Annotated in this window: 117 protein-coding genes, 7 tRNA genes and 2 pseudogenes (2 of these 126 cut by a window edge); 29 read left to right on the plus strand and 97 right to left on the minus strand. The window is 61.6% G+C overall.

Annotation, left to right across the window (positions count from 1 at the left end; genetic code table 11):
• From thrA to ABB26_RS09745, 4 genes are all read right to left on the minus strand, one after another.
• On the minus strand, positions 1–201 hold the 5' portion of the coding sequence (thrA, locus tag ABB26_RS09730; protein WP_057633582.1) for a bifunctional aspartate kinase/homoserine dehydrogenase I. It extends 2,295 nt beyond the left edge of the window; only the first 201 of its 2,496 coding nucleotides appear in the window; the start codon lies at positions 199–201; its stop codon lies beyond the left edge, outside the window.
• 488 nt (positions 202–689) lie between these two features.
• Positions 690–1,634, minus strand: coding sequence for a DMT family transporter (locus ABB26_RS09735; protein WP_057633584.1), 945 nt, complete (start codon positions 1,632–1,634; stop codon positions 690–692).
• A 32-nt stretch (positions 1,635–1,666) separates the two neighbouring features.
• Positions 1,667–2,398, minus strand: coding sequence for a helix-turn-helix domain-containing protein (locus ABB26_RS09740; RefSeq protein ID WP_057633844.1), 732 nt, complete (start codon positions 2,396–2,398; stop codon positions 1,667–1,669).
• Between the two features lie 143 nt (positions 2,399–2,541).
• Positions 2,542–2,618: transfer RNA gene (locus tag ABB26_RS09745), tRNA-Arg, on the minus strand.
• Between the two features lie 358 nt (positions 2,619–2,976).
• Between ABB26_RS09745 and ABB26_RS09750 the strand changes: the two genes are divergently transcribed.
• From ABB26_RS09750 to ABB26_RS19695, 4 genes and pseudogenes are all read left to right on the plus strand, one after another.
• The gene (locus ABB26_RS09750; protein ID WP_152982620.1) at positions 2,977–3,417 is read left to right on the plus strand and encodes a hypothetical protein; all 441 of its coding nucleotides are present in this window, start codon (positions 2,977–2,979) and stop codon (positions 3,415–3,417) included.
• A 165-nt stretch (positions 3,418–3,582) separates the two neighbouring features.
• Positions 3,583–4,614 carry a polysaccharide biosynthesis/export family protein gene (locus ABB26_RS09755; protein WP_245626183.1) on the plus strand — a complete coding sequence of 344 codons (1,032 nt, stop codon included), beginning with the start codon at positions 3,583–3,585 and terminating at the stop codon, positions 4,612–4,614.
• Positions 4,615–4,706: 92 nt separating this feature from the next.
• Positions 4,707–5,302 (plus strand): annotated as a pseudogene (locus ABB26_RS09760) (YjbF family lipoprotein).
• Entirely contained in the window at positions 5,299–5,736 is a 438-nt protein-coding gene (locus ABB26_RS19695) for a hypothetical protein (RefSeq protein ID WP_425477255.1), read from the plus strand. The pseudogene ABB26_RS09760 and the gene ABB26_RS19695 overlap by 4 nt, the downstream one beginning before the upstream one ends.
• A gap of 80 nt (positions 5,737–5,816) precedes the next feature.
• On the opposite strand, the gene ABB26_RS09770 is transcribed toward ABB26_RS19695, so the two are convergent.
• The 8 genes from ABB26_RS09770 to ABB26_RS09805 form a co-directional block, all read right to left on the minus strand.
• Complete coding sequence (locus tag ABB26_RS09770) at positions 5,817–6,776, minus strand: hypothetical protein (protein WP_152982622.1); 960 nt, start codon at positions 6,774–6,776, stop codon at positions 5,817–5,819.
• 74 nt (positions 6,777–6,850) lie between these two features.
• The gene (locus ABB26_RS09775; RefSeq protein ID WP_152982623.1) at positions 6,851–7,972 is read right to left on the minus strand and encodes a glycosyltransferase; all 1,122 of its coding nucleotides are present in this window, start codon (positions 7,970–7,972) and stop codon (positions 6,851–6,853) included.
• Positions 7,969–9,192: a CDP-glycerol glycerophosphotransferase family protein gene (locus ABB26_RS09780; protein WP_057633593.1), complete on the minus strand. Its 1,224-nt coding sequence runs from the start codon at positions 9,190–9,192 to the stop codon at positions 7,969–7,971. The genes ABB26_RS09775 and ABB26_RS09780 overlap by 4 nt, the downstream gene beginning before the upstream one ends.
• Before the next feature lies 1 nt (position 9,193).
• Positions 9,194–10,324 (minus strand): lipopolysaccharide biosynthesis protein, encoded by a 1,131-nt coding sequence (locus tag ABB26_RS09785; protein ID WP_152982624.1) that lies wholly within the window; start codon positions 10,322–10,324, stop codon positions 9,194–9,196.
• Between the two features lie 89 nt (positions 10,325–10,413).
• Positions 10,414–10,959, minus strand: coding sequence for an adenylyltransferase/cytidyltransferase family protein (locus tag ABB26_RS09790; RefSeq protein WP_245626185.1), 546 nt, complete (start codon positions 10,957–10,959; stop codon positions 10,414–10,416).
• A 20-nt stretch (positions 10,960–10,979) separates the two neighbouring features.
• Complete coding sequence (locus ABB26_RS09795; protein WP_057633597.1) at positions 10,980–13,178, minus strand: polysaccharide biosynthesis tyrosine autokinase; 2,199 nt, start codon at positions 13,176–13,178, stop codon at positions 10,980–10,982.
• Between the two features lie 94 nt (positions 13,179–13,272).
• Positions 13,273–13,713, minus strand: coding sequence for a low molecular weight protein-tyrosine-phosphatase (locus ABB26_RS09800; protein WP_211261952.1), 441 nt, complete (start codon positions 13,711–13,713; stop codon positions 13,273–13,275).
• A 128-nt stretch (positions 13,714–13,841) separates the two neighbouring features.
• Positions 13,842–15,296: an undecaprenyl-phosphate glucose phosphotransferase gene (locus ABB26_RS09805; protein ID WP_245626186.1), complete on the minus strand. Its 1,455-nt coding sequence runs from the start codon at positions 15,294–15,296 to the stop codon at positions 13,842–13,844.
• A 573-nt stretch (positions 15,297–15,869) separates the two neighbouring features.
• Between ABB26_RS09805 and ABB26_RS19595 the strand changes: the two genes are divergently transcribed.
• Positions 15,870–16,337, plus strand: a complete 468-nt coding sequence (locus tag ABB26_RS19595) for an NAD-dependent epimerase/dehydratase family protein (RefSeq protein WP_338062618.1) — start codon at positions 15,870–15,872, stop codon at positions 16,335–16,337.
• A gap of 639 nt (positions 16,338–16,976) precedes the next feature.
• On the opposite strand, the gene kdsA is transcribed toward ABB26_RS19595, so the two are convergent.
• Positions 16,977–17,822, minus strand: coding sequence for a 3-deoxy-8-phosphooctulonate synthase (kdsA, locus tag ABB26_RS09815; RefSeq protein ID WP_057633599.1), 846 nt, complete (start codon positions 17,820–17,822; stop codon positions 16,977–16,979).
• A 259-nt stretch (positions 17,823–18,081) separates the two neighbouring features.
• Here kdsA and amaB point away from each other — a divergent pair, with 259 nt between their 5' ends.
• The 6 genes from amaB (at position 18,082) to ABB26_RS09845 (ending at position 23,793) form a co-directional block, all read left to right on the plus strand.
• Positions 18,082–19,614, plus strand: coding sequence for an L-piperidine-6-carboxylate dehydrogenase (gene amaB, locus ABB26_RS09820; RefSeq protein WP_057633600.1), 1,533 nt, complete (start codon positions 18,082–18,084; stop codon positions 19,612–19,614).
• An 87-nt stretch (positions 19,615–19,701) separates the two neighbouring features.
• Positions 19,702–19,989: a DUF4190 domain-containing protein gene (locus tag ABB26_RS09825; protein WP_057633602.1), complete on the plus strand. Its 288-nt coding sequence runs from the start codon at positions 19,702–19,704 to the stop codon at positions 19,987–19,989.
• Between the two features lie 7 nt (positions 19,990–19,996).
• Positions 19,997–20,767 carry a class I SAM-dependent methyltransferase gene (locus ABB26_RS09830; RefSeq protein WP_057633603.1) on the plus strand — a complete coding sequence of 257 codons (771 nt, stop codon included), beginning with the start codon at positions 19,997–19,999 and terminating at the stop codon, positions 20,765–20,767.
• 4 nt (positions 20,768–20,771) lie between these two features.
• Complete coding sequence (locus ABB26_RS09835) at positions 20,772–21,827, plus strand: quinone-dependent dihydroorotate dehydrogenase (protein WP_057633605.1); 1,056 nt, start codon at positions 20,772–20,774, stop codon at positions 21,825–21,827.
• On the plus strand, positions 21,824–22,870 hold the full coding sequence (gene murB / locus ABB26_RS09840; RefSeq protein WP_057633608.1) for a UDP-N-acetylmuramate dehydrogenase: 1,047 nt from the start codon (positions 21,824–21,826) through the stop codon (positions 22,868–22,870). The genes ABB26_RS09835 and murB overlap by 4 nt, the downstream gene beginning before the upstream one ends.
• A 23-nt stretch (positions 22,871–22,893) precedes the next feature.
• Positions 22,894–23,793, plus strand: coding sequence for a DMT family transporter (locus tag ABB26_RS09845; protein ID WP_057633610.1), 900 nt, complete (start codon positions 22,894–22,896; stop codon positions 23,791–23,793).
• 205 nt (positions 23,794–23,998) lie between these two features.
• Here ABB26_RS09845 and ABB26_RS09850 read toward each other — a convergent pair whose 3' ends face one another.
• Positions 23,999–24,265 carry a putative hemolysin gene (locus tag ABB26_RS09850; RefSeq protein WP_057633613.1) on the minus strand — a complete coding sequence of 89 codons (267 nt, stop codon included), beginning with the start codon at positions 24,263–24,265 and terminating at the stop codon, positions 23,999–24,001.
• Positions 24,266–25,103: 838 nt separating this feature from the next.
• Here ABB26_RS09850 and ABB26_RS19700 point away from each other — a divergent pair.
• Positions 25,104–25,211: pseudogene (locus ABB26_RS19700) on the plus strand (transposase); the annotation flags it as partial.
• Between the two features lie 285 nt (positions 25,212–25,496).
• Here ABB26_RS19700 and ABB26_RS09855 read toward each other — a convergent pair.
• On the minus strand, positions 25,497–26,660 hold the full coding sequence (locus ABB26_RS09855; protein WP_057633615.1) for a class I SAM-dependent methyltransferase: 1,164 nt from the start codon (positions 26,658–26,660) through the stop codon (positions 25,497–25,499).
• 885 nt (positions 26,661–27,545) lie between these two features.
• Between ABB26_RS09855 and ABB26_RS09860 the strand changes: the two genes are divergently transcribed.
• The 3 genes from ABB26_RS09860 (at position 27,546) to ABB26_RS09870 (ending at position 29,676) form a co-directional block, all read left to right on the plus strand.
• On the plus strand, positions 27,546–27,917 hold the full coding sequence (locus ABB26_RS09860; RefSeq protein WP_057633617.1) for a hypothetical protein: 372 nt from the start codon (positions 27,546–27,548) through the stop codon (positions 27,915–27,917).
• Between the two features lie 590 nt (positions 27,918–28,507).
• Entirely contained in the window at positions 28,508–28,768 is a 261-nt protein-coding gene (locus tag ABB26_RS09865) for a hypothetical protein (RefSeq protein WP_152982626.1), read from the plus strand.
• 161 nt (positions 28,769–28,929) lie between these two features.
• Positions 28,930–29,676 (plus strand): endonuclease, encoded by a 747-nt coding sequence (locus ABB26_RS09870; RefSeq protein ID WP_161809034.1) that lies wholly within the window; start codon positions 28,930–28,932, stop codon positions 29,674–29,676.
• A 318-nt stretch (positions 29,677–29,994) separates the two neighbouring features.
• On the opposite strand, the gene ABB26_RS18980 is transcribed toward ABB26_RS09870, so the two are convergent.
• Positions 29,995–30,201 carry a hypothetical protein gene (locus ABB26_RS18980; protein ID WP_152982627.1) on the minus strand — a complete coding sequence of 69 codons (207 nt, stop codon included), beginning with the start codon at positions 30,199–30,201 and terminating at the stop codon, positions 29,995–29,997.
• An 823-nt stretch (positions 30,202–31,024) separates the two neighbouring features.
• On the opposite strand from ABB26_RS18980, the gene ABB26_RS09880 reads away from it, so the two are divergent.
• On the plus strand, positions 31,025–31,621 hold the full coding sequence (locus tag ABB26_RS09880; RefSeq protein WP_245626190.1) for a Crp/Fnr family transcriptional regulator: 597 nt from the start codon (positions 31,025–31,027) through the stop codon (positions 31,619–31,621).
• 565 nt (positions 31,622–32,186) lie between these two features.
• Here the strand turns inward: ABB26_RS09880 and ABB26_RS09885 are convergent.
• From ABB26_RS09885 to ABB26_RS09920, 8 genes are all read right to left on the minus strand, one after another.
• Positions 32,187–33,650, minus strand: coding sequence for a tail fiber domain-containing protein (locus ABB26_RS09885; protein WP_057633629.1), 1,464 nt, complete (start codon positions 33,648–33,650; stop codon positions 32,187–32,189).
• Positions 33,650–34,216, minus strand: coding sequence for a hypothetical protein (locus tag ABB26_RS18985; protein WP_057633631.1), 567 nt, complete (start codon positions 34,214–34,216; stop codon positions 33,650–33,652). Before ABB26_RS18985 ends, ABB26_RS09885 begins: the two co-directional genes overlap by 1 nt.
• Positions 34,213–34,506, minus strand: coding sequence for a hypothetical protein (locus tag ABB26_RS09895; RefSeq protein WP_057633633.1), 294 nt, complete (start codon positions 34,504–34,506; stop codon positions 34,213–34,215). The genes ABB26_RS18985 and ABB26_RS09895 overlap by 4 nt, the downstream gene beginning before the upstream one ends.
• A complete protein-coding gene (locus ABB26_RS09900; protein WP_057633634.1) occupies positions 34,506–34,994 on the minus strand; it encodes a glycoside hydrolase family 24 protein in 489 nt (162 codons plus the stop codon). The genes ABB26_RS09895 and ABB26_RS09900 overlap by 1 nt, the downstream gene beginning before the upstream one ends.
• A gap of 71 nt (positions 34,995–35,065) precedes the next feature.
• Positions 35,066–35,887, minus strand: a complete 822-nt coding sequence (locus ABB26_RS09905) for a hypothetical protein (protein WP_057633637.1) — start codon at positions 35,885–35,887, stop codon at positions 35,066–35,068.
• Between the two features lie 300 nt (positions 35,888–36,187).
• Positions 36,188–36,760 (minus strand): hypothetical protein, encoded by a 573-nt coding sequence (locus ABB26_RS09910; RefSeq protein ID WP_057633639.1) that lies wholly within the window; start codon positions 36,758–36,760, stop codon positions 36,188–36,190.
• A complete protein-coding gene (locus ABB26_RS09915) occupies positions 36,757–37,299 on the minus strand; it encodes a helix-turn-helix domain-containing protein (RefSeq protein ID WP_211261953.1) in 543 nt (180 codons plus the stop codon). Before ABB26_RS09915 ends, ABB26_RS09910 begins: the two co-directional genes overlap by 4 nt.
• A gap of 2 nt (positions 37,300–37,301) precedes the next feature.
• Positions 37,302–37,733 (minus strand): type II toxin-antitoxin system RelE/ParE family toxin, encoded by a 432-nt coding sequence (locus ABB26_RS09920; RefSeq protein ID WP_161809035.1) that lies wholly within the window; start codon positions 37,731–37,733, stop codon positions 37,302–37,304.
• Between the two features lie 265 nt (positions 37,734–37,998).
• Here ABB26_RS09920 and ABB26_RS09925 point away from each other — a divergent pair, with 265 nt between their 5' ends.
• Positions 37,999–38,196, plus strand: coding sequence for a hypothetical protein (locus ABB26_RS09925; protein ID WP_057633644.1), 198 nt, complete (start codon positions 37,999–38,001; stop codon positions 38,194–38,196).
• On the opposite strand, the gene ABB26_RS09930 is transcribed toward ABB26_RS09925, so the two are convergent.
• The 24 genes from ABB26_RS09930 to ABB26_RS10045 all read right to left on the minus strand — a co-directional run bounded on the left by ABB26_RS09930 (position 38,165) and on the right by ABB26_RS10045 (position 59,995).
• The gene (locus ABB26_RS09930; protein WP_057633647.1) at positions 38,165–40,969 is read right to left on the minus strand and encodes a hypothetical protein; all 2,805 of its coding nucleotides are present in this window, start codon (positions 40,967–40,969) and stop codon (positions 38,165–38,167) included. The two genes, ABB26_RS09925 and ABB26_RS09930, sit on opposite strands and share 32 nt — an antisense overlap.
• Positions 40,969–42,126: a hypothetical protein gene (locus ABB26_RS09935; protein WP_057633648.1), complete on the minus strand. Its 1,158-nt coding sequence runs from the start codon at positions 42,124–42,126 to the stop codon at positions 40,969–40,971. The genes ABB26_RS09930 and ABB26_RS09935 overlap by 1 nt, the downstream gene beginning before the upstream one ends.
• Positions 42,126–42,791 carry a hypothetical protein gene (locus ABB26_RS09940; RefSeq protein ID WP_057633650.1) on the minus strand — a complete coding sequence of 222 codons (666 nt, stop codon included), beginning with the start codon at positions 42,789–42,791 and terminating at the stop codon, positions 42,126–42,128. Before ABB26_RS09940 ends, ABB26_RS09935 begins: the two co-directional genes overlap by 1 nt.
• On the minus strand, positions 42,791–43,399 hold the full coding sequence (locus ABB26_RS09945) for a hypothetical protein (RefSeq protein ID WP_057633651.1): 609 nt from the start codon (positions 43,397–43,399) through the stop codon (positions 42,791–42,793). Before ABB26_RS09945 ends, ABB26_RS09940 begins: the two co-directional genes overlap by 1 nt.
• Positions 43,399–43,908, minus strand: coding sequence for a hypothetical protein (locus ABB26_RS09950; RefSeq protein ID WP_152982628.1), 510 nt, complete (start codon positions 43,906–43,908; stop codon positions 43,399–43,401). Before ABB26_RS09950 ends, ABB26_RS09945 begins: the two co-directional genes overlap by 1 nt.
• A gap of 41 nt (positions 43,909–43,949) precedes the next feature.
• Positions 43,950–45,782: a hypothetical protein gene (locus ABB26_RS09955; protein WP_152982629.1), complete on the minus strand. Its 1,833-nt coding sequence runs from the start codon at positions 45,780–45,782 to the stop codon at positions 43,950–43,952.
• Positions 45,783–46,556 carry a hypothetical protein gene (locus ABB26_RS09960; RefSeq protein ID WP_057633657.1) on the minus strand — a complete coding sequence of 258 codons (774 nt, stop codon included), beginning with the start codon at positions 46,554–46,556 and terminating at the stop codon, positions 45,783–45,785.
• Between the two features lie 2 nt (positions 46,557–46,558).
• A complete protein-coding gene (locus tag ABB26_RS09965) occupies positions 46,559–47,794 on the minus strand; it encodes a phage adaptor protein (protein ID WP_057633659.1) in 1,236 nt (411 codons plus the stop codon).
• Positions 47,795–47,866: 72 nt separating this feature from the next.
• Positions 47,867–48,421 carry a hypothetical protein gene (locus tag ABB26_RS09970; protein ID WP_057633660.1) on the minus strand — a complete coding sequence of 185 codons (555 nt, stop codon included), beginning with the start codon at positions 48,419–48,421 and terminating at the stop codon, positions 47,867–47,869.
• Positions 48,421–48,729: a hypothetical protein gene (locus ABB26_RS09975; RefSeq protein ID WP_057633661.1), complete on the minus strand. Its 309-nt coding sequence runs from the start codon at positions 48,727–48,729 to the stop codon at positions 48,421–48,423. The genes ABB26_RS09970 and ABB26_RS09975 overlap by 1 nt, the downstream gene beginning before the upstream one ends.
• A 49-nt stretch (positions 48,730–48,778) precedes the next feature.
• Positions 48,779–49,840, minus strand: a complete 1,062-nt coding sequence (locus ABB26_RS09980) for a phage major capsid protein (protein WP_057633663.1) — start codon at positions 49,838–49,840, stop codon at positions 48,779–48,781.
• 312 nt (positions 49,841–50,152) lie between these two features.
• A complete protein-coding gene (locus ABB26_RS09985) occupies positions 50,153–51,298 on the minus strand; it encodes a hypothetical protein (protein WP_057633665.1) in 1,146 nt (381 codons plus the stop codon).
• 29 nt (positions 51,299–51,327) lie between these two features.
• Positions 51,328–53,370, minus strand: coding sequence for a hypothetical protein (locus tag ABB26_RS09990; RefSeq protein WP_057633668.1), 2,043 nt, complete (start codon positions 53,368–53,370; stop codon positions 51,328–51,330).
• Positions 53,367–54,722: a phage terminase large subunit gene (locus ABB26_RS09995; protein WP_083490769.1), complete on the minus strand. Its 1,356-nt coding sequence runs from the start codon at positions 54,720–54,722 to the stop codon at positions 53,367–53,369. The genes ABB26_RS09990 and ABB26_RS09995 overlap by 4 nt, the downstream gene beginning before the upstream one ends.
• The gene (locus ABB26_RS10000) at positions 54,709–55,119 is read right to left on the minus strand and encodes a terminase small subunit (protein WP_057633670.1); all 411 of its coding nucleotides are present in this window, start codon (positions 55,117–55,119) and stop codon (positions 54,709–54,711) included. The genes ABB26_RS09995 and ABB26_RS10000 overlap by 14 nt, the downstream gene beginning before the upstream one ends.
• Positions 55,120–55,337: 218 nt before the next feature.
• The gene (locus tag ABB26_RS10005; protein WP_152982631.1) at positions 55,338–55,802 is read right to left on the minus strand and encodes a hypothetical protein; all 465 of its coding nucleotides are present in this window, start codon (positions 55,800–55,802) and stop codon (positions 55,338–55,340) included.
• Entirely contained in the window at positions 55,783–56,172 is a 390-nt protein-coding gene (locus ABB26_RS10010) for a RusA family crossover junction endodeoxyribonuclease (protein ID WP_057633674.1), read from the minus strand. Before ABB26_RS10010 ends, ABB26_RS10005 begins: the two co-directional genes overlap by 20 nt.
• Positions 56,169–56,477, minus strand: coding sequence for a DUF1364 family protein (locus ABB26_RS10015; RefSeq protein WP_057633676.1), 309 nt, complete (start codon positions 56,475–56,477; stop codon positions 56,169–56,171). The genes ABB26_RS10010 and ABB26_RS10015 overlap by 4 nt, the downstream gene beginning before the upstream one ends.
• Positions 56,477–56,950, minus strand: a complete 474-nt coding sequence (locus tag ABB26_RS10020; RefSeq protein ID WP_057633678.1) for a recombination protein NinB — start codon at positions 56,948–56,950, stop codon at positions 56,477–56,479. The genes ABB26_RS10015 and ABB26_RS10020 overlap by 1 nt, the downstream gene beginning before the upstream one ends.
• Positions 56,947–57,144, minus strand: coding sequence for a hypothetical protein (locus ABB26_RS10025; RefSeq protein ID WP_057633681.1), 198 nt, complete (start codon positions 57,142–57,144; stop codon positions 56,947–56,949). Before ABB26_RS10025 ends, ABB26_RS10020 begins: the two co-directional genes overlap by 4 nt.
• Positions 57,144–58,625 (minus strand): replicative DNA helicase, encoded by a 1,482-nt coding sequence (locus ABB26_RS10030; protein ID WP_057633684.1) that lies wholly within the window; start codon positions 58,623–58,625, stop codon positions 57,144–57,146. Before ABB26_RS10030 ends, ABB26_RS10025 begins: the two co-directional genes overlap by 1 nt.
• Positions 58,622–59,377 carry a hypothetical protein gene (locus tag ABB26_RS18675; RefSeq protein ID WP_211261954.1) on the minus strand — a complete coding sequence of 252 codons (756 nt, stop codon included), beginning with the start codon at positions 59,375–59,377 and terminating at the stop codon, positions 58,622–58,624. The genes ABB26_RS10030 and ABB26_RS18675 overlap by 4 nt, the downstream gene beginning before the upstream one ends.
• A 13-nt stretch (positions 59,378–59,390) precedes the next feature.
• Positions 59,391–59,570: a hypothetical protein gene (locus tag ABB26_RS18990; RefSeq protein WP_152982632.1), complete on the minus strand. Its 180-nt coding sequence runs from the start codon at positions 59,568–59,570 to the stop codon at positions 59,391–59,393.
• A gap of 239 nt (positions 59,571–59,809) precedes the next feature.
• Positions 59,810–59,995 carry a hypothetical protein gene (locus ABB26_RS10045; RefSeq protein ID WP_057633687.1) on the minus strand — a complete coding sequence of 62 codons (186 nt, stop codon included), beginning with the start codon at positions 59,993–59,995 and terminating at the stop codon, positions 59,810–59,812.
• Positions 59,996–60,271: 276 nt separating this feature from the next.
• Here ABB26_RS10045 and ABB26_RS19175 point away from each other — a divergent pair, with 276 nt between their 5' ends.
• Positions 60,272–60,424 carry a hypothetical protein gene (locus ABB26_RS19175; RefSeq protein ID WP_161809036.1) on the plus strand — a complete coding sequence of 51 codons (153 nt, stop codon included), beginning with the start codon at positions 60,272–60,274 and terminating at the stop codon, positions 60,422–60,424.
• Here ABB26_RS19175 and ABB26_RS10050 read toward each other — a convergent pair.
• Entirely contained in the window at positions 60,405–60,632 is a 228-nt protein-coding gene (locus ABB26_RS10050) for a hypothetical protein (protein ID WP_057633690.1), read from the minus strand. The genes ABB26_RS19175 and ABB26_RS10050 overlap by 20 nt on opposite strands.
• 83 nt (positions 60,633–60,715) lie before the next feature.
• A complete protein-coding gene (locus tag ABB26_RS19705) occupies positions 60,716–60,937 on the minus strand; it encodes a transcriptional regulator (RefSeq protein ID WP_083490771.1) in 222 nt (73 codons plus the stop codon).
• A gap of 82 nt (positions 60,938–61,019) precedes the next feature.
• Between ABB26_RS19705 and ABB26_RS18995 the strand changes: the two genes are divergently transcribed.
• Together ABB26_RS18995 and ABB26_RS10065 are read left to right on the plus strand one after the other, a co-directional pair.
• Entirely contained in the window at positions 61,020–61,538 is a 519-nt protein-coding gene (locus tag ABB26_RS18995) for a helix-turn-helix domain-containing protein (RefSeq protein ID WP_057633693.1), read from the plus strand.
• A 136-nt stretch (positions 61,539–61,674) separates the two neighbouring features.
• On the plus strand, positions 61,675–61,872 hold the full coding sequence (locus ABB26_RS10065) for a hypothetical protein (RefSeq protein ID WP_152982633.1): 198 nt from the start codon (positions 61,675–61,677) through the stop codon (positions 61,870–61,872).
• A gap of 140 nt (positions 61,873–62,012) precedes the next feature.
• Here the strand turns inward: ABB26_RS10065 and ABB26_RS10070 are convergent, their stop codons facing one another.
• Together ABB26_RS10070 and ABB26_RS10075 are read right to left on the minus strand one after the other, a co-directional pair.
• Complete coding sequence (locus ABB26_RS10070) at positions 62,013–62,378, minus strand: CopG family antitoxin (protein ID WP_057633696.1); 366 nt, start codon at positions 62,376–62,378, stop codon at positions 62,013–62,015.
• A 9-nt stretch (positions 62,379–62,387) separates the two neighbouring features.
• A complete protein-coding gene (locus ABB26_RS10075; protein ID WP_057633856.1) occupies positions 62,388–62,684 on the minus strand; it encodes a BrnT family toxin in 297 nt (98 codons plus the stop codon).
• Between the two features lie 278 nt (positions 62,685–62,962).
• On the opposite strand from ABB26_RS10075, the gene ABB26_RS10080 reads away from it, so the two are divergent.
• The 5 genes from ABB26_RS10080 to ABB26_RS10095 all read left to right on the plus strand — a co-directional run bounded on the left by ABB26_RS10080 (position 62,963) and on the right by ABB26_RS10095 (position 66,416).
• Positions 62,963–63,307, plus strand: coding sequence for a hypothetical protein (locus ABB26_RS10080; RefSeq protein WP_057633698.1), 345 nt, complete (start codon positions 62,963–62,965; stop codon positions 63,305–63,307).
• A complete protein-coding gene (locus ABB26_RS19180) occupies positions 63,304–63,456 on the plus strand; it encodes a hypothetical protein (RefSeq protein ID WP_161809037.1) in 153 nt (50 codons plus the stop codon). Before ABB26_RS10080 ends, ABB26_RS19180 begins: the two co-directional genes overlap by 4 nt.
• Positions 63,453–63,689 carry a hypothetical protein gene (locus ABB26_RS10085; RefSeq protein ID WP_057633700.1) on the plus strand — a complete coding sequence of 79 codons (237 nt, stop codon included), beginning with the start codon at positions 63,453–63,455 and terminating at the stop codon, positions 63,687–63,689. Before ABB26_RS19180 ends, ABB26_RS10085 begins: the two co-directional genes overlap by 4 nt.
• A gap of 139 nt (positions 63,690–63,828) precedes the next feature.
• A complete protein-coding gene (locus tag ABB26_RS10090) occupies positions 63,829–64,683 on the plus strand; it encodes a recombinase RecT (RefSeq protein WP_161809038.1) in 855 nt (284 codons plus the stop codon).
• Positions 64,680–66,416, plus strand: coding sequence for a lambda-exonuclease family protein (locus ABB26_RS10095; protein WP_057633702.1), 1,737 nt, complete (start codon positions 64,680–64,682; stop codon positions 66,414–66,416). Before ABB26_RS10090 ends, ABB26_RS10095 begins: the two co-directional genes overlap by 4 nt.
• 113 nt (positions 66,417–66,529) lie before the next feature.
• On the opposite strand, the gene ABB26_RS10100 is transcribed toward ABB26_RS10095, so the two are convergent.
• Complete coding sequence (locus ABB26_RS10100; protein ID WP_057633704.1) at positions 66,530–67,303, minus strand: hypothetical protein; 774 nt, start codon at positions 67,301–67,303, stop codon at positions 66,530–66,532.
• Positions 67,304–67,385: 82 nt separating this feature from the next.
• Between ABB26_RS10100 and ABB26_RS10105 the strand changes: the two genes are divergently transcribed.
• Positions 67,386–67,592: a hypothetical protein gene (locus ABB26_RS10105; protein WP_057633705.1), complete on the plus strand. Its 207-nt coding sequence runs from the start codon at positions 67,386–67,388 to the stop codon at positions 67,590–67,592.
• A 4-nt stretch (positions 67,593–67,596) separates the two neighbouring features.
• Here the strand turns inward: ABB26_RS10105 and ABB26_RS10110 are convergent, their stop codons facing one another.
• Positions 67,597–67,878, minus strand: a complete 282-nt coding sequence (locus tag ABB26_RS10110) for a hypothetical protein (protein WP_057633707.1) — start codon at positions 67,876–67,878, stop codon at positions 67,597–67,599.
• A 342-nt stretch (positions 67,879–68,220) separates the two neighbouring features.
• Here ABB26_RS10110 and ABB26_RS10120 point away from each other — a divergent pair, with 342 nt between their 5' ends.
• From ABB26_RS10120 to ABB26_RS10130, 3 genes are read left to right on the plus strand one after another with little or no spacing between them, the layout of a single operon-like run.
• Complete coding sequence (locus tag ABB26_RS10120) at positions 68,221–68,481, plus strand: hypothetical protein (protein ID WP_245626187.1); 261 nt, start codon at positions 68,221–68,223, stop codon at positions 68,479–68,481.
• Positions 68,478–68,675 (plus strand): MerR family transcriptional regulator, encoded by a 198-nt coding sequence (locus ABB26_RS10125; RefSeq protein ID WP_057633712.1) that lies wholly within the window; start codon positions 68,478–68,480, stop codon positions 68,673–68,675. Before ABB26_RS10120 ends, ABB26_RS10125 begins: the two co-directional genes overlap by 4 nt.
• Before the next feature lie 9 nt (positions 68,676–68,684).
• Positions 68,685–69,779, plus strand: a complete 1,095-nt coding sequence (locus ABB26_RS10130) for a tyrosine-type recombinase/integrase (RefSeq protein ID WP_245626191.1) — start codon at positions 68,685–68,687, stop codon at positions 69,777–69,779.
• Between the two features lie 83 nt (positions 69,780–69,862).
• Here ABB26_RS10130 and ABB26_RS10135 read toward each other — a convergent pair.
• The 43 genes from ABB26_RS10135 to ABB26_RS10340 all read right to left on the minus strand — a co-directional run.
• Positions 69,863–69,939 (minus strand) — tRNA-Pro (locus ABB26_RS10135).
• Positions 69,940–70,000: 61 nt separating this feature from the next.
• Complete coding sequence (locus ABB26_RS10140) at positions 70,001–70,357, minus strand: MerR family transcriptional regulator (protein ID WP_057633715.1); 357 nt, start codon at positions 70,355–70,357, stop codon at positions 70,001–70,003.
• Positions 70,338–70,637, minus strand: a complete 300-nt coding sequence (locus tag ABB26_RS10145; RefSeq protein ID WP_054657702.1) for an integration host factor subunit alpha — start codon at positions 70,635–70,637, stop codon at positions 70,338–70,340. Before ABB26_RS10145 ends, ABB26_RS10140 begins: the two co-directional genes overlap by 20 nt.
• 21 nt (positions 70,638–70,658) lie before the next feature.
• Positions 70,659–73,040 (minus strand): phenylalanine--tRNA ligase subunit beta, encoded by a 2,382-nt coding sequence (gene pheT / locus ABB26_RS10150; RefSeq protein WP_057633718.1) that lies wholly within the window; start codon positions 73,038–73,040, stop codon positions 70,659–70,661.
• A gap of 86 nt (positions 73,041–73,126) precedes the next feature.
• On the minus strand, positions 73,127–74,122 hold the full coding sequence (locus ABB26_RS10155; RefSeq protein WP_057633720.1) for a phenylalanine--tRNA ligase subunit alpha: 996 nt from the start codon (positions 74,120–74,122) through the stop codon (positions 73,127–73,129).
• A gap of 200 nt (positions 74,123–74,322) precedes the next feature.
• Entirely contained in the window at positions 74,323–74,682 is a 360-nt protein-coding gene (gene rplT / locus ABB26_RS10160) for a 50S ribosomal protein L20 (RefSeq protein WP_057633722.1), read from the minus strand.
• 10 nt (positions 74,683–74,692) lie between these two features.
• Positions 74,693–74,890: a 50S ribosomal protein L35 gene (gene rpmI / locus ABB26_RS18690; protein ID WP_002811096.1), complete on the minus strand. Its 198-nt coding sequence runs from the start codon at positions 74,888–74,890 to the stop codon at positions 74,693–74,695.
• 287 nt (positions 74,891–75,177) lie between these two features.
• Positions 75,178–75,717 carry a translation initiation factor IF-3 gene (infC, locus tag ABB26_RS10165; RefSeq protein ID WP_026070650.1) on the minus strand — a complete coding sequence of 180 codons (540 nt, stop codon included), beginning with the start codon at positions 75,715–75,717 and terminating at the stop codon, positions 75,178–75,180.
• Between the two features lie 49 nt (positions 75,718–75,766).
• The gene (thrS, locus tag ABB26_RS10170; RefSeq protein WP_057633724.1) at positions 75,767–77,671 is read right to left on the minus strand and encodes a threonine--tRNA ligase; all 1,905 of its coding nucleotides are present in this window, start codon (positions 77,669–77,671) and stop codon (positions 75,767–75,769) included.
• 309 nt (positions 77,672–77,980) lie between these two features.
• Positions 77,981–78,054: transfer RNA gene (locus ABB26_RS10175), tRNA-Cys, on the minus strand.
• Positions 78,055–78,131: 77 nt separating this feature from the next.
• A tRNA-Gly gene (locus ABB26_RS10180) sits at positions 78,132–78,207 on the minus strand.
• A gap of 179 nt (positions 78,208–78,386) precedes the next feature.
• Positions 78,387–78,462: transfer RNA gene (locus ABB26_RS10185), tRNA-Gly, on the minus strand.
• A gap of 27 nt (positions 78,463–78,489) precedes the next feature.
• Positions 78,490–78,565: transfer RNA gene (locus tag ABB26_RS10190), tRNA-Gly, on the minus strand.
• A 48-nt stretch (positions 78,566–78,613) separates the two neighbouring features.
• Positions 78,614–79,228: a CDP-diacylglycerol--glycerol-3-phosphate 3-phosphatidyltransferase gene (gene pgsA, locus ABB26_RS10195; RefSeq protein WP_057633726.1), complete on the minus strand. Its 615-nt coding sequence runs from the start codon at positions 79,226–79,228 to the stop codon at positions 78,614–78,616.
• A gap of 7 nt (positions 79,229–79,235) precedes the next feature.
• The gene (gene uvrC, locus ABB26_RS10200; RefSeq protein ID WP_057633727.1) at positions 79,236–81,083 is read right to left on the minus strand and encodes an excinuclease ABC subunit UvrC; all 1,848 of its coding nucleotides are present in this window, start codon (positions 81,081–81,083) and stop codon (positions 79,236–79,238) included.
• Positions 81,080–82,495 carry a hypothetical protein gene (locus ABB26_RS10205; RefSeq protein WP_057633729.1) on the minus strand — a complete coding sequence of 472 codons (1,416 nt, stop codon included), beginning with the start codon at positions 82,493–82,495 and terminating at the stop codon, positions 81,080–81,082. Before ABB26_RS10205 ends, uvrC begins: the two co-directional genes overlap by 4 nt.
• Complete coding sequence (locus tag ABB26_RS10210; protein ID WP_057633730.1) at positions 82,492–82,980, minus strand: low molecular weight protein-tyrosine-phosphatase; 489 nt, start codon at positions 82,978–82,980, stop codon at positions 82,492–82,494. Before ABB26_RS10210 ends, ABB26_RS10205 begins: the two co-directional genes overlap by 4 nt.
• Complete coding sequence (gene kdsB / locus ABB26_RS10215; protein ID WP_057633861.1) at positions 82,977–83,741, minus strand: 3-deoxy-manno-octulosonate cytidylyltransferase; 765 nt, start codon at positions 83,739–83,741, stop codon at positions 82,977–82,979. Before kdsB ends, ABB26_RS10210 begins: the two co-directional genes overlap by 4 nt.
• Before the next feature lie 69 nt (positions 83,742–83,810).
• On the minus strand, positions 83,811–84,836 hold the full coding sequence (gene lpxK / locus ABB26_RS10220) for a tetraacyldisaccharide 4'-kinase (RefSeq protein ID WP_057633732.1): 1,026 nt from the start codon (positions 84,834–84,836) through the stop codon (positions 83,811–83,813).
• Positions 84,836–86,584, minus strand: a complete 1,749-nt coding sequence (msbA, locus tag ABB26_RS10225) for a lipid A export permease/ATP-binding protein MsbA (protein WP_057633734.1) — start codon at positions 86,582–86,584, stop codon at positions 84,836–84,838. Before msbA ends, lpxK begins: the two co-directional genes overlap by 1 nt.
• A complete protein-coding gene (locus tag ABB26_RS10230; RefSeq protein WP_057633736.1) occupies positions 86,581–87,003 on the minus strand; it encodes an ExbD/TolR family protein in 423 nt (140 codons plus the stop codon). The genes msbA and ABB26_RS10230 overlap by 4 nt, the downstream gene beginning before the upstream one ends.
• Before the next feature lie 6 nt (positions 87,004–87,009).
• Entirely contained in the window at positions 87,010–87,675 is a 666-nt protein-coding gene (locus ABB26_RS10235; RefSeq protein WP_057633738.1) for a MotA/TolQ/ExbB proton channel family protein, read from the minus strand.
• Positions 87,569–90,016: a DNA internalization-related competence protein ComEC/Rec2 gene (locus tag ABB26_RS10240; RefSeq protein WP_057633740.1), complete on the minus strand. Its 2,448-nt coding sequence runs from the start codon at positions 90,014–90,016 to the stop codon at positions 87,569–87,571. The genes ABB26_RS10235 and ABB26_RS10240 overlap by 107 nt, the downstream gene beginning before the upstream one ends.
• Positions 90,017–90,337: 321 nt before the next feature.
• The gene (pnp, locus tag ABB26_RS10245) at positions 90,338–92,446 is read right to left on the minus strand and encodes a polyribonucleotide nucleotidyltransferase (RefSeq protein ID WP_057633741.1); all 2,109 of its coding nucleotides are present in this window, start codon (positions 92,444–92,446) and stop codon (positions 90,338–90,340) included.
• 149 nt (positions 92,447–92,595) lie between these two features.
• Positions 92,596–92,856, minus strand: coding sequence for a 30S ribosomal protein S15 (rpsO, locus tag ABB26_RS10250; RefSeq protein ID WP_057633743.1), 261 nt, complete (start codon positions 92,854–92,856; stop codon positions 92,596–92,598).
• A gap of 174 nt (positions 92,857–93,030) precedes the next feature.
• Positions 93,031–93,942 carry a tRNA pseudouridine(55) synthase TruB gene (gene truB / locus ABB26_RS10255; protein ID WP_057633745.1) on the minus strand — a complete coding sequence of 304 codons (912 nt, stop codon included), beginning with the start codon at positions 93,940–93,942 and terminating at the stop codon, positions 93,031–93,033.
• A 113-nt stretch (positions 93,943–94,055) separates the two neighbouring features.
• A complete protein-coding gene (rbfA, locus tag ABB26_RS10260; protein ID WP_057633747.1) occupies positions 94,056–94,433 on the minus strand; it encodes a 30S ribosome-binding factor RbfA in 378 nt (125 codons plus the stop codon).
• 75 nt (positions 94,434–94,508) lie between these two features.
• Complete coding sequence (gene infB, locus ABB26_RS10265) at positions 94,509–97,163, minus strand: translation initiation factor IF-2 (protein WP_057633748.1); 2,655 nt, start codon at positions 97,161–97,163, stop codon at positions 94,509–94,511.
• Between the two features lie 95 nt (positions 97,164–97,258).
• Positions 97,259–98,770 carry a transcription termination factor NusA gene (nusA, locus tag ABB26_RS10270; protein WP_057633749.1) on the minus strand — a complete coding sequence of 504 codons (1,512 nt, stop codon included), beginning with the start codon at positions 98,768–98,770 and terminating at the stop codon, positions 97,259–97,261.
• A 4-nt stretch (positions 98,771–98,774) separates the two neighbouring features.
• Positions 98,775–99,365, minus strand: a complete 591-nt coding sequence (gene rimP / locus ABB26_RS10275; RefSeq protein WP_057633751.1) for a ribosome maturation factor RimP — start codon at positions 99,363–99,365, stop codon at positions 98,775–98,777.
• A gap of 201 nt (positions 99,366–99,566) precedes the next feature.
• A tRNA-Met gene (locus ABB26_RS10280) sits at positions 99,567–99,643 on the minus strand.
• Between the two features lie 201 nt (positions 99,644–99,844).
• Entirely contained in the window at positions 99,845–101,305 is a 1,461-nt protein-coding gene (gene nuoN, locus ABB26_RS10285) for an NADH-quinone oxidoreductase subunit NuoN (protein WP_057633863.1), read from the minus strand.
• A gap of 36 nt (positions 101,306–101,341) precedes the next feature.
• Positions 101,342–102,853 (minus strand): NADH-quinone oxidoreductase subunit M, encoded by a 1,512-nt coding sequence (locus ABB26_RS10290; protein ID WP_057633753.1) that lies wholly within the window; start codon positions 102,851–102,853, stop codon positions 101,342–101,344.
• Between the two features lie 19 nt (positions 102,854–102,872).
• On the minus strand, positions 102,873–104,984 hold the full coding sequence (nuoL, locus tag ABB26_RS10295) for an NADH-quinone oxidoreductase subunit L (RefSeq protein ID WP_057633754.1): 2,112 nt from the start codon (positions 104,982–104,984) through the stop codon (positions 102,873–102,875).
• Between the two features lie 6 nt (positions 104,985–104,990).
• The gene (gene nuoK, locus ABB26_RS10300; protein ID WP_057633757.1) at positions 104,991–105,296 is read right to left on the minus strand and encodes an NADH-quinone oxidoreductase subunit NuoK; all 306 of its coding nucleotides are present in this window, start codon (positions 105,294–105,296) and stop codon (positions 104,991–104,993) included.
• Positions 105,293–105,946, minus strand: a complete 654-nt coding sequence (locus tag ABB26_RS10305) for an NADH-quinone oxidoreductase subunit J (RefSeq protein WP_057633761.1) — start codon at positions 105,944–105,946, stop codon at positions 105,293–105,295. The genes nuoK and ABB26_RS10305 overlap by 4 nt, the downstream gene beginning before the upstream one ends.
• 9 nt (positions 105,947–105,955) lie before the next feature.
• On the minus strand, positions 105,956–106,444 hold the full coding sequence (nuoI, locus tag ABB26_RS10310; protein WP_057633763.1) for an NADH-quinone oxidoreductase subunit NuoI: 489 nt from the start codon (positions 106,442–106,444) through the stop codon (positions 105,956–105,958).
• A gap of 3 nt (positions 106,445–106,447) precedes the next feature.
• A complete protein-coding gene (nuoH, locus tag ABB26_RS10315) occupies positions 106,448–107,542 on the minus strand; it encodes an NADH-quinone oxidoreductase subunit NuoH (RefSeq protein ID WP_057633765.1) in 1,095 nt (364 codons plus the stop codon).
• A complete protein-coding gene (gene nuoG, locus ABB26_RS10320) occupies positions 107,539–109,785 on the minus strand; it encodes an NADH-quinone oxidoreductase subunit NuoG (RefSeq protein WP_057633766.1) in 2,247 nt (748 codons plus the stop codon). The genes nuoH and nuoG overlap by 4 nt, the downstream gene beginning before the upstream one ends.
• A complete protein-coding gene (gene nuoF, locus ABB26_RS10325) occupies positions 109,782–111,119 on the minus strand; it encodes an NADH-quinone oxidoreductase subunit NuoF (RefSeq protein ID WP_057633768.1) in 1,338 nt (445 codons plus the stop codon). Before nuoF ends, nuoG begins: the two co-directional genes overlap by 4 nt.
• Before the next feature lie 3 nt (positions 111,120–111,122).
• Positions 111,123–111,650: an NADH-quinone oxidoreductase subunit NuoE gene (gene nuoE / locus ABB26_RS10330; protein ID WP_057633769.1), complete on the minus strand. Its 528-nt coding sequence runs from the start codon at positions 111,648–111,650 to the stop codon at positions 111,123–111,125.
• A gap of 91 nt (positions 111,651–111,741) precedes the next feature.
• Positions 111,742–112,971, minus strand: a complete 1,230-nt coding sequence (locus ABB26_RS10335; protein ID WP_245626192.1) for an NADH-quinone oxidoreductase subunit D — start codon at positions 112,969–112,971, stop codon at positions 111,742–111,744.
• Between the two features lie 80 nt (positions 112,972–113,051).
• Positions 113,052–113,066 carry the 3' end of an NADH-quinone oxidoreductase subunit C gene (locus ABB26_RS10340; RefSeq protein ID WP_057633770.1) on the minus strand. 738 nt of this gene lie beyond the right edge of the window, so only the last 15 of its 753 coding nucleotides appear in the window; the start codon falls outside the window, past its right edge; it ends in the stop codon at positions 113,052–113,054.

Genomic DNA, 113,066 nt, shown 5'->3' on the forward strand with positions numbered 1-113,066 from the left:
AAGCCGCGCCAGATCGATCAACGCATCGGTCACTCCCTTCATCGCCGATACCACGGTGACCTGGGTCGGCTCCTCGCGCGCCAGCAGCAGCTGCGCCACATGGCGATATCGATCAGCATCGGCCACCGACGTGCCGCCGAATTTATGGACGACGGTACGGACGGCGGTGGGATCGGCGAGTGGAACGGCAACTGACGACATCGGATGAACCTCTGCTGGAGGCCCCGACACGTATCTGGATGGAGTTCCCCCGCATCCTGATCCGGGTGCGGGGCCGTTGTTTTCGGAAATTACGCGAAGACGACGGGCCGCACCAGGCGAGTGGTGGCGGTAATGGTGGTAATGGAAGTGGCCGAACCGGACGCGCGACCCTGCTCACCCGGAACGGGCGACAGGTACTTGGGGCGGGACGGGTTGGCACTCATGCGAACTAGAGGACTACAGCGGAGATCCGGCTGTCAAGTGTTGCACTGCAAAATGCCATAGAAGCAGAACGTCGTCGAAGCTGTGCTTAAAAGTTGCAATTGTCATCAAACGCAAACGTCGCGTATTTAACCCGCAAGCATCGGCCATCGCCCGGCCGAACGCTGGCGGAGCGGTTTGACTGACACCCTTGATGCCCTCTTGCCTCGATCACTCCGAAAGGAACCGCGGCAGACAACTTTCACTACGGAATGCGCGGATGAAGTTCACGCGGGACCGACAACCGGCGGCGGCGAGCGATGCGCCGCGGCACTCCAGACCACCCCTGCCACCAAGCAGGCGGCGGCAAGCATCTCTGCCGGTACCGGCCAACGCTGCTGCCACAGAAAGCCGTACACCAGGCCGAACAAGGTCTCGAACACGATCATCTGCCCGCCCAAGGTCAACGGCAGGGCGCGGCTGGCGCGATTCCAGCAGGCATTGCCGAGGATCGAAGCGAACACCGCTACTGCTGCGGCCATGGCCCAGAAACCAGCCCACTCACCGCTTGAATGCACCGTGGCATCGCCCAGAAACGCCACCGGCGCCAGCAGCAACGCCAAACCACCGGTGGCCACACCGGTCAACAACGACCAGTCATGCCCTGACACGCTCGGCACCCGCGCCAACCAGCGGGTATTGCCGACCGAATACGCCGTCCATGACAGCAGCGCGCCAACGCCGCACAGCAGGCCGATCAGGCGTTGTGTCGCATTGGTCTGCACATGTGCCGAGTTCATCGCCTCGTGCCCCATCAGCACGACACCGGCCACGCACAAGGCCAACGCCGGCGCCAGCCGTGACAACGGCAACGCTCCCGGCTCACGCGAGCCGACCACTGCGACCAGCACCGGCACCATGCCCACGATCAAGGCTGCCGATGCCCCACCGCTCCATTGCACTGAAATCGACAGCAGCACGAAGTACACCAGGTTGCCCAACAGGCTCAGCCAGGTCAGCGCCGTCCATTCGACCTTGCCAATGGTCTCGCGCAGTGCGGGCCATCGAGGCACCAGCAACACGATGGCGACAAGGCCATAGACAAGGTAGCGCGCGGCGGCAAGCTGCAGCGGTGAGAAACCGGACAGCACGGCCGGCGCAAGAAACACCAGTCCCCACAACGCGCCGGAAGCCACGCCGTTGGCGATGCCGACGCCCATTGAACGATTCATCTCAGGTCACGCATCTGACTGGGCCGCGCAGTCTAGGCGGTGCCCGGCAACGTGTCTTGACCGAAGCTACTGCCCGCTTCACGCCATTGACGCGGGGTCAGCCCGCTTTCCCGGCGCAATGCGCGGCTCAGCGCGCTCTGCTCGGAATAACCGGCGCGTTGCGCGATAGCGCTGATGGGTGCCTGTCCACTCACCAATTGCTGTTTGGCCCAACGCAACCGCGCCGCACTCACCCAGGCTTGCGGCGACAGGGCAAATTCATGGGCAAACAACGCATGCAGGCGGCTGCCACTGACACCGACCTCAGCGGCCATCCGCGCCACCGACCACTCACTTCCAGGCGACTTCGCAATGGACATGCACAAGGCCTGCAACCGTGCACCACTTCCGTCGCGGCCGAAATAATGCAGCAGTTGCGGCAGTGGATCGTTGTCCGTTCCGTCGGCCTGGATCCTCTGCAACTGCTGGCGAATGCCCTTGGGCAAGGCCAGCCAGCGTTGCCGATACAGATGCTCAAGCGTGTCGTCGTCGAGCACGCCCGCATGGCAATCGATGATCAGGCAGCAGTTGTCTCCCTGCGCTTCCATGTCATGCGTCTCGCGCGGGGCAACGAAAGCCCCCTGCAGCAGATCCACACGGCCACCATATCCCCCCACTTCCAACTGCAGATCACCACGGATGGGCAGCACCCATTGCGCGTAGTCATGACATTCCAGACCGGTGGGTCGGAGATACCGTCGCAGATGGCGGGCAGTGGTTGGCATCGAGGCAGTCTGCATGCGCAACGACCCGCCTAGCAACGTGGCATCGGAGCGGAATCAGAAGGAGCAAGCCGTTCAAGGCGGTTCTCAAACGCGTCGGGGACGTCGGCAACGGCGCCAAGCCTCCCGCAGGGCACCGCGCAGCGTGGTGACCCCGGCCCGATTCGAACGGGCGACCTGTCCCTTAGGAGGGGACCGCTCTATCCAGCTGAGCTACGGGGCCTAAATGCGGTGGCAAGAGTACAGGCAACGGCTTGTTCGGGCCAGCCTCAGGCGCTTTGCTCGGCCCAGGAAATACGTTGTCGGCGTGATCTAACCGCATGTATTCGAGCACCCAAGGCCGGAGCACCGGTTCTGCATCCGTGTCCATGGCTCCGCCGATCACCACCGCATCAATCACACCGGAATGCGTGCTTCTCATCTCAAGCGGAGGACGCCATCGGCTTGATTGAGAGCCGGTACCCGCACTCACACCCCTCTTCAAACCACTCACCACTTCCCCTTGTCCGATTGACACAAAATGTGATCAAAAGAAACAATTCGATAGTTTTCCAATGTAATGGAAGAGGAATCCCACTGAAATGAAGAATCTCTCTACTGTGCTGGTACTCATGGGCCTTTCCCTGCCCGTTGTCGCTCAGGACGCCTCGCCCGCCCCCGGCCTTGGAGCTTCGCGCCCGCTCACAGCCGATGCGGATACCCAGAATCCGTGGGTGGAAGTGCCCATCGAGCAGGAAAACGCGCCCCAGGATGGCGTCACCCTGGACAACCTGACTCCGGATATCACCACGACGGAAACGGTCACCGCAGAAGGCGTCATCGTTGAGATACCTGGCGAATTGGCAAGTGAACGCATCGCTGCAGGCGCCCAAGCCGCCCAGGTCGCCGCCACCGGCACCTTGACCACCGCAGCCACCGTGGGCATTGGCTTCGCCGCTGCCGCAGCGGTTTACAGCGTGGTCGCTGACAACAGCGACAGCAGCAGGTCCACCCCTGCAGGCGGCACCACCGGCACCCACTGATCAATCAAGCCGTAGTCGCAATGCTGCCCATGTCGGACACCACGTCGGCGTGGGCATCGTTCTGCCCTGATGGCGAGGAACAACCCGATGCATTGTAAACACCTCTCCATCCTCCTTGTCTCCGCCCTTCTTATGACCGGCTGCCTTTGGGCACCGGGCCAACATATGCGCCATGGCGCGTTGGTGCGCGATGTGCAATCGCGGGGCAACGACGACCAGATCGAGTTGATTCCAATCACACTGAAGCTGATCGCGATGGAAAGAGCCGAGCGTGATGCCTTCTCTTTCCCTGTTGCACTTTCCAGCTATCAACCCATGCCCTACCGCATCGGTGCCGGCGACATTCTCTACATCACCGTCTGGGACCATCCTGAGCTGACCGTACCCGCAGGACCGCAGCAGCAACTCAATGCTGCAGGACGCTTGGTGCAATCCGATGGCACGTTGTTCTACCCGTACATCGGCAAGGTTCCTGCCGCGGGCAAAACGCCGGGACAACTGCGCGAGGACATCACAGCCAAGCTGGCACGTTACATCGAAGCGCCGCAGGTCGATGTCTCCATGCTTACCTACGCCAGCCAGCGCGTGTGGGTTACCGGTGCCTCCCGCCAGCCAGCCGCTGTGCCGATTACCGTTACGCCACTGACGCTGGCCGATGCCATCAGCCAATCCGGCCTGGATTCCACGCAGGCGGATCTTTCCGGCATTCGTCTGACCCGCGATGGCATCACCCACGTCATCGACCTGGATCGCATCAGCCAGGACCGTGTCGGCGCAAACATCTACCTCAAACCCGCCGACCAGATCTACGTCCCCTACCTTGATCGCAAGGAAGTGTTCGTCGTGGGCGAGGTGGCCCAACCCGGTGCGTTGAATTTCCGCACCGGCAACATTTCACTGAGCCAGGCGCTGGGACGTGCGCGCGGCCTGTTGCAGACCACGTCCAATGGCAATGCGATCTACGTCATCCGTGGTTCGGGCGATGTGCAACAGGTGCCGGCGCGCGTGTTCCATCTGGAAGCCCGCTCGCCGGCGGCTTTCGCGGTGGCCAGCCAGTTTGAACTGCTGCCGGGTGACGTCGTGTTTGTCGGCGCCGCAGGCGTTACCCGCTGGAGCCGCTTCGTGAATCAGTTGCTGCCGTTCTCGGCGGTCATCAGCAACGCGGCGAGCACCCGCAACGATCTCGATGGCAACTGACGCAGCTGAATGATGGCAGGAACACACCGATCACTCCGTCGCCGCGCCTTGCCCTTATGTCGCTCCCTGCGATCGCGATAAGCGGCTGCGGGATGATCGGCCAGTCCAGAGTGAAAGCGGTTCGCTTGGCGATCCAAGGCACGCCGGACGTGCAGGCCACCGCGGAAAAGGTCGCAGCCAATCACTTTCCACAGGTCAAGGTGACCGGTCCGAGCGGCGGCGCCATCCTGGTGCTTGGCAATCTCGATGAGGGGCGCCAAGCCTGGTACAGCAGCGAACGCAGCATCGTGTTTCTGCGCGATGGTGTCGTGGTTGCCACCCATGGCGGCAGCCCCGAACTACGGCAGATGGCGATCATCGGCGCCAATCCCTTCCATGACCTGCGCCAGCTCAAGTCGGGCACGCAGGTGGAACGGCACCATGACGTAATGCCGGTCACCGCTACGGCATGCACGTCACCGGAACATTGCAGTTACAAGGTCGTGAGCTGGTGCAGATTCTGGGACGCACGCGCGAACTGCTGCATGTGCGCGAAAGGCTGAGCGGCAGTGGCTGGAAGCGCGACAACCACTACTGGGTAGACCCTGCCACCGGCTTCATCTGGAAGAGCCTGCAGGCCATTGCGCCCGACACCCACCTGGAAATCATCCAGCTCAAACCCTACGCCCCGGATCTCAGATCGCCATGAAGCTGCACCTGCCCGCCATGATGCTTGGCATGCTGCTGGTCACCTCGGCGCATGCGACCTCACCGATCCACGTCGAAGCCCACGGCAGCGTTCGCCATCCTGGCATGCACACTTTTCCAGCGGATGCGCGCCTGAGTACCGCAGCACTTGCTGCCCGCCCTGACGATAGCGCCTGCATGCTGGCCGCCGCATTGCTGCGCGCACATGCCATCCCCGCGCAATCCAGACTGAAAGCGGGGCTGCTGTTCGACCTTGATTTGCTCGCGGCCCACCCGATTGCGCGCCAATCTCAACTGGAATCCTCTCTATCGCGATGGCGGCGCGCGACTTTCGCGTACGCACAGCCTCTATCCGCTTACCGCAGAGCGCGAAAATCTGATCTCGGTGGAAGCTCTCGACGCATGGGAGAGATAGAAGCCACGCAGCAGACATGAACTAGCAGCGATTCCAGCGCGCGGGAAACCCCCAAGCAGTGCGACTCCATGGCGAAACCATCTCAACGGAAAACCCATTCTCAAACGATGCGTCGCTGGTGAGCCTGCAGATAGATAAGCAAGGGCATCGCCATCATGAAATGCCGGAAAGCGGAACCGAAGTCAGGCTCGAAAATCGCCTGCGTGATGGTAAAGGCGAAAACACAGCATGCAGCGATACGCACCCCGCCTGACTGCGCCATCGCCTTGATCATCAGCAAAGTCGCGTAGCATCGGAACAGAACGAACGGCGCGTACACCGGCGACTTCAGCAGCAGTTCAAGCGGAAAGGCAAGCCGGAACATTGCGCTTACGCGATTGATCGTGAATCCAAGCGCAGAGTAATCACCAAAGAAATAGCTTATTCGTGTATTCGAAACATCCTCAAGATACTCCGCACGACCGATATCAATCAGTGCACGCGGAATGTAGGGAAATGAGAAGTACACAACCGCGGCGCCTGCAACCATCGATGCCACCACCTTTCGGCGACTGTCAATTGTGAAAAGTGCTACCAGAAGCACTGCCAGAAAGATCAGGAAATATTGCCGCACCACCAGCCCATAGGCCAATGAAAGCACAATGAGCAGCAGCACTGCCATGCGATGCCGCCTTGCCAAAAGCGCGACGACCGCCGTAAACGACATGAAGGTCGGGACGATATCCTTGTTGATACTGCCGTAGAAAGGCGCATACAGAACCAGCGCACAGAACATAACGAACAGACTACTCAAGTCCGAAAGGACACCCGCCTGCCAGACCACGATCCAGATCATGATCAGATAAGGCATTGTCCACAGCAGGTTCATCGCGAACCATTGCCCATCGAACCTGCTCGAATACGCCGACAGGTCCAAGCCCAGATACTCAGCCAATTGGAATACGGGGGAGAATATCCAGGCCGTTCCGCGATACGAACCTGCAAACAGTTCCGCCGACGGTGATGCACTGAGCAGCCCCTGCCCATCCAGATAGAACTTTGCGTGCCAAAGCGACGGCATCTCATGAACCAGGAACAACCCGGCCACTGAGAATAGCGCTACACAGAACCAGACAATCGCATTGCCTCGGTGCGTCATGACACGCGGTCGTAAGCGCTGCGCAGCATCCCGGCATTGGTAGCGACATTGAAATGCGAAGCAACCCGGCGCCGCGCCGCATCCCCCAGGCGCGCCCTCTGGTCAGGCTGACTGATCAGCCTCTGAAGCTGGTCTACGAATGCAGCGCAATCATCGCCAGCCACAAGGAATCCAGTAACACCGTCATCGACTACGTCCTTCAGGCCATCTACATCCGTGGCCACAACGGGAAGCCCTGCCGCGCCGGCCTCAGCGGCGACATAACCGAAGCTCTCGTATCTCGAAGTCACCACGCATATGTCCGATTCCTCAAACAACTCCTGCACGGCTGCATGACTAAGCCAGGGAATGACCTCGACCATCTCCATATCCACGGACTCTCGTCGCAACAGCTCATCCAGCATCCGTCGATCCTCCCGATAGTGCCCCACGCCGACGATTCTGAAATGCACATCTGCTCGCCCTCGGAACGCCGAGATCACCTGCACAAGCAGATCGATATTCTTCTGGTAGCAGATTCGCCCGACAAAAATCACATTGAGCGTGGCATTGGCATCTGTTGTCCGATCTGGACGTTCAAACAACGAAACTCCATTGGCCACGGCGCATACCTTTGCCTCCCGGTAACCCACGTCGACCAGACTCCGCTGGCCCTCACTCGGAGATGTAGCCAGAAGCAGGTCCGTGAAACCCGCCAGAATCCTTTCGACCTGCAGATACAGCACACGCCGCCACCCCTTCAGCGCGAGGTAGTAGTAGGCGTGTGGCGTGTACACCACTGCCGTTCGCAGGCCAAACAGCCTGCAGGCAAAGACGGCCAACCGGCCCACCGCGCCAGCTTTGGAGCTATGCAGATGCACCACGTCGGGACGATGTTTTACGAGAAGATTGCCGATGCGAAGTGCCGAGCCAACGTCTGCCAGGACACCAATCTCCCGGCTCATCCTGACCACTTCGACCGTTCCTCCTGCGGTCCTCCACTCGTCAGTCAATGCGCATTCCTCGGGCACCACCAGCACGCGCTCAGCGAAACCATCAAAAGCACCATGCGCGTGAAACGAGCTCAGATACGTTTCAACGCCCCCCAGGCACTGTGTCACATGCATGATGCGCGTCACTTGCGCTTCCTTCTGTCGAGAACCAGAGACGCCACACGCGCTGCGTTGCCCTCGCTGCCGAATGGGTGATAACGAACCGCCATACCGCGACTCAGGCCGGCGTACTTGTCTGCCAAGGGAGAATTGCCCGCGCAGAGTGCATACAACTCCATCAGCCCATCGGTCCAGGAAGTGAAATTCATATTCGCGCTGAAGTCGCAGTAGTCCTCGTACAGCCCAGGGGATGTGACGTACGCATTCAAGTCCGGTGCGACCAGAATGATCGGGCGCCCCAGCACCGAGAAATCCATCGCAATGCTGGAATAGTCCGTCAACAACATATCGAAGCCCGCAAGCAGGCTCGTCACATCGGGAAACACATCGGGCGGCAGCGCGATGACATTCGACATGTCGGCAAGCACCTCCATCTCCGCCGAATGCGGGTGTGCCCTGAAAAAGATCACCAGATCAGAACGCGCCGCAACGAGCAATCGCGTCTTCTCGTCCGCATTGACCGATGCCTCTCCGCCATCGCGCCACGTAGGGGCAATAATGGCAAAAAAACTTCTCCCGCCAAGGCCGCTCCGCTGTGCGAGTGCTTCCAACATTCGGCGTGATTCAGGCGCCCCCTGACCCAGCAGGTCCATCCGCGGATCGCCTGCCACGACCACTTTTTCTGGCGCGAGCGACATTGCCGAAGCAAGGCGATCGGCGGCCAATGGCGAACCGGCAATCACATACGTGTAATGGCTGTTCCAGAACACCTCGAACCGATCGATCATCGCCCTCAGAAGTCCAGGCGATCTTCCGCCGTGCCCTACCCGATCCCTGCCAATTCGCTTAAGAGGCGCGCCGTGCCACAGCTGAACCACCACCGCACCCCAGATTGCGGGGCCACGAAGATCGGAGAACCCATTGGTCATGACGCCCACACCGGCACGCAAGCAGATTCGCAAAGCCTTCCACGAGTCGCGCCTGACAAACTCCAGCTGCTGGGCCGCAGCCAATTGGTCGTCCCGCAGATTCTGCGTCAACCACACAATCCTCACCTCCGGATTGCTCGTCCGAACCTTCAATGCCAATGACAGCGGCCCATCACCCACCCCGGAACGACGGCTGAAGACCCAGAGATTCTTGTCGCGACGGCCAAGCATGGCCAAACATGAGAGAACCGCAAACCACGGCAACTTAACTGCCTTGACCAGGCTATCGCTCAGGAAGGAAAAGCCATCGGCTGACATATCAAGCCGCCCTTCGGGCGCTGCCCACAAGCAGATAGGTCGACATCATTGCGACTTGGATCACGACAAAGGACATCATCACGGCGTTGTCGCCAAGTGATAGCAAGCAAAGAAGAGACAATGGCAAGCCAACCAGCAACCCGGTCGCATTGATAAGCAGCAGACCGTGAAGCTCCCCAGTCCCGCGAAAATAGGTCCTGCATAGCGTGATCACCGCCCAGCACAGCGGCAGTGCCATCGCTCCCAAGCGCATCCAGCCCTCAAAGCGGCGGTACTCGGTACCGTAGATCAGTTCAAGCAGATAGCCCGCAAGTGGATAGACCAACAAAGAGAAAAGCACTGCCAGGACAACGCAAGCCACGAGCAATCTAGCCAACAGACGCTTCGTTCCAACCGGATCATCTGATTGATGCAACCGCGCAAATCGCGGGAGCAGGAAGGCGGACAGCCCAATCAGCACCTGATTCACCGGGAGCAGCAACGTCAACACGGAACGGAGCCCGGCGATGTCATCGAGTCGGCCAAAGTGTCCAAGGAAGAGCATCGAAGCATTTCCCGCCAACCACACCAATCCAGCGACGAGCAGCGCCGGCGCCACGCGCTGGGCAACCTTTGCTTCTGACGAAGACGCTCCGGCAGGGACCGTTCCGTGGCACACCGCCGCTCCTACACCGCCCAAGGCAGCTATCGCCATTGAGATGAGCGCTGCCCGGAAAGGCTCAACGCCCACACGCAACAGTCCAATCAGCGCAATCAGCAAGAAAAGCGTGCCCAGACTGCTGGTCGCAAATGCTCCCCTGTGATTTCCCGTACTGTGCAGCGCGCTCCTGGCAGACCAATACAGCGATGAAAGAACTGCGGCCGGTATCAACAGAAAGATTGCGTCGACCACGTCAACCACCCCTGTCACTGCCAACACGCAAACGCCAAGAATGGAGAGCGGCGAAAACAACAGCGCGGTGGTAGTCAAGGTCGCGGAAAGCGAAGCCCTCCTGCCCGAAGCTGCCCTCACTACAAGGGAATCGTTTATCAACGGTGCGTGGATGAAGTTCAGCAGAACTATGAATGCGTAGAACAAGCTGAACTGCGCAAACTCCTCAAGAGAGGAATTTCTGGCAACTAGCATGCTCAACAGAAAAGTGCCCGTAACCGCCGCAAGCTGGTCACCAACGGCGTGAACCGGTGAGCTTCGCCCAAACGAAGGCCTGAAACGATGCCACCTCATTCAAAGCGACGCACGATCGTGGAGACAATATCCAACGCCGCCTTCAATTCGACTACGTGCTCCGAATCCAGAGCACTGAGTACCCGTTTGATCTCGGTACTCGATATGTCCTTGGTCCGCGGCAGATAGACAACCTCGCAGTAACCACTCAGATGATCGAACTTACCTTCCCAGTCATCGCCCATGCCGAGCACATCGGCGCCCAAGGATTGAATATCCGACGCCTTCTGCGACCAGTCATTCTCTGCAATCACCTGATCGACATATCGGACACCCTGGACGATAGCGAAGCGATCCTTGAAAGGAACGACGGTCTTTTTTCCCTTCAACGCATTGAATTCATCTGTCGACACACCCACGACCAGCCGATCCCCCAAGGCGCGCATTCGGCGCAGGAGATTCAGATGCCCCACATGGAACAGATCGAACGTACCGTAGGTCAGTACCGTTCGCGGCTTTCTTTCCATCAATGCAACCACTCTGTTACCGCTCCTATCAACAACCACGACACCCATGTGCCAACGGCCCGGCTGCAGCTTCAACCGGACTCATCGGCAATCCTCTATTTGTATTCGTAGTAGCCGTAGCTGGAATGTCCCAACACACGCGGCAACACGGCGTTCAGGATGGCTCCATTCAGCTTCACGCTGTTCTGCTCGAATCTTGTCTTGGCAAGCTCCAACTCCTTCGGCTGGTTCACGCCAAACCGAGCAATCAGGAAACTGGTTCCCGCGTGATGTGCGATCACCGCCGCATCGGTTACTGCAAGAATCGGCGGGGTATCAATCAGCACGAGATCAAACATACCCTGCACCCGGTCCAGCAGTCGGGTGAAGTTCTCATGCATAAGTAGCTCCGAGGGATTGGGCGGGACATCCCCCCGGGCAATGAAGCTTAGAGCTTCCAGCTCCGGTTGCTGCCGGATGACGTCGACCGCAGTGCACTTTCCCGACAGCACATCCGACAAGCCGGGCGTCGGCGCGGCACCAAGTGCCTTGTGCAGGGTTCCCTTGCGCATATCCGCATCGATGACCAACACACGCTGTCCCGCTTGTGCGGTCACTGCGGCCAGGTTCGTTGATACAAATGTTTTCCCTGCGCTGGGGCTGGCACCGGAGATCAGAACGATATTGTTCTTGGCTTCAAGTCGCGCAAAATGGAGACTGGTGCGAAGGCTTCGCACAGCTTCAACCGCGACATCTCCAGGATCAGTGAACGCCAACAGGTTGACCTTCCGCGTATCGCGTCTGCGCCGTGTCGAATCATTCACCTGGCGAGTGCTCACCGGAATGGATGCGTACACCGGCAATCCCAGCTCCTCCAGCTGCGCAGGATCTTCCACGCCACGATTGAACACCAGCTGCAGCAAAATCAAACCAATCGACAAGAAGATTCCCAGCATCGCACCACCCAGAACAATCAGTACTCTGCGCGGCTTTACCGGATCAAATTTGTCTACCTGAGCGGTGTCCACGATGCGCACATTGCCGACGGTTCCTGCACGCGCAACATCCAGCTGCTGTGCCTGATTGAGCATGGCTGTATACATTTCATTGCTTACCTGCAGGTCCCGCGTCAGCCGCAACAGTTCCTGCTGGGCCTCAGGGAGCTGCCGCACCTTTCCCTGAAAGCCGCTCTTGCGTCCTTCCAGATCAGCCAACTGCCGCATCAACGCCTGGTAGGCCGGATGATCCCGGGTAAATTTCCTGTCCATCTCGGCCTGCTGCATGCGCAACTGCTGAATACTGACCTCCGAAGCCACCTCCTGGTCCAGAAGTCCCTTGGTCTGCAGAGTCAGATCAACCGAGTTCGCCTTTGTCTGATAGGTACTCAATGCGGCCTGGGCGCTGTCGACCTGGGTACGCAGGCTTGGCAACTGTTCCTTCACGAACTGTAGTTGCGCAGACGCCTCGGCAGAGTTTCGCTCCACGTTCTGTCGCACGTAAGCCGTCATCACATGCTGGAGAAACTGCTGGGCCAGCTCGGGGTTCGCACTCTGGTAAGCGACCCTTAGAATTCCTGATTCCTTGCCTGACTCTGATGCAACAACCTCCTTCTGGAGCTTGCTCACTACCTTGAGCCGCGGTTGTTTTGTCAAGTTGAAGCGCATCCCCGGGTGCGCACGCAGCTCTGCGACCTGAAGAACAACGCCATGCCCGTACGCAGCTTGCCCTTCAATACCGACAAGCAACTGAGTACCCGCTTCGTCGTACAGGGCATATCCCCCCTGACCAGTCGCTACCAGCCGAAGTTGCGCACCCAACATGTCATCCGGCACATCCAACCGAAACACACCCAGCGCTTCGCCACCCCAGCCAAATCGCGACATTGCAAGTCGGGTGTCCATTAACCTTCCCGGCGCAGCGGCTTCGGCACGGCGAGCAAGTGCTCCACCCACCAAGGGAAAATGTTTGGGTTCAATCACCACATCCAGTTTCAACGCGTCCACTGCACTACCGATCACTGCACGTGACGTGATCAGTGCGATCTCGGTTGTCGCTTCGGTCGAACGCGTGCCCAGACCCAAGGACTGATTCACATCGGCCAATCCCGGCAGCGAAGGCACTTTTGACTCCACCTGGGCAATGGCGTCCGCGCGATAGACGGGAGTAGCCAGCCATGCATACAGCAGCGAAACCGCCACGAACACGGCGGTTATCGAAATCAACCACCACTTGCGATCAAACAGAGCACCCAGTAGTTCACGAAGACGAATTCCGTCGGTACTTTCTTGATTGAGCGAGCGCGAATCGGTTGTCATTAATGCGAATTACCGGAAACCATGGATTGGGGCGACTCGAGGCGGGCTACGGAAGTGGCAGCATGGCCGGCACACTCTTCTGCCGAGCCATGAGCTAGAGATGACGCGACCACGCCTCAACACCTTCAGCCATCATTTGATGCACATACTCAAACATCTGACGTGACTGTTTGTAGGGGTCGGGGATACTCCTGTCTGCTTGCCACTTTCCCAGCAGGAAGGTCTTGCCTGATGCCTGAGGTGCAATTGCTGCCACCCGATGCAAATGACTACGTTCCATCACCAACACCAAGTCTGTTTCGGTCAACATCGCGGCATCAACCTGTCGGGCGCGATGACCTGCACCGTCCAGTCCAGCCCTCAGTAGCAGCTCCTGAGCCGAGGCGTCGATGCGATGGCCCACGATCGCACCCAACCCAGCGGATGCAATGCGAAGCCTTCTACTGCCCAATGCACTCCGCAACATCACTTCAGCGGAGGGGCTTCGGCAGATATTTCCAACACAGACAAACAGTACGCTCTCGAACACATTCATCCCGCAGCCGACAATGCGGCGCCACTCTCATTCAGACCACGCAAGAAAGTTTCCTTGCGTATCCCGACAGGCATCACCGGGATCGGAAGCGCATGTGGGTACCCCATGGGGGAAATCCCCTTGGAGCATCAGTACGCCGATTTCTGGCCAAGTACTTTCACCGCAGTCAGCACAATAATCCGCAGGTCGAGTATCGGGCTCCAGCGACGGATGTAGTCAATGTCATACTGAACGCGCTTTTTCATTGACCGCAGATCAGGGGTTTCGCCACGCAGACCGTGCACCTGCGCCCAACCGGTGATACCCGGCTTGACGTAATGCCGATGCATATAGCGTTCAATCAATCGCTCATAGTGATTGTTGTGCTGAATCGCATGTGGCCGCGGGCCCACCACCGACATGCTCCCGCCGATCACGTTGAACAGCTGCGGCAGTTCATCCAAGCTCGTTCGCCGCAGGAATGCGCCAAACGGCGTGACACGCGGATCCTGTCGGGACGCCTGGGTAACCTGACCCGGAACATCCTGATGGACATGCATGGAACGGAATTTGAGCATCCAGAATTCCTGTCCGCCAAGTCCGTGTCGACGCTGCCTGAAGAGCGCGGGGCCGACAGATGTCAGCTTCACGACCACTGCCAGCGTCGCCAGCAATGGCAGCAGTAGAATCAGTGCCGGCACTGCAATCACGAGATCAAGAACCCGTTTGATCACGCGATAGTCCTGCGTGACCAGTCCTTGACGAATGCCGATCATCGGTACGTCGGCGGTGAAATGCACGCCTGGATTCAGCATACCGAGACCACTGATGTCGGGAATAAGACGCACCGGCACCGGAAAGCGATCAATCTCCTTCAATACAGTTCTTACTGGGGCGACACCACTCAACGGCAGCGACACCCAGACTTGATCGAACTCGCCACGATGCCTTTCCATGTACCCCGTCAACTCTTCAAGACCACCCAGCCGCGACGGCGCAGCGGCGGTGGCGCGCAACGGCACATCGTCGCCACTTGAGAAATAGCCAATCATCCTCTTCCCGATTTCTGGCTTTCCAATAAAAAGGCGGTGCAATTTCAAGGCAGGGGCGCGCAGACCGATCAGCAGTACACGCTCACAATCCAATCCGCGAGACCGCAGCCTGTGCAGTTGAACGCGCACGGCCGCTCTGGACAAAACCATCATCGAACCGCCGATCACGTACCACAGCATCAACCAAAAGCCGGACGTCGATCTCTCCATGCCTGACAACAGCAAGTACATTACAAATGCAGCGAACGCCGCACTCCACGCCAACAAGAGCAGTACGGCGTCAGCCGCAAAGCCCCGTAGCCACCATCTCCGGTACACCGGAATCACGGTAAAGCACACCGCTACATTGAGCAGATTCACACCAAAAGCCATACGAACCAGAGGGCTCGGCACCTCCGCGCCACTGAACACGAAGTGCGCCATGACTGCCGCAGCGGGCACAGCAAGGCCATCAGAAAGACGCAGCGCGATATCCAATGCAATCCGACCATCCACGCGCAATCGCGCTTGCCCCCGCCTAGCCTGTGCCTTTTCTGCAACTCCAAGCGTCACCCGACACTCTCCTTCAAGATCGCGGCGACGAAGCCCAACGTACGCAGGTCGACCGAATGGCGCCGCAAAACAACACGCAACGCAGGGGAATCGTGACGCAAGGTTCATCTCGAAAAATCGGGAATGCAGTCGCGTTCACATCATTGATGGGCGGCATTTAACCAACTACTTTCTGCGCATACCAGCGCTCAACAACAATTTCAGACCACACTTAAGCATCGACATCAGCAGCGTCCTATACGCGAAGCAATAGCACTAGGAACCAGGACATTTTCCACCTCAGCACACTGCCCTGAACCACTCGCGACACGAAAAGAGCCGCCGACCCTGTACTCGCGCATACACCGGTCATGTCGGGGCTACTCATCGAGCTGCCCCGCTTCACACACTGCCTGATCGGTCTATTCGATGCCCCACAGAAACTGAGCCATTCCAGCGGACAACAGGAACCAGGATGGTCAACTGAAGCCATCGGCTCATCCTTCATGATCCCGACCACATATCCCGTTCACTACTGGCATTATTCCGCATAGATTCACTTGCGCTTCCCGCCCGCTCAAACGGCGCCGTTCATTGTTGAAACCCAAGCCTTCCAACATTCTCATCTGTGCCGGTGCCGGCTGCATGGGCAGCTATATGACTCACTCGCTAAGCGAAGACGGCCACACTGTCACCTTGCTGGATAACCTCTCCACCGGGCCTCGCGATGCGAAGCGTTGGGGCGAGTTCGTCAAGGCGTACTACCGAATCCCACCTCGCATCGTGCTCTCCTCGACTGCCACTGCGTTCTGCACCGCCATCAGTGAACGGATCAAAGAGGATCACCCCAAGAATCCCATCCATCCCTACGGTGCCAGCAAGTTGATGGCCGAGCGCATCCTGGCCGATGCCGCAACCGCATACGGTCTGCGCTCAGTCGCGCTTCGCTGTTTCAGTGCCGCTGGCGCCCTGCCCGATCACGGGATTGATGAAGCCCATGCCTGCGAGACCCACCTGATCCCCAGCGTGCTGCGTGCCGCGCTTGGCACTGGCCAGCACTGAAGGTGTTCGGCGATGACTACCCAACTGCGGATGGCCCTGCATACGCGACTATGTGCATATGCAGGATCTGGCACAGGCACACGCACTCGCACTCACCTACCTCGCACTCACCTACATGGACAACAATGAGGGCGCCCATGCCTTCAACCTTGGCAATGGTCGCGGCTTCTCCGTGCGCGAGGTGATCGACTGCGCGCGCCATCTCCGGGCATGCAATTCCCTATGAAGCCGCACCGCGGCGTGGGGGCGACCCCGCAACGCTGGTTGCCTCCAGTCAGAAGGCCCGCGAGCAACTGGGTTGGCAATCACACCGGACCGAACTGGCACCCATCATCGAGAGCGCCTGGCACTGGCATCGCGACCCACCGGGCTGGTTCCCGCGTCACGGCTGATCGGCTTTTACTGATTTCGAATGGAAAAGCAGCACTACCGTGATCACGGGAGTCCGGCATCTGCCCGTTCGTCATTCAATGCGTTGATTGACGGATTCGGCGTCAGCAGAACCCGTACGCAGATCAATATCCGTTGACCGAACATTCCACGTCCGCCGCGTTGCGCGTACGGACGATGATTCTCCCGGAAACCGCGCAGGCCGGCTGTCACATGGACACTCCGGCCGCGACACCCTCCTCGCCGTACTCAGGCGATATCCAGCACCGGGAGTGACTTCACCAACTCGTCCAGCGCCTTGATCTGTGCCAGGAACGGCTCCAGCACATCGAGCGGCAAGGCACTGGGGCCGTCGCAGCGGGCGTTGTCCGGATCCGGGTGTGCTTCAAGGAACAGGCCTGCGATCCCGACCGCCATGCCAGCGCGGGCCAGTTCGACCACCTGACGGCGGCGTCCGCCGGACGCCTCACTACCCGCGTCGCGGCGCTGCAGGCTGTGGGTGACATCGAAGATCGCCGGCAGACCGCCAGTGGCTTCGATCATCTCGCGGAAACCGAGCATGTCCACCACCAGGTTGTCGTAGCCGAACTGCGCGCCACGCTCGCACAGGATGATGCGCTCGTTGCCGGCCTCGCGGATCTTGCTGGTGATGTGCTTGATCTGCGTGGGGCTGAGGAACTGCGGCTTCTTGACGTTGACCGCGCGTCCCGTGCGGGCGATAGCAGTGACCAGGTCGGTCTGACGGGCCAGGAACGCAGGAATCTGCAGCACATCCACCACTTCAGCCACCGGCGCGGCCTGCGCCACTTCGTGCACGTCGGTGATCACCGGCACGCCGAAACGCTGCTTCACCTGCTCGAAAATGCGCAGGCCTTCTTCCAGACCAACACCACGGAAGGAGGCGATCGAGGAACGATTGGCCTTGTCGAAGGAGGCTTTGAATACGTAGGGAATCCCCAGGCGGCGGGTGACCTCCACGTAACGCTCGGCGGCATACAGGGTGGAGTCCAGATCCTCCAGCACGTTGAGGCCACCGAAAAGCACGAACGGCAGACTGTTGCCGACCACTACTCCATCCGAAATCGTTACGTTCATTTGTCCTTCCTGTTCAACATCAGGGGAAGCCCCTGCCAAGGTGGGCGAATATCGCCGAAAACGGCCGCGAGCGACAGCACCGCGCGCCGCAACGCAACATGATTTCAACGCATCCGTGCAAAGCCGCGCCCCCACATGACGTCAACCAGCTCCGCCCGCGCGGGGCCATCGGTTCACTCTGATACTATGTGGCGCTCACCCCGTCGCCCCCACCTCACCCACGACGGCGCCAAAATAACGTTAAGAAACAGGAGTTTGCATGTCTTCTGAGCTACTCAAGGCTTTGGCTCTGGATGTCACCAACGCTGGCACCTATCTGGGTAACGGAGAGTGGTCGACCGCCACCGGCGCGGGCGTCCTCAAGCCGCAGAACCCGACCACTGGCGAAGTGATCGCAGAAGTCCAGGCTACGACCGAGGCTGATTACGAAACCGTGATCGCCCGAGCGCAGGAAGCCTACAAGGTATGGCGCACCACCCCGGCCCCGCGCCGCGGCGAAGCCGTACGCCTGTGCGGCGAAGCACTGCGCAAGCACAAGGACGCGCTGGGCTCGCTGGTCGCACTGGAAATGGGCAAGTCCAAGCCGGAAGGCGACGGCGAAGTGCAGGAGATGATCGACATCGCCGACTTCGCGCTGGGCCAGAGCCGCATGCTGTACGGCTACACCATGCACTCCGAGCGTCCGGGTCATCGCATGTACGAGCAGTACCACCCGCTGGGTCTGGTCGGCATCATCTCGGCCTTCAACTTCCCGGTCGCGGTGTGGAGCTGGAATGCATTCCTGGCCGCCATCTGCGGTGACATCTGCATCTGGAAGCCGTCCAACAAGACCCCGCTGACCGCCATTGCCACGATGAAGATCTGCAATGACGCGCTGAAGGACGCCGGCTTCCCGAATCTGTTCTTCCTGATCAACGATGCCGGCACCGCGCTGTCGGAAAAGATGGTCGAAGACCGCCGTGTGCCGCTGATTTCCTTCACCGGCTCCACCCAGGTCGGCCGCACCGTCAACCAGAAGGTCGCCCAGCGTCTGGGTCGCTGCCTGCTGGAGCTGGGTGGCAACAACGCCATCATCATGGACGAGACCGCCGACCAGAAGCTGGCCGTGCCGGGCATCGTGTTCGGCGCCGTCGGCACCGCCGGCCAGCGCTGCACCACCACGCGCCGCCTGATCGTGCATGAATCCATCTACGACAACGTGCTGGCCACGCTGGTCAAGGCGTACACGCAGGTGGAAGGCAAGATCGGCGATCCGACCGATGCCGCCAACCTGATGGGTCCGCTGAACAGCCCCGAGGCCGTGCAGCAGTTCCTGGCCTCCATCGAGAAAGCCAAGGCCGCCGGTGGCAACGTCGAAATCGGCGGTACCGCCATCGACCGTCCGGGCAACTTCGTATTGCCGGCGATTGTTACCGGCCTGAAGAACAGCGACGAAATCGTCCAGCACGAAACCTTCGCCCCGATCCTGTACGTGATGAAGTACAGCACGCTGGACGAAGCCATCGACATGCAGAACGGCGTGCCGCAAGGCCTGTCCTCGTCCATCTTCACCACCAACCTGAAGACCGCCGAGAAGTTCCTGTCGGCTGCCGGCAGCGACTGCGGCATCGCCAACATCAACATCGGCACTTCCGGCGCCGAGATCGGTGGCGCCTTCGGCGGCGAGAAGGACACCGGCGGTGGCCGTGAGTCCGGCTCCGATGCCTGGAAGGTGTACATGCGTCGCCAGACCAACACCATCAACTACTCCGACTCGCTGCCGCTGGCCCAGGGCATCAAGTTCGACCTGTGATGGGAGCGGCTCCCGCCCCGGCGGGAGCCTTTGCATGCCGCGGACGGATTCTCCGTCCGCAGTCCGCATCTACAAGGAGGTCCAACCATGAGCATTCCCGCCCCCCGCCAGACCAGCAGCTATGCCGTGATCAGCCTGGTTGCCGGCATCCTCGGCTGGACCCTGCTGCCATTCCTGGGCAGCATCTGCGCCATCATCTTCGGCCACATGGGGCGCGGCGAGATCCGCCGCAGCGACGGCCAGATGGAAGGTGACGGGCTGGCAATTGCAGGTCTGATCCTGGGCTGGTTGTCAGTGGCGATGTGGGTCATCGGCATTCTGCTTTTCATCGTGTTCTTCGGTGGTCTGGCCTGGATCGCAGCCCTGAATTCGTGAGGTCCGCATGAGCCGCTCTGATTCAACCGAACGCTTCAGCAGCCGCGTCGCCGACTACGTCCGCTACCGTCCCGGCTACCCGCCTGCATTGCTGGAATGGTTGCATCGTGACATTGGCATACCGGCCGAAACGCAGGTCGCCGATATCGGCGCCGGCACCGGCATTTCCACCCGGCTTTTTCTGGCTGCCGGTCACCCGGTGATCGCGGTGGAGCCCAATGGCCCCATGCGTGAGGCTGCCGCGCAGTGGCTGGCCAATGACTACCCGCACCTCACGATGGTCGACGGCACTGCCGAAGCCACCACGCTGGCAGATGCCAGCGTTGGCCTGGTCGCCGCAGCGCAGGCCTTCCACTGGTTTGACACCAACGCGGTGCGCCGCGAATGGGCGCGCATCCTGCAGCCTGGTGGCATGGCGCTGGTGTTCTGGAACTCACGCCTGCTGGACGCCTCGCCTTTCCTTGTCGGCTACGAGCGGCTGTTGATCGACTACGGCACCGATTACACCGAGGTCGCCGAGCGTTACCAGAGCGATGACGAGATGCGCGCCTGGTTCGGTGACGGCCTGCGCGGCATCGCGCGCTTCCCGAACGTGCAGCATCTGGACCTGGACAGCCTGCGTGGCCGCCTGCTGTCCTCCTCGTACGCACCGCAGGCCGGGCATCCACGCCACCTTCCCATGCTGGCTGCCCTGCAGCAGTTGTTCGACACCTGCGCCGTCAACGGCCAGGTCGCCTTCGAGTACCAAACCCGTGCCTTCATCGGCACGTTGAACTGAGCTTATGTATTCCATTGCCCGCCCCTTTCTGTTTGCTTTAGACGCCGAGCGCGCGCACGGCCTGGCCCTGTCCGCGCTGGACCTGGCCTGGCGCACCGGCACCACACCGCTGGTCGCAAGCCGCGCCAAGCCGCTACCAACCAGCGTCTATGGTTTGAATTTCCCCAACCCCGTTGGCCTGGCCGCTGGCCTGGACAAGAACGGCGAGCACATCGATGCGCTGTTCGCGCTGGGTTTTGGCTTTGTCGAGATCGGCACCATCACCCCGCGCCCCCAGGAAGGCAATCCCAAGCCGCGTTTGTTCCGGCTGCCAAAGCATGGCGCCATCATCAACCGCATGGGCTTCAACAACCTGGGCGTGGATGTACTGGTGAAGAACGTCGAGCGCGTACGCAATCGGCCCGGCCCGCTTGGCATCAACATCGGCAAGAACAAGGACACCGCCAATGAAGACGCGCTGTCCGACTACCTGATCTGCATGGAAAGGGTTTATCCGCTGGCCGACTACATCACGGTCAATATTTCCTCGCCCAACACCGCCGGCCTGCGCGAGTTGCAGGAAGAGCAAGCGCTGCGTCGACTCGTTGGCGGGCTGCGTGAAGCGCAGGAACGGCTGGCCAGCCAGCACGGCCGCCGCGTGCCGATGCTGGTCAAAGTTGCACCGGACCTGAGCGACCGTGACATCGATGCCGCCGCGCGCGTGCTCGGCGAGCTCGGTGTGGATGGTGTCATCGCCACCAACACCACCATTGGCCGTGGAACGGTTGAAGCCGACCCGCTGGCAAAGGAGGCCGGCGGTTTGTCCGGCGTTCCGCTGCTGGGCCAATCCACGCTGGTGCTGCGTCGTCTGCGCGCACGCCTGCCGGAATCGGTGCCATTGATCGGCGTGGGCGGCATCAGTTCCGGTGCCGACGCCGTGGCCAAGATGGCCGCTGGCGCTTCGCTGGTGCAGTGCTATAGCGGCTTGATCTTCCAGGGCGCGGGCTTGATCGGTGACTGTGTGGAGGCGATCCGTCGCCGCCGCGAATCTCCCTCCGGAGGCGCCGTCGCACCGCTATGACGACCACTCCCCCCGCTTGGTCGCTCACCGAAAACGCTTCGCTGCAGCACCTCAATACCTTCCACGTCACCGCGCATGCACCCCGCCTGCTGCAGGTGAACGACCCGGCCTCGCTTCCCGAAGTGCTGGCCACCATCGTCGGCAACAACCCGCTGCTGGTACTTGGCAGCGGCAGCAATGTGCTGCTGGCTACCGACCCGGAAGGCACGGTACTGACCTTCGCCAACCGCGACATCACCATCCTCGAGCATCGCGCCGATCACGCCATCGTGCGCGCGGGTGCCGGCGTCAACTGGCATGAGCTGGTGGTGTGGTCACTGGGCGAAGGCCTGTCCGGCCTGGAAAACCTGGCCCTGATTCCCGGCACCGTCGGTGCCGCGCCGATCCAGAACATCGGGGCCTATGGCGCACAGGTGGGTGACTTCATCCAGACCGTTGAAGCCTGGGACACCCAGGAACAAACCTGGGCGCGACTGGACCAGGAAGCCTGCCGCTTCGGCTACCGCGACAGCCTGTTCAAGCACGAAGCCGACCGCTATCTGATCATCGCCGTCGAGTTTCGCTTGCCGTTGCTGCATGAGCTGCGACTGGATTACGCCGGCATCCGTGATGAGCTCAAGGCCATGGGCATTGATCTGCCCGCCGCCGCCGATGTCGCCAACGCCGTCATCGCCATTCGGCGTCGCAAGTTGCCCGACCCCGATGTGCTCGGCAACGCCGGCAGCTTCTTCAAGAACCCGGTGCTGCCACTGGACCAGGTGAACGTGCTGCTGCAGCACTATCCGGAGTTGCCGGTGTTTCCTGGCAATGACGAAGGCAACCGCAAAGTCTCCGCCGCCTGGATGATCGAAGCCAGCGGCTGGAAGGGACAGCGTGACGGCGATGCCGGCATCTCGCCCAATCACGCCCTGGTGCTGGTCAACCATGGCAGCGCGACCGGTGCGGAGCTGCTGGCGCTCGCCCGCCGCGTCTCCGCGTCCGTGCTCGAGAAGTTCGGCGTCCCCATCGAGCCGGAGCCACGACTGGTCGGCGCGCAGTGGTGAGCCGCACTGCAACGCCTTCTGCCATGTCCATCCCGGTACGCGCAGCGCTGTTGATGTTTGGCAGCGCGATGGCGTTTGGCCTGATGGCCATCGCCATCCGCTACGCCACCCGCTACGTGCCGACCCAGGAAGTGGCCTTCTTCCGCAACGCCTTCGGTCTGCTGGCGCTGTTGCCGATGCTGCTGCGGCCGGGCCACGGATCGCTGCGCACCCAGCAACTGCCCCGTTATTTCCTGCGCAGCGCCATCGGCCTGGCTTCGATGCTGTGCGGCTTCTGGGCGATTGGCCACCTGCCGCTGTCGCAGGCCATCTCGCTGTCGTATTCGACGCCTCTGTTCGTGACCATTGCCGCCGTGTTGTGGCTGGGCGAAAAGGTGCGCATCCGCCGTTGGGCGGCCGTGATCGCCGGCTTCATCGGCGTGCTGGTGATCGTGCGCCCGGGATCACATGGCTTCGAGGCGGGCAGCCTGATCGCAGTGCTGGCCGCCCTGCTCAGCGCACTGGTCGCCATCCAGATCAAGCAACTGACCCGCATCGACGGGCCTGACACCGTGGTCTTCTACACATACGTGTTCTGGGTGCCGCTGTCGTTGGTTCCCGCATTGTTTGTCTGGGTCTGGCCCACCGGCATCGCCTGGTTGTGGCTGCTGCTCACCGGCGTGATGGGTACCGCCGGCCAATTGTTGTGGACCCGCGCATTGAAGCTGGGTGAAGTTTCCGCGCTGACGCCCATCAGCTTCACCCAGCTGCCCCTGGTGGTGGTGATGGGCTGGCTGCTGTTCGGCGAGACCCTGGATCGCTGGACCGTGCTCGGCGCGCTGATCATTCTTGGCTCCAACGCCTACATTGCACATCGCGAAGCCGTGCTGGCCCGCAGGTCCGCCACGCAGCAACCCACCGCTGCGGCCAAGCCCGGCGAGTAAGCCTGGCATTAGAAGAACCTGCTCGCACAACGAACCGCAGAGCGCGCAGGCAGTGCCGAGCCATGCTCGGCGTGGCCTCACCAACAATCTTCCGGCCCAGCACGCTAGCGCGCTCTGTCGCCACCATGGCGTAGGCATGCCCCGCCCCCTCGCGGGAACGCCATAACCTGCAAATGAAAACCGCTTCCGCTGCAAATCCAGCCAATCAGCCAGCCGGCTTTGGATTATCGCGTCGGAACAATTCCCACTCCTCGATCTGCGATCCGTCAGGCAAGTGGCACACGCCGAACTCACCGCCGTCCTTGTCTTTGCTGATCTCCAGCTTGCCGCCCTTGCGGACGCAATGTTCCGAGGCAGGATTAGCCATGCCGATTCGCTGCGGCCCCGTATCAACCTTGGCTTCCTTCGGTGCGCAGCCCAGCAGAACTCCAGCGGCGGCGACCAACGCAAAACAGTACGCGAACGATTTCATGCTCCAGCACCTCAAGCGTATTGGATGACAGATAACGACAGCCAAGCTAGCAAAGAACAGGCCGAGGATCGGTGAACGAACAATGGCCCGGGCCTGATTTTGGCGAGGGATTCGGAGCGTTCCTCGGCAGTGACCGCATGGTCCGTGGAAGCCCCTCCCTGACCTGCTTGGCGACGCCCAGCTCAAGCAAAAAGGCAAGACCACCGGTGAACCACACCTTGTGAGAGACCTCCGATCCACCACATGCCGGGGAAACCGTATGCTCGAAGTGCATGCGAAACAAAGGGATGTGACCTTCAACTGTGAACGATCAACCTGCGAAGCGCTCAGTGGCAACTATCGGAACGCCAATCCCTTTGCGTGGAACGATACGGCCCTTGGCTCCAACTGCTAATGGCCCATTGAGCCAGGCCTGCTTTGTGTCCGGATCCCAAAGGTGCCATTGGCCGACCTCACTCCAAATGCGGTCAACGACCATGGGCGGGACTGAGATGACAATGCGATCTTCAATATGCGTAAGCAGGCTGACCACAGCGATACCTCAATAGCAGCGATCATATCCGGTTTGTCTGCTCGCACTCGAACGAATTGATGAGCGATCACCAGTCCAAGCCCGGATCTGCCGCCCGTGGATCGATCGTTCAGATCTGCAAGCGCTGCATTCCCAGCTAACTCAAGTGCCCGAGCGTCTCCGCAATGTGGCATAGACGGAGCACTGTCTGGCTAGCCATGAGGCACCATGGCAAGCACGATTCGCTGTGAAGCGTTCTCGATGATTCGATCCAATTGAAAGTAAAGCCCCCCCGCAAGAAGCCCTAGAAGAAGCCGAAGATCACCGAGAAGCAGATGGTCTGCATCCTGGATGGCCTGCATCCTGAAAGAGGTCGAGGCCGGCGCGAAAGTGATTGATACCTGTCGCAAGCACGGGATCAGCGAGCCGACGTATTAGTGTGGAGTTCTTAATACGCCGGCATGAAGGCGTCGCAGCCAGGGCAAACGGACGCCGAGCCAAAAATTGGCTCGAATGAAACGCATGCATACCGAGTTACAGCCCTGGCTGACGCCCACCGCGTTCCGCCAGCATCACAAACCGGAAAACCTCGAATCCAACCTGACATTGAATTACCGGAGTCAACAGCGACCTCTTGGCCAACCTGCGAATGAGCCATATCACGGCGCCATTTCCAATGCGCAACAGGAAAACTGATCACCGAATACGACTTGCGTTGACCTAAATCGGCTTGCGCAAGACGAAGTTGAGATTAGCGCGGGTGAAGGCGCGATGCGCCTCGACTCGATGAATATCGAATACTGCACGAAGCAAGCCATCGTCAATTCGGAGCGGCGCGTAATCACAGATAGCCGACTCGTACCCATCGAGCACAACGTGCTGATGAATGTCGCGCCCCAGCACCAACTCGAAATCGTGATATGAAACCCCACGTCCCCACCTAGTCAGCAGCAGCTCTCGCTCGTTGTCGGGGGCTACAGCGATAGCTTCGGCGAACCCACTGCGCGGCGAATGAGCGGCGTAGGATTGCATGACCTCCATCGGCAGCGCAGTAAAAAAAGGCAGCAAGCTAGTGTGCTCATCAAAACTACTAAGTCGATTGGGCGTATCAGCAACGAGCAGTAATCCCCCGGGGGAGAGCACATCCCATGCGGTGCGCAACGCCTGAGTCAACTCCTGGTATGTCATGTGTTCAAGCACGGCGCAGAAAACCACCAAATCTGCTCTTCTGCCCGACGTAACGAACTGGCTTTGAGGACCAAATAATTCCTGCCGTTGCTCGATATTATTGAGTCCGAAATAGGCTGCGCGTTGCGCAGCCGCCTGGACGGACGCAGGGTCTATCTCGAAACAGATCACCTCACGGACGTGAGGCGCAAAAGCCAGCGTGCTCGACCCCGTTCCAGAGCCGACTTCCAGCGCAACCATGTCACCCATGTTTGGCGCGACGCTCTGCACCCAAGGCAGCACATGATCGGAGAAAAACGTGAATCGCTTTTCGATGTGATCATCCAGATCTGCCTCAAACTGCGCGGTGCCCTTGACCGATTCTGACCAGCCCGCAAAGAAAGTATTCAACAAAACTTCGCGAAAGTGGCGACGATACTTGCCATCAAGAACCATCTTGCGCGATGGCTGGACCGCACTTGTCGTCTTGGAAGATACATCCAAACCATAGCGCAACAGCATCCGCTGTACGCCAGCCAAGTCCAAGGCTGCGGGGCTAGGATCAGACTTGTCACCGGCACGCTCATCGTCCTGAGCGAATCGATAGGCGTCCAACTGTGCATTCAGTTGCGCGATCCGCTCCAAATGCATGGCGCGCTGCTGCAGCAAACGATTGAACGGATAGACTTTCTTGATGATGCGCTCCAGGGCTCTCATTTGGCGTCCTTTGATGGTCAACACATCATAATACTTTCGATCTTCAGTCCCGCCGCACCATCAAGCATTGGACGCTCGATGACCTCACGCGCATCACTGACCATGCAGGGCCTGCGATGTGCGCAATCAACCAAGTTGTATCGCAAACGCTGGCGCCCGGAACTGACCGCGGAGCCGCATCGCGTTAATGGTAGCGACGCTGCACTCCACAACACCACATTCGACTTCCATGACCGGCCTATCAAATTATCAGTCGGATGCTGCTTCATGACCGCTGGGCGGATGACTGTTGCTCCCATCGGCAATGAGGGCAACGGGGCCTGCCATTGCAACCTTCATGACATGCTTGAGCGAATGCCTCACAGCTTACATATCCCAACTCTTCGACCTAGGCCCAGACAGATGGGCTCTTCCCTTCGCAGGGTGAACACTTCCAGGAAAGCCGATGATCGGCAAAAAAGGAGCGCCTCTCCAAGGGTAGAAAGTTCAACGCCGAGTTCAAGCATGAGGTCGTTGACCCTATCCGCCACACAGGTGCCGGCATCAATCAGATGACCCGGCATTGGCGTTCGTGTCAGGTCCTGGACCCTTGGCGAGACGAACGGGAGAGGGCCAAGACGAATGCGTTCACTAGCTCGCCTCGTGTGATCAAGAGATGGCTCCGCTCAAGCGTGAGCTGGCAAGGGCAAGGGAGAGAGCGTTTTCGGATGATACGGGAGCACATTTCGCCAGGGAATCGAGCTGGAGTTCCAGACAACCCAATGCTGTCGCGACCTCTATCCCGCTCAGCTACTGTTGATGCGTGAAAGTGTCGACCAATGGATTCCATTGCCCTGGGAAAATTGACTCAGGCTCACTCACAAGATCAATAGCCAAGCTCCTCTGATGCAGATACGCACCTACCATGAGGCTGGTGGCGATTTCATGGGCAGGCCGATCGTGCAAGGAGCCACTTTGAACGAGACCTCGTGGCGCTGGAACCTGACACCAGATGCCTCCTCCAATACGAAGGAGTATCTAGTGCGATTGGAAATCGCCGTGGTCGGCACGCTGGCTGAGCTACTCGCCCAGTGCCGAAACTCGGTAGTCTCCCCGTTCCTGATTCACCGACTGCCGGAGAAGGCGCGCCCCAGCAACATGCGGGCGAAGGACCGAGAGCATCCCACACAGGCCCTACCGGAGCAGCTGTCGCGCGCGTTCGCGACTGCATGCGACAACGCAGATGTCGACATGGAGAACCCGCCGACGTTCCATTAAACCCACAGCTCGGGCGGCGCGTTCTTGAAAGATGAAGGATGGACGAACGAGCAGATCCAGGCGTTGATGGAGCACAGCACCGTGGCGATGACCAAGCACTATCTCGGTGACCAGGAGGCACCTTGACAGGCTGTAACCACTGGCATTTCGTTGCCGCGATAGTGGACGAATAGTAGACACTTAGTGACCACAACGAAAAAGGGCCTGCGCAATGAAGCGCAAGCCCTTGTCCGTGTTGCAGTAATTGGTCGGGACGGCCGGATTTGAACCGACGACCCTCTGCCCCCCAGGCAGTGGTTCTAAACCGGATAAGGCCTTCATTTGTATATGAAATGCCTAGCCATGATGTTGGTCTGAACCTATCAATTCCGACACATATGCCTCAATGACTTACAGCCGGATAAGGTGGGAAATCAGGCCGCTCCATCCGGCTCCCACCGAGCGGCCATCGCCTCAAATCTGGCCGCCTCCCGCCTGAGCCGATCAGCACCGGCACGGAATCTCGCCCCCACTATCCCGCTCATCACATCCGATCGTCACGGAGAGCCTATGGTGAAGGGATGGGCGCCCCTCGCGTCCGAGGTAACACCGTGGACTACGATGAGGCTCGTGCGGACCTGGACGACTTTGCACAAGAGATGACCGTCGCGTCACATACTTGGACTTACTCCCAGCGACTCGAAAAGCTGCGCTTCCTTCAAATTCTCACGAAACGCGCTTTGCGAGCGGCAGTGGGCACCGGCAACGAGGCAGAGCTACGCAGCGGCATAGAAACCTTGCTTGACCGCATCAGAAGCACGACAGCCGTTGCCGAGCAGCTTCAAAAATTGAGGGACAGCTATCGCAGCTGACGGCCCTCAGCCTAGATAGTTGACTGATTCATCCGGATGCGACACCTCGAGTCTGAATGACCGCGCCCTGCATCGCTGGCCGCTCGCCGGTATCCTTCCCTGCCATGGCAGCACCGTCCGACCTGCACTCTCTGGCTCGCTCCCTCCCGGATGCTCCCGGCGTGTACACCTTTCATGGCGACCATGATGCACCCCTCTACATAGGGAAGAGCATCCATATACGTCGACGCGTGATGGATCACCTGTGCACCCCTGATGAGGCCAGGCTGGCTGCCATGACGCGGCGTTTCTCATTCGTGCGCACCGCTGGAGATATTGGGGCGCAGCTTTTGGAAGCCCAGCAGGTGAAGCTGCAACAACCTCTCTTCAACAAGCGCCTTCGGCGGAACCGGCGCCTCTGCACAATTACCCTGGAACGTGGAGAGCTGCACATCAGGAACGTGCATGATGCCGGCGATGCCGCCACCTACGGCCTGTTCCCAAGCCGATACGCCGCGATCGAGATGCTTCGCGACCTGGCTGACGACCATCTCCTCTGCTATGGCGAGCTTGGTATCGAAAAGGTCACCTCGGGGCGGCCGTGCTTCCGGCATGCCCTCCGTCGTTGTGTGGGCGTGTGCTGCGATAAGGAATCGAAAGAAGACCACCGACAGCGTCTGCTGACTGCCCTGATCGATCGCCATGTACAGGCGTGGCCCTACACCGGCGCCATCGGCATCGTTGAACGCACCGAAGACATGCAACAGATCCACGTCGTGCGGAACTGGTCTTACCTTGGAAGTGCTGACAATAAGAACGCAGCCAAGCGCCTAGCCAAACCCACACCTTGGTTTGATCGGGACGGTTACAAGATCCTCGTGCGGCCCTTGCTCTCAAACGGGTGCGAGCTGGTCGACCTCAGCCTGTAAACCTCGCAAGCCAGGGTCAGACCTAGCCTCCCAGATCGGTTCGCCTGGCAAGACTCCGCCGTAGACGCCCCCCCTTCCCCTGCTCGCAGGATGCAGCGCCAAGTTCTCCAGCATCCACTTCTGTTTGCGCGCGACCTTAGCACGCAGCTCCGCCTCATGGCGCATCACCCACAGCTCAGCGCCATGCCGGCCGGCCGCAAAGTCGGTACAACGGCGCGTGAGAAGCGGAGCGCTGACGCCGTCGTCCAGATGCAGCCGGGCAACCCTGCCGCCACCGAGACGATCGAGCATAGACACCAGCGCCTCACCCTTGCCTTCTCAGACACAGGCCAGCCATACGAACGCGGCGACTCCGATGATCTGAACCGCGATTACCACCCAGTAGATCACCGGCTGCTGAGCACGACTAATTTCAATGAGTGATGAAGCACTCAGCACTTGGCCAGAACGAATTGCAATCAGGGTTAGGACACCCAGCAGCAGAGCCGCCGTCGAAAAAATGAATGATTCGGTCGAGGGGTGCATTGCAGTCTCCAGTCTGAGCTATATCACCCGATCCAATTCGAGCAACGAGGCGGCTATGCCCATCACTCCGCTTGATCCTCAAGCAATAGCAGTAACAACAATTATGTCGTTTGTCGTCGAAGTAGGCCTAAAGCCGTTGAAGGCTCTTCGAGTCGGGAGCGAACCGAGGCCAGCATGCCGCTCGTAACCTTGGTCGAACTAGCGCCCCCATCAAAGAGAGCCTAACGATCAGTAGAAATGGGGGGCGCATAGCTCGTAAGCGCACATTGCACCTTTCGCTCTGAAGCGCATATAACGTGGTCCAGTTGGGCGGCGCGCAACCTGAGCCTCCCAATGAAACTCACACCCTAGTAACGCGCGACGGTCCATACAGGAGCTTAAAGGAACTGGGGGGACCCACAAGGAGGTCCCGAATGGGAAGCGTAGAGCTGTATTTAGAAGGTCCTGGGCAAGAACGACGCCCAGTCACTCAGAATTCAACAGAGACGATATCCGGGGATGAAGCGGGTCAGATTTTAGACCTTGCGGTAATCAGCCCTATTCAATTCAACGTGCTCGTCGATGCTGACGGAAACCTCGCTCGACAGGTTGATCGCGAAGGATATCGCTACAGGTTCAGCGGCTCGGAAATCACCTGGTCGTTGAGCGTTGGATAGAACAAGGGCCCCTTCATAGGGGCCTTTGCTTTTGGGTACCAACTAAGGACAATACCCCCTGCCCAAAGTCTGTATGACGGCCTTGGATGGTTCAGGGAAAACAACCTCAACGTGTACGGCATCACGCTATGACCCCAGACGGTGCACTTCCCACCTTTGCCGAGCAGATGTTCCTGTCCAACGCGACAGTGAGGCAATACTCAAGGGGTGACCTGATCGTGCGGCGCGACTCGAGGACATCAGGATTTCTCGGGGTACTAGACGGTCACGTCCGATACGCAACCGAAGCGGGAGCGGCCAAATATTTCAGCTCCCTACTGGGGCCGCGACAGTGGTTTGGAGAGACAATCCTATTGGACTCGCACGCCCTGCCATTCCGCGCTGTCGCCGCCGATGATTGTGAGATCGCTGCCGTAAGTCCCCGTTCTTTTCAGAAAATCATTCAATCGGACACGAGAGCCTTGCTCGCGGTCACGCGCTTGATTTGCGTGCGACAACGGCAGGTTCTCGCATCAGCTGCCGGCGACGATGATGGCGTGGTGTCTAGCCGACTTGCGCGGCGGGTGATTGAAGCAAGCGACACCGGAACAAGGATGTCGCAGAGCGATCTGGCCGATCTCATTGGCGTACAAAGACTCAAGGTCAATCGCCTGTTGATGCGCTGGACCCAAGCAGGAATTGTAGAAACAGGCTACGGCTCTGTGCGTGTTATTGATCGCGAAGCCTTGGAAGAAATCAGTGCTTCTCGCCGCGACGCCTCCTGAGCCACCCCCAAGGTCGACGACACTCCCCCAGGAGACTTGGCCCTTTGGCCAAGGGAAGAACACTGGAAGGAAATAGCCGGTTCACGACGAGCCTTTCGGGCGTCAACCGCTGAGGCTAGTCAGAGGCCCGGCTCTGCGGAGAACAGGGGGACTGTCACCGCAGTGGGATTACAGGTCAGACAGGTCATTCATTGACGGTGACCTGACCCGCTTGTTGTCAAATATCTAAGGACGCGACCGCGGGTTCGCGCGACCGGCAAGCTGAGGCCTTGCCTTCGGCTTCACAGGACGAGGTCTAGATTCACCCCTCAAGCCGAATTGTTCGCAGCACAGCAGTCGTCATGAAGCCAGACAAAGACAGAGAGTTCACCATGCGCGCGCTTGTCGCATTCATCGTCTTTGGAATCCTCTGGATAGTATTCCTGTACGCAACCATTGCCTGGTCGCCGGGCGCGCTCAGTGACCTATTCGGAGCGCTGCCTCCGTAAACACCAAGCATAGTTGGTACCCATGGAGTCCTCGCCCGCGCGCACCCAGAGAGTGAGCTTCAGGGGAAGGTCTGAAGCTACAGGCCAGCAGCGGCCAGCCTTCGCTCTACGGCATCAAGCCGATGCGCAAGCCCGCGCGCAATGAAGGCCAGCAGCTCATCCATCCGGAAGCTGTATCGGTCGCCAGCGGTTCGATGCTCCTGCACCACTTCGCCTTCATCGCCCAGCACCTCCAGAAGCTCGTCCCACGCGTCGTAGCAGATGAACCCACGGGCGAACGGATCGAGTCCATGCGACCGCATGACCTCGATAGCGCGTTGCACGGTTAGGCCGATATGCTCCCGGGCAGCCTCGCCCTTGGCGCCGACCATTTCCAGCCACTTATAGGCGCCGATCTCCCCGCCCAGCTCGATGGCTGCGGCAAGCTCTGCGGCAGTCAGCGGACGAACCGGCGTCTTCTCCCGGGCATCCGAAGTGTTGATCGTGCCGGTCCCGGCATAGACAACTGAAAAGCGCGCGCTTGCGGTGCCTGCGCTGTAAAGGTTGTCATCGCTCTGGTAGAGAGGGCCATTGAATAGGAAGCCATCGGATACCAATCGGAAGCGGCGACTGAAATTAAACGCGGAGACTTCAAGAAATCCCGCGGCGTTACGGTTCGCGATGTAGCCGTTCCGGTCGGTCGCGGTACCGTACCCGGCTCCGACATCGATTACAGGCACGTCCAGGTTGTCGTCGTAGAAGACAAATCGAGAGGAGTTCCCCCGCAGACTCACCGCGCCTGTGATCGAGCCCCCCGTCTTGTCGTACTTTCCCGCAAGCGCAGACGCATCGGCTTTTGTAGCAGGGGCAATCCCTGCCCAGGCAGTGAGGTTCGCTGATGCCGGCTGCGCCCCCACATCGGCCGCACCGAGCACAACCGCCCCTGCCTTAGTGTTCACCGACTGCACTGGTGCGGCAGCTGCCGCCTCGGACACCGTGGTGTACTGCGCGTGCGGATCCGTCTGGGCTACGTGTGCGGCGATGGCCACTGCAGCCCGAGCATCGGCCCGACCATCGGTGTAGTACAGGTTGGCCGCGCCCTCGCTCAGATCGTCCGTCGTCGCCACGCTGGTGCCGGTCTTGCGCCCCTTCGCGTCGAAGGCCGTCTTCTGCAGCGTGCCGCCGCCTCCGTCTGGAACATCGGCAAGGGCGACAGCCGGATTCCCGGCAACGCCGTCGGCGTTCTCGACCTCGATGCCCTCGCCTGCCTCAATCGTGCGCTGGTACCACTCACCATCGGCATCGCGCGTGGTGAACCCAACGCCGGCAAGCTTGGCGAGCTTCTGGATGTTCGACGGGATCTCGCGGATCAACTTCCAAAGCGTTGGAGCCATGCCGCCGGTCGAGCTATCAACCGCAGGATTCTTGATCTCGCCGAGTTTCACGATGGTTCCGTCGGGCCAGCGCAGATCACGGCCCACGGTAGCACCAGGCGTTGCCTCTCCACCGACTCGGACGACTCGCCCGAGCTGGTCCTTCAGCTTGATCTTGCTGCCGGCCATCAGCGTGCGGTCTCCACCGCGCAGCCGGCGGCAATCACCGCATCGCGGTCAGCCTTCCAGCCGCTCCACAGCCAATCGATCACTGCGGCATCGGCGTCGCCTGCTGCAACAATTCGTGCCGCGCTGTTGAAGCGCCCTGCGGCACTGGCTTGGACGGCATTGGGGGCAGCACCACCGGTGCCGGTTCCGGGCGCAGTACAGGACCACTGCGGCTGCAGCTGCACATCACCGCGGCGGAGAGCAGCAGCAAGATCGCCTTTGGCACGTTTCGCATCTTTGAGGGCCTCCTGGTAGCGGGTGTCGTTCTCTTGTCGGCTGGTGGCCAGCGTCTGGGATGCAGCCTTCGCCTTGGCGGCCACAGCAGCGGTGGCGTCGGCCAGGCCCTGCAGGGTTGCTGCGTGGGCAGCGTTGTCGTCGGTGTGCGCCTTGGCTTCGGCCTCGTACTTGCCCTGCCAATGCGAAGCGCCCCAGCGGTAGCCCAGCACCACCAGCGGGACGGCAAGCGCTGCGATCAGCCCCCAGCGGATCAGGTCGGCATATGGCCGCAGGGGATCGAGATTGATCACTGCGGCACCTCGATGTTGTGCTTCTTCAGCTCGAACTCCAGCCGCATGATTCGCATCGTCAGCTCGTAGACCTTCGTCTCAGCTTCGCGGCGGGCCTTGCGTTCTTCGTCCAGTCCCGTTTCCAGCGTGACGAGCCGCGCCTCCTGGGACGCAATGCGCTCACCCAACTGGCCGATCAATCGGTCGTTTGCCTTGGCCTCAGGCGACAAGAAGCGATCCCATGCCATCTTGCCCAGCAGGAAGAGAACGCCAAGGCCGCTGCCCACGCCCCACATGTTCGTGTCTTCCATCAGTCGCGCACCTCGCCACCGGCTTGGCGATACACGTCCAGCAGGCGGTCCAACTTCTGCTCATGCTGGCCATAACCGGCGCCTGGCAGGCTCGCCCAGATGTTCCGCACTTTGGCGATAGCCTCTGTGATCTTGCCAGCCTGGATCAGAGGCAGCGCCCGCCTTTCGCGGATCTGCTGCAGCGCGATCAGGTCTTGGCTCAACGGCGAGAAGTCGCGCAGGTTGAGCGTCTTGCGGTAGGCGTCGTAGTAGCGGCGCAGCAGCTGGTAGCGTCCGGCAGCCGTGGACTGGATGCCGAGCTTAGGCAAATCGACCAACACGCGCGGGTGATCAGCGTAGCTGCGGAACAGCTGGCCGCCGACGATTACGTCGTATCCGCGGTCCCGCGTCGGCTGCCTGCCGTTATCCGTGCCCTCCGACCAGGCGAGCATCTGGAGGAACGCTGTGACGTTGCGCCCCCCTGCTGCGGTCTCTGAAATCTCGGCCATCTGTCTGCATGCCCCTGTTGGATTGGGGACATGCTGAGCTCACAGAGAAGGGGTTCAACGGGTGCTAGACGCTAGCTCGTAGGCGCGAAGACTAGGCCACGCAGGTAGTTCGGATCACTGAAGAAGGCGCCGACAAAATGCCCCGTGCGAGCATCAAACTCGAACGATCTCGCGACGGCTCCATCGATACCCTTCAAATTCAGGACATTTCCCTCAACAAACCAAAATGCCAAGTCCTGAGGCAATGAGGCACCCTGACCACCCAAAGTCCCAACAAGCGAACCATCTGAATTGAACTCAATCGCCACCCTGTGCGGCGACCTCAATTCAATAGATGTGTACACACCGAATTTCTGCCCAAGCAAGTGATCCCTAATATTGCTCTCTACCGATTTTTGGCGGAATACGGATACAACCGCCTTATATGCAGCCACCTTGACCTGCAATTTTTTATTCTCTCCCCGCAGCTTTTCAGCCTCCCCAACATGAGTCGCAAGCGCGCTTCGCAAGGCAATGACATCCTTCATAGGAAGGACTTCAATATTCTTCGAAGCAAGCTGACGCGCGACACTCTTGCGTTCGACCCACAGATTGAACCTCTCTACCCCCATACCCAAAATCGGCCACAAGAATGCAAACAGAAGCGCAGCCCCCAGCGGAATCCAGAGCATATGTAGCTGCGATTCATTGGCATTTGCGGTGATCGCGGAATCGAGGTATTTGAATTTTTCCTCGATTGACATTCCAGATAGCAAGACCATCACTACTCGGTGATTTACTAGAAGCCAAGTCAATGCAAATGACCCCAGCAGCGGATTCGATAGCCTCGCCTTTACGGCGTCCTTGAAGCCTTCCGTAGCCTCGTCCACCGCCCCTTGCACATCCTTTGCCATGCTCGCCCCTGCTTTCCATTAGATGTTCGGATTCTAGGCTGAACCTGAATAGAAAAGAAGAAACCCCGCTCTCGCGGGGTTCGTCGTTTCAGGCGGCTTTGGCCAGAAGTGGATCGGCTAGTTTCACCAACTCCCCCTGCAATTCCTCCTTCCAGAGGTCCACCGTATTGGCCCAGTCGTCGGCGACGTATTGACCGAGCTCGGCCAGGTGATGGGCCCTCGCCTTCTCGTCTTTCAGGGCGTGGAACAGCGCCCCAAAGAAAAACCCCGCCAGTCGGCGGGGCCTTTAGGAAATTGACGCTATTCCTTGCTTGTCTTCTTGGATGGCTTCTTTTGGGCACCTTTCTTCCCAGAAGCCTCTGCCTCCGCCTGACGCAGCCTCCTCTGCTCCCGAAGATCTTCAATTTCCTCTTCGGTCATCAAGAACTGCTCGCGCAAAATATCTTCGCGATGCTCCTTGGTGTACCGGATTGCAACATCAGCAGGCTCAAGAAGGATCGTCGGGACCTTAGCAACCTCCCAAGGCGATCGAGCGGTAATGCTTGCAATCATGTCGCGTACCGACGAAAACAAAATGCGCGCAACATTGACGCCCACTACGCGAGGGTTGAATGCCCCCTTGTAAGCTTCCCTGCACCCCTCAGCATCAAGAGTAAAAGAAGCGAACGCAGAGATTTCGATCACATACGGGTACGATTCGTCGCTCTGCGCGACATTCAATGTTGCAAAATTGTTCTTGTCCAGATCATAGAAAACAGCTGCTTCTGCGGTAACAGGCAGATCTTCGCGCAGCATTTCCTTCGCATTCGGCCGGGCTCGAATTACGACGTCTGTATAGACAACCTGATCGATCTGAAGCGGACTCTTCTTCATGCGGCCATACCGAATTCAAGCGCTTGGTAGTTCTGATCATTTGCACACAAGAAATTGATCTCATCCGAGACCCTTCCGCCACGGGCTGACCTCCCATCATGCAGCCAGAATTCGCGATAGCGACTCTGGCAAACATCTTCCTCATCGTTATGCCCTAGGTCGGCGCTTGCGTAGATGATCGCTGGCGAAATTTCCAGGCGCTCTTCGCGGCGAAGCCTGAAAGCCAGGCAGTCGTCATGCTCCGGCACGAATTGGAATTCCTCCTCGTTCAATCGAACGGAAAGGTGAGCTTCGCCCCCCAACGCAGACACATAACGGAAGACGGACGACAAAAGCATGTCGCTGCGCGCCTCCATCTTCGACACGGCCGCCTGACTGGTTCCGAGGAGCCCAGCCATATCCGCCTGCGACAGGCAGGATGCATTGCGAAGTTCCGCCAACGGAAAAGCTGCTCGCAGCTCCCGATAGCGCTTCTCAGCTTTTACACGCACCGCTTCCGGTCTGGAAGCCAAGAAATCATCAAAATTCATATTTGCCATGATCAGCGCCCCCGCCCTTTTCCACTTCCCCGTGGTACCACTTTCCCTGAACCCCCTGCCTGAGAGGCCTTCAAGCCGGCCTCATGTTGCTTAAGTAGCCCTTTAGCTTTCTTGATGTACTTCGGATACCAGAGCTTTTCGCCCATTGGCACCTTGTCACCACCTACGAGCAGAATGGCGTTCTGCTGCGTATCAAATACGTAGATGATCCGGAACTGCTTCCGCTCGAACTTGATACGAAGCTCCTTGAGCTTCGACAACCTCTCGCTCTTCGGCGAACTCTTGTCCTCCAATGTTCCCGAATGAGGGCGATCAAGAGCTGGTCCGAACTCCCGAAGCAACTTGATCTTTGCGATGACTTCAGTCTCTTCATCCGGCGTCAATCCCCTGATGAATTCCTGCACTTCGGGAGTTAGCGTGACGTTCCATGCCATGAAATATAACTCAGGAGTTATGCGAACGAAACATGTGTCTCGTTCATTCTGTGCGATCGATTCACTTAGCGCGCCCAGGCTTCCCCCCTGGTGCAAACAGATCATAGCATTGTGAAGAAATCATCACATTTCATTACAAATCATATAGTTGTGCGTGTGATGCGGCCAACACCTCCACAGCCCCTTGCAAGACTTCCCACCTTGCAAGCCGCAACTTCTTAGCCCTGCTACCATCCCGGTCAACGGATAGGAGCAGGGCTTTTTCGTGAAGGACTGGACCAAAACCAACTACGGTACCCCGAAGTCCTGGGACGAGATCCAGCGGGAGAAGCTGGACGCGGAGCTTGACCGTGTGATCGATGGCCCCGGCCCCCGAATTTCCACGCTCGTCATCGGATTCTTCGTGGCGGCCATTGTCACCGCCGCCTGTTTCATTGGCCTGATTTACCTTCTTCTTCGCTGATCTGCGTCTGCAACTCATCAGCAAGCTCTAGCAGCTCCGGCTCTTCGTGGTTCCTACCAATTCTGCGTAGCGTGTTGAGCTGTGCAACGATATCCCCAGCCGGCGCTTTGGTGGACCTGGCCAACCATGCAACCGCCTTCGGGTGGGTGAAGACCCTGGACAGCAAGTTCGCTGAGACGGCAGTACCGGCCGACCCCAGCAGCGCCAGCATCGCAACCCCCGTATTGCCTGTGGCTGCTGCAGCGCCTGCCGACGACAGCGTGCCGGCCACCTGACCGATCAGCGCCCCCTGCCGAGCTGTACCCGACGGATTGGCGAACACCTGCGATCCTTCCCGGATCTTCGACGTCGCCTTGGCGATGGTCTCCATGTTCTCCGCGAACTCCGGGCCGTAGTTCTTGAACAGCACCTGCTTAGCCTGCGGACTCATGTTCGCGTAGTTGGTCAGGTAGGTATTCATCGAGAACAGGCTGCCGTCGGCGTCCTGCTGACTGCCAACCGCCCGGCCCATACGTCGAATGAAGACAGAGGACACCAGCTTTTGATCCTCCACCGGCAGCGAGCGCATGACCTCGCGAAGCATCGTGGCGCCCTCCTTCAGGCCACGCGTTGCTGCGTTGTAGATGTCTTCGCCGCCGTTGCGGTTCAGCACGGTCTCGATGCGCTCCAGACGCTGGATGTAGTCGGCATGGTGCTTGTTGGCAGCTTCAAAGGTCTGGACGGCCTTCGGATTACCGGTGGCCTTTACCGCCTGCTCCATGTCAGCAGACAGTGCGCCGTACAGGCTGCGCCACTTGCTACGCGGCACGTCGCTGACCAGGCTGGAATTGTCGATTTCTCGGCCGACCAGCGTGCGCAACTTTTGCAGCGCCTCGTAAGGCAGCTTGCCGTCGACCTGCGACTGCAGGAACTGCTGCACCTGCCCTTCGACATAGTCCTGCCCGAAGTTACTGCTGGTGATCGAGGACTCCGGCGTAATCTGCTGGTCGATTTGGCGTGTCGAAGGGAGCTGAGCATCGATGTCGGCGGACGATAGGAGTTGTGCCTCGATGTCTGCCTGGGTGGGCAACTGCGCATCAATCTGCGCCCGCGTCGGAATGCGCGCTGCGATCTCAGCGTCACTCAGCTCCGGATCCATGTTGTTCATACCAAGCAACCGGCGCCGCTCGTTCTCCTGTTGCACGCGGAACCGCTCCGTATAGAGCGCCTTGGCCTGATCATCGGCCTGCTGGACCAGCTCAGCCCGGCGGGTTTCGATCATGTTGGCGAGACGATCTCGCAATACCTGCTGCTCTGCCTGCAAAGCTTGGCGCTGCTCACCGCTGGCAGCGAGCATGTCTTGTCGCTGCAGGTTCGCCTCCTGTGCCAGTTCTCCCCGACGCGCGGCAGCCTGCCCCTGTAGGTCGCTGCGCAGATCCGCAACTTGATCGCGAATGCCCGGGCGACTCAATACCCCTTCGATGCCCTGGGTATCTTGGCCAAGCGCACCCTCGATGCCTTGCAACCGGCCGTTCTGGAAGAAGCGCGACGTGCTGGGTGCACCGGGGATCGTGGCGTTCAGGTCCGCAAGCGCCGCCTGCGCGTTCGATACATCAACGCGTGCGTCCTGCGGAATCAGCTCATCTAGCTGGCGATACAGAGCGTTGCTTTCCGCGCGCGACAGCTCCTTGAAGCCTCCGGCGCCAGTGATGCCGCGCTGTATGGCCAGACCGGCAGATTCCGGATCGATGGTCTGTCCGCCGGGCGCAAGGCCGCTGGCGATTTCGTCAATGCGGCTGCCGAACTGCGATGCCTGCCCTTGGGCGAACTTGTCGATGCGACCGGCAGAGCCCGGAACACTGCCCAACATGGTTTCAGCCGCCTGCAGGAAGCGGTTGCCGGTGGCCTGGCCTACGCTCGGCTGCACGCCTGCATCACTGAAAGTCTTGAGGGTCTGCTCAATCACCGACGGGTCACTGCCGCGTGCGACACGACGCACCGCCGCGCTTGCAGCTGCCGGAACAATGCCGCTGGCGGCGCGAGGGATCACCGCCGTCGCAGCACCAGGCACCAAACCACCAGCCAGCGCGGCTGCCAGCTGCGCACCGGTTCCGCCGCCGGCCTCACGGGTGGCGCCAGCGGCACCTGATCCCGTAGCCGTTGCCACGCTCTGCAGCACCGGCTGCGCGGTCAGGAAGTCCCCCACCCGGCCGGCCACTGTTGGCGACGCTGCAGCAGACCGACCCGCATTGAGCAGACCGCCCACACCCATGGTCAGCGCGGTGCCTGTCAGCGCCTCACTGATGTCGTTGTAGACCCGCTCCTTCGAACTCTGTGGCTTGGGCAGACCAAGCTTGTCAGCCAACCAGCCGCCGGTGTCTCGGTAAGAAGCCGTCGGCACGAAGCCGTCACGGCCAGCGACAACGTCTGCCACGTCCGGCGAGTGGAACGCCTTGCGGATCGGATCAGTCACCGCGTAGTTGATCGCATCGCCGCCAAAGGCGCCCAGCAGCGAGGCGGCGCCCTGGAGAACCGAGCGCCCACCCATGGCAACGTCACGCAGGAGCCCGGGCTTCCACCCATCGCCCATTACCTGATCTTCGGTGCTGGTCACAGCAGTGCCCACATCCGAGAAATCCGGCCGCGCCGCCTGCACAACAGGCAGAGCGGTGATTGGCATGCCACCGGCCGGGCTCGGAAACTGGCGCTGGATTACGGCTTCGATTTCCGCATCGGGCATCCCATCCGGGAACTCGGCAATGCTGCCGTCGGGCAGCTCGATCTCGATGGGCATTACTCGATCCTCCCGGTGGCCGGGTTGAACCTACGGCGAGTGCCGGGGGATGCCGGCGCCGCCGGAGCGGACAATTGGCCCCCAAAGACGGCACCAGCGGTCGGCGCGGCCATTGCGGCACGCTCGGGGCCGAGGCCGGTGGCAATTGCCTCCAGCGCAACCTCGCGGGCACGAGCCTTCTGCTGCAGCACCTGCGGCGAATCACCCGGCTGCGGCAGATAGGTCTGGCCGTAGATGTCAATTTCCTGCGACGTGATAGCCGCGCCGGTGTCCTTGCGCAGCACCGCAGAAAGGAACTCTTTGGATGCCTGCTCGGCCTGTTGCCGTTCGGACGACACCAGTGAATTGACGGCGGAGGAATCGCCGACACCAGGAAGTCCACGCAAGAACACGTCGGCCGCGCCACGCACCGCCCCTTGCTGACCGTGACCTGCCGTCATGTTGTTGGCCAGCGTCTCCAGCAGCTTGTTGGCTTCGGAGCCACGCCGCAGGTACACCAAGTCCTTGGATTGCCCCTCGGTCAGTTTCAGGCCGCCACCGGCAGCGCCGGCACCCGTGCCTGTCGAAGCGCCACCGGGATTCCACTGGCCGCGCCGCTGCAGATCGAACTGCTGCTGAGCGATACCGAGACGCTGACGGGTAGCATCTGCGGACGCATAGCTGCTCGCTGCGCTGGCATCAGAAGCACGCGCGCGGGCGGCGTCAGCGGCCATACCTGACCTGCCCTGGTCCGTCGTGGTGATACCACCGCCGCCGGTGAGGAAGCGGTTCGCCAGGAGGTTCTGGCCCTCAATGGTGCCCAACTGCTGCGGACCATTGGCCACGCCCATCAGCGCGGCGTTGGCGCTATCCCAGTCGCCTGCCAGCGCACGCGACGCAGCATCACCCCGAAAGCCCTGCTCTTGGACATCGCCCGTGTAGCCGGAAAGTTGCCGTGGATCGATACCGGCGGCGAACAGCGTCGCGAGATCCGCGGGTGCGTCCAGCTTTGTCAGCGCGCCGGGCAAGTTGGCGCGTGCATCGGCTTCGGACTTCTTGATCCGCGCTTGCGCGATCAACCCTTCCAGTTGCGCGGTCCGACTGGCCCCGCGACCGTAGGCTTCTTCGGTATTCACACCGCCGCCAAGCACGCGGCCCAGATCATCCCAGCCAGCCATTACGAAGTCCTCCACAAGGACGGATCACTGAACCAGCTGCCGGCCTGGTTGCCGAAATTGGCCGTGCTGCCCGCTGCAGCGCCGGACATACCGCCACCACCACCAGCACCGCTGGCGGCACCCTGGGCAGCACCGCCCATCAGAGAAGCCGCAGCAGTGAGCCATGGGTTTGCACGCACGTTGCGGAGCTTCAACTGGGTGATGTAATCGTCACCTTCCGACATGCGCCCAAGCAGCCCCAACTCCGACTGCAGGCGATCAGATGCCCGGGCCTCTCGCTGGCGCTGCTGCACAGGAGCATCGAGGCGCGCCATCAAGCCAGCGGTCTTATCCGCATAGTCACCAATGCCCAATGCCGCGTCGTTCGCGGACTGGCGGTATGCGTTGCTCACCGCGCCCACTTGGCCAAGGCCTTGAGTTGCGCCCGCCTGCGCTGCGCGCACCTGATCTAGGTACTGGCCGGCAGTGCTGGAACGATCCTGCTCGCTGGTCGATAGCGCGCGATCTCGCATTGCGTCGGAAACCGCCTGATCAGCAGCATCCTGGCGCTTGCCCTTCTGCGTGATCTGCGCAGCCAAGATTTTGTCCTGCTTCTTCGCGACCTGCTTCTGGTTGACGTGATTGGCCGCAGCAGCAGCCAATGCCAGAACAATTCCAACGCCCATCAGCGGCCCCCTTGCCCGAATCCGGGCGTGTACAACAGGTTGTAAATATCCCGGTTCCCGCGGCGCTCGGCAGCAGTGTTCCGGCTCGTTTCATAGACCTTGGATAGGCCACCGAATACGTCGCCCAAGGCATCAGTGGTGAGGTTCGCGTTGGCGCCCGCGAGGTTTGCCTGCAGCTGCTGCGCTGCCCGCGTGCCGCCGGTCGTCATATCCGCACCGGATTGGGCGAGAGAAATCATGTTCATGCGACTCTGTTCGTCCGCATCACGCAGACCGCCAACGGCCCGCTGCGCGAGACGATCTGCTGCCAGGACGCCTTGCTGGAAGTCCTGCCCCAGCTGCCTGTTCGCGTCGATAGAGGCCGAGCCACCGGTCTGGCCGTTGCGCGCCATGGCGAACTTCAGACTGCGGTCGGCCGTGGCCTTCTGCTTGTCCAGGTTCTGCCGATAGAAGCTCCGACTCGCTTCGAGGAAGTCGTTGATATCGGCTTCGCGCTGCGCGCCGCCATAGACCTGGTTCACCAAGCCGACGTTGCGCCCGATGTTCGCCTGTTTCAGGTTTTCAGCCTGCGTGGCCCTATTGGTAGCGCCGTCAGATCCGCCGCCCATCACTCACCTCGCAGTCGGGAAAAGTGGGCGACGTCCTCGCCCCGGATGCCGTAATGGCGCCATACACCTTCCGGCTTGAAGCCCAGCGAGCGCTCGAACCATTCGATGGCCAACTCTCTGCTGGTGATCGCGGACGTCTGCACGCGGTGCACGTCACCCTCAAAAATGCGGTCGATCATCCAGCGCGTGACCTTGGTCAATGAACGCCATTGCTCCGACCAGCCCTCAGTGGTGCCGAGCATCCAAGCCTGTAGAACTCCCGTTCCTGCAGGGTGGAATCCGCCAGCTGCTGCAGGCAGGTTGTCGTTTTGCAGGATGGTCACGGCAAACACGCCGCTCTGGAATGCCGCATCGATAAACCACCGCGCGGCCACATCCTCTGAGAACTCGTCCAGACCGCTGAGCGCGATGAACTGCGCGCGCTCGTCCTCGCGCATCTTCTTGGCCAGATAGACGATGTGTTCCGGTCTGCACGGGATCACATTCGATGGGAGGCGGGCTGTTTTCATGCCGCTATGCTCGGCCTGCCCGCCTCACGTTCAACGGAGCATCAGGCCATGGGCCTTGCGTCCTGCAGATACACCTGCAGCGCGTTCCATTGCCACTTCTCGCTACCGTCGTAGGTCAGCCGCACAGACAGTGCCGGCGCTGCCAGCGGCATGGCGATCACCATCCCCGGCACGGTATCGGCTGGCACCACATAGCCAGGCGTGAACAGACCGCCGTTGGTTTGATCGATGCCGAACGACACGGATACCGCGCCGTCCCCGACGATGTCGAAGCCGTAGATCATCTTGGTTACGCCAGGCTGGCCGAAATCGAGCCACGGCCACTGAATCACGCCTTGGAAAGGCACCACCTCAAACGTCCATCCGTCGTTGTTGATGCCAATCTCATCGCCCACCAGATCCTCATCAACTCGATGGATGAAGTCACCCGAACGCAGGTACAGCGTGTCGCCGGCAATAGCCCAGTCCTCGATCTCGAACGGGAAGTCGTATCGAGACCACGCGCCAACCTGGCCAACGCGCGTCATCGTGTAAACGAACACCTGGGTACGACCATCGACCGGAAACATCAGCCAGTACTGACCAGCCGCGGGGAAGTAGAGGCCCATCGGCGCCGCCATTTCCTTCATGGCTGCTTGAACCAATGGGTCGATGGGCATACCCACATCGCCGGCCTGGAAATTGGTGCTGCTCGCAGCGATGCCGACCGTGCGCACGCCCTGCGACGCAAGGAAGAACAGATCATTGGAGACCGGCGCCATTGCGTGGTGCTGTGTGCTACCCATCGGTAGCGCATCCAGCAACGCCATGCTGGCCGGGTCTTCATCCACCTGCCAGAGCTGGAACGCCTCGGCATTGAACGGAATTAGATTGCTCCGATACAGACCCATCGCGGCCACAGGATTGGAGCCATAGTTCTGCAGGCCGGTGGGCAAGTAGCCCGCGTCGTCTGCGCCGGACCAATCCAGCGGATTCACTGTCGCGCTGTACCTGACGATGTCGTCGTCGGCGCAGAACACCTTCGACGCGGCAATGGCCACAATCGTGGTGTTCGGGCAGTTTGGATCCTCTACCCGACGAGACACACCGCGGAACAGAACGCTCCCATCGAGCACGTATTCGCCCGCACCATCCGGCCAATCTGGCTCCGTACCACCACTGACGTAGAGCGGTTGAGCCGTCCAGGTGACGCGCGTGGAGGTGATGGCCTCCCACGTGACCTCGTTGTCGACCACGCTTTGACCGAGCACCGGCGGCCAGGCAGGTTCGTTGGCCGCCGAGAATCCCGATTCCGGTTGTACTGCCCGGTATGCGAGGCTGTCAGGAAGGCCCGCGAAAGTCCCCTGCACCTGCAGTTCGTCGCCCCACACCGGATGGCTATGGTCAGCCACGGACCAGAGCGTGATGCCGGCGCGGCAGTAGGTGGCGCCTGCTGGGCAAGTGGAAGTGACTGACGATCTGTTCCAGCGGCCGCCTCGCCCGTCATCGACCACATTGCCCTTCCAGGGCGAGCCAAGCGGCACGTCGCCGGCGTCGAACCACTGCACCTCAACCCAGCCGCGCGTTGCACCGACGATTGATGCACCCTGCTGGATCATGCACGACGCGGTGATCTGCTTGCCCACCGGCACAACCAGCTTGGTCTGATTGAGCGCGGTACCCGTGGGCTGATTGCCAGCCAATCGCAGGGACGCGTTTCCGCTGAAGCCGTACCCATTGAAGTACGTGACATCGCCGATGTAATCCCAGCCCTCCTGCCCCGAATTGAATCCCCCGTTCTCAACAACGGTGGAACTCGGCGGCGGCATTGTGATGGGCAGGACGATATCGCCGGGTTGATAGAGCGTGCCTGGCTGCCAAGTGGGGTATGCCATTTAGTTGGCCTCGGTCTGGTTGGAGGACGCGCCGTTTCCATAGCGGTCGCTGACATTGGGCGGAACAGTGGTGCCGGTGCCGCCGCCATTGATCGGGGTTGCAGCGCCTTGGCCATTCACGTCTTCGACGACCGTTTCTCCGGTGTTGCTTGGCCACGTCGGTTCCGTCGTTCCTGATCGCGGGCTATCACCAGACAGTTCAGTCACCACGTAGCTGTAGCCGTTGTCCGTGGTCGGTACTACGACATCACCCATTGCCCTTGCCACATTCGCCGTCCACGGCGTCATGCCTGCGCGGTTGGATTCCACGCGGTACGCGATGCCATTGCCGCTTGTGGAGCGCACCAATTGCCCGGGCAGGTAGACATGATTCGGCTCCCAGACCTCGCCTTTCTCCAGCCAGTAGTGGCGCACCAGACCGTCTTCGAACTCGGCAACCACGTACAGGTAGCCAAGAAACGGCAAGGCGAAGTGGATGTCCTTGATGGGCATGTCGTCAGCCGTTGGATGGCGGATAACCTCCACCTCCACAGCCGGATCAGTCGATGTCGTCACCGTGTGTGAGAAGACGACGAAAGCCCCCTGAAACCACACCAAGCCCTTGGTTCCCGCAGGCAACTGAACATCGATGCGAGTGCCCGGACGACAGGCAATCGTGCGCGCGGCCGTGACGTACCCATTCAACAGCTCGAACAGCGATTCAGCCGACGCCCCACCCTTGTCGCGCAGACGGGTGATGCCGGCCTTCACTGCAGAGAGTGCTACTTGCCTCATTCTCAATTCTCCTTCAGCAGCGGACGCACGGCCGGCGCTGGCGTGCAGCTACCCGGCACATAGCGCCTTGTCTGGTGAGATGCAGCGATCAAGCTACGGATGTACGCCGTGGCCTGGCTCGCGTAGTTCGCAGCGTCAGCCATGCCGTAGTGCGCCTTTGCGTTTGCCAGCGCCTGCAGGAACACCGCCTCGGGATCGACGGTCAGAACGTCGTCGTCGATGTCCAGTGGCGACATACCGAAGTCACCCTTGATGCGCAGTTGCCAGCTCTCATCCGTTGGTGCCGGCCACACCTCGATGCACTGGCGGACCTCGTAGTGCGAGGGAATGCCCATGCTGTGCGAGCCGTACAGCACCGGGTTAATGCCACACACCAGCGGACGCCAGCTGCTATCGCCCTGCGAGATACCCACCCACTCCAACTTGCCCGGGTCGAGCTTGCGCGGACAGTCGTCCGAGTTGCCTTCCAGGTCGTAGAAGCGCACTCCCGGCACCATGTCCCACGTGAACATGCGGCGCAGGCGCATCACCGAATAGCGGTGGTAGAGCAGTTCGTGGGCGCTGCGCGTGAAGTCGTCCAGCAGCTCCGGCATGCCTGGCGGCAGAGCGCCCATGGAAACCTGCACCGAGAAGCCAAGGCGACGCGCCAGTCGTTCCCGCATCTGCTTCAGGGTGACGGTGGGCTGCGCGTCGTCGCATTCGCAGTTGTAGCCAGTGCTGACATCACCGCCGCCATCGTCTCCCTCGACCTCGAACTGGATCTTGGCGGTGTAACTGCCGGGCATCGGGATCGTCGATCCGCCTGGCCCGCCTTCATAACGCGAGGGCCAAAAATCAACGTACTTGTCAGCACCACCGCCCCATGCGCTGAATGGGATGCGCAGAGGATTCGGGCTGAACTGGACGACCTCACCCCCGGCCGGAATGACGTTACTCGGGTACGGTGCCGCCTCGTTGTAATGCTTGGCGAACGTCTCGTTGTCCTCCAGCATGGCCTCGTAATATTCCAAATCATCGCCGGTCGGGTTCTGTGCGTTGAACTGGATGAAGTCCACGATGACCACCAGATCAACCACGTTCTGGAAGTTCATGATGAACAGCCCGTCACCAGATACAGGCGATGAACTGGTGAATGTGAGGGTGCCGTTCCCGCTCTCAGAAACTCCGCCGCCGAGCACGACATCGGTCACGACCGCCACATCGGCAGGAACGCTGTCAAAGTTGTATTTGATGGCCATGCAACCTCCAAAGAAAAAGGCCGGCCGGAGTCACCCCCGACCGGCCGCCGTCACCGCCGCCAGCGGGTCGGGTTACTGCTTGCGGGACTCGCTCTCGTCATCGATCGCGGCCAGCAAATCGTCACGGCTCTGGCCTTCGGTTTCTGCCGCTTCGAGGGCAACGAGATCCGCATCGGTCAGCCCCTTCAGCTTCGCAACGATGGACGGCACGTCACCGGCCAGCAGCTCGGTGAAGTCGACTAACTCAGGTGCGCCTGTTTTTGCAGCCTTGGTCGCTGCCTTCTTCTCGGCCGACGTCTTCGGTGCAGCCTTGGTCGCTGCCTTGCCTTCACTCGGCTGCCGATTGGCAATCCAGCGTTCAAGGTCACGCTGACCGTGGAAGTGATGGGAGCGCGCGGCGTCGGAATCCGCATTGCCGCCGTACTTCTTGACCAAGCCGGCATACGCGATACCGAAGTCGAAGTCAGTCAGCTCCACGTCCTTGGATTCGATCTCGGTGACCAGTTCTTCACCGTAGATGTCTTCGAGGATCGGCCGCTCGTATTCCAGAACGGTCGTGGGCAGTTTGGTGCTGGCGTCACGGTCGATCAGCAGCGTGATCAGCAACAGGTTGATGGACTTGGCCATTACTGCACGCCCTCCAGAGTGATGGGATCAGTTGCCGCGGCGCCCAGCTTCACGAACTTGGGCAGGTCGGCGATTTCTGCGACGGCGCCCTGCGTTGCAGTGGCACTCAGCAGCGTGACCCAACCGGGGTCACCGGCAGCCGGAGTGGCACCACTGGCCAGGCCGGGATGACCCTGCAGCAGCACGCCGGTGGCCACGGCAAGGTTGGCGCCAAGATGGGCCAGACCTTCGCGACCGAAGCCGCCCAGCAGCGGGGTCTTGTTGAGCGCAACGATGTTCGCGCCCGATACGGTGATGGTGTTCAGCATTTTTTTCTCCTGGCCGGCGAGGCACTCCCCGCCGGCACGTTGGTGGCGATCAGGCGATGCTGAAAACCGCGTTCGAGTTGCGCTTACGGCAGGTCAGGCCGTAATCCGCCGTCTGGCCGAAGTAGTACGTGTAGCGGTCGTACACGCGCGGCGGAGTGCGACGGATCATCCAGCGACCCTTCACCGGGCGCAGGCGAACGGCTTTGCTGTTGAGGAAGTAGCCGCGCTTCTTCCACGGATAGGTGATCGGGCCCAGCTCTTCATCCAGAGCGTCAAAGGTCGGATCCCACACAATCGGCACGCCCTTGAAAGCCAACGCCTTGGTGCTCGGGTCGAGCGTCACGCCACCGGTGGATGACTGGCCCAGGTTGATCTGACGGCCCATGACCTTCAGTGCATCAGCCTGGATGGCGTCGTACATGTCCGAGCCCACGGGGATGAAGTCGGGGTTTCCCAACTTGCCGTAGGTGATGGTCTGCCGCCACAACGTTTCCAGCGCGGAGATCAGTGCACCGGCAGCGCCAGTGGCGATGCCCATGCTGGCGAAGTTGCGCCACCACGGCGCATTGGCCGCATCGATGCCACCGATGACGCCGACGTTCGGCGTGGTGCTGACCAGTGCGTCCAGACCCGGCGCAGCCTTGGCGTTGGCCGAACCGTCCAGGTGCATTTCGCGATCCCAGTTCTCCTGGAAGCCGTCCTTCAGCGTGGTCCAGCCTTCATCCAGCAGATTGACGATCTGGATCTTCTCGGCATCGGTCATCTGCGCCGACTTATCGTCGGTCAAGATGATGCCGTTGTTGGCCAGCTCGGTTTCGTTGAGGCTGAAGCCATCGTGCGCTTCGTAGTGCTGATACGGCGCCAGGCGCACCGTGTCCTTCTTGTTGTAGCTGACCTGGTCGTCGCCGGAGTAGTTCTGGTAGTTGCTGTCGTTCGTGAAGCGCACCTTCTCGTTGAAGATGCCGTTACCGAACACGCTCTCGATCTTCTTTTCGGTCAGCCACTTGGCAAGCGGACGCTCGCTGGTGAACTGATCGATGGGGGCATCAGTCGCGTAGGACTGCATCTGGTAGTTGGCGCCGCTGGCCAACTGGGCGGGAGTCAAAGGCATATCGCACCTCGGAGGGAAAGAGGAAGCCCAAACGGGCGTGGTCTCTCGCGTTCCGAGGGCGCGACTCTCGTTTCAGCGCTACCGGCGGCGAACCCGGCTTACGTCACTCGCGATGCCGACAGTTGCCGGCTGGAACGCAATATGCGCCAGCCGGCATGCCAGTCAACGGGGTTATGCGGTGGGACGCGGCTCACCAGCCAGATCGGCTTCGGAATCGGCAAGGGTCAGTAGCTGCCGAACATGCGGCTCGCCAATCTCTTCATTGGGATGTTCGCTCGTTTCTTCGCTCATCGCGCAGTCCTCTCGGGTTGGTTACCGGCCCGCAGCCTTGGCGGCCTGCACACCGAAGTCGAAGGCGTTCTCCTTCGTCGGCGCTCTGCTCAGGTCGATGCCGGTGGCGCGCGCGGGGTTGTTGGGTGCTGCTGCAGGCTGGCGCTGTACTGCCGTAGCGACGGGTGCAGGCGCGGCCAGATAAGCCTGCTGGATTGCCGCTGCCCACTGCTGCGGCGGCAACGTGCTCTGGATGACGGCAACCATCGGCTGGATGGCCTTGAACTTGGCCTCGAACTGCGGATCGGCAGCGCGCAGTTGCTGGCCGAGGGCGCCCACCTGCTGCAGCGCGTCTTGATGGGCCTGCTGCTCTGCTCCCTGCTGCTCGGCCTGCTGCCGCTGGCGCTGCTGGCTATCTTGCTGCAGAGCCGTAGCGCGGCGGGTGCGGATCAGCTCCTCCGCAGCGGCGCGCGTCATGTCGCCGTCGGTGACCTGCTTGGACAGGTCTGCGTGTTCGCTCAACGGATCGTAGCCGGGCGCCGGTCGGCCCAGCTGCTTGGCCAGCCAGGCCATCTCCTGCTGCATGAAGTCATAGGCCTGCCCCATGGCAGCCGGGTCACGCGAGTTGATCGCGGCCAGATAGTTCAGGGCATTGCCCATCTGCTGCGGGTCGGCGCCGGTGGACTTGATCGTCTCTTCCCACTGCCGGCCTCGTTCGGCATCGGGGCGTAGGGTTTCCACCTCGGCGGCGCGCTCGCTCAGCTCACGGAATCGCTTCTGCGTACGCTCGTTGGTGATGCCCAGATCCTTGAGCTCGGCATCGACTGCGTCGGGTTGGTTGGTTGCGGTTGCGGCTGCAGCAGCAGCTGCTTCGACACCTGCAGTCTTTCCGCCGTCGGCAGCGGTAGTGGACGCAGCATTTGCGTCTGCATCAGCATCAGTTCCGGCAGCAGCATCCGCATTATCGGCAGCAAGCTGGCCATCAGCGGCAGCAGCTGGCGTGCCGCCCTCTTCCAGCACTTCCTGTTCGCGGGCCTTCTCCACGCCCTGACTGAAGGCATCAAGCGCTTCGGTGGCAGTGGCGCCGTCGTTGGTGGCCTCAGTTGCTGCGGCCTGTGCAGCGGCTGCTGCGGAGCCGTCATCCTCGACGACGGTGGTGGTGTCAGGTTCGTTGTGTTCAATACGCACGTGTCTATCCTCGCTGGCGGCGTTTCGGGTCAAGCAGGGGTGATTGCCGGCGGCATCATTGCGGCCGGGTCAGGCATTGCGGATGGATCGATGGGCAGCTGGCCGCCTTCGTCACCGAGCATCAGTGCGGGATCGCCAGCCATTTGGTCGGCGCCAAGCGGCATGGCCATCGGGTCAACCGGCGCAGGCGGCTGCGGAATGAAGGTGTAGGGGTCGATGCCGGTATCACCGGCCCGCTTCACCGTTTCCACCGCCAACTGCTCAAGACAGTTGGCGATATCCAAAGGCGACGATTGGCGCATCTGTCCAATCTGGATGGCGGCCTGTTGCAGCTGCGGCAAGAGGATCGACCATTGCTGCTGACGAAGCGCGGTCGCGGGCTTGCCAGAGGAGCCAGCGCGGATATCGACCTGCACAACCATGTCGAGCATTTCCGGCTCGGGCACGTTGAACCACATGGCTTCATCGCCGGCCATTGCCGCGGCGTCTTCGTAGGCCAGGCCATTGGGCGACGTCGCCAGCTCAGCCGTGTAGGCCGCAAGCTCCGACAGCATTTCGTCCAGGCCGTCGCGTGCGTAGCCGATGCGCGACTCGGTCCCCTGCTGCTGGATGTCCGCTTCGGTCGCGGTCTTGGCCACCTGGATGCTTGAGGACAACGCCTCCTGGACGCCCCAGATCATTTCCAACTCCGCGCGGATCACCTGCGTGTCGTACAGCGCGGGGTCGATCTGGTTGTAGCTGATGGGGAACAACGTCTGTTCCGGCCGCTGCCCCTGAAGGTCAAGACCGACCATTTCGCCTGAGGACGCATCCTCCAGCCGCTTGGCGTCTTCCGGGGTCAATGTGCCTCGATCAAACCCGGTCTTCGGGATGGCACGGCGGCGGTGCGTCTTGAAGTTCGTGCGGACGCGGTTGTATTCGTCCAACAGCGAGCGCGAGCGGTCGACCAGCGATTGCGGGTGACGCGCGCCATCGTTCCAAATCACCGCCCAGTTGAAGAATGGGTAGTAGCGCGTGCTGCGCTGCTCAGGTTGGAACGGCTGCCGCAGGTAGCGCGAGCAGCCCTCGGCAACAGTAACCACGTGGCCGGTCTGCTTGTTCCAGATCTCCCAGATGCACACACAGGCCTTGCTGGCATCCACGGCGCCGGCTGCGCCCTTCGTGAACGCATCAGCCTGATCGCCCGGGGTTGCGCCGCCGAACCCAGCGCCTTCGGCAGTACGACCTGGCACACGGAAGTAGGACATGGCCGAACCAAGGAACTCAGCCGCGTCCGGATATGTGGCTTTGGCCTTGTCCATCGGCATGAAGAGCCGCTGGGCGATCCAAGGGCTGTCGGCGTAGCTCTGCAGGCTCGCGCACTCCGGCGCCACCTGGATGTCTTCAGCGCGCACGAAGTCGATGCACAGGGCGTTGAAGATGATGCGCTGCGCTTCGTCCTCTGCCTGCTGCAGCTGCTGCTCCAACTCAGCGCGCTGGGCAGAGTCATCGCCAACGATGCCTTCGGCCAAGCTCACCTGCAGCTGGTCGATCGCGGCAAGGCTGGACTGCAGGCCGACGATGTCCTGCTGCAATGCCGCGTTGTTGCCCGTCTCGCGATGCCAAGCAGCCTTCATCCAGCCAATACCAACACTCAGGCCCGAGCGCACCAACGGATCAGCAGCTGCCTTCAGCTTGCCCTTCTTCCACAGGCGACCGATGACGATCTCCAGCGTGGTGGCGAAGGCCTTGGCGTCCTCTTTGATGCGAGCCGATACGGCCTCGGCCAGCTCAACGCTGGTTTCAGGATCACGGGCGTACAGGAACGTCGTCAGGATGCCGACGTAGGTACCAGCAATGGGCACGCGCACGTCGAACACGTCTGCGTTTGCCTGCTCCTGGCAGTAGGTCCGATCCTTCGCGTAACCCTCGCGGGCAGCCTTGTCGAACTCGCGGGACTCTTCGATACGCTTCAGCCATGCCTTGACCGCGCCCTCTTCTTCCATCTGGGCAGCAGCGCGGCGCTCGGCTTCCGCCTGCTCCAACTCGTCCGCTTCGATTGCCTGCGCCAGCTGGTCGCCTGGACCGGTCATAGCATTTCCCTCTTTCGTTCCATTGCGTCGGCTGCCTCGCCCGTGTGTTCGAGCCATTGGCGGCTATAAGGCTTGATGACCCGAGGCTGTTCAACGGAGATTGGCGCGCGTGCGCTGGCCACTGCGGGGAATCGGCTATGGATGAAGTAGCCAATGGCATCAGGCGCGTGATCGAACCCGGTGGTCTTGTCCGGCAAGCCGTTGGCATCGAACGCCTGCTTCTCCAGCGACTCGGTCAGCTTCGGACAGCCCAACGGGTTCACGCGTAGACGCCGCACGCCTCGGGCGTTGCACAGCATCGCGTTGACGCTGACCACGCGGGCACGGATGCGGGGATTGGAGGGAGGAACCCGCACGATGAAGCCAGCCGCACGCAGCAAGCCCAGGTCGGACACGCTCGCGTTGTTGGTGTGCGTGCTCTCGCCGCTGGCATCTGGATAGACCGCGATCTGCCGCTCCCCGAATCGCTCCCGCAGCGCAACTATCATCGCCGGGGTGTCGCGGATGCCGGTGAACTCTTCCAGCGCATATGGCTGTCCGGCGCGGATTACGCACGCTACCGCCGTCATGTTCATCACGTTGAAGTCCATGCCGACATGCAGCCGGTCCTCATCGTTGATCGTGGCCAGCGTGCTGTTGAGCTTACGGTCGTACGCCGGGTACACCGAGCCGCTGGTCAGGTTGACGAACAGTCCGTTGATGTAAGCCTTCACCAGTTGCGCCGGGTACGTCTCGAATAGGGATTCGATGTAGTCGTCGGGCAGGAAAGCTTCGTTGTCGTAGGTGCTGGCATGCACCTTGCCGTACAGCTCGGCCTTCTTCGGGTACTCGCCGGGGATCTGCTCGAACTGCTCGTATACGAAGTTGAAGCCCTCAGGCGTCGTCGTGACATCGATGCCGTTCTGCAGCCCCGGGGCCTTCACACGCAGACGGGCAATGATCTTGCGCCAGGCTTCGTGCGCCTTCTGCTTCTTCAGCGTGTCGATCTCATCGACCAACGCCTTGCCGACCTTGAAGCCCACGATGCTCGATGGCTTGTCCATCGAACGGCAGATCACTGTGCCCCGGTACTGGCGACCGGCGTACAGGTGAACTTCCTTGTTGGACTGCGCGATCTGAGCGCGCAGCCCCCAATCGAAGGCAACTTCCTCGATGGTCGGGTAGAAGATGTCGCGGATCTGCGGGTAGCTGGGAGCGAAGTAGCCAGCGGGAACGCGCGGGAACTCCCAAGCGTGCTGGCACAGCGAACCGCAGCCCACCCAGGTCTTGCCGGAGCCAAAGCCCCCTACGAACGCCCGGAACTTATGCGGCAGTTGGAGGAAGTCCGCCTGGGGCTCGTTAAGCGTCGGCACGTTTGCGCCCGCTCACTATCGTGACAGTTACAGCGGCTGGAGGCGGAACGTTGTCCTCACCCTTGTCGCCATCATCCAACCCCGCCAGCTTTGCCTTGCCCATGGTGGCCTGCACCATTGCGGCGCCCTGCTCCTTCTTCTTCGCAACCTGCCGGGCTTCTTCCAGCTCTGCCACCAGGCCGGCAATCGTCACCCCATGGGCAGCCAACGCCACCCCACGGAGCTCGACGAGCCTTGCGGCGATCTTGGGGTTATCCAGTAATTCCTTCGCCGAGCGATTGATCGTCTCGGGTTTGGCCTTCGCTGCGCTGTAGCACTGGCGGTAGGCTTCGCTGGCGTTGCCGCTCTCCAGGTACCGCTGACAGAAGGCCTCCTGCTTCGGGGTCAGTCCTGCCATGGGGTCAGCCCCCTACGGCAGTGAATCGCCGATTCCCGGAAGGCATGGCGTCACCAAGGGTCATGGTCCCCGGCCGGCCGCACGCGGCCCCTTCCGTGTCGGCTGCGGGCTGTTGTCGACACCTGCCCGCTGGTCGTGCCGGTACCCATTGCGCCTCGGCCGGCGCTCCTGTGATCGATTCGTTGGTAGTGGGCGTCTGGCGGTCGCTCATGCCGCCATTACGCGGCAATGGCCAACTCATGCAACGGAGGGAATTCAAGCTCCATCTGCTGCGGCGCCCTACCCACCTCGCACGGCAGGCTCACGGTCTCAGCCAGCGCCCAGGCAGGAAGATGAAACCGGATGTCGTCTTCCAACTCACACAGGTCCGGAACAGACGCGCTCTTCCCGCCCATGTGCTGTTCGGCATAGACACCCATCACCCAGTCGTAGTTATCCGCGAAGAACTTGTCCGTGCGCGCCTCGCCCGCCATCAGGAGATAGACCTCGTCCAGGCTGTTGATGGCCACTAGCGTTCCAGCGCCGCGAGCGTATAGCGTCTGTCGCATGCGCTTCTGCAACCGGCAGGCCAGCTCCTGCACAGTAGTGCAGCTGGAGAGCTGAAAGGCCGGCTTGATCCGGCGCTCTATCTGCCGGCGAGGGGTTGGGTCGTTTGCGCGGGATTCACTGATCGGCTTTCCCATCGCCATTTCCTCCAGGCCCTGCTGAAATCCTAATCACCACCTGTCCACCCTTGCGCGGCTCGTCGCGCACATAGGGATGGCTCACGAATCGCTTGTCGTCGATGCCCAGGGCGTCGGCAATCCCGTCGCGGGCCGGCTTGAACCGGGCCAGCATGTTGTCGTCGTCCGGCCGCATGCGCGTCGGCGGGTAGAAGTCGATCTGTAGATGTACGCGGCCACCGGGTAGCGCAGCACCCTTCCAGCCAGCGGCAATCGCGGCCACGCCAGCAAGGTGCCGCGCAGCCTTCGCCGCCTTGGCCTTCCGCGACCAATGCACCCGCGCGTTCGGCGACAGGTCTTTGTGCGGCCACGGCAGGATCAGCTCCTTCATGCAGCCACCCGGATAAGTCCGAGTTGCCACAGCTGCAGCATCGTTCTCTCGTGGGCGCGTTGCCAGATATCGGCCCTTTCCTCGCGACTGAAGCGCTTGCCCTGGTCAAGCTCTCGGTGGCAGGAGCGACAGCCGCTGGCAAAGAAGCAGTCGTGCGCCTTTAGCGCCCCGCCCTTGCCGTGGCGCGATTGATTACTGTGGCATGGCTCGCCCGGGCCTCCTTCGCACAGGCCGTCGATCTGAAGAGTGCAGTCGATCTGGTAAGCGAGATCCAGCAGGTTGCGGTCGCGGTAGTTGCCGTGCATCACGCAGCTCTCCGCACGGGCGCCCACGTCGCCAACTCTTCCTCGGCCTTGGCCGACCACTGCACGCCGCGCTCCGATCCCTCTGCATGCACGAACTCGATGAACTCGCCCATCTTCCGCCGGCTGTACTGCGACGTGCGCGCCCCGAGCATGACCATGCCGCCGTCCAGGCCCTGAGCCTGCCGCACCTGCTGCTCGAACGCCGCGGTCAGCACTGCCTTCCAGCTATCAGCCGGCATCTTGCCGATCACGATCTTCCCGCCCGCGTCGGTGTGCGGCCAGTCCAGTTGCTTGGCGATGTCGCCCAGCGTCGCCCACATGCACGCATTGGCATCCAGCGTCCGGCGTGGTTCGCGGATCTCGATCTCGGTGTCCTGCCCCGCCCCCACTCGCTCCAGTAGCTCGGCGATGGCGCGGTCGGCGATGACCAGCCGCTGCGGGTTGTCGTGGCGCATCTGGAACAATCGCTTCATAGGTTACCTCCAGAAATCTCATCGGCCCGTTGCATGCAGCGCTCTTTCGCGCCTTCGCCGTAGTGGGTGCAGATGCGCGTCGTGCCATCCACCAGCACGTAGACCGGGCCGTTGATGCCATTGAACTTCGGAAGGTAGAACCGTCCGCATTCGGATCGAAGGTGCTGCTTGTTCTCGCCGAGAATCCAGCGCATCAGAAGTTCTCCACTGCAGGTCCGCCTGCTTTTCGTTTACCACTGAAGAATCCGCGCGGTCTTGGTGCGCCATCAGCCTGTGGTGCCAGGGGAAGAGGTCCATCCCAGTCATCGATGCGCATCTGATCGAAGCGATTTCGGAAATGGATCCGCTTGCCTGCGCGAACGTTGCGGCCTTTGGCGATGTGCATTTCCACTACGCCCTGCAGGTGCGATTGCCGCTCGGGTGTGTCGTAGTAGTCCTCGCGATGCAGGAACACGATCACGTCGGCCTTCTGTTCCAGCTCACCCGACTCGCGGAGGTCCGTCAGCGTTGGTCGGCGCTCAGTACGCCCGGCGACGTTGCGGTTGAGCTGGGCGAGCATCACCACCGGGATGCCCCATTCCTTGGCCAGGGTCTTTCCGGCCTGGACGATGGCGCCGTACTCGAAGCGGGCCTCCTTCGCGTTGATCTTGAAGTCGTGAATGTGATCGACCACCAGCAAGTCCAGCGGATTGCGGTAATGCAGCCGGCGGGCGCGGGCCTCGAACTGACGCACGGTGATGCCAGCGGTGTCGTCTATGAAGAGGCGCGCACCCTTCAACTCACGCAGCGCGGCGTGCATGCGAGTCGCGTAGCCGTCAGCATCCTCAGCCCCCATGTCGGGAACCTGCAGCCAGTCATGCGGCACGCCGCCCAGCGAGGCCACGTTGCGCGTGTGGCAGTCGTCCTGGCTCATTTCAAGTGAAAACAGGCCAACCGTCTTGCCTCGCAGGGCGTTGAAGGCAGACAGGTTCAGTCCGAACACGGACTTGCCCATGCTTGGCCGCGCCGCGACCAGATACAGCGTTGAGGGTTGCAGGCCGTGCGTGGCCTCGTTGAATTCCTGCCACTGCGTCGGCAGCCCGGTGATCCGCTCGCCGCGTTCACTGCGCTCGTTGAACCGCGTGAACCAGCCCTTGAGGCTATCGGCTGCCAGCAACAGCCCACCCTTTTGCGCCGGCTGCAACTCCCCGAACTGCTGTCCCGCCTCGGTGATGATCTCCGACACGTCGCGGCCATCGCGCTCGAACGCGGCATCAGCCAGGCCATGCCCGAACTCAATCAGCCGGCGGCGCGTGGCCATGCTGCTCACGATCCCGGCATGCGCCACGATGTTGGCGGCCGACGGCGTGGTGCTGGCCAGTTCGATCAGGTACGCGCCATCACCGACCTGGTCCAGCAGCCCGCGCGCCTCGAACCAATCGCCCATCGTCACTGCGTCGAACGGCTGGCCGGCATCTGCCGCCTCCCGGATGCTACGGAAGATCAGTGCGTGATCGCGGCGGTAAAAGTCACCCTCGGTCAGCGAGTCGGCCACCAGCGGCCAGGCCTCGGGCGCCAGCATCAACCCACCCAACACTGCCTGTTCGGCGTCAACGCTGTGCGGTGGCACACGGACGGCGGGCTCGTCGTGGTTGTAGAGCGCCGCAAGGTGCTCAATCTGATCGCTGGAATTCATGCGTCGTTCTCGTACTTGCCTTCGATGACCTTGGCGAAGTTCGACGGGCGAACAAGCCATTCCAGATCGCAATCGAAGGGCCGACCATCACGGCCGGTCGTCTTGCCCATCAGGAAATCCGAGCCACGGATGTATTCGAAATACCCCCGCCACCAATCCAGGTTCTGCCGGCCGAACTCTTCGGCCCAGCGGCGCTGCAGCAGCTTCCGGCGCGTTTCGTTCCAGTCGCGTACCTGCCGCAACTCGGGCAGGACTTCGTGGTACAGCGCGACGATGCGCTGATGCGGGCATGCCGGACGAGCTGGCTGCTGGTCACCGCTGTCGCCATCGACTGACGATTCGTCGTCCTGCGGCGCAGCCGTGGACAAAGAGGCGTTAGCCTCTTCTTCTTTCTCTGTATCTGTATCTGTATCTGTATCTAGGGCGCCACTATTCGTCACCTGTGACGTCACAACCTTGTCGCGCTTCCTGTCACGATAGGCGCGAGTCCTTGCGGCGCTTGAGTCCGACGAGAACTGGCGCTTCTCCCAGTTCTTAATGTTCCACTTGGAATCGATGAATCCCTTGGCGATAAAAAGGGCCTTTGTTTCGGCCAAGTCGGTGTCACTGATACGCAAATGGAACGCGATCTCAGCGTCACCGAGCGTCACTGTGACGTCACCGCAGCGCATACAGAACAGCATCACCAATCGGCGCTGCATAGCCTCCGGCAGCATCTGTACCTTTGGGTCGGTGGCGAACTCGGAGTACATGCGGAACCAGGCATTAGCCACGACTGTCACCCAGCTCAAGCTGCGGCGTAGGCTCGCGCCTGCGCTCCGCACGGGCATCTTCTTCAGCGCAGCGCGCGAGATGCTCACGGACTTCTTCGGAGCTCATTGCAGGGCCGTGCAGCGCCTCCAGGCACACGTCGCACATGCCGATCTGGTCGCGGATTGCGGTCACGTTGCGCTCCTGTTAGCCATGGGGTTCACCTGCTCCGTCACTTTTGAGTCCCTTAAAAGGGACCACTCGACCCGGGCGAACCGGGAGGCGGTAGCGACGGTTCGTTTCCGTGCGCACCGCATGGGTTACTGCTTCTTCCAGCGTCATCCCAAGGGACTCGGCGTACTTCTTGAACTGCTCCAGCTCAGGGCCGGACAGAAGTAGTTCCATAGGCCCTCCCCAGGGACTCAAAAGCCCCTTCAGGCGACGCAGTCTTCATGGAACCCTTTGTCCTGAGACGGGATGGCTGAAAGCGCCAGCTCGCGAACGAAAACTGCCGGCTGCATTCCATTGAGGTTTGCCAGTGCAATCAGGGCCGCGTACTCAACGTCGTTGAGCCGCACCTTGATTGCGTTGTCTCTGATGTGGATGGGATCGGCGTACATGGGGTCAATCCGTTGAGGTGTCAGTGATGGGTGTTGCGAGTGGTTCGACCAACGTGATTACGCTGGTGGTGGTATCCGGCCGGCTCTATGCGATGAGTCGGCGGAATGGGCGGACGCGCGTGAGATTCGTGCAGCGCCCGAAGCGGGAGCGCCCCACCCTGCCCGGCGTTGTTGTGCAGTTCCCAGGAGGTCGCTGAGTGGCTCGGGTAATTGGGGGATCCCCCCTCGCGGTAGGATGCGATTTCCACACCACTACCCACCAACGAGGGGAAATCTATGAGCAACAAAACGACGGGCGAGATCTCTGCGGAAATCCTGGTTGCCTTGATCGACAAGACGCCTTCCACCGGCAACATCAAAGAAGACGCTGCACGCGCGGCCGAGGCGTTCAAGGTCATATATGCGGCCGTCATGCGCCCGGTCGGCTAAGGGCGATACGCAGTTCCTCGTACGCTTCAATCAGGTCGCGCACGGTTTCGAGAAAGCCACCGCCGTGGGCGACCACCCGCTCCCTGGCCATCGCCATGATGGTCAGGGGGTCGAGCGCCGGCATTTCAACCTGCATACGCTGGCTTGTGAGCGAAGCAACACGACGCTCCAGTTCGGCGAACCGGAATTCGATTTCGTCAGGAGACATGCGAGGAATCCTCTTTGTTGTTTCCGCGTCGATGGGTGCTGGGCGTGCAGTGGTTCGACGGCTGCGGGAGGCGTGCTGACATGTCAGACCGCCTCGCCTTCAGGGGCCGGGCCGAAGACGTCCGGGCGGAGGTCGTGGCGGGAGACGCCGAAGCTCTGTTCGATAGCGCGCGCATATTTCGGCGCTACGGGCCTTCGGCCGGTCACCCATTGGCTTACGAAACTGGGGGCAGCCCCGATGCTTTTGGCGAGTGCGGACTGCGTTCCAGCCAGATCAACTGCTTTTCGGATGTGGGTCGTGTCCATGTCGAGAACATAGCACCGCTATCTACGTGTGTAAATAGCTTTGCTCATCGCGCCATCGATCAGCCGTTAATAGCATCGCTCTATGCCTAGACCAGCCAACCCCAAAACCCCGGAAGGGGCAGCACTCACCCACGCCATTCCTGCGTCCGGCTTCACACAGGCGCAACTGGCTGAAAAGCTGGACGTGACTCCGGGCTTTATTTCCCAGTTCGCTAGCGGGCACCGGCCGGTTCCATGGGATAAGGCGGCAACGCTTGCCCCACTTCTAGGGCTACAACCAAGTCAGATCAGTGCTGACTACCGTCGCATGCAAGATCACTTCAGCGCGTCTCAGCCCCAGCGACTCGACTTCGGGATCATGGCGGCTACCGTCACCGTGCTGCGGAATTACTTACAGGAAGTTGGTGATCCACCGAACTTCGTAGAGGATCCGATCATGCTGGAGGCGGCCTATGAGGTCGTGATCGACTATGGGCATCCCGTTACGCCCACCAACGTCATTGACCTCACCAAGATTCTGAAAGAGAGGGTGAGGAGAGCGATTGATGGGGAAGACCAGGTTCGAGGAATTGGCAAGAAGGCTGGCGGCAAGAAGCGCTGAGTTGCACGCAGAGCGTGGTTCCGCGCCACCTCTTGCGCTTGTAAAAGACCCTGCCGAGGAGCCAGCAGAGGAGCCTCCCTCGCGACTGCCGGACTGGACATCATTCCAGGCTGTGGACGTGTCAGAGCGGGCGCTGATGATGCACAAGATCATGGTCATCGCTAACACGCATGGCTGGCAGATCGCCGTTACGCACTTCCTCATGACCAAGGGCGTGCCCTACCTGTCCGACCTGACGACGCCGCAGCTCGATGACCTTCTAGACAGGATGCACGGCTACGTTGATGCTGCCGAGATGGGCGCGTGCATGCATGACGCGATGCCAACGACGTAGCCCTTCCCTGCCCCGCTAGTAGGGGCTTCTTGTTAGCTAGCTTTTCCAAGCAACTACATTGGCTTGGATAGTAGTGTCCCAATTTGGGACACGCCAACAAAAAACCCCGCCGGAGCGGGGTTCGTTCTGTGGGTTACCAATCAGCCGCATGCGGCCCTGGCTCTTTGCATGAAGGCCTCAACAGGCGCACTAACCTCTTCAGCGCTCTGGGTTGCCTTCATCTTTTCATCCATTTCATAAACGATCTGACTAAATTCAGACCGAGCGAAACGGGTAAGGAGATCCCGAATCATGGGCTGGTAGGCGATTCCATGGTGCTCAGCGATCATCTTCAAGCTTTCAATCAAAGCCGATGGAAGCCGGATAGATACCAACTTCATCGCCATCGCCTTATCGAATTCTTCATGGACACTCTGCGGCGCCACGGCCACATGGTCCTCGCTACGCCCATACTCGCCATCTTCCCATTTGGCGGTGATTGACTGATCAATCATGTGCGTCGTCATGTTGCTTCCTCAAAAGTCTGTGGGTTTCCCGTGCTTCCGATAGATCGCCATCTCGGCATCATTCGGCGGGTAGCAAGTTCGTATGTAAAAGTCGCCTCTTGGGACGTAACACACCTTGAGAAGACGCCCCTTATTTGTGGGCGCAATGAACCAGATGGTACGAGGATCAGTCTTGTGCTCCTCGCGCAAATCAACCAGCAGTTGTCCGGTAATGTTTGCGAAGCATTGATGCACATCAACCTCGCTGACACCGTGCTTGGATGAAAGCTTCCTACTTATCTCTTTTGAAATGATGATCTGCGCCATCTGTCGGCCCTCCCTGCCAAGCCACATAGTCTAACGACTGTTACGCGTATATACAACGATCAAAGTTCGCCACGAAACCATTGGTGCACAAGCCTATGCAACGTATATACACCAACGAAAGTGAAGATTCACTGTCGAGCGAAACCTGAATCTAAACAATGAACGTCGTGTTATGGATTCAGAAAGTATGTGCCCGTAGATAGCTGTGCTGTTGCAATTGATAGATAGCGTCGCTATTCTTCACCCATCGCCTCACCCTGAGGCCGAGGGATGCAGAGATGGCACTTCAGCAGCCGACCAGCGACCAGCACGCCAGTGCAGCTCGCCACTTCGACAACCAGGAATGTCCTCGTTACGCGGCCAGGGCTGCGATTGACGACACCGCACTCGACGCACTCCGCGCCACGCCGTCGATGCTGGAGGAGATGTTCGGCGCGCAGATGGCGGAGTTCTTCGCACAGGCCGCTCGCCTTCTTGATTCGCACAAGGACGCAGAGTTCGCCGCGCTGATTCGCTCGACCCGCGACTCCTACGTCAACGGACAGGTCGAGGACGTTGCTGAGTACGAAGAGCTGTCGATCAACGGCGCGATCAACCACCTGCTGCGGGAGTGCGCGGCATGAGCGCCCGCCGCCTCAACGCATGGCTTCGCTTCTTCTGCCAGTCCGCCGAGTACGACCTGCTGCTGTTCGCCGGCTGGGTGTTTATCGCCGCTGCGGTTGTTCTGTTCGTACCGCTGCGTCTGTTGCAGATCACTGGGGGTGCCTTGTGATCCGCCTCCTGATCTACGCGGCGCTGCTGACCTTCTTCGCCGACATGCTCCGCAAAGCTTGGATGGTGCGCGCCGATTCGCTGGTGCTGCCAATCGCTGCGGCGGTGATCGTCTTCCTAGTTCTGACTGTCCGCCGCTGCCGGTTCCTCTACCGCCGCCTGCGCCGCAACCGCATCGCCTTCATTCGACCGCGTGGCGAATTCCCTCCGCAACGCAAACACGACGTTCGCTGATTCCCCTGCCCTGCGCACCTCCCCAAGCGCAGGGCGTATCGCGGCAACTGGCCTCCCCACCAGAAACCGCACCCGCGCCGGCCGGGCAACGCCGGCACCTATTCCCCAAACGCCGGCAGCGCCGGCTGGAGCCAACCACATGAATCTCCCTGCACAGCAGCAGAGCGCGCTTGTACCCCAGCCGCGCCAGCAATTTGACCTTAGCCCGCAGACGTTCGAGCAGGCGCTGACCTTCTGCGACTACCTCGCCGACAGCGACTTGGCCCCCAAGGACTTCAAGGGCAAGCCGGCCAACTGCCTGATCGCCATCCAGTGGGGTTCCGAGCTTGGCCTGAAGCCGCTGCAAGCCGTGCAGAACATCGCAGTGATCAACGGGCGCGCAGCGCTTTGGGGCGACGCGGTGATCGCCCTGGTGCGCAGCTCGCCGCTGTGCGAGTACATCACTGAATCGGACGACGGCAATGCCGCGATCTGCAAGGTGAAGCGCCGCGGCGAGGCAGAGGAGATCCGCACCTTCAGCATGGACGATGCGAAGGCTGCAGGCTTGGCCGGCAAGCAGGGTCCGTGGACCCAGTACCCGAAGCGCATGCGGCAGATGCGGGCCCGTGCCTTCGCCCTGCGCGACGTCTTCCCGGACGTCCTGCGCGGCATGCCCATCGCCGAAGAAGTGATGGACATCCCGGCATCGGAGCCACACCGCACGACGGCTACTGTCGTCTCCACCGAGCCGGCGATCTACTCGGCCGAAGAGTTCGCCAAGAACCTGCCGGACTGGAAGGCGGTGATCGAGTCCGGTCGCAAGAGCGCCGACGACCTGATCGCGATGGTCGAAGCGAGGGCGAAAGCCCGCATGACCGACGAGCAGCGCCAGCAGTTGCGCAACTGCGAAGCCGTCGACGTGGCCGAGGAAGTGCCGCCGGCACCGGCTGCCAACACCGAAGCCACCACCAAAACCGATCCCATTGACTGGGACGCCGAAGGAGACCGCGCATGAAGATCATCAACCTGATCCAGGGCACCCCGGATTGGCACGCCCACCGCGCCCAGCACCACAACGCCAGCGACGCACCGGCCATGATGGGCTGCAGCCCGTACAAGACCCGCGCGCAGCTGCTGCGCGAAGTGGCCACCGGCGTTGCCCAGGAAGTGGATGCAGCCACGCAGCGCCGCTTTGACGACGGCCACCGCTTCGAGGATCTGGCCCGGCCGCTGGCCGAGCAGATCATCGGCGAAGAGCTGTTCCCGGTCACCGGCACGAACGGCAAGCTGTCGGCCAGCTTCGACGGCCTGACCATGGATGGCGAGACGGCGTTCGAGCACAAGAGCCTCAACGACCAATTGCGCCAAGCAATGCGCGACGAACTGGAGTTCGGCGGCGATCTGCCCTTGCACTACCAGGTGCAGATGGAGCAGCAGCTGCTGGTTTCTGGCGCCGAGCGTGTGCTGTTCATGGCGTCGAAGTGGAACGGCGAAGAGCTGGTCGAGGAACGCCACTGCTGGTACGTCAGCAACGCCGAGCTGCGCGCCAAGATCGTGGCCGGCTGGAAGCAGTACGAGGTAGACGTGGCTGCCTACGAGCCGGAGGCACCTGCAGCACTGGTCGCCACCGGCAGCGCTCCAGACCAGATGCCTGCCTTGCGCATCGAGGTCACCGGCATGGTCACTGCGTCGAACCTTGCCGAATGGAAAGAGCAGGCCATCGCGGTGTTCCAGAACATCAGCAAGGATCTGGTCACCGATCAGGACTTCGCTGACGCGGAGAAGACCGTGAAGTGGTGCGGTGATATCGAGGACCAACTCAAGGGCGCCAAGCAACATGCCCTGAGCCAAACCGAGAGCATCGATGCGCTGTTCCGCACCATCGACGCTATCAGCGAGCAGGCCCGCTCCACTCGGCTTGCGCTGGACAAGCTGGTCACGAAGCGGAAGGAGGAGCGTCGCACCGAGATTGGCAATGCAGCCCGCCGCGCGGTGCAGGACCATGTACGTGCCATCAACGACACGCTGGGTGAGCATGGCCTGCAGATGCCGTCGACGCTGGTCGCGGACATCGCCGCAGCAATGAAGGGAAAGCGTTCGTTCGCCAGCATGCAGGAGGCCGTCGACACGGTGGCCACCAATGCCAAGATCGACGCCAGCCAGGCCGCAGACCGCATCCGCGCCAACATTGCGATCATTGTCGAGCAGGCCGAGTACTCCACGCTGTTCGCCGACCGCGTGCAGCTCTGCGCCACCAAGGCGCCGGACGACCTGCGCAACCTGGTGGCCACTCGAATCGCGGCACACAAGCAGGCGGAACAGGAAAAGCTGGACGCCGCATGCGAGAAGATCCGCGAGGAAGAGGCGGCCAAGGCGCGCAAGCAGCTGGCAGACGAAGCGCTAGCGAAGCAGAAGCAGGAAGACGCCGAGCGAGTTGCTGCAGCTTCAGTTCCCAGCACCACCGTCCAGCACCAGCAGGCCGTTGAGTCCTTGCTGGTTTCTCGCCCTGCAGCGGTCGCTTCGGCACCGCCCACTACCAGCACCGGCAAGCGCATCAAGCTCGGCGAGATCAACGCGGCGATCAGTCCGTTGTCCATCACCGCCGATGGCCTGGAATTGCTCGGATTCAAGCCGGTGGCACTGGAACGCAGCGCGAAGCTCTACGACGTTGGCCAGCTGCCGGGCATCTATGAAGCCATGCGTTCGCTGATCGTCGACGCCGAACACAACTACCCCCTGGCGGCCTGACCATGGCCACCAGCATGCCCACCGCACACAGCAGCTACGTGCTGCCCCAGCACCACCGGAACCGGACTGCAGCGACGGTGCGCCGCATTGGAGGAAGCAGCATGAGCAACTGCTCAGCGCGCCCTCTTTATCAACGACTCTTCGTGATCATACGTACTCAGGTGGGAGCCGGTGAACTTGGCGAAGTTCCTAGCCGCCGCAATGCTGTGAGCCAGCAAGCTGAGCAGGGAAGTTCGAAGGAGCATGTAGTCATTGAAGCCGTTTGCGTTCTTAGGAATCACCACTTCTGTCGCGGAATCAGCTTTGGGAACGCGTCCAGCTGCTCTCTTGGCGGCAACTCCAATGGTCTTCCACAAACCAATCAGTTGGGCGACCTGTTCGCCGAGTCCTTGCTCGAGACAATGAAGGCGATCCAGAGCGCTCTCGGCGGCTGGCAAGCAGGGGTGCGAAAGCTCTGCAAAAATCCAGTTGAGCTCTTCTCGCCCAATAACGGTTCCATCGGGCGCAATAGTTGCTTCGTCCAAAGTCTCGATGATCGACCCAAGCCTTACAGGGAGCATTGCGATTTCCGAATGGAGCAGGCTGCCAAGAATTTGGGCCGTCATCCGTCGCTGGTTGATCGTCTCTTCGTGCTGTCGCTCAGCAATAATTTTCGCCTCTTCAGCAATCCTTGCCGAGTCCTTGGCGATCTCTGCAGACAACAAGGTGATTTTCGCCGTATCGGAAGCAATATCGGCGGCGCGATTCGAGGTCAACCAGCTGCGAGCTGCTACAACCACGGTAGCGATACCAACGAACGCGCCAACAAGCACCGCCCAAGCGTCCCACCAAACCACGCACGTCTCGCTAAGCAACCAACACTGGCTCACGCCATCCAACATGCTCATTCCCTGATCCCCCTGTGGATTGGGCGGCATTCTGCCATGCGTGCGAAAAATCCTCTCGCCGCCCGCCCGCAGGGGGTGAAGGATGTCTGATGTGCAACTCGCTGTCCGAGAAGCCGTCACGGCTATCTACCTCAGCGATTCCAGCGATTACCTGCCAGCGCTCTACAGCGTCGTGCAGGCACTAGACCCTGAGATGGCCGCGCTGATGGATTCGGATATGGACGCCGCTCTTGCACTCGCTGCGCCTGATCTGGTTGCGGACAGCCCGCAGGAGGCGAGCGATGCATAAATACTCAGGCAATCCCTTCAGCAGCATCCATCATTCTGCGCGCTGCAGCCCGCGCAGCGCTGATACCAGCGGCGAGCGCTTCGTCCTGAGTGCTGTATTCCCCAGAAGCCTCAACCATCGCCAGCACTCGGGCCTCATAGCCAAGGTGGACATAGCCTGTTGCTGTGTACGGCCCAGAGCCGTTCCGAATGGCAATCAGGCGGCACGGACCCTCGAAATGTTGAGCCATTCCCCTTCCCCTGAGTCGCCTGATGTAACGCATGTTTACGACTTTGAACTGCAGCATGCAAGCCCACCACCCCTGCCCTCTTTTAGGGGAGGCGCGATGGATGATTTAGAACTGAAGGGAACCGTCGTCACCAACCCCAGTAACGGACTCCACTTGCCTTTCGATAAAGCCGGCTGCCTCGTTATAGGACTCGAAGGAGAGCCCAGTGTAGTAATGAGGACGCACAGCTGCGCGCGCGAAATGTCGGGCGACGATCAAAACACTAATGCTGCCGATCAGATCAGCTTCGACACATCCGTGAAGCTCCCAACCGCCGACGTATCTGAACATCGCCCATGTCCATCAATCTCTGATTGCGAGAGATTCATCGAGCGGAATTGTGCTGTCAAGCAACGAGGTATGAAGGTTGCTGCAGTAGCAACGCCGTGCCGCATGAGCACCAGCGGAGGCGTCGACCACGTCGCCCTCGGACACAGTCTCGCCCGCAAGGTCGGCGTGAATCTGGACAAGGCCCGTCCCAAGACCCGGCGCATGTGGGAGGCGCGCGGCCTGGCCGTGATTGCCCTATCGCGCGGCGACCTCACTGAGGCTCAGAAGATCATGCGGCCATTCAATCGCAACAGCGGCGCCCGGAAGGTGCTGGAAGGAGAGACGGCATGAAGCTCATGCTGGTCCACAAGTGGGCCGAGAAGTACTTCGATGAAGACAGCCGGCCAGATGCTCAGCTGCTGGGACGCTGGTGTCGCAATGGGAAAATCCCAGCGACCAAGGTCGTCGGCCAGTGGTACGTCGATGAGCATGCCTGGTTGGCCGGTGGCGACGACTTGGTCGCCAGCGTCTTGGCGGCGGCGTAACTTGCCATGATGGGACGTGCCCGCAAACCAAGCCGCCGCGACTGGCCTGCCAATCTGTACCCCAATCGAGATGGGTACAAATACCGGCATCCAATCACCCGCAAAGAGCACTTCATGGGCAAGGACAAGGCCAAGGCCTTTGCTGCAGCCAAGAAGCTCAACGCGCTGTTGATACCGGGCAATGACCTGGTCGGCCGAGTACTGACGCCGGGCGAGACTGTGGCTGACGCCATCAAGGTGTTTCGCGCGGATGACATCCCCGGTCGCAAGTGGGCACCAAAGACGGCCGAGGTGTACGAGAGCGTAATCAGGCGCATCGAGGCCGGCCTGGGCGCAACGCCGGTTGCCGAAGTGACAGTGAAAGCATGCGCCACTTTCATTCGCGAGGTGACCGAGTCGGAGCGCGCACGCCAGCAGTTCCGGCTGGTGCTCGGCTGGATTCTGGCCTGCGCCGTCGAAGAAGGATGGATCGACACCAACCCTGCCCTAGCCACCCGTAAGTTCTCCCACACCCGCAAGCGCGAGCGTCTGACCATTGATGACTTCCGGAAGATCTGGGATGCGGCACCGCAGTGGGTGCGCAACGCCATGGATCTGTCGCTGCTGACCTTGCTCCGCCGCGATGACGTGGTCAGCGCCAGGTTCTCCGACGTGCACGATGGCTCGCTATGGGTGATCCCCGCCAAGACGGAGGGCTCCACAAACATTCGCCTGAAAATTGCCGTGGCCGGGCCGCTGGCTGAGCTACTCGCCCAGTGCCGGGACTCGGTAGCCTCCCCGTTCCTGATTCACCGACTGCCGGAGAAGGCGCGCCCCAGCAACATGCGGGCAAAGGACCGAGAGCACCACACCCAAGTGCTGCCGGAGCAACTGTCCCGAGCGTTCGCCACAGCGCGCGATGCCGCCGGCATCGACGCCGACAACCCGCCGACCTTCCACGAGATCCGCAGCTTAGGCGGCGCACTGTTGAAAGAAGGCGGCTGGACGAACGAGCAGATCCAAGCACTCATGGGCCACAGCAATGTGGCCATGACGGAGCATTATTTGGGGGGCCATGAAGCGCCATGGCAACCGGTTAACACCGGAATCGCGTTGCCTCGATAGGGTGCAATTAGGGTGAGAATAGGGTGCACAACGAAAAAGGGCCCGCACGATGAAGTGCAAGCCCTTGATCTAAAAACAGTAGTTGGTCGGGACGGCCGGATTTGAACCGACGACCCTCTGCCCCCCAGGCAGATGCGCTACCAGGCTGCGCTACGCCCCGATCGTTACTGCTTCACCTTGCGGCGAGCCGGCGATTATACCGGCTTTGAATCAAAAATGGTTCAGCGACGCAGCAATTGAAGCACTTCTTCCAGTTCCATCCGCACTTGCTTGATGATCTGGTTGCTCAATGCCGATTCCTGCTTGGCACCGTCACCTTCCAGTCGCAGGCGCGCGCCGCCGATGGTGTAACCCTGCTCGTACAGCAGGCCGCGGATCTGCCGCACCATCAGCACATCGTGGCGCTGATAGTAGCGGCGATTGCCACGGCGCTTGCCCGGTTCCAGGCTGGGAAACTCGGTCTCCCAATAGCGCAGCACATGCGGCTTGACGTCGCACAACTCGCTGACCTCACCAATGGTGAAGTAGCGCTTGGCCGGAATCGGCGGAAGTTCGCGGTTACTGCCCGGATCCAGCATATGCCTCTACCCTTTCCTTGAGCTTCTGGCCCGGACGGAAGGTCACTACCGTACGAGCGGAAATCGGAATTTCCTCGCCGGTCTTGGGATTGCGGCCCGGGCGCTGGTTCTTGCGCCGCAGGTCGAAATTGCCAAAGCCGGACAGCTTCACCTGACGTCCCTGTTCCAATGCGTCACGCAGCACATCGAAGAATGCGTCGACAAACTCCTTGGCCTCACGTTTGTTCAGACCGACTTCGTCGAACAGACGATCCGCCATCTCCGCCTTTGTCAATGCCATGCCAGCTCCCTGTGTGCCGCCTCAACCACGGATCTTTGCGCCGTGCCCGCGATCAATGGCAGCCACCACCTCGGTGACCACGGCCTCGATGTCGCGATCCGTGAGAGTGCGCGATTTGTCCTGCAGAATCAAGCCCATAGCCAAGCTCTTGAAACCCGGTTCCACACCCTGTCCGACGTAACGGTCAAACAGCACCACCTCGCGCAACAGCTCGCCGGCTGCCTGGCGGATGGTCGCCGCAAGGTCGGCCCAACTGACCGATTCAGCTACGGCAACCGCCAGGTCACGACGCACCGCAGGGAACCGCGAAAGCTCGGCCGAGCGCGGCAGTTCACGTGTCGCCAGCGGCTCCAGATCCAGCTCGAACCCCAGCACGTCCACGTCGATTTCCATCGCCTTGCCGACACGCGGATGCACCTGGCCGATCCAGCCGATGCACTGGCCATCACGCCAGATGTCAGCGGAACGGGCCGGATGTGCATACGGGCGCTGCGAGGCACGGAATTCCAGCGCGGCGCCGGAAGCGGCGGCCAGCGATTCCAGGTCGCCCTTCAGATCATGGAAATCCACCTTGCGCGCCTTATCGCCCCACTGCAGCGCAGCGGCATCGCCACATACGGCGGCAGCGATACGCACCGTCTCCTGCGGTGCCGGCTTGCCCTCGCCTGCAGTCTGCGCGAACACGCGGCCCACCTCGAACAAACGCACACGCCCCGCCTGACGGGCTACGTTGCGGCCCAGCGTTGCGACCAGCCCCGGCAGCAGCAGCGGGCGCATCACCGCCAGCTCGGCCGACAGCGGGTTGGCCAGCGGCACCAGACCTTCATCCTGACTCCACTGCGCAAGCAGTTGCGCGTCAACAAAGGCGAAGTTGATGGTTTCCAGCATGTCGCGCGCCACCAGCTGGCGACGCACGGACAGATCGTCCAGACGCGTCTCGCTCGGCATGGCAATGCGTGCAGCGCCGCCCGGCAGCGTGGTCGGGATCTTGTCGTAGCCGTGAATGCGGGCCAGCTCTTCGATCAGATCTTCTTCGATGGCGATATCAAAGCGGCTGCTCGGACCGGTCACCGTCCAGCCATCAGCGACGGCCTCCACCTTCATGCCTAGCGCGCGCAGGATGCGCTCAACTTCGGCGTCTTCAATCTGGATGCCCAGCACGCGCAGGATCCGCGCGCGACGCAGGGTGATGGCAGCAGCCACCGGCAGGTCGGCTTCGCGCACGGCTTCGGTAACCGGCGCCGGCGTGCCGCCTGCCAGGTCCAGCACCAAGCGCGTTGCATATTCGATGGCCGTACGCGGCAGCTGCGGATCAACACCGCGCTCAAAACGATGGCCGGCGTCGGTATGCAGGCCCAGCTTGCGGCCACGGCCCATGATGGCGGCCGGCGCGAAATGCGCGGCCTCCAGAAATACGTTCTTCGTTGCATCGGTCACGCGGGTGTCAAAGCCACCCATCAGGCCGGCCAGGCCCACCGGGCGATCCGCATCGGTCACCACGAGGAAACTGTCGTCCAGCGCAGCGTCACGACCGTCGAGCAGCTTGAGTGTTTCACCCGCGCGCGAACGGCGCACCGCGACACTGCCCTTGAGCGTATCCAGATCGTATGCGTGCATTGGCTGGCCCAGCTCCAACATCACGTACTGGGTGATATCCACCAGCAGCGACACCGGACGCACACCACTGCGACGCAGACGCTCAGCCATCCACAGCGGCGTACGCGCGGACGTGTTCACGCCTTCGATCACGCGACCGAGATAGCGCGGCGCTTCAGCACCGGCATCCAGCTGGATCGACAATTCGCGGGAGCCCTGCGCCGTCACGGCTTCTGCGGCAAACGGCAGCACCGCGCTGTGGGTGGCTGCCGCCACGTCGAAGGCGATGCCGCGCACGCTGAAGCAATCCGCGCGATTGGGGGTCAATTTGATCTCGATGCTGGCATCAGGCAGGCCGAGATACTCCACCAACGACATGCCAACGGCGGCATCGTCCGGCAGCTCCAGCAGGCCGGAGGCATCGCTGTCCAGGCCCAGCTCCTTGGCCGAACACAACATGCCATTGGACTCCACACCACGCAGCTTGGCCGGCTTGATCTTCAGCTCACCGATCTGCGCACCGACCATCGCCAGCGGCGCGATCAACCCAACGCGCGCATTCGGCGCACCGCAGACAATCTGCAGCAGCTCGCCCTGCCCCGCATCGACCTTGCAGACCTGCAGGCGGTCAGCTTCCGGGTGGCGCTCGGCCTGGACAATGCGCGCAACCACCACGTGATCCAGACCAACACCCAGTGCCGTGACTTCCTCGACCTCCAGGCCAATGGCGGTCAACACCGCGCTCAACTCATCGCGCGAAACGTTGGTGGGAACGTGGCTACGCAGCCAGCTTTCGGAGAATTTCATCGTTTTCGATCCTGGTGGGCCGGCGCATGCGCCTGGCCTTTGTGGAGATACCGCAGCCGGGCATTAGCCGGCGCTACCGTCGGTGCTCAGGCGAACTGGCGCAGGAACCGCACGTCGTTCTCGAAGAACGCACGCAGGTCATTGACGCCATAACGCAGCATCGCAAAGCGCTCTACGCCCAGGCCAAATGCAAAGCCGGTGTAGCGTTCCGGATCGATGCCGACATTGCGCAGCACATTCGGATGGACCATGCCGCAACCGAGCACTTCCAGCCAGCGGGTGCTGCCGTCGGGTTGCTGCCAGGCGATATCCACTTCCGCACCCGGCTCCACGAACGGGAAGTAACTCGGGCGGAAACGCATTTCAAAATCGCGCTCGAAGAATGCACGCACGAACTCGGACAGCGTGCCCTTGAGATCTGCGAAGGTGGAATGCTCGTCGACCAACAGGCCTTCCACCTGATGGAACATCGGTGAATGGGTCTGATCGCTGTCGCTGCGATAGACCTTGCCCGCCGCGATCATGCGCAGCGGCGGCGCGTGGTCGCCCATGTAGCGCACCTGCACACCGGAGGTATGCGTGCGCAGCAGGCGGCCATCGCCGAAATAGAACGTGTCGTGCATGGCGCGCGCCGGATGATGCGGCGGGAAGTTCAGCGCTTCGAAGTTGTGCCAGTCATCCTCGATTTCCGGACCTTCCGACAGCTCATAACCCAGGCGACCGAAGATTTCGGTGATGCGTTCCAGGGTACGCGTGACCGGATGCAGACCACCACGCTCGCCATTGCGGCCCGGCAGCGTGACATCGATGCTTTCAGAAGCCAGCCGTGCATCCAATGCCGCGTCTTCCAGCAGCACCTTGCGCTCCCCCAGCGCGGTCGATACCGCGTCACGTGCCAGGTTGATCGCTTCACCTGCCGCCTTGCGCTCGTCGGCCGGCAATGCGCCAAGCTGCTTGAGCTGGGCCGTGATGCTGCCGCTCTTGCCCAACAGCGAAACACGCAGGTTTTCCAGCGTTTCCGGGCTCTGCGCCGCAGCCACATCGGCCAGCGCCTGCGCGGTCAAGGATTGGATGTCACTCATGGGATCGACGAAACCTCTGGCCGGCATGCCTACGCGGTAAGCGCCGGGCCGACCCCCGTCGCCACCATTGCCTGGTCCCCGCGCAATCATCGGCAGCGGCAACCAACACAAAAAAGAATGGGGAAGGACTCGCGCCCTTCCCCATGCATTGTCTCACTTAGGCCGTTGCGCGTGAACGCCACAACCGCCATGGAAAGAACTTATGCCGCCAGCGCGCCCTTGGCCTTCTCAGCCAGTGCGGCAAAACCTGCCGCGTCATGCACGGCGATGTCTGCCAGGACCTTACGGTCCAGGGTGATGCCAGCCTTGAGCATGCCATTCATGAAACGGCTGTAGCTCAAGCCGTTGATGCGGGCAGCCGCATTGATGCGGGTGATCCACAGCGAACGGAAATTGCGCTTCTTCTGCTTACGGCCAATGTAGGCGTACTGCTGTGCCTTGATGACTGCCTGCTTGGCAACGCGGAAAACCTTGCGACGGGCGTTGTAATAGCCCTTGGCGAGATCCAATACTTTCTTGTGGCGGCGGCGCGCCTGCACACCACGTTTTACTCGTGCCATGGTTCAGTCCTCAGAGATAGGGAAGCATACGGTCAAGACGGCCTGCGTCTTCTGCGCGGACGTGATTCGTCTGACGCAGGTTACGCTTACGCTTGGTCGCTTTCTTCGTGAGGATGTGGCTACGGTTTGCGTGGCCGCACTTGTACTTGCCGGAGGCGGTCTTGCGGAAACGCTTGGCCGCCGCCCGGTTGGTCTTGATCTTGGGCATTGCTATGTCCTTGATGGTCTCTTTTCACTGACTGGGCGGTGGCTGCGCCACACTTTCCGTCCGTGCCCTTGTCTGTTTAAAGCCCACACTCCCGTTGGAGGCAGGCAGGTCCTGGGTAACACAAACAACAATCCCGGCGAACCGGGCCGCCTATTATGCCCATCGAACCAGCCACTTGCAATCGCAAGCGGCAATGGCCGCAACAGGCAGACTGGGCATGCAGACAGGGAGGTCAGCTCTCGCCCCTCCCTGTTCAGCTGGCAGGCGGCTTGACGCCACCTGACCGGTTACTTCTTCTTCGGCGCGATCATCATGACCATCTGCCGGCCTTCCAGGCGCGGACGGGACTCGATCACGATGTCCTCACCCAGATCGGCTTCGATCCGGTTGGCCATTTCGCGACCCAGTTCCTGATGACTCATTTCACGACCACGGAAGCGGATGTTGACCTTGATCTTGTCGCCTTCTTCCAGAAAACCGCGCATCTTGCGCAGCTTGATCTGGTAGTCGCCCTCGTCCGTGACCGGACGGAACTTCACTTCCTTGATCTCGACCTGCTTGGTCTTCTTCTTGGCCTCATTGGCCTTCTTCTGCGCCTCGAACTTGAACTTGCCGAAGTCCATGATCTTGCACACAGGCGGATCGGCCTGCGGCTGGATTTCGACCAGGTCGAGGCCTTCATCTTCAGCCATCGACAGCGCTTCATCGCGCGTCAACACGCCAATCATTTCTCCGTCGCTGCCGATCACGCGGACGCGCGGCACCCGGATTTCCTGATTCTTGCGGTTCTGTTTGTTGTCAGGGGTACTGATATTGCAATCTCCCAGTGGAATCGAACCGGCCCCGACGGATATCCGCTGGGGCCGGGGCTCTAGCTTACTGCTTCAATTCAGCCTGCAGCCGCTCGGCAAAGGCCTGGACAGACATTGAGCCCAGATCCTCGCCCGACAGCGTACGTACTGCCACGGCGCCATTGTCCCTCTCGCGGTCGCCCACGACCAGCAGATATGGCACCCGCTGCAAGGTATGCTCGCGAATCTTATAGCCGATCTTTTCGTTGCGCAAATCGGCCTCCACCCGGAAGCCTTGATTCGCAAGGGTTTTGCGGACCTGCTCGACGTATTCGGCCTGGGCATCGGTGATGTTTGCCACCACCACCTGAACCGGCGCCAGCCAAGCCGGGAACGAGCCGGCATGGTTCTCGATCAGGATGCCGATGAAACGCTCCATCGAACCGACAATGGCGCGATGCAGCATGACCGGATGCTTCTTCTGGCTGTTTTCGTCCACGTACTCGGCGCCCAGACGGCCCGGCATCATGAAGTCGACCTGCATCGTGCCCAGCTGCCAGGTACGGCCAATGGCATCCTTCAGGTGGTACTCGATCTTCGGGCCGTAGAACGCACCCTCGCCCGGCAACTCCTGCCATTCGACGCCGCAACTCGACAATGCCGTGCGCAGCGCGCCCTCGGCCTTGTCCCAGGTGGCATCGTCGCCCAGGCGCGACTCGGGACGCAGCGCGATCTTGATCTGGATGTCATCGAAGCCGAACGCCTCATACACCGCCAGCGCCTGCTGATGGAACGCAGTCACTTCGGCCTCGACCTGGCTTTCCGTGCAGAAGATATGGCCATCGTCCTGGGTGAAACCACGCACGCGCAGAATGCCGTGCAGCGCACCGGACGGCTCGTTGCGATGGCACGAACCAAACTCGCCGTAACGGATCGGCAGGTCGCGGTAACTATGCAGCCCCTGGTTGAACACCTGCACATGACCCGGGCAGTTCATCGGCTTCAACGCGTAGGTGCGCTTCTCCGACTCGGTGAAGAACATGTTGTCCTGGTAGTTGTCCCAGTGACCGGATTTCTTCCACAGGCTCACATCCAGGATCTGCGGGCAACGCACTTCGCCGTAGCCGCTGTCACGGTAGACCTTGCGCATGTACTGCTCGACAACCTGCCAGATCGACCAGCCCTTCGGGTGCCAGAACACCAGGCCCGGCGCCTCTTCCTGCAGGTGGAACAGATCCTGCTGCTTGCCGATGCGTCGGTGATCGCGCATTTCGGCTTCTTCGATGCGCTTGATATAGGCCTCAAGCTGCTTCTTGTCAGCCCATGCCGTGCCATAGACACGCTGCAGCTGCTCGTTCTTGGCATCGCCACGCCAATACGCACCGGAGATGCGCGTCAGCTTGAAAGACTTCAGAAAGCGCGTGTTCGGCACGTGCGGGCCGCGGCACATGTCCACGTATTCCTGATGGTAGTACATGCCCATCGCCGTAATGTCTTCGGGCATGTCCTCGATCAGGCGCAGCTTGTAGTCCTCACCACGCGCCTTGAAGATTTCAATCACTTCCGCGCGCGGCGTCATCTTTTTGATGACGTCGTAATCAGTCGCGATCAACTCCGCCATGCGCTTCTCGATCGCCACCATGTCTTCCGGCGTGAACGGACGTTCGCTGTAGATGTCGTAGTAGAAACCTTCAGCGATGACCGGGCCGATCACCATCTTGGCGTCCGGATACAGCTGCTTGACCGCATGACCGACCAGGTGCGCGCACGAGTGGCGGATGATCTCCACGCCCTCCTCGTCCTTGGCAGTGATGATGCGCAGCGAAGCATCGCGATCGATCACGTCGCTGGCATCGACCTGTACGCCATCCACGACACCGGCAATGGTGGCCTTGGCCAGACCGGCACCGATGGATTGGGCCACGTCCATGACGCTGACCGGGTTTTCGAACTGACGGACGCTGCCGTCTGGGAGAGTGATGTTGATCATGGGGATTCACCAGAAGTCATGACCGGCTTTCGGCGCGGCATGACAGGAAGTTCGGGGCAATAAAAAAGCGCCACAACGGCGCCTGCAACAGGGCTGTGGCGGGGCATCAGCAATGGGCAGCAGTAGTGCTCATGTCGCACACTCGACCGGCGTTTTGCGCGGGCCACCTATCAACAGGGGATTGGCTGGATTCTAGCGCAATCAGCGCGCGGTGACCGCCTTCACGGCCATCCGGACTTGGCAGGCGCACAACCCCCCAGGGGGCCAAAATCCGGGCAAAAGAAAGCCCTGATTTCTCAGGGCTTCAAATGGAGGCCTGGGTCGGAATCGAACCGGCGTACGCGGATTTGCAATCCGCTGCATAACCACTCTGCTACCAGGCCAAACTTTGAATCTTGAACTACCGGGAAGATCCTTCCCGATATGAAAAGACCCCGTTTCACGGGGTCTTTTCAGAATCTGGAGCGGGAAACGAGACTCGAACTCGCGACCTCAACCTTGGCAAGGTTGCGCTCTACCAACTGAGCTATTCCCGCTTGGGATGCGGCGCATTCTACAGACTTCAGAATCAACGCGCCAGCATTTTTAACAATTTTCTTCACATCACTCGGAAGCTGCTTTCAGCCTCCTTCAGGGAAAACCCGCTGCCAGCCATGGCAACGAACTACCCAACCCTCCCAGGCGCCATGCAAGACGGCAGCCTCTGAACTTGAACTGGAGCGGGAAACGAGACTCGAACTCGCGACCTCAACCTTGGCAAGGTTGCGCTCTACCAACTGAGCTATTCCCGCTTGGCGGGTACCAATTCAATCCCAAACTGGAGCGGGAAACGAGACTCGAACTCGCGACCTCAACCTTGGCAAGGTTGCGCTCTACCAACTGAGCTATTCCCGCTTGGGAGGCGAAATTCTACAGGCAATCGCCTACCTGTCAACAGCCCTTTTAACTTTTTCTGGCACGTTCGCGTGCGGTTTTTTCTTCTTCGCGCAGGCTTGGCCATGCAGCCACCATGTACTGCACGCCGGAGATCAACGTCAGCATGGCCGCAATCGCCAACATCCAGTCACCGATGTGGAAAACCGGGGCACCCATCCAGATTTCCGTGTACGGCACTTTGGGCGATACCGAATACAGCAGACACAACAGGGCGATCATCTGCGCGGTGGTTTTGACCTTGCCGATCATTGCCACGCGCACCTTCGCGCGCTGGCCAATCTCCGCCATCCATTCGCGCAATGCCGACACCGCGATCTCACGCCCCACGATCACCGCCGCCCAGAATGCCATCCACGGCGTGGGATGGCCCTGCACGATCAGGAACAGTGCCACCGCCACCATCAGCTTGTCCGCCACCGGGTCAAGGAACGCACCGAACGCCGAATGCTGCTCGTAGCGCCGTGCCACCCAGCCATCTAGCCAATCGGTGATCGCCGCCAGGCCAAAAATTGCCGCCGAGGCGAAGTTGGTCCAGGCATAGGGCAGGTAAAACACCAGCACCAGCACCGGGATCATCACGATCCGCAACAACGTCAGCCAGGTGGGGACAGTCAATTTCATTGAAACGCTACTCCGCTGCCGGATCGGGTACCGACAGACCATGAAGGTTAGCGTAGATGCGCGCGGCCAGGGCGTCATTGATTCCCTCCACCCGGGCGATTTCCGCTTCACCGGCAGCCTTGAGCCCGGCCATGCCGCCGAAATGCTTGAGCAGGCTCGCGCGCCGACGCGGACCGATGCCCGGAATATCTTCCAGCTTGCTGGTCATCCGCGCCTTCTGGCGACGGCCACGGTGGCCGGTGATGGCGAAGCGATGCGCTTCGTCGCGCACCTGCTGGATGAATTGCAGGGCCGGTGAAGCCGCCCCTGGCCGCAGCTCACGCCCATCCGGCAAGACCAGTGCCTCGTGCCCGGCGCGACGTTCCACCCCCTTGGCCACACCCACCAACATCACGCCCTCCACGCCCAGGTCAGCCAATGCCGCCTGCGCCTGCGCCAACTGACCCGCACCGCCGTCGATCAACAGTACGTCGGGCAGTACGCCGCCCTCTTCCACCGCTCGCCGGAAACGACGATCAATGGCCTGGTGCATGGCTGCGTAGTCATCCCCCGGCTCGATGCCGCTGATGTTGTAGCGCCGGTACTGCGCGCGCACCGGCCCGGCCGCGTCGAACACTACGCAGGAGGCAACGGTGGCTTCGCCCATGGTGTGGCTGATATCGAAACATTCCACGCGCTTCACCGGCTCGGCCAGGCCGAGCAGCTCACGCAATGCTTCGCTACGTGCACGCTGCGCGCCCTGGCTGTCCATCTCGGAAACCAGCGTGATCTGCGCGTTGCGGCTGGCCAGGTCGACGTAGCCGGCACGCTCGCCACGCACGTTCCACTTCAGCACCACCTTGCGTTCGGCCGAGGCACTCAATGCCGCTTCGATCATCTCCGCATCGGGAATCTGCCTATCCAGCAACACTTCTGCCGGCGGCGCGTGCTCGATGTAGTACTGCGACACGAATGCGGCCAGCACTTCTTCAGCGCTGTCCTCACCGTTGGTTCTCGGGAAAAAAGCACGCGTACCCAGATTGCGGCCATCGCGGAATGCCAGCAGCATCACGCAGGCACTTGCACCCTGCGTCGCGCAGGCAAGCACATCCAGGTCGGCGGCACGTCCGTCCACGTACTGGCGGTTCTGCATGCTGCGCAGTGAAGCAACGAGATCACGCAGGCGTGCGGCGCGCTCGAACTCCAGTGCATCACTGGCCGCCTGCATCGACTGCATCAGTTCATCGGCAAGCTGGTCGCTCTTGCCCTCCAGGAACATGGCTGCCAGGCGCACTGATTCGTCGTAGTCGGCCTGCGCCACCAATCCCACGCACGGCGCGCTGCAACGGCCGATCTGATACTGCAGGCACGGGCGCGAGCGATTGCGGAACACGCTGTCTTCGCAGCTGCGCAGCTTGAACAGCTTGTGCATCAGGTTCAGCGTTTCGCGCACCGCGCCGACGCCCGGATAAGGGCCGTAGTAGCGCCCCGGAATGGCGCGCGGGCCGCGATGCAGTGCGATGCGCGGCCATTGCTCGCGGGTCAACAGCACCTGCGGATAGGTCTTGTCGTCGCGCAGCGAGACGTTGTAGCGCGGCGCCAGTGATTTGATCAGCTGGTTTTCCAGCAGCAGCGCTTCGGCTTCGGTGCGGGTGACGGTGGCATCCATCCGCGCCACCTGCGACAGCATCATCATGATGCGCGTACTTTTGGGCGAACCGTTGAAGTAGCTGCCCACGCGCTTGCGCAACGCACCGGCCTTGCCAACGTAGAGCAACGTGTCGTCTGCCGCATACATCCGGTAAACACCGGGCGCGGTACTCAATGCCGCGGCGAATGCCTTGCCATCAAATGCAGGGAGTGCTTTGTCGTTCATCCTTCAATCGGCACGTCACTCAGCTCGCCACTGAGCGGATCGAACCGCAACACGGCGTGCGCATCGGTTTCAGCGATCCAGATCGCACCCGCGGCAACCGACAGCGCGCTCGGGCCATGCAGGCGGCGCGGCAGGTTGACGGTGGAAAGATCACCGCCCCCCAGCCGCAGCGTACGCAGCGACCCATTGCCGGCATCAGCGATCCACAGCATCGGCGAATCCGGGCCCATCGCAATGGCCAGCGGGTACTGCAGGCGTGCATGCAGACGCGGGCCATCGACGTTGCCCGACTCCCACGGCCCCTGCCCGACCAGTGTCTGCACCAGGTCGCCACGCAACTGCACCGAGCGGATCGCCGAGCCGAGCGAGTCGCAGACATACAGCGTCTGCTGCACCGCGACCAGGCTGGTCGGCTGCGCGAACGCGGCCAGATGCCCACTGCCATCGCGCACTTCCACTGCACCGGCGCCCGAGCGCCAGCGCAGTTCGCGGCTGCCCAGGTCGTAGCTCCAGATGTGGTTGTCGCCGGCCATGGCGATCAGAATCTGATTGTCGGCCACCGCCACGTCGGCCGGGTAATTCAGTGCACTGTCCCATGGCTGATTCAATACCCCAGCCTGCGGATCACCGGCGCGACCGTTGCCGCACAAAGTGTCCACCTGACCGCTCTGCAGATGGATGCGGCGCAGCGCATGGTTACCGGTATCGGCCACATACAGCACATCACGCACCAGCGTCAGCCCTTGCGGACGATTAAAAGCAGCCTCACCAAGGCCACCGTTGATCATATCCGCGCTGCCCAGACCAAACTGCCGCAGCACACGACCAGAGTGATTGCACTCAAGAATGCGGTGATGGCCGGTGTCGGCCACGTACAGGCGATCCTGACTGACCACCAGACCGCCCGGGAACAGCAGCGGCAGTCGAGGCTCGGCATTGATCTCTCGGCTGCCAAAGCCCTCCTCGTCCAACGGGCGCTGCTGGCCCTCGCAAAGCCCATTGAGCGCGCGCTCCAGCTCGCCCGTGGCACCTACCAATCGCTCCTGTTCGATGCCCTGGGCATCCAGCAGCACCAGCGTCGGCCATGACTGCACGTCGAACTGCCGCCATGCATCCCAGTGCGCATCCAGCACGATGGGGGCGCTCACGCCATGCCGGCGCAACAGTTTCAGCGCCTGTTGCGGCTCACGCTCGAATTCGAAGCGCGGCACCTGCACCACGACCAGATGCAGACGCCCCGGGTTGCGAGCCTGCCAGCGGGTCACCTCGGCGACCCGCTGCATGCTCCAGACCGACGTACCGTTGACGAAAGCCAACACCACCGGCCGCCCACGCAGTTCCTGCAGGGTGGCAGGTGCCGCGTTGAGCCAGATGCCGGACTTGGGCAGTTCCATCGCGCGTTTTTCGTTCATGTCGGGATTATGCCGGAGTCATCTCGTCGGAACAGACGCTGCACGGTAGCGCGGGCGGCGGCGTCCACCAGTGCCCAGCTATGCTCGAAGTCCGCCTCGCCACCGTAATAGGGATCGGGCACCACCGCACTTTCGCCAACGCCGGCCCAAGGCAGCCAAAGCACGGCCCGCTCGCGTGCTTCTGCGGGAGCCAGCTTCTGGGCCTCGAACAGATTGTCGCGGTCAGCGCAGAAGATGTGGTCGAAATGCAGGAAATCCTCGGCGATCAGGGCGCGCGCCCGCAGCCCGGAGATATCCACGCCATGCCGCTTTGCGCAGGCCACGGCACGTCGGTCCGGCGGATCACCGGCATGCCAGCCGGAGGTACCCGCCGAGTCCACCTGCACCCGGCCAGCCAGCCCGGCTTCGGCTAGCCGCGCCCGCAACGCTCCCTCGCCCATCGGCGAGCGGCAGATATTGCCCAGGCAGATCACCAGCAGTTTCAATGCGCCACCTTCATCAGCGCATCGGCCCGCTCAAGATCCTCCGGTGTGTCGATGCCCGGCGGGAACGGCGCCGGCGACAGCGCCACCGCAATGCGATGCCCGGCCTCCAGCACCCGCAGCTGTTCCAGCGACTCGATCTGTTCCAGCGTGCCCGGCGGCATCGCCGCGAACTGCTGCAGGAACGCGGCGCGATAACCATAGATGCCGATGTGTCGCAGCCACTGCGCGGCCGGCAAGGCATCGCGTGAACGGGCGAAGGCGTCGCGATGCCATGGAATCGGCGCGCGACTGAAATACAGGGCGTCGCCGTGCGCGTTGCGCACCAGCTTGACCACGTTGGGGTCGAACAAGGTCGGTGCGTCTTCGACCGGTGTGGCCAGCGTGGACATCGGTGCGCCGCTTTGCGCCAGCACGGCGGCGACCGCGCGAATGCCAGCAGCCGGGGCGAACGGCTCATCCCCCTGCAGGTTCACCACGATCACATCATCGGCCCAGCCTGCCTGTCGGGCGCACTCGGCCAGACGGTCGGTGCCCGAGGCATGCGCCGGGTCGGTCATCGCGACATGAATACCGTCAAGGCCAGCCACAGCGTCGGCAATACGCGCGTCATCGGTCGCCACCCAGACCGCCGTTGCGCCTGCGGCAAGCGCACGGCGCGCTACATGCAACACCATCGGCTCACCGGCCAACAATGCCAGCGGCTTGCCTGGCAGGCGTGTGGATGCATAACGCGCCGGAATGGCCACGACAAAGTCTGGAATCACGCTCATCTCAACTCCCTTCAGCCACGGCGTAACCGCCGCTCAATCAAAAACCTGGCGCCTGCGGGGTCATGCGCGCGCCAGCTTACCCAGCCGGTCGAGCAGCGCAATCCAGAAGGCGGCCGGCAGTTCCGCCTGCAGCGGCACGGCGTAATGCCAGCGGTTGGCAAAGCTGCGGCATTTGACCGCATCCTTCTCGGTCATCAGCACCGGCAACTCACTGCCAAATGACAGGTCCGACACCACGTAGCGGTGGTGGTCGGCGAACGCATGTGGCACCACGCCAATGCCGCGCGCGCGCAGCATCTGGAAGAAGCGCTGCGGGTTGGCGATGCCGGCCACCGCATGCACACGCTGACCGGCAAATGACTGCAGCGATTGTTCACGACCACCGTTCAACGGACGCGCCGTAGCAATGCGCAGGCGCATGGACCACTCACCAAAACCCGCGCCGGCCATGTCACCCGCCGCGTCGCTGGCCTGGCCCAGGTTGACCACGCGGAAATCACATTCGCGCGCGCGCTCCACCGGCTCGCGCAGAGGACCGGCCGGAATCATCCGGCCATTGCCATAGCGGCGCACCGCGTCGACCACTTCGATCTCGATATCCCGCGCCAACCGGTAGTGCTGCAGGCCGTCGTCGCAGACCACCACGTCGCAGCCGGCCTCCATCAAGGCCTTTGCAGCAGCGACGCGATCACGATCCACGCGCACCGGCGCACCGGTTTTCCAGGCGATCAGGGCCGGCTCATCGCCGCCCAGCTCAACCGCAAGATCCGGCGTGACCCAACGCGCCGTGCCCGCTTCGTCGCGACCATAGCCACGGCTGGCAACACCCGGCTTCCAGCCCGCCTCACGCAGGCGGTTGACCAGCTCGATCGTCAGCGGCGTCTTGCCGGTGCCACCGGCGGTGATGTTGCCGACCACGATCACCGGCACCGCTACCTGCCGCCGACGCAGCCAGCCACGTCGGTACAACTGCCGCCTCAGGCCAGACACGCCGGCGTAAACCGGCGCCAACAGCTTGGCGAACAACGGCACGGGTGCGTCGTCGTACCAATAGGCCGGCGTCTGCGGGCCACGCTTGTCCGTCATCAGTCCTGGCTCTCCCGGAACTGCATGCGGTAGAGATGTTCGTACAGTCCGCCCAAGGCCAGCAATTGCTGGTGGGTGCCGCGTTCGACGATGCGGCCCTGATCCATCACCAGCACCTGATCGGCATGCTCAATGGTGGACAGGCGATGTGCGATGACCAGCGTGGTGCGGTCTGGCATCAGTTTCTGCAGCGCGTCCTGCACCAAACGCTCGGATTCGTTGTCCAGTGCGGCGGTGGCTTCGTCCAGAATGAGGATCGGCGCGTCCTTGAGCATCGCGCGGGCGATGGCCAGGCGCTGGCGCTGACCACCGGATAGGCGACCGCCCTTGGCCCCTACCTGCGAATTCATGCCGTCCTGCATCTGCTCGACGAACTCCAGCGCGTTGGCGCCGGCAATGGCGCGATCCAACTGCTCGGGGCTGCGCTCGCTCAGTTCGCCATACGCGACGTTCTCGGCGACGCTACCGTTGAACAGCGTGACCTGCTGGCCCACCAGCGCGATCTGCCTGCGCAGATCGGCCAGTTTGTAATCCTGCAACGGGTGGCCGTCGAGCAAAATCTGGCCGCCTTCCACGTCATAAAAACGCGGAATCAGCTTGATCAACGTCGACTTGCCGCTACCCGAACGCCCAACGATGGCGGTGACCGTGCCGGGTTGCGCAACGAAGCTGATGTCCTGCAGCGCGGGCTTGGGTTGCCCGGGATAGCGGGCGGTGACATTCCGGAATTCCAGCTTGCCTTTCGCACGCGCCAACGGCACGGTGCCGGTATCGGGCTCATCCGCCGCATCCAGCACCAGAAACAAACGCTGCGCCGAGGCGATGCCGCGCTGGGTCATGTTCTGCACGTTGGTCAACTGCTTGAGCGCCGGGATGATGGTCAACATCGCCATCAACATGGCAACGAAATCACCCACCGTCAGGCGCCCGGCTGCTGCCTCATGACCGGCGATGAACAGCAAGGTGGCCAAGCCAACCGACCCAATCAGCTGCACCATTCCCGAAGAAATGCTGCGGGTGGCTTCCACCTTCATCGCCAGCCGCAGGTTGTTGTTGGCAAGGCTTGAATAGCGCTCCATCTCGCGCGGCTGCGCACCGTAGATCTTCACTTCCTGATGACTGGACAGCGTCTGGTCGGCAGCCTGCAACAGTTCCGCACCACTCTCCTGGATACGGTGGCTGATACGCCGATAGCGCTTTGCAACCTTGTTCATCACCCACGCCAGCGGTGGCGCGAGGACGAAGATGGCCAACGTCACCTGCCAGCTGTAATAGAACATCATCGCCAGCGAGCCCAGCGCCTGCAGCGACTGCTGCAGCACCACCTTCATCGCATCGATGGCTGCCTGCGCCACCTGGTCACTGTCCGAACCCAGTCGTACCAGCATCGACGGAACCGGCTCATTGTCGAAACGCTGCCCCGGCAGGCGCAGGTACTTGCCCAGCACGCGCACGCGCAGGTCGCGGGCAATGCTGCGCGCGGCCTTGCCCATGCCGATATCGGTCAGGTAGCCGGCAACACCTCGCACCAGGAACAGACCAACGACGGCCAGCGGCATCCACGGATTGATGTCCTCCGGATTCACCAGGTTGTTGGTGATCGGGCTCATCAGCGCCAGGAAACCCATGCCGGCGGCCGCCTCGATCAGCATGCCCAACAGCGCTACCAGCAGCAGCATCCGGTACGGCTTGGCAAACGCCAGAAGCCGCTTGTAGGTCTGCCAGGCGGTTTCCGTTGTACTGCTCATGACTTTGCCTCCGGCGCGGTAGCGATGGCGATACGGCGGAAGCCCAGTTGGCCCAGTGCATCCTGTGCGGTCACCACGGCCTGGTACGGCGTGCGGGCATCGGCACGCAGCAGTACCGTCTGCTCGCGATCGTCACCGGCGACCTGCGCGATGGTCTGCTTGAGCGCCTCCACGTCGGTACGCAGCACTTCCTGGTCATTGATGAAGTAGCGACCGTCGGCATTGACAAGAACGCTCAGCGAGCGCGGCGGTGAAGTGTTCTTCTGGTCACTGGCAGTCGGCAACTGCACCTGCAGGGTTGAGCGTGCATCAAACGTGGTGGTGACCACGAAGAAAATGATCAGCACCAGGATCACATCGATCAACGGCACGAGATCGATATGCGGTTCGTCCTGGCTGCGGCTATCGCGGATGCGCATCGTGGCTCAGGCCTTCGCAGTGGCTGCCGGGCGCGCCGCGACCGGGGCGGCATTGGTCGCCAGCACCGCCGCGCGACCATCCAGCGAATCCAGCAACGCGGAGGCTTCCTGCTCCATCTCAATCACATAGCCGTCAATGCGGCTGCGGAAATGGCGATGGAACATCAATGCCGGGATCGCCACGATCATGCCGGTGGCGGTGCACACCAGCGCCTTGCCGATACCACCGGCCAGCTGGTTCACATCGCCCACTCCGTGGTCGAGGATGCCCATGAACATCTGGATCATGCCGACCACCGTCCCCAGCAGACCCAACAACGGGCCGGCCGAGGCAATGGTGCCCAGCGCATTGAGAAAGCGCCCCATCCGGTGCACCAGGTGGCGACCGGTGTCCTCGATGCGCTCGCGGATCTGGTCACGCGGGCGGTTGCGGGCTTCCAGCGCGGCGGCCAGCAGCGCGCCGAGTGGCGAATTGGCACGCAGGGATTCGATATGCGAGGCATCCAACTTGCCGCGTGCGGCCCAGTTGCGGACTTCCTGCCCCAGCCCCGGCGGCAGCACCTCGTTACGGCGCAGGCTCCAGAAACGCTCCAGGACGATCGCCAAAGCCAGCACCCCCAACAGCAACAACGGCAGCATCGGCCAACCGCCGGCCTTGACCAGTTCCCACACGTTCCAACCCCTCCGGCGCCATGGCCGTCTGTTCGATCCCGGATAGGATAGCAGCCGCCCGCGCCCGCTCCGCGGCATCCCACCAGCGTGAACGCGCTATCCGCCGCTCGCGCAGCTGCAGGCCACCGCGGCGCAGCCAGACCCGTACCGCGCCGCTGCCCGCTGTACCCAGCACCTCGGCGTCAGCACGCCGCCAACGCGCGACCACCTCCGGGCGTGGATGCGCGAAACGATTGCCATGCCCAGCCGATACCAGCGCCAACCGGGCTCCGGTCGCTGCCACGAAACCAGCGCTGGAGGAATTGCCGCTGCCATGGTGCGGCAACACCACGACCTCCGCCTTCAGCTCGGATCGCACACGGGTAACCAGTCCCCGCTCGATCACCGCACCGACATCACCGGGCAGCAGTACCGATCCATGCCGACTGCCCACCTTGAGCACGCAACTGGATTCGTTGCGCAGATACGGAAAACCGGCGACCGGATGCAGAAACTCGAAACGGACGCCCTCCCATTCCCAGCTTTGCCCGGCCACGCAATCGGTGCCACCCGGCCAGGCCAGGCCCGGAGGGGCGTGCAGGCCGGCCACCGGCAGCGCCGCCTGCACGGCGGACACGCCGCCGGCGTGATCACTGTCACCATGACTGAGCACCAGGCGATCCAATTGCTTCACGCCCAATGCCCGCAGCGCCGGCACCACCACCCGCTCGCCGGCATCAAACCCGTCGCGTACCGCTGGCCCCGCGTCGTACAACAGGCTGTGATGCTGCGTGCGCACCAGCACCGCCAATCCCTGGCCGACATCCATCATCACCAGTTCGAATTCACCCGCATCCGGCAGTTCACGCCAGGGCATCAACAGCGGCAACCACAGCAATACCGCGAGCGGCCTGCCCGGCACGCCGTTCGGCAGCAACATCCATAGCGCGCCCAGCAAGGCCAGCGGCAATGCGAACCAGGCCGGCTCAGGCAACCACCACAACGAGAAGCGACTATCGGCAAGAAATTCGAACAACGGCCAGCTCAGATCAAAGCACCCTGCCGATGCTCGCCACACCCATGCACCACTCTCTGACCAGACCGCCTCCAACGCGGTACCCAGCACCGCCAGGGGCACCACCACCAGGCTCCACCAAGGTATCGCCACCAGGTTGGCCAGCGGCCCGATGAGCGAGGCCTGGCCAAACAACATCGCACTCAAGGGCAACAAGCCCAGCGTCGCCACCCGCTGCGCGGACAGGAAACCGCGCAGCCAGTGCGTGCGCTCCTGCAAACACCAGGCCAGCCATGCAACGCCGGCAAAGCTCAACCAGAAGCCGGCGCTCAACACCGAAAGCGGATCGGCCAGCAGCACAGCCAGTGCCGCCAGGCCCAGCGACCCCAGCACATCAACCGGTCGCCGCCACAACCGCGCCAGCACGATGACTGCCACCATCAGCACCGTGCGTACCGTCGGCAGCGCGAAACCCGCAACCGCGGCATACACCAGGGCGGCGATGAACGCACCGGCGGCGGCCGCCTGCGGTCGCGGCCAACGCAGTCCCAGCCATGGCAGCAATCGCCAGATGCCGCCGATCAACCACGCACCACAGACCGCCACCATGCCCACATGGAAGCCGGAGATCGCAATCAGATGCGTCAGCCCGGTGGCCCGCAGCAGTTGCCAGTCTTCATCGGTGAGCCCCCGCGTGTCGCCCAATGCCAGCGCCTGCACATAGCGCGACGAGGCAGACGGTACCTGCGCGGCGATGCGCGAGGCCATGTGTTGCCGCCACGCCGCCACCCCTGACGGCGGCGTGAGCAAACGTGCGGTGCCTGGCGCCCGCACCAGACCGGTGGCGCTGATCCGTTGCGCCAGGGCATGACGCTCTGCATCGAATCCCCCCGGATTGGACAGCCCGCGCGGCACCCGCAGCCGCACCCGCATCTGCCAACGCTGGCCCGCATGCAGCTGCATGCGCGGGCCAACCGATGAGGCACCGAAATCGTCGTACCACTGAAGATGAGCATTGGCATCGCCGTCATCCACCCTCAGTTGGAAGCGCGTGCGTCGCGCTTCGTGCTCCGGCAGATTGGCCACCGTTCCGGTGACACTGAATTCACGCCCCTCCCAGGCGAACGGCAACTGTGCGGCCAGCACCCAACCGGCATGCAGGCCAACCCAGCCCACTCCCGCCACCACCGCTCCCGCGAGACGCAACAGTCGACCACGCCACCACAGCACGATGCCGAGCGCTGCGAGCGGCCCGCCCATCGACAATGGCAGCAGGACAGGCGCCCACAGCGCTGCACAGATTCCCAGCAGAAAGCACACGGCAACCGCCTTGCCAAAGACGGGCATCGCTGCAACGAGGGTGAAACGCCCTGTTTGCGTTTGATCGCCATCCATAGTTGCATCTCCTGTTCCCAGAAGATGCTTGGTCCACAAGGTACAGATGTGCCATCAGCAGCAACGGACTGAGCTGGTCGGACAATGCCGCGCCCAGGTAGCAGCAGCGCCCCGCGCGGCATCGCCAACAACGCTTCAACGCTGCATGGCCATGCACCACAGGCACCTTCCAGCGCAGCACCGACACGTGTTCGGCAACCGCTTCTTCGATCCTGAAAGGCATAAAAAAAGCGGGCCCAAAGGCCCGCTTTTCTTCAGCGAAACACCGCAGCCTTATTCGGCCGAGGCGCCCTCGCCTTCTTCAACGGCCTTCATCGACAGGCGGATACGGCCCTGCTTGTCGACTTCCAGCACCTTGACCTTGACCACATCACCTTCCTTCAGCACGTCGCCGACCTTCTCGACGCGGTCGCTGGAGATCTGCGACACGTGCACCAGGCCGTCCTTGCCCGGCAGGATCGTGACGAACGCACCGAAGTCCATGATCTTGGCGACCTTGCCTTCGTAGATGCGGCCCGGCTCGACGTCCGAGGTGATCTGCTCGATGCGGGCCTTGGCAGCCTGCGCAGCGGCATTGTTCACCGAGGCGATGGTGATGGTGCCATCGTCTTGGATGTCGATCTGGGTGCCGGTTTCCTTGGTGATGGCCTGGATGGTCGAACCACCCTTGCCGATCACTTCGCGGATCTTGTCCGGGTGGATCTTGATGGTCAGCAGACGCGGCGCGTAGTCCGACAGCTCCGAACGCGGTGCGGTCAGGCCGTGAGCCATTTCACCCAGGATGTGCAGACGGCCAGCCTTGGCCTGCTGCAGTGCCTGCTTCATGATCTCTTCGGTGATGCCTTCGATCTTGATGTCCATCTGCAGGGCGGAGATGCCCTCGGAAGTACCGGCAACCTTGAAGTCCATGTCGCCCAGGTGATCTTCATCACCCAGGATGTCGGACAGGACGACGAAACGCTCGCCTTCCTTGACCAGGCCCATGGCGATACCGGCAACCGGCGACTTGACCGGCACGCCGGCGTCCATCAGAGCCAGCGACGAACCGCAGACCGAAGCCATCGACGAGGAACCGTTCGACTCGGTGATTTCCGACACAACACGGATGGTGTACGGGAAGGCTTCCAGCGACGGCATCACTGCCAGCACGCCGCGCTTGGCGAGGCGGCCGTGACCGATTTCGCGACGCTTCGGGCCCATCATGCGGCCGCACTCACCCACCGAGTAGGGGGGGAAGTTGTAATGGAACAGGAAGTTTTCCTTGTACTCACCAGCGACCGCGTCGATCACCTGGCCATCACGGGCGGTGCCCAGGGTGATGGTCACGATGGCCTGCGTTTCACCGCGGGTGAACAGCGAGGAACCGTGGGTACGCGGCAGCACGCCGGTCTTCACGGCGATCGGGCGGACGGTATCCAGCGCACGGCCGTCGATGCGGACCTTGGTGTCCAGCACCGAGTTGCGCATGGTGCTGTATTCCAGCTCGCCGAATTCCTTCGACAGCTCGGACGGGTTCCAGCCTTCAGCGGCAACGCGGCCAGCCAGGGCTTCGACCGTGTCCTTCTTGATCGCCGAGATGGCGTCGCGGCGCTGCAGCTTGTCACGCACCTGGAAGGCTTCGCCGAGCTTGCCGCCGACGGCTTCCTGCAGTGCGCTGATCAGCGCGGTGTTCTTGGCCGGAGCAACCCAGTCGCTCGGCTTGGTGCCGGCTTCAACGGTCATCTCATTGATGATGTTGATGACCTTCTGCATCTCGCGGTGACCGAAGGTCACGGCGCCCAGCATCACTTCTTCGGACAGCAGCGCGGCTTCGGATTCCACCATCAGCACGGCATTGGCGGTACCCGCAACCACCAGCTCCAGCTGCGATTCCTTCAGCTCGGACACGGTCGGGTTGAGGATGTACTCACCGTCCTTGTAGCCAACCTTGGCGGCCGCGATCGGGCCCTTGAACGGGGTGCCTGCCAGCGACAGGGCAGCCGAAGCACCGATCAGCGCGGCGATGTCGCCGTCCACGTCCGGGTTCATCGACATCACCGTGGCGATGATCTGGACTTCGTTCTTGTAGTCTTCCGGGAACAGCGGACGGATCGGACGATCGATCAGACGCGAAATCAGCGTCTCCTTCTCGGTCGCACGGCCTTCGCGCTTGAAGAAGCCACCCGGGATACGGCCACCGGCGTAGAACCTCTCCTGATAATCGACGGTCAGCGGGAAGAAGTCCTGGCCTTCGCGCGCGCTCTTGGCGGCGACGGCAGTGACCAGCAACACGGTGTCGTCCATCTTGACGATGACAGCGCCGCCGGCCTGACGGGCGACTTCGCCGGTTTCAAGCGTGACGGTGTGTTTGCCGTACTGGAAGGTTTTGGTGATTTTTGCCACGGGAGTTCCTTGGAATGCTTTCTTCAGATGGACCGGTGACGACCCATGCCGCTACCGGGTGGCCGGGCGGTTCCGGCCGCTCTCAATTACGATTTTGAAGCTGTAAAAACAAAGCCGCGGCGCATCGCTGCGCCGCGGCGGGGAATCTATTAGCGGCGCAGGCCGAGCTTCTCGATCAATGCCTTGTAACGCACGACGTCCTTCTTCTTCAGGTAGTCAAGCAGGCTGCGGCGGCGGTTGACCATCTGCAGCAGACCACGACGGCTGTGGTGGTCCTTCTTGTGCTCCTTGAAGTGGCCCGACAGCAGTTCGATGCGGGCGGTCAGCAGGGCCACCTGGACTTCCGGGGAACCGGTGTCGTTGGTGCCACGTGCGTTGTCTTCAATAACTTTCTGGGTGTCGATCGACATTGTTTTTTCTCTTGGATGCGTGGCCGGCAGGAACGTGCAATGACGCACCGCGCAGCTCGCCGTTTTAAAGTAACCGCCTGCCGACGGCAGGACGGTGCCCGTTCAAGGGCCGCAAAATTGTAACGACCTCAACCATTTGCCACAAGGAGCGGATGGTATTAGCCGCCCGCCTGTTCAGAGATTGAAACGACGCTGCGGGCTCAAACGCCCGTCGGCTTCAACCTGCCCCAGCCCCAGCGGCACGCCATCCAGGCCGAAGACACCGGCCAATCCCTCCGGCCACTCCGGGTTGCGCAGGCGCTGGCCCAGGCAGAATCGGGTTGCCTGGCCCGGATCGAGTACCACCCGGCCAAAGTTGCTCAGCCCGTCACTGATCGGCAACAACCATTCCTGCAGGGCCGCCTCGTCGCCACGCTCGGCCACTTCACGCAGGGCATCCAGCCCGATCATGCGCGGTGTCATGAAGGGCTCCACCCACAGCCGGCGCAGCGCGGTGATATGCGCGCCACAGCCAAGCACCTCGCCCAGATCACGGGCGATGCTGCGGATGTAGGTACCCGAGCCACAGGTCACCCGCAGTGACAGGCGCTCGCCCTCGTGGGCCAGGATCTCGATGTCCTGCACATGCACTTCACGTTCCGGCGCCTCGATGTCCTCACCACGGCGCGCCTTCACATACAGCGGCTCACCGCCCTGCTTGAGTGCCGAGTAGATCGGCGCCCGCTGCAGGATGCGACCGGTCAGACCCGCCAAGGCGGCCTGCAGCTGTTCATGACTGATCGCGGGTACGTCACGCTCACGCAGCACCACGCCATCGGCGTCGTCGGTGTCGGTGGTCCTGCCCAGGGCGATCTCGGCGTCATATGCCTTGGCCGAGCCCAACAGCAGACCGGCAATCTTGGTTGCCTCGCCGAAGCACAGCGGCAGCAGGCCGGTTGCGAGAGGATCCAGGCTGCCGGTGTGGCCGCCCTTCTCCGCACGGAACAAACGGCGGGCCACCTGCAACGCGGTGTTGGAGCTCATGCCCGCGGGCTTGTCGAGCAGAACGATGCCGTCCAGACGGCGAAATTGAACACGGGGGCGCATGAAACACCATTCTCGGGCCGGCGCAGGAAGACCTCACGCCCAGCGGGAACTGGAAACAACCTGAAGCATCGAGCACAGGCCAGATATGACAACAGCCCTTGCGGGCTGCTGCTTCATTCTTCGTCGGAGTCAGGCTTGGTTTCCGGCGGCGGGACCAGATCGCGCAGCAGGTTGTCGATGCGCTCACCACGGTCCACCGAGTCGTCGTAGTGGAAATGCAGCTCCGGCACATGGCGAAGCTTCATTGCCTTGGCCAGCGACATGCGCAGTTCATACGCGATTTCGCGCAAACCCTTCATCGCCTCGGCCGAACGCTCCGGCATCAACGCGGTGACGAAGACCTTGGCGTGAGCCATGTCGCGGGTGACTTCCACGTCCGACACGCTGACCGATGGCAGCCCATGCTCGCGCACGGCGGCATGCACCAGCGTGCCCAGATCACGGCGGATCTGCGCGGAAACACGGTCAGTACGGTGGAAAGTCTTCGGCACGTTGTCTAGCTCACTTGATTGTTGCGTTGATGAAACAAGACCGGTCCGCGCGATGCGGACCGGCCGTTACTGCAATTACAGGCTACGCGGCACTTCGATACGCTCGAAGCACTCGATCTGGTCGCCCGGCTTCACGTCGTTGTAGGCCTTCACGCCGATACCGCACTCGGTACCGTTGCGAACTTCTTCCACGTTTTCCTTGAAGCGGCGCAGCGATTCCAGCTCGCCTTCGAACACCACCACGCTGTCGCGCAGCACGCGGATCGGCTTGTTCCGCTTGACCACACCTTCGATGATCATGCAGCCCGCCACAGCGCCGAACTTCGAGCTGCGGAAGACGTCGCGGACCTCGGCAATACCGATGATCTCTTCGCGGATCTCCACGCCCAGCAGACCGGAGGCCACCTGCTTCACCTGGTCGATCACGTCATAGATGATCGAGAAGTAACGCAGGTCCACGCCGTTGGATTCGATGATGCGACGTGCCGAAGCATCCGCACGCACATTGAAGCCGATCACCGTGGCCTTCGAAGCAACCGCCGAATTGGCGTCCGACTCGGTGATGCCGCCCACGCCGGAGTGGATCACGTTGATGCGGATGTCGTCGTTGGACAGGCCAACCAGCGACTGGCTCAGTGCCTGCACCGAACCCTGGACGTCGGCCTTGATCAGCAGGTTCAACACCTGCTGGCCTTCGCCCTTGCCCAGCTGCGCCATGATGTCTTCCATGCGGCTGCCCGCCGTGGCGACCAGGCGCGATTCACGACGCTTGGTTTCACGCGTCTGCGCAACATCCTTGGCCAGGCGCTCGTCTTCGACGACGACGAAGTCATCACCCGCTTCCGGCACGCCGGACAGACCCAGTACCTGCACCGGAATCGACGGACCAGCCTCAGCCACCTGCCGACCGGCTTCGTCGAACAGGGCGCGCACGCGGCCGTACTGAATGCCGCACACCAGGTAGTCGCCCTTCTTGAGCATGCCCTGCTGCACCAGCACCGTCGCGACCGGGCCACGGCCCTTGTCCAGCGAGGATTCGATGACCACACCGGAAGCGCGGCCTTCGGACACGGCCTTCAGTTCAAGCAACTCGGCCTGGATCGAAATCGCATCCAGCAGGTTGTCGATGCCCTGACCGGTCTTGGCGGAAATCTCCACCATCTGCGTGTCACCACCGAAGTCTTCGGCCACGACCTGCTCAGCGAGCAGTTCGTTCTTGACCCGCATCGGGTCGGCGGAGGACTTGTCGATCTTGTTGATCGCAACCACGATCGGCGCATTGGCGGCACGTGCGTGCTTGATCGCCTCCTTGGTCTGCGGCATCACGCCATCGTCAGCGGCAACCACCACCACCACGACGTCGGTCAGCTGCGCGCCACGGGCACGCATCGAGGTGAACGCGGCGTGGCCCGGGGTATCCAGGAAGCTGATCACGCCCTTCGGCGTCTCAACGTGATACGCACCGATGTGCTGGGTAATGCCGCCGGCTTCGCCGTTGGCGACCTTGGTGCGACGGATGTAATCCAGCAGCGAGGTCTTGCCGTGATCGACATGACCCATGATGGTGACCACCGGCGGACGCGCAACGGCATCGCCCTGGTTCGCATCATTGATGGCCAACAGCGCGTCTTCAGCGTCGTTGTTGCCGGCACGCACCGCCTTGTGGCCGAGTTCTTCGGTCACCAGCACGGCGGTGTCATGGTCGATGGACTGGGTGATGGTGGCCATCACGCCCATCTTGAACAGCGCCTTGACCACTTCGCCGCCCTTCAGGGCCAGCTTCTGCGCTAGGTCGGCCACGGTGACGGTATCGCCGATGGCGATCTCGCGCACCACTGGTGCCGTCGGACGCTCGAAGCCATGGCTGCCACTGCTGCCACGCGACTGATCATTGCCGCGGCGGCCCTGCGGTGCACGTGCACCCGGACGACCACGGGAATTATTGTTGTTGCTGTTGCCGCGACGCGCACGGTCGGACGCCGACAGGTGCAGCTGGCCACCAAAACGGTTGCCACCATCGCCATCGGAACCACGCGATTTGTTGCCGGGCTTGGCATTCGCGCCACCACGGTCATCACGCGCCGGAGCGGGTGCAGACGCAGGGCCACGCGGCGCGGCGGCTGCCGGGCGCACGCTCTTGGCCGGCGTTGCTGCCGCTTCCTGCTTGGCCGGAGCGGCCTTGGCAGCCTCCACAGCCTTGACGGCATCTTCAGCAGCCTTGCGCTCAGCCTCTTCACGCTGACGCTCGGCGTCTTCAGCGGCCTTCTGGCGGGCAATGATTTCCTCATCACGCGCACGGTCCTTCTCGGCCAGCATGCGCTGTTCGTCCAGATTGCGCTGACGTGACTCTTCAAGCTTGCGCAGGATGTCTGCGCGCTCTTCGTCCGGGGTCATCGCAGCCTTGCCACCTTCCGGCTTGACGTAGGTACGCTTCTGGCGCACCTCGACATTGACCGTGGTCTTGCTGCGACCAGCATTGACCGTCACTTCCTGGTGCTTGCGACGCGCCAGGGTGATTTTTTTCGGCGCGGCCTCAGCCTCGTCGGCGGGCTGCTCTTCCTTGCCGTGGGAACGGCGAAGGAAACCCAGCAGCTTCACTTTCTCGGTACTGGTCACGATCTGATCGGGACCGCTGAATTTCATGCCGGCCTGAGCCAGCTGTTCCAGCAGTTTCTCGACCGGCGTGTTGACCAGTTCGGCGAGCTTGCGGATGGTGGTTTGCTGCGACATTCGGATCCTATGATCTTGTTGGCGCCCCCTCGATACAGACGAAGGTAGCGCGGAGTCTACGCCCTGAGCGGCTCAGGGCACTGTTCATCGCTGGCTCATTCGCCACGCTCCAGGCGGGCGATCTCCTCGGCGCGGGCTGCCAGGACCAGCGCCGCGGCACGCTCAAGATCCATACCCTCGATGCCGAACTCCAGAACCTCGTCGGCAGCCAGATCCGACAGATCCTCGCTCGTACGCACGCCGTGACCGGCCAGTGCGTACGCAGTTGCTTCATCCATGCCCTTCAATGCCAGCAGGTCTTCGGACGGCAGGCCATTCTCAGCCCCCTCCTCCACCGCCAGCGCCTCGTTCAGCAGCGCATCGCGAGCACGGGCGCGCAGTTCCTCGACGATGTCTTCGTCGAAGCCCTCCACCGCCAACAGCTCGCCGACCGGCACGTAGGCAATTTCTTCCACCGTACCGAAGCCTTCGGTCACCAGGATGCCTGCGATTTCCTCGTCCACTTCCAGCTTGTCCATGAACAGCTGGCGGGCGACGGTCTGCTCGGCCTCGGACTTCGCCGTGACCTGATCCTGCGTCATCACATTCAGCTGCCAACCGGTCAGACGGCTGGCCAGACGCACGTTCTGGCCGCCCTTGCCGATGGCCTGCGCCAGGCGGTCTTCCGCCACGGCCAGGTCCATCGAGTGACGGTCTTCATCAACGATGATCGACTGCACTTCCGCCGGCGCCATCGCATTGATGACGAAATTGGCCGGGCTTTCGTTCCACAGCACGATATCCACGCGCTCACCATTGAGCTCGTTGGACACGGCCTGGACGCGCGAACCGCGCATACCGATGCACGCACCGATCGGATCGGTGCGCGTGTCGTGGGCCAGCACGGCGATCTTGGCGCGGTCGCCCGGATCACGTGCACAAGCCTTGATCTCGACCAGACCCTGGCCGACTTCCGGCACCTCGAGCTTGAACAGCTCGATCATGAACTCCGGCGCAGCGCGGCTGATGAACAGCTGCGGGCCACGCGGTTCCGAGCGGACTTCGGCCAGGTAACCGCGCACGCGGTCGCCGGCGCGCAGCACGTCGCGCGGAATGCCCTTGTCCTTCGGAATGAAGGCCTCGGCGTTGCCACCCAGGTCCACATAGATATTGCCGCGCTCGGCGCGCTTGACCACACCGGTCACCAGCTCACCAACGCGATCCTTCCACGCATCGACAACCTGCTGACGTTCGGCTTCGCGCACACGCTGCACGATCACCTGCTTGGCAGCCTGTGCGGCGATGCGACCGAAATCCGGGTTTTCAATCTGCTCTTCGATGTAATCGCCGAGCTCGACGCCGTCGGCCTCCTCGATCGCATCCATCATGCGGATCTGACGGTCCGGCGACTCCATCACCACATCATCGGCAACCACTTCCCAGCGACGGAAAGTTTCGTAGTTGCCGTCTTTCTGGTTGATGGACACGCGCGCGAGCACGTCCTGATCGGGATAGCGCTTCTTCGCCGCAGAGGCGAGTGCCGCTTCGATCGCGTCAAAGATCACTTCACGCGGCACGCCTTTTTCGTTGGCGACTGCGTCAACTACCAGCAACAGTTCCTTGCTCATCGACTCACTCCGCGCGCGGCTTTTTGGCCGCCGTTTCGTTGTTGGATTTATTCTTGGCCTTGTCACCCTGCTTGGGCGCCGGGCCAGTCGGTTTGGTCGGTGCAAGGCCCAAAGCGGCCCAGTCCGGAATGATGCGAGCCTTGTCGATGTTGTCGAACGAAGCCACGAACGGCTTTCCATCGACAACGAACGTCACAGTGCCCTTGGCAAGATCCACTTCGGCGATCTCACCCTGCAGACGACGGCGATTCTCCTGCGGCAGCTTCAAGGCCACCTTGGCCGACTGGCCCAGGTGCTGCTCGAAATGCTCCAGCGTGAACAGCGGGCGATCCACGCCGGGGGAAGACACTTCCAGCGTGTAATTGCCGCTGATCGGATCCTCCACATCCAGCTGTGCCGACACTTCACGGCTGACCCGCTCGCAGTCGTCGACATTGACCATGCGCTCAGGCTGTTCGGCCAGCGGCACATCGATGTAAAGGCGCAGCGTGGCGCCGCCGGGCGCCGGCAGATATTCGGCACCCAACAAATCGAGCCCCAGCGCTTGCACGGTGGGGCCCAGCAGATTCGCGATTTCAGTAGCTTTGTCGCTCACAGCCTGCCTTGTTTCGATAAATGAGGACCGGCGTTACCCAGTCGGGACTTTCCGTATTGCGGAAACAACAAAGGGCCCATCAGGGCCCTTTGTCCGGCATGAATCCGGTGATCTGGATTCCGGTTACAAGAACGGAAGCAAACGTTCTTGCGAGCCCAGACTCTGGCCTTTATCAGCATGACTGATGATAAAGGCCGAAGCTGGTAGCGGGGGCAGGATTTGAACCTGCGACCTTCGGGTTATGAGCCCGACGAGCTGCCAGACTGCTCCACCCCGCAGCAGAAGCGGAATTATGAAGTAATTAAGCGGAAGTTGCAAGCTTTATTTACTTCACCGATTTCCCCGTTTCGGGAGAAACCACCGGAAGAAACTCTTCCGGGTGAACCACCTTTCGGTGATTCCGACTTCGCCGGTGAACCGGCGCCGTCGTCAACTCAGGAGATGAATATTACACGATTCACGAGAGTTTGTATCGTTTTTTATGACAAATGTGCAAAAGCATTGCGCATCCACTCCAGAATCGGCCCCAAACCCAGCGGCAGCACCAGAAGCACGATGGAATTCACGCCCAGCACGATGCCCAGGATGCGGTCATTGTTGCGCGGCAGCGGCTCACCCACCGGCTCATCGAAGTACATGACCTTGATGACCCGCAGGTAATAGAAGCAGCCGATCACCGCGCAAAGCACACCCAACAGGGCCAGCCACAGCAGACCGCCATTGACTGCCGCAGCCAGCACCGACAACTTGGTCCAGAAACCGAGGAACGGCGGGATGCCGGCCAGCGACGCCATGATGCACAGCACCAGCCCTGCCATCCACGGACTGCGGGCGTTCAGACCCTTGAAGTCCTCGATGTTCTCGGCTTCAAAGCCGGCACGGGACAGCGCGATGATCGCGCCGAACGCAGCGGTGGACATGATGGCGTAGGCGATCGCATAGAACATCGCGGCCGAATAGCCCTGCTCGCCACCGCCGGCAATGCCCATCAGCAGGAAGCCGATGTGCGACACGGTCGAGTACGCCAGCATGCGCTTGAGATTGGTCTGCGCGATGGCCATCAGGTTGCCGATGATCAGCGACAGCGCGGCCAGGCCGGCCAGCACGTACTGAAGCTCGGTCGACAGCGGGCCAACGCCCACTTCCAGCAGGCGATACGCCATGCCGAAAGCAGCCAGCTTCGGTGCCGAGCTGATGAACAGTGCGATCGGTGCCGGGGCACCCTGGTACACGTCAGGCAGCCACATGTGGAACGGCGCGGCGCCCAGCTTGAAAGCCACGCCGGCGATCATGAACACGGCGCCGGTCAACAACAGCAGGCGCTCATCGGAATGGGCGATGGCAGCGTGGATCACGTCCAGGTGCAGCGAACCGGTGGCGCCGTAGATCAGCGACATGCCGTACAGCAGCAAACCCGAGGCCAGCGAACCCAGCACGATGTACTTCATGCCGGCTTCCGCAGCCAGCTTGTTCTCACGGTTGCTGGCAACCAGCGCGTAGGAACACAGTGCGAGCAGCTCCAGACCGAGGTAGACCATCAGCAGGCTGCCGGCGGACACCAGGATCATCATGCCGGCGGTGGCGAACAGGATCAGCACCGGGATTTCACCCTGGAACAGATTGCGTTCGCGCAGGTAGCTCCAGCCGTACACAAGGCTCAAGCCACTGACCAGCACCACCACGGTCTTCATGATGTCAGCGGCGTTGTCACGGATGAACATGCCGTGGAACACCTCGCCCTGCCCGCCCACGCCGCCAAGCAGCATCACAAAGGCGACAGCGAGGATGGCTACCGAGATGAAATGGGTCCAGACCTTGTGTCGATCGCTGATGAACAGATCAAGGATCAACAGGGCGAAAGCACCACCGATCACCACCATTTCTGGCAGCAACGGCGGGAGGTCGGCAGTGGTCAACGGCAGAAGCGTCGGCGTGGTCATCATCAAATCCTGGAATCAATACTCTCGACGGGCCGCTTACAGCAGCTTGCTCGATGCGATCTGCATCGCCAGCTTGGCGATGGACGGCTCCATCAGATCGGTCAGCGGCTTGGGATACAGGCCCAGCGCCAGCGTACCGACGGCGAACACACCCAACACCAGCCACTCACGACCATTCATGTCCTTCAGCTCGGCAACATGGGCATTGCCCACTTCACCGAAGAACACGCGCTTGTACAGCCACAGCGAATACGCCGCGCTGATGATCAGCGTGGTGGCCGCGCCCAGCGCAACCAGCGGATTCCACTGGAATGCAGCCAGCACGATCATGAATTCGCCGACGAAACCGCTGGTGCCCGGCAGGCCCGAATTGGCCATGAAGAACAGCAGCGCGAAGGCGGCAAACCACGGCATCACGTTGACCACGCCGCCGTAATCGGCGATGCGGCGACTGTGCATGCGGTCGTACAACACGCCCACGCAGGAGAACATGGCGCCGGACACGAAGCCGTGCGAAATCATCTGCACCATCGCGCCCTGCAGGCCCAGACGGGCAGCATCGGCGTTACCGGCTTCGCGCACCAGCCACAGCGCGGTGAAGGTGCCGAGGGTGACAAAGCCCATGTGCGCGACCGACGAATAGGCAATCAGCTTCTTCATGTCGTCCTGGACCATTGCAACCAGGCCGACGTAGATCACCGCGACCAACGACAGCGCGATCACCAACCAGGCCCACTCGTGGCTGGCATCGGGAACGATCGGCAGGTTGAAGCGCAGGAAGCCATAACCACCGATCTTCAGCGCGATGGCCGCCAGGATCACCGAACCGGCAGTCGGCGCTTCAACGTGCGCGTCCGGCAGCCAGGTGTGCACCGGGAACATCGGCACCTTGACCGCGAAGGCGACCAGGAAGGCGAAGAATATCCAGGTCTGCTCCTTGGCCGACAGCTGCAGCTGGTACAGGTCGGCGAGCTGGAAGCTGCCGCCCTTCATGTACAGGTAGACCAGCGCCACCAGCATCAGCACCGAGCCGAGGAAGGTGTACAGGAAGAACTTCATCGCCGCGTAGATGCGACGCGGACCGCCCCAGACACCGATGATCAGGAACATCGGGATCAGCATGGCTTCAAAGAACACGTAGAACAGCATCGCGTCGGTAGCGGCAAAAATGCCGACCGTGACGCCTTCCAGGACCAGGAAGGCGGCAACGTACTGATTGACGCGCTTGTCGACCACGCCCCAGGCACCGATCAGCGCGAGCACGCCGATCAGCGTGGTCAGCAGGATCAGGGCGATGGCGATACCGTCAACGGCCAGGTTGTAGCCGATGCCGAAGGCCGGGATCCACGGATGCTGCTCGACAAACTGCATGATGTCGGCCGCATTGCGGTCGTAACCGCTGAGCAGACCGAGGCTCACCAGGAAGGTGAGCAGTGCCACCGCCAGGGACGCCCAACGGGCGGCCTGGGCGTTGCGCAGGGCGAGGATCAACGCACCACCGAGGATCGGCAGCCAGATGAGAATACTAAGTAGGGGCCAGTTCGACACGTCTTCTATTCCGTACAGGTCAACGCCAGAAATGCATCAGCAGGCCCAACAGGGCAATCAGACCGATGATCATTACGAAGGCGTAGTGGTAGAGGAAACCGGATTGGGTACGGCGCAGCAGGTTGGCGGCAAGTTCGACCACGCGGGCCGAGCCATTCACCACCACACCGTCAACCACCGTGCTGTCCACCGCACGGGCGGCCTTGCCGAGCTGCACACCGCCGCCGGCGAAGCCGTCGATCCAGAGCTTGTCGAAGCCGTACTTGTTTTCCAGCACCGAAACCACCGGTGCCAGGGTCTTGCGGGCCTTGCCTGCCAGTTCCGGCTTCCAGACGTAGAACGCCCAGGCCAGCACGAAACCCGCAACCGTGAGCCAGAACGCCGGCATGGTCATGCCATGCACCGCGTACTTCACCGAACCGTGCCAGAACTCGGCACCCACGGCTGCAATGGTGTTACGCGCCGGATCGTAGAAGTCCACGATGCCGGTGAAGAACGACAGGGTCTGCCCCGGTACGCCTGCCGCAGCGGCATGGCCGTCCCAACCGGTACCGAACAGCATCGGGCCGATGGTGAAGAAACCGATCAGCACCGACGGAATGGCCAGCAGGATCAGCGGCACCGTCACCACCCACGGCGACTCGTGCGGCTCATGCGCGCCATGGCCGTGATGGTCATCGTGACCATGGCCGTGATGACCGTGGTCGTCATGCGCATCGCGGAAGCGCTCCTTGCCGAAGAAGGTCAGGAACAGCAGGCGGAAGCTGTAGAAGCTGGTGACGATGACGCCACCCAGCACGGCCCAGTAGCCGTAAGTGGCCACCCAGCTCGCATCGGCCGCATGCGCGTGATGCGCGGCGGCTTCGATGATGGTGTCTTTCGAATAGAAACCCGAGAAGAACGGCGTACCCACCAGGGCCAGCGTACCGATCCACATGGTGATGTGGGTGATCGGCATGTACTTGCGCAGGCCGCCCATCTTCAACATGTTCTGTTCGTGGTGCATGCCGATGATCACCGAGCCGGCACCGAGGAACAGCAGCGCCTTGAAGAAGGCGTGGGTCATCAGGTGGAACACCGCGCCCGAGTAGGCCGACACGCCCAGTGCAACGGTCATGTAGCCCAGCTGCGACAGCGTCGAGTAAGCAACCACGCGCTTGATGTCGTTCTGCACGATGCCGATCAGGCCGGTGAAGAAGGCCGTGGTAGCACCGATGAACAGGATGAAGTCCAGCGACGCCTGCGACAGCTCGAACAGCGGCGACATGCGGGTGACCATGAAGATACCGGCGGTCACCATCGTCGCGGCGTGGATCAGTGCCGAGATCGGGGTCGGGCCTTCCATCGAGTCGGGCAGCCACACATGCAGCGGCACCTGCGCCGACTTGCCCATCGCACCGATGAACAGACATATGCAGATGACGGTGGCGATGCTCCACTGGTGGTCGCCGATCAGCTGAACCATGGCATGGCCGGTCGCGTCCGAACCCAGCACGCTGCTGGCATTGGCGAACACGGTGGCGTAATCCAGCGAGCCGAACGCCCACAGGATGCCGCCGATACCCAGCAGGAAGCCGAAGTCGCCGACACGGTTGACCAGGAAGGCCTTCATGTTGGCGAAGATGGCGCTGGGCTTCTTGAAATAGAAACCGATCAGCAGGTACGACACCACACCCACCGCTTCCCAGCCGAAGAACAGCTGCAGGAAGTTGTTGCTCATCACCAGCGTGAGCATGGAGAAGGTGAACAACGAGATGTAGCTGAAGAAGCGCTGGTAGCCATCATCCTCGGACATGTAGCCGATGGAGTAGATGTGCACCAGCAGCGACACGAAGGTCACCACCACCATCATCATCGCCGTCATGCGGTCGATCATGAAGCCGACGTGGGCCGAATACTGGCCGACCTCGAAGAAGGTGTAGAGATTCTGGTTGAACGGTTGTGCCCCGCCCCACAGCAGCTGGTACAGCGTGTATGCCGAAAGCGCAAAGCTGACCGCTACACCCAGGATGGTGACGTACTGGGCGCCCTTGCGCCCAACCTGGCGTCCGAAGAGGCCGGCGATGATGCTGCCGAGCAGCGGTGCGAGCACCGCTACGATCAACAGACTCTTGGAGAGAGTGATTTCCATCTCGGATCAGCCCTTCAGCGAATCAACTTCGCCCACGTTGATGGTGTGGCGAGTACGGAACAAGGTCACCAGGATCGCGAGGCCGATTGCAGCTTCCGCCGCGGCCACGGTCAGGATGAAGAACACGAACAGCTGTCCGGCGGTATCGCCGAGCTGACGCGAGAAGGCTATGAAGTTGATGTTCACCGACAGCAGCATCAGTTCGATCGACATCAACAGCACGATGATGTTCTTCCGGTTGAGGAAGATGCCGGCAACGGAGATGCAGAACATCACCGCGCCCAACGCGAGCATATGGCCCAGAGAAATCATGGCTTGGCCTCCTCGCCACCATCGTTATGCGTTTCCGACTGCACCACCGGTCTTTCAGCGGCCATCTTGACGATGCGCAGGCGGTCTTTCGCCTTGACCATGGTCTGTTCGGTCGGGTTCTGCGTCTTCAGGCCCTGGCGGCGGCGCAGGGTCAGCATCACGGCTGCCACCACGGCGACGGTCAGGATCACGGCCGCGAATTCGAACGGCAGCAGGTATTCAGTGAACAGGCTGCGCGCCAGCCAGGTGATGTTTGAGGTGTCGGCGGCGATCGCAGCGGCGTTGTCCACGGGGAAAGGCGCGGTGCGGGCCTTGATGCCGATCAGGGTCAGCATCTGCACCAGCATCACCACCGCGACCACCAGGCCGACCGGCAGGTAACGCACCCAGCCTTCACGCAGGTTGGTGGTGTCGATGTCCAGCATCATCACCACGAACAGGAACAGCACCATCACCGCGCCGACGTACACCAGCACCAGGGTGACACCCAGGAACTCGGCCCCTACCAGCAGCCACACACAGGCCACCGAGAAGAAGGTCAGGATCAGGCACAACACGGCATACACCGGGTTGCGCACGCTGATCACGGACGCCGCTGAAATGCCGGCGATGACCGAGAAGAACCAGAAAGCAATATTTACCCAATCCATCTCAAGACCTCAGCGGAAGGCAGCGTCGGCGGCGCGGCGCTCGGCGATTTCGGCTTCAAGCCGGTCGCCAATGGCCAGCAGCTGCGGCTTGGTGATGATGTTCTCGCCACGCTTCTCGAAGTGGTACTCGAGAATGTGGGTCTCGACGATCGAGTCCACCGGGCAGCTTTCTTCACAGAAGCCGCAGAAGATGCACTTGAACAGATCGATCTCGTAACGCGTGGTGCGGCGGGTGCCGTCCTCGCGCTTGGCCGAGTCGATGGTGATGGCCAGCGCCGGGCACACCGCTTCGCACAGCTTGCAGGCGATGCAGCGCTCTTCACCGTTGGGGTAACGGCGCAGGGCGTGCAGGCCACGGAAACGCGGCGACTGCGGGAACTTCTCCATCGGGTACAGCACGGTGTACTTGGGCTTGAACGCGTACTTCAGCGTCAGCCACAGGCCGCCGAGCAGCTCCAGGAGCAGCAGGCTTTTGAAATAGTGGGTGATCTTATTCATGAATCAAACGCCCTTCTGGATCACGCCGTAGAACACCATCAGTGCCGTCACCGCGATCCAGAAAATGGTCAGCGGGATGAAAACCTTCCAGCCCAGACGCATGATCTGGTCGTAGCGGAAGCGCGGGAAGCTGGCACGGAACCAGATGTACGCACTGGCGAAGAACAGCACCTTGAGCAGCAGCCACGGCCAACCGCCGGTCCAGATCCAGTTGATCCACGGCGAGATGTCTGCCGTGACCCAGCCCTGGAGCGGGCTCAGCCAGCCACCGAGGAAGAAGATCGCGATCAGGAAGCTGACCAGGATCATGTTGGCGTACTCGGCCAGGAAGAACAGTGCGAAGGCACCGCCGGAGTACTCCACCATGTGGCCGGCAACGATTTCCGACTCACCTTCCACGACGTCGAACGGCGCGCGGTTGGTTTCGGCGACGCCGGAGACCCAGTACACGATGAACAACGGGAACAGCGGCAGGAAAAACCAGTCGAACAGACCCGAACTGCCCTGCTGTGCCAGCACGATGTCGGTCAGGTTCAAGCTGCCAGCGGCGATCATCACGCCAACCAGGGCAAAGCCCATCGCGATTTCGTAGCTGACCACCTGTGCGGCCGAACGCATCGCACCGAGGAAGGCGTACTTCGAGTTGGACGCCCAACCGGCCAGGATCACGCCGTACACGCCCAGCGAGGTCATCGCCAGCAGGTACAGCAGGCCCACGTTGGCATTGGACAACACCAGCTTGTAGTCGAACGGAACCACCGCCCACGCCGCGAACGACGGTGCCAACACGATCAGCGGCGCGATGATGTACATCGCCTTGTGTGCGCTGGCCGGTGCAATGATTTCCTTGAACAGCAGCTTGGTGACGTCGGCGAAGGCCTGCAGCAGGCCACCCAGACCGACATACATCGGCCCATGGCGCACGTGCATCCAGCCGATCAACTTGCGCTCCCACAGCACGTAGAAGGCAACCGAGATGATCACCGGCATGGCGATGGTCAGGATCTTCAGCACCGTCCACAGCACGATGCCGATATCGCCCAGCGAGAGGAACCACTGGTGCAGCGGGTCGACCGCGTTCAACAGCATCTCGTTCATGCAGCCACCACCGTTACCCGAGCGGCACCCAGCGGCGCGGTTGCGCCGTGGCCCGATTCAATCCAAACCGTACCGGCAGCGACGCGGGCATCGACCACCACAGACAGGGTGGCGCGACCGGCATCGGTACCGACCTTGGCCATCTGGCCTTCGCTCAACTGCAGACGCGCGGCGTCTTCGTTGTTGAGCACGATGCGCGGGTCGTTGTTCAGCGGATGCGACTGCAGCGCCTGCGCACGACGCACCACGGCATCGGTGCGGTAGATCGCCGGGGTCGAAGCCACTTCCAGGCCCTCGCCTGCCAGCTGCGGCTGCGCCGAAGCGGCAACCTTCACCGTGACCGGCTGCAAGCCGGCACGCAGGCCTGCCAGATCGGTGAAACCAAAACCCGCCAGCTGCATGTCACCACCCAGGGCGCGCAGCACGCGCCAGCCCTCACGGGCCTCGCCCTGCAGCTTGCCGCCGGCGCGGGTGGTCTGCTCGCGGCCATCGAGATTCGTCAGCGTCGCGTCGATTTCCGGCAGCGCGCCGATCGGCAGGATCACATCGGCCACATCACGGGTCGAGGTGCAGGCGAACTGGCTGAATGCCACAACCTTGGAGCCAGCCAATGCCTTGCGGGCAGCAGCGGTGTCGGCGAAATCCAAGCCCGGCTCGATGCCATACAGCACGTAAGCCTTGCGCGGCTGCGCCAGCATCGCGTTGACGTCCTTGCCGGCCGGCAGCACGCCAGCGCGGGACAGGCCGATGGCATTGGCGCCCTGCGGAATGCGGCACAGCTTCGCGCCGGTAGCGGCGGCGAATGCGCTCGCAGCCGAACGGATCGCTGCAGCCTGCGGATGATTTTCAGCAATGGCACCGACGATGACGACGGTCTTGCTGCCACCCTTCACCGCGTCCACCAGCTGGGCATCACCCAGCGCTTCGACGAAGCGTGACGGCGCGACGATCTGCTTGCCAGCCAGCTTGAATGCGAAGTCGAAATCAACCGGGTTGACCGCGAAGATCTGCGCGCCGTTGGTCGTCTGTGCCTTGCGCAGACGAGCGTGCAGCAACGGCAGCTCATGGCGGATATTGCTACCCAGCACCACGATGCGGTCAGCGGTTTCGATCTCGGCCAGCGAGGTGCCAAACACTTCGGCAACCGGTGCGTCGGAGAAGTCGCGGTTGTTGATGCGGTGATCGATGTTGTTCGAGCCCAGAGCAGCGGCCAGACGCGACAGCAGCGCGCCCTCCTCGTTCGAGGTTGCCGGGTGCACCAGCACGCCGAGGTCATCGCCACGGTTGGCTTCGAGAATTTCGCGGGCAGCAGCCAGGCCTTCAGCCCAGCTCACTTCCTTCCATTCACCGTTGACCTTCTGCAGCGGCTTGGTCGCGCGGTCCGCCGCGTACAGGCCCTGATGCGAGTAACGGTCACGGTCGGACAGCCAGCATTCGTTGACCAGCTCGTTGTCACGCGGCACCGCGCGCAGCACTTCGCCGCGACGCACGTGCAGGAACAGGTTCGAGCCCATCGCGTCGTGGTAACCCAGCGATTCGCGTGCGGTCAGCTCCCACGGGCGGGCCTTGAACTGGAACACCTTGTTGGTCAGCGCGCCGACCGGGCACACGTCGATGACGTTGCCGGACAGCTCGGTGGTCAACGGCTTGCCGTCGTAGGTGCCGATCTGCAGGTTCTCACCGCGGTACATGCCACCCAGTTCATAGGTGCCAGCCACTTCAGCGGTGAAGCGCACGCAACGCGTGCACTGGATGCAGCGGGTCATCTCGGTGGCGACCAGCGGCCCCATGTCCTCGTCGACCACGACGCGCTTGCGCTCGTTGAAGCGGCTGACCGAACGGCCGTAGCCCAACGACACATCCTGCAGCTCGCACTCGCCACCCTGATCGCAGATCGGGCAGTCCAGCGGGTGGTTGATGAGCAGGAACTCCATTACCGAACGCTGGTACTTGAGCGCCTTCTCGTTGCGGGTCTGGATCTTCATGCCATCCATGACCGGCGTGGCACATGCCGGCGACGGCTTGGGCGACTTTTCAACGTCGACCAGGCACATGCGGCAGTTGGCCGCGATCGGCAGCTTCTCGTGATAGCAGAAGCGCGGGATCGGGATGCCTGCCTTGTCGGCGGCCTGGATGATCATCGAACCCTTGGGTACGACCAACGCCTGACCATCGATCTCGATGGAGACGTGCCCTTCCGGCACGACTGGCGTTTCATTGGGATTTACCGGTTGCGCGCTCATGCGGCAGCAGCCTCCACCTTCTTGCCGTCAACCATCGAATGACCGTTGACGATGTAGTACTCGAATTCGTTCCAGAACTGGCGCAGGAAACCCTGGATCGGCCACGCTGCCGCTTCACCGAACGCACAGATGGTGTGGCCTTCAATCTGGCCGGCAACCGTCTTGAGCTGATGCAGGTCTTCCATGGTGGCCTGGCCGGCGACGATGCGCTCCAGCACGCGGTGCATCCAGCCGGTGCCTTCACGGCACGGGGTGCACTGACCGCAGGATTCCTTGTGGAAGAACTGGCTGATACGGCAGGCGAACTTCACGCAGCAGACGCTGTCATCCAGCACCACGATGGCACCCGAACCCAGGCCGGAGCCCAATGCGCGGATGGTGTCGTAGTCCATCGGCAGGCCCTTGAGCTGCTCGGCGGTCAGCACCGGCATCGACACGCCGCCCGGAATCGCGCCCTTCAGGGTGCGGCCCGGACGCAGGCCACCGGCCATCGCCAGCAGGTCGTCGAAGGTGGTGCCCAGCGGCACTTCGAAGTTGCCGCCGGTCGCCACGCAGCCGGAGACCGAGAAGCACTTCGGGCCACCGTTGTTGGTCAGGCTCAGATTCTTGAACCACTCCGCACCGTTGCGGATGATCGCCGGCACCGAGGCATAGGTCTCGGTGTTGTTGATCGTGGTCGGCTTGCCGTACAGGCCGAAGTTGGCCGGGAACGGCGGCTTGTAACGCGGCTGGCCCTTCTTGCCTTCCAGCGATTCCATCAGCGCGGTTTCTTCGCCGCAGATGTAGGCACCAGCGCCCAGCGCGCCATAGATATCGATATCGCAACCGCTGCCCAGCACGTTCTTGCCCAGCCAGCCGTGCTTGTACGCATCAGCCAAGGCCTGCTCGAAGTGCTCGAACGGCTCATGGTGGAACTCACCACGCAGGTAGTTGTACGCCGCGGTCGAGCCGGTGGCGTAGCAGGCGATTGCCATGCCTTCCACGACGGAGTGCGGGTTGTAACGCAGGATGTCGCGGTCCTTGCAGGTACCCGGCTCGGATTCATCCGAGTTGCAGAGGATGTACTTCTGCACATCGCCCTTGGGCATGAAGGACCACTTCAGGCCGGTCGGGAAGCCCGCGCCGCCACGGCCACGCAGGCCGGATTGCTTGACCATCTCGATGACGTCGGCCGGCGGGATCTTCTCTTCGAGGATCTTGCGCAGCGCGGCGTAGCCACCGGTCTTCAGATAGCTTTCGTACGACCACGGAGTGTCGTAATGCAGCGTGGTGTAAACCACGTTGTGCGGAAGCGGCGCCGGTCCGACCGGGCCCTTGGATTCGTGGTGTGCCATGCCTTACTCCAGCCCGTCCAGCAGCGCGTCGACCTGGTCCAGCGTCAGACGCTCGTGGTAATGGCCGTTGATGACCATCATCGGCGCACCGGCGCAGCCGGCCAGGCACTCTTCCTCTTTCTTGAGGTAGACGCGGCCGTCGGCAGTCGATTCACCGTGTTTGATGCCCAGCTTCTTCTCGCAATGGCGGACGATGTCATCGGCGCCATTGAGCCAGCAGCTGACGTTGGTGCAGATGGCGACGTTGTTGCGGCCGACCTTCTCGGTCTCGAACATCGAGTAGAAGGTTGCAACCTCGTAGGCCCACACGAACGGCAGGTCCAGGTACTTGGCCACGGCAGCGATCAGTTCGTCACTGAGCCAGCCCTGGTTCTGTTCCTGTGCCGCATGCAGACCCTGCAGCACCGCAGAACGCTTGCGGTCCGGCGGGAACTTGGACAGCCAGTGATCGATGTGAGCACGGGTCTTGTCGCTCAGCACCACCATCGGGTCGACGTCACGCGCCGCCTCGAAATTACCTGTCGCCTTCATCGGCCGACCTCAACGAATACCAGATCATGAAGAACCGATGCCCGCAGCAGGCAAGCCGCGCAGGCACCGGACGTTGTGTTGTTAGCCGGCATTACCGGTCGACCTCACCAAACACGAGATCGTAGGTGCCGATCATCGCCACCACGTCGGCCAGCATGTGACCGCGCACGATCGAATCGATCGAGGACAGGTGGGCAAAGCCCGGTGCACGCAGGTGCACGCGGAACGGCTTGTTGGCACCGTCGGAAACCAGGTAGCAGCCGAACTCGCCCTTGGGCGCTTCCACCGCCGCATAGGTTTCACCGGCCGGCACGCAGTAGCCTTCGCTGAACAGCTTGAAGTGGTGGATCAGCGCTTCCATGTCGTCCTTCATCTCCGCGCGGGCGGGAGGTGCGACCTTGAAGTTCTTGACCATCACCGGGCCGGGGTTGGCCTTCAGCCACTGCACGCATTGCTTGATGATGCGATTGGACTCGCGCATCTCGGCCACGCGGACCAGATAACGGTCGTAGCAGTCACCATTGGTGCCCAGCGGAATGTCGAAATCGACTGCGTCGTACTTGGCGTACGGCTGCTTCTTGCGCAGATCCCAGGCGATGCCCGAACCACGCAGCATCACGCCGGTCATGCCCCACGCCAGCGCGTGCTCCGGCGTGATCACACCGATACCCACGGTACGCTGCTTCCAGATGCGGTTGTCGGTCAGCAGGGTTTCGTATTCGTCGACGCGCGAGGGGAACTCATTGGTGAAGTTCTCCAGGAAGTCGAGCAGCGAGCCTTCGCGCGAAGCGTTCAGACGCTTCAGCGCGTTGCCCTTGTGCCAACGCGACTCCTTGTACTTCGGCATCGTGTCCGGCAGATCGCGGTAGACACCGCCCGGACGGTAGTACGCTGCATGCATGCGCGCACCGGAGACGGCTTCGTAGCAGTCCATCAGCTCTTCGCGCTCGCGGAAGGCGTACAGCATCACCGCCATCGCACCCAGATCCAGCCCGTTGGAGCCCAGCCACATCAGGTGATTCAGGATGCGGGTGACTTCGTCGAACATGGTGCGGATGTACTGTGCACGCTCCGGCGCCTCGATCCCCACCAGGGTTTCGATGGCACGCACATAGGCATGCTCGTTGCACATCATCGAGCAGTAATCCAGACGATCCATGTAACCGACCGACTGGTTGTACGGCTTGGACTCGGCCAGCTTCTCGGTCGCGCGATGCAGCAGACCAATGTGCGGATCGGCACGAACGATGGTTTCACCATCCATTTCCAGAATCAGACGCAGCACACCATGCGCGGCCGGATGCTGCGGGCCGAAGTTCATCGTGTAGTTGCGGATCTCCTGCCGGGATTCGGCGGGATTGCTGGCAAAGGCCTCGGAGGCCGGCTGGATTACGGACTTGCTCACTTGCTTGCCTC

Source organism: Stenotrophomonas humi (genome assembly GCF_001431415.1).
Lineage (GTDB): Bacteria > Pseudomonadota > Gammaproteobacteria > Xanthomonadales > Xanthomonadaceae > Stenotrophomonas > Stenotrophomonas humi.

Excerpts from the sequence above, each read along its gene's own strand:
- murB (WP_057633608.1), top strand. The coding sequence starts at position 21,824 with ATGACGACCACTCCCCCCGCTTGGTCGCTCACCGAAAACGCTTCGCTG.
- ABB26_RS09850 (WP_057633613.1), bottom strand. The coding sequence starts at position 24,265 with ATGAAATCGTTCGCGTACTGTTTTGCGTTGGTCGCCGCCGCTGGAGTT.
- ABB26_RS10305 (WP_057633761.1), bottom strand. The coding sequence starts at position 105,946 with ATGGATTGGGTAAATATTGCTTTCTGGTTCTTCTCGGTCATCGCCGGC.
- ABB26_RS10230 (WP_057633736.1), bottom strand. The coding sequence starts at position 87,003 with ATGCGCATCCGCGATAGCCGCAGCCAGGACGAACCGCATATCGATCTC.
- ABB26_RS09965 (WP_057633659.1), bottom strand. The coding sequence starts at position 47,794 with ATGGCCATCAAATACAACTTTGACAGCGTTCCTGCCGATGTGGCGGTC.
- nuoE (WP_057633769.1), bottom strand. The coding sequence starts at position 111,650 with ATGAAGGCGACAGGTAATTTCGAGGCGGCGCGTGACGTCGACCCGATG.
- ABB26_RS09855 (WP_057633615.1), bottom strand. The coding sequence starts at position 26,660 with ATGAGAGCCCTGGAGCGCATCATCAAGAAAGTCTATCCGTTCAATCGT.
- ABB26_RS18675 (WP_211261954.1), bottom strand. The coding sequence starts at position 59,377 with ATGTACTCCGAGTTCGCCACCGACCCAAAGGTACAGATGCTGCCGGAG.
- ABB26_RS19175 (WP_161809036.1), top strand. The coding sequence starts at position 60,272 with ATGAGCAACAAAACGACGGGCGAGATCTCTGCGGAAATCCTGGTTGCC.
- ABB26_RS09830 (WP_057633603.1), top strand. The coding sequence starts at position 19,997 with ATGAGCCGCTCTGATTCAACCGAACGCTTCAGCAGCCGCGTCGCCGAC.
- ABB26_RS10110 (WP_057633707.1), bottom strand. The coding sequence starts at position 67,878 with ATGCTGCAGTTCAAAGTCGTAAACATGCGTTACATCAGGCGACTCAGG.
- rplT (WP_057633722.1), bottom strand. The coding sequence starts at position 74,682 with ATGGCACGAGTAAAACGTGGTGTGCAGGCGCGCCGCCGCCACAAGAAA.
- ABB26_RS10155 (WP_057633720.1), bottom strand. The coding sequence starts at position 74,122 with ATGAGTGACATCCAATCCTTGACCGCGCAGGCGCTGGCCGATGTGGCT.
- nuoI (WP_057633763.1), bottom strand. The coding sequence starts at position 106,444 with ATGAATAAGATCACCCACTATTTCAAAAGCCTGCTGCTCCTGGAGCTG.
- ABB26_RS09735 (WP_057633584.1), bottom strand. The coding sequence starts at position 1,634 with ATGAATCGTTCAATGGGCGTCGGCATCGCCAACGGCGTGGCTTCCGGC.
- ABB26_RS10100 (WP_057633704.1), bottom strand. The coding sequence starts at position 67,303 with ATGAGCATGTTGGATGGCGTGAGCCAGTGTTGGTTGCTTAGCGAGACG.
- ABB26_RS09920 (WP_161809035.1), bottom strand. The coding sequence starts at position 37,733 with ATGGCATGGAACGTCACGCTAACTCCCGAAGTGCAGGAATTCATCAGG.
- ABB26_RS10020 (WP_057633678.1), bottom strand. The coding sequence starts at position 56,950 with ATGAAGCGATTGTTCCAGATGCGCCACGACAACCCGCAGCGGCTGGTC.
- ABB26_RS09845 (WP_057633610.1), top strand. The coding sequence starts at position 22,894 with ATGTCCATCCCGGTACGCGCAGCGCTGTTGATGTTTGGCAGCGCGATG.
- ABB26_RS09950 (WP_152982628.1), bottom strand. The coding sequence starts at position 43,908 with ATGAAAACAGCCCGCCTCCCATCGAATGTGATCCCGTGCAGACCGGAA.
- nuoF (WP_057633768.1), bottom strand. The coding sequence starts at position 111,119 with ATGGCACACCACGAATCCAAGGGCCCGGTCGGACCGGCGCCGCTTCCG.
- truB (WP_057633745.1), bottom strand. The coding sequence starts at position 93,942 with ATGCGCCCCCGTGTTCAATTTCGCCGTCTGGACGGCATCGTTCTGCTC.
- ABB26_RS09900 (WP_057633634.1), bottom strand. The coding sequence starts at position 34,994 with ATGGCCGAGATTTCAGAGACCGCAGCAGGGGGGCGCAACGTCACAGCG.
- lpxK (WP_057633732.1), bottom strand. The coding sequence starts at position 84,836 with ATGACGGACAAGCGTGGCCCGCAGACGCCGGCCTATTGGTACGACGAC.
- ABB26_RS10095 (WP_057633702.1), top strand. The coding sequence starts at position 64,680 with ATGAAGATCATCAACCTGATCCAGGGCACCCCGGATTGGCACGCCCAC.
- ABB26_RS09755 (WP_245626183.1), top strand. The coding sequence starts at position 3,583 with ATGCGCCATGGCGCGTTGGTGCGCGATGTGCAATCGCGGGGCAACGAC.
- ABB26_RS19180 (WP_161809037.1), top strand. The coding sequence starts at position 63,304 with ATGAGCGCCCGCCGCCTCAACGCATGGCTTCGCTTCTTCTGCCAGTCC.
- amaB (WP_057633600.1), top strand. The coding sequence starts at position 18,082 with ATGTCTTCTGAGCTACTCAAGGCTTTGGCTCTGGATGTCACCAACGCT.
- nuoG (WP_057633766.1), bottom strand. The coding sequence starts at position 109,785 with ATGAGCGCGCAACCGGTAAATCCCAATGAAACGCCAGTCGTGCCGGAA.
- uvrC (WP_057633727.1), bottom strand. The coding sequence starts at position 81,083 with ATGAACGACAAAGCACTCCCTGCATTTGATGGCAAGGCATTCGCCGCG.
- infB (WP_057633748.1), bottom strand. The coding sequence starts at position 97,163 with ATGTCGCAGCAAACCACCATCCGCAAGCTCGCCGAACTGGTCAACACG.
- ABB26_RS19705 (WP_083490771.1), bottom strand. The coding sequence starts at position 60,937 with ATGGACACGACCCACATCCGAAAAGCAGTTGATCTGGCTGGAACGCAG.
- ABB26_RS10000 (WP_057633670.1), bottom strand. The coding sequence starts at position 55,119 with ATGGCAGGACTGACCCCGAAGCAGGAGGCCTTCTGTCAGCGGTACCTG.
- ABB26_RS09990 (WP_057633668.1), bottom strand. The coding sequence starts at position 53,370 with ATGACCGGTCCAGGCGACCAGCTGGCGCAGGCAATCGAAGCGGACGAG.
- rpsO (WP_057633743.1), bottom strand. The coding sequence starts at position 92,856 with ATGTCGATCGACACCCAGAAAGTTATTGAAGACAACGCACGTGGCACC.
- ABB26_RS09945 (WP_057633651.1), bottom strand. The coding sequence starts at position 43,399 with ATGGGCGGCGGATCTGACGGCGCTACCAATAGGGCCACGCAGGCTGAA.
- ABB26_RS09880 (WP_245626190.1), top strand. The coding sequence starts at position 31,025 with ATGTTCCTGTCCAACGCGACAGTGAGGCAATACTCAAGGGGTGACCTG.
- ABB26_RS09780 (WP_057633593.1), bottom strand. The coding sequence starts at position 9,192 with ATGTCAGCCGATGGCTTTTCCTTCCTGAGCGATAGCCTGGTCAAGGCA.
- ABB26_RS09825 (WP_057633602.1), top strand. The coding sequence starts at position 19,702 with ATGAGCATTCCCGCCCCCCGCCAGACCAGCAGCTATGCCGTGATCAGC.
- nuoK (WP_057633757.1), bottom strand. The coding sequence starts at position 105,296 with ATGATTTCTCTGGGCCATATGCTCGCGTTGGGCGCGGTGATGTTCTGC.
- ABB26_RS09800 (WP_211261952.1), bottom strand. The coding sequence starts at position 13,713 with ATGAATGTGTTCGAGAGCGTACTGTTTGTCTGTGTTGGAAATATCTGC.
- ABB26_RS10015 (WP_057633676.1), bottom strand. The coding sequence starts at position 56,477 with ATGCACGGCAACTACCGCGACCGCAACCTGCTGGATCTCGCTTACCAG.
- ABB26_RS09930 (WP_057633647.1), bottom strand. The coding sequence starts at position 40,969 with ATGCCCATCGAGATCGAGCTGCCCGACGGCAGCATTGCCGAGTTCCCG.
- ABB26_RS10050 (WP_057633690.1), bottom strand. The coding sequence starts at position 60,632 with ATGTCTCCTGACGAAATCGAATTCCGGTTCGCCGAACTGGAGCGTCGT.
- ABB26_RS09860 (WP_057633617.1), top strand. The coding sequence starts at position 27,546 with ATGCAGATACGCACCTACCATGAGGCTGGTGGCGATTTCATGGGCAGG.
- ABB26_RS09770 (WP_152982622.1), bottom strand. The coding sequence starts at position 6,776 with ATGCCGTCGCTTTGGCACGCAAAGTTCTATCTGGATGGGCAGGGGCTG.
- ABB26_RS09980 (WP_057633663.1), bottom strand. The coding sequence starts at position 49,840 with ATGCCTTTGACTCCCGCCCAGTTGGCCAGCGGCGCCAACTACCAGATG.
- kdsA (WP_057633599.1), bottom strand. The coding sequence starts at position 17,822 with ATGAACGTAACGATTTCGGATGGAGTAGTGGTCGGCAACAGTCTGCCG.
- thrS (WP_057633724.1), bottom strand. The coding sequence starts at position 77,671 with ATGATCAACATCACTCTCCCAGACGGCAGCGTCCGTCAGTTCGAAAAC.
- ABB26_RS09895 (WP_057633633.1), bottom strand. The coding sequence starts at position 34,506 with ATGGAAGACACGAACATGTGGGGCGTGGGCAGCGGCCTTGGCGTTCTC.
- ABB26_RS09940 (WP_057633650.1), bottom strand. The coding sequence starts at position 42,791 with ATGGGCGTTGGAATTGTTCTGGCATTGGCTGCTGCTGCGGCCAATCAC.
- msbA (WP_057633734.1), bottom strand. The coding sequence starts at position 86,584 with ATGAGCAGTACAACGGAAACCGCCTGGCAGACCTACAAGCGGCTTCTG.
- pgsA (WP_057633726.1), bottom strand. The coding sequence starts at position 79,228 with ATGAAATTGACTGTCCCCACCTGGCTGACGTTGTTGCGGATCGTGATG.
- ABB26_RS10070 (WP_057633696.1), bottom strand. The coding sequence starts at position 62,378 with ATGACGACGCACATGATTGATCAGTCAATCACCGCCAAATGGGAAGAT.
- ABB26_RS09955 (WP_152982629.1), bottom strand. The coding sequence starts at position 45,782 with ATGGCATACCCCACTTGGCAGCCAGGCACGCTCTATCAACCCGGCGAT.
- ABB26_RS09740 (WP_057633844.1), bottom strand. The coding sequence starts at position 2,398 with ATGCCAACCACTGCCCGCCATCTGCGACGGTATCTCCGACCCACCGGT.
- ABB26_RS10205 (WP_057633729.1), bottom strand. The coding sequence starts at position 82,495 with ATGAACGAAAAACGCGCGATGGAACTGCCCAAGTCCGGCATCTGGCTC.
- nuoH (WP_057633765.1), bottom strand. The coding sequence starts at position 107,542 with ATGAACGAGATGCTGTTGAACGCGGTCGACCCGCTGCACCAGTGGTTC.
- ABB26_RS09835 (WP_057633605.1), top strand. The coding sequence starts at position 20,772 with ATGTATTCCATTGCCCGCCCCTTTCTGTTTGCTTTAGACGCCGAGCGC.
- ABB26_RS10130 (WP_245626191.1), top strand. The coding sequence starts at position 68,685 with ATGGGACGTGCCCGCAAACCAAGCCGCCGCGACTGGCCTGCCAATCTG.
- ABB26_RS10145 (WP_054657702.1), bottom strand. The coding sequence starts at position 70,637 with ATGGCATTGACAAAGGCGGAGATGGCGGATCGTCTGTTCGACGAAGTC.
- ABB26_RS10240 (WP_057633740.1), bottom strand. The coding sequence starts at position 90,016 with ATGCCCGTCTTTGGCAAGGCGGTTGCCGTGTGCTTTCTGCTGGGAATC.
- nuoL (WP_057633754.1), bottom strand. The coding sequence starts at position 104,984 with ATGGAAATCACTCTCTCCAAGAGTCTGTTGATCGTAGCGGTGCTCGCA.
- ABB26_RS10025 (WP_057633681.1), bottom strand. The coding sequence starts at position 57,144 with ATGCGCTGGATTCTCGGCGAGAACAAGCAGCACCTTCGATCCGAATGC.
- ABB26_RS09905 (WP_057633637.1), bottom strand. The coding sequence starts at position 35,887 with ATGGCAAAGGATGTGCAAGGGGCGGTGGACGAGGCTACGGAAGGCTTC.
- ABB26_RS10090 (WP_161809038.1), top strand. The coding sequence starts at position 63,829 with ATGAATCTCCCTGCACAGCAGCAGAGCGCGCTTGTACCCCAGCCGCGC.
- ABB26_RS10045 (WP_057633687.1), bottom strand. The coding sequence starts at position 59,995 with ATGTACGCCGATCCCATCCACATCAGAGACAACGCAATCAAGGTGCGG.
- ABB26_RS10030 (WP_057633684.1), bottom strand. The coding sequence starts at position 58,625 with ATGAATTCCAGCGATCAGATTGAGCACCTTGCGGCGCTCTACAACCAC.
- ABB26_RS10335 (WP_245626192.1), bottom strand. The coding sequence starts at position 112,971 with ATGAACTTCGGCCCGCAGCATCCGGCCGCGCATGGTGTGCTGCGTCTG.
- ABB26_RS09750 (WP_152982620.1), top strand. The coding sequence starts at position 2,977 with ATGAAGAATCTCTCTACTGTGCTGGTACTCATGGGCCTTTCCCTGCCC.
- ABB26_RS10075 (WP_057633856.1), bottom strand. The coding sequence starts at position 62,684 with ATGGCGCAGATCATCATTTCAAAAGAGATAAGTAGGAAGCTTTCATCC.
- ABB26_RS10125 (WP_057633712.1), top strand. The coding sequence starts at position 68,478 with ATGAAGCTCATGCTGGTCCACAAGTGGGCCGAGAAGTACTTCGATGAA.
- rpmI (WP_002811096.1), bottom strand. The coding sequence starts at position 74,890 with ATGCCCAAGATCAAGACCAACCGGGCGGCGGCCAAGCGTTTCCGCAAG.
- nusA (WP_057633749.1), bottom strand. The coding sequence starts at position 98,770 with ATGAGCAAGGAACTGTTGCTGGTAGTTGACGCAGTCGCCAACGAAAAA.
- pheT (WP_057633718.1), bottom strand. The coding sequence starts at position 73,040 with ATGAAATTCTCCGAAAGCTGGCTGCGTAGCCACGTTCCCACCAACGTT.
- ABB26_RS09885 (WP_057633629.1), bottom strand. The coding sequence starts at position 33,650 with ATGGCCGGCAGCAAGATCAAGCTGAAGGACCAGCTCGGGCGAGTCGTC.
- ABB26_RS10010 (WP_057633674.1), bottom strand. The coding sequence starts at position 56,172 with ATGAAGGAGCTGATCCTGCCGTGGCCGCACAAAGACCTGTCGCCGAAC.
- ABB26_RS18980 (WP_152982627.1), bottom strand. The coding sequence starts at position 30,201 with ATGCACCCCTCGACCGAATCATTCATTTTTTCGACGGCGGCTCTGCTG.
- ABB26_RS10105 (WP_057633705.1), top strand. The coding sequence starts at position 67,386 with ATGTCTGATGTGCAACTCGCTGTCCGAGAAGCCGTCACGGCTATCTAC.
- ABB26_RS09795 (WP_057633597.1), bottom strand. The coding sequence starts at position 13,178 with ATGACAACCGATTCGCGCTCGCTCAATCAAGAAAGTACCGACGGAATT.
- ABB26_RS10065 (WP_152982633.1), top strand. The coding sequence starts at position 61,675 with ATGATGCACAAGATCATGGTCATCGCTAACACGCATGGCTGGCAGATC.
- ABB26_RS18995 (WP_057633693.1), top strand. The coding sequence starts at position 61,020 with ATGCCTAGACCAGCCAACCCCAAAACCCCGGAAGGGGCAGCACTCACC.
- ABB26_RS09915 (WP_211261953.1), bottom strand. The coding sequence starts at position 37,299 with ATGGCAAATATGAATTTTGATGATTTCTTGGCTTCCAGACCGGAAGCG.
- ABB26_RS10080 (WP_057633698.1), top strand. The coding sequence starts at position 62,963 with ATGGCACTTCAGCAGCCGACCAGCGACCAGCACGCCAGTGCAGCTCGC.
- nuoN (WP_057633863.1), bottom strand. The coding sequence starts at position 101,305 with ATGACCACGCCGACGCTTCTGCCGTTGACCACTGCCGACCTCCCGCCG.
- ABB26_RS10140 (WP_057633715.1), bottom strand. The coding sequence starts at position 70,357 with ATGCTGGATCCGGGCAGTAACCGCGAACTTCCGCCGATTCCGGCCAAG.
- ABB26_RS09960 (WP_057633657.1), bottom strand. The coding sequence starts at position 46,556 with ATGAGGCAAGTAGCACTCTCTGCAGTGAAGGCCGGCATCACCCGTCTG.
- ABB26_RS19695 (WP_425477255.1), top strand. The coding sequence starts at position 5,299 with ATGAAGCTGCACCTGCCCGCCATGATGCTTGGCATGCTGCTGGTCACC.
- ABB26_RS09910 (WP_057633639.1), bottom strand. The coding sequence starts at position 36,760 with ATGAAGAAGAGTCCGCTTCAGATCGATCAGGTTGTCTATACAGACGTC.
- ABB26_RS09935 (WP_057633648.1), bottom strand. The coding sequence starts at position 42,126 with ATGGCTGGCTGGGATGATCTGGGCCGCGTGCTTGGCGGCGGTGTGAAT.
- ABB26_RS10005 (WP_152982631.1), bottom strand. The coding sequence starts at position 55,802 with ATGGGAAAGCCGATCAGTGAATCCCGCGCAAACGACCCAACCCCTCGC.
- ABB26_RS10120 (WP_245626187.1), top strand. The coding sequence starts at position 68,221 with ATGAAGGTTGCTGCAGTAGCAACGCCGTGCCGCATGAGCACCAGCGGA.
- ABB26_RS09975 (WP_057633661.1), bottom strand. The coding sequence starts at position 48,729 with ATGCTGAACACCATCACCGTATCGGGCGCGAACATCGTTGCGCTCAAC.
- ABB26_RS09970 (WP_057633660.1), bottom strand. The coding sequence starts at position 48,421 with ATGGCCAAGTCCATCAACCTGTTGCTGATCACGCTGCTGATCGACCGT.